General features: G+C 40.8%; 61 protein-coding genes, 1 tRNA gene and 5 pseudogenes (1 of these 67 only partly in view). 34 read left to right on the top strand and 33 right to left on the bottom strand.

Going from position 1 to position 85,688, the window contains the following annotated elements:
* Nucleotides 1-144 (top strand): annotated as a pseudogene (locus V7K35_RS09865) (photosystem II q(b) protein); the annotation flags it as partial.
* Between the two features lie 94 nt (nt 145-238).
* Here V7K35_RS09865 and V7K35_RS09860 read toward each other — a convergent pair.
* Nucleotides 239-919: a RibD family protein gene (locus tag V7K35_RS09860; RefSeq protein ID WP_335078444.1), complete on the bottom strand. Its 681-nt coding sequence runs from the start codon at nt 917-919 to the stop codon at nt 239-241.
* Between the two features lie 9 nt (nt 920-928).
* Between V7K35_RS09860 and V7K35_RS09855 the strand changes: the two genes are divergently transcribed.
* Nucleotides 929-1,180, top strand: a complete 252-nt coding sequence (locus V7K35_RS09855) for a hypothetical protein (RefSeq protein ID WP_335078442.1) — start codon at nt 929-931, stop codon at nt 1,178-1,180.
* Nucleotides 1,181-1,218: 38 nt separating this feature from the next.
* On the opposite strand, the gene V7K35_RS09850 is transcribed toward V7K35_RS09855, so the two are convergent.
* The 3 genes from V7K35_RS09850 to V7K35_RS09840 all read right to left on the bottom strand — a co-directional run bounded on the left by V7K35_RS09850 (nt 1,219) and on the right by V7K35_RS09840 (nt 4,217).
* Nucleotides 1,219-2,100, bottom strand: coding sequence for a succinate--CoA ligase subunit alpha (locus V7K35_RS09850; RefSeq protein WP_334793749.1), 882 nt, complete (start codon nt 2,098-2,100; stop codon nt 1,219-1,221).
* A gap of 297 nt (nt 2,101-2,397) precedes the next feature.
* Complete coding sequence (locus V7K35_RS09845; RefSeq protein WP_334793748.1) at nt 2,398-3,624, bottom strand: succinate--CoA ligase subunit beta; 1,227 nt, start codon at nt 3,622-3,624, stop codon at nt 2,398-2,400.
* A gap of 428 nt (nt 3,625-4,052) precedes the next feature.
* Entirely contained in the window at nt 4,053-4,217 is a 165-nt protein-coding gene (locus V7K35_RS09840) for a hypothetical protein (protein WP_334793747.1), read from the bottom strand.
* Between the two features lie 53 nt (nt 4,218-4,270).
* Between V7K35_RS09840 and V7K35_RS09835 the strand changes: the two genes are divergently transcribed.
* The gene (locus V7K35_RS09835) at nt 4,271-6,019 is read left to right on the top strand and encodes a hypothetical protein (protein ID WP_335078440.1); all 1,749 of its coding nucleotides are present in this window, start codon (nt 4,271-4,273) and stop codon (nt 6,017-6,019) included.
* Nucleotides 6,020-6,572: 553 nt separating this feature from the next.
* On the opposite strand, the gene V7K35_RS09830 is transcribed toward V7K35_RS09835, so the two are convergent.
* Nucleotides 6,573-7,349, bottom strand: coding sequence for an ABC transporter permease (locus tag V7K35_RS09830; RefSeq protein WP_335078438.1), 777 nt, complete (start codon nt 7,347-7,349; stop codon nt 6,573-6,575).
* 327 nt (nt 7,350-7,676) lie between these two features.
* Here V7K35_RS09830 and V7K35_RS09825 point away from each other — a divergent pair, with 327 nt between their 5' ends.
* Nucleotides 7,677-8,825: a DegT/DnrJ/EryC1/StrS family aminotransferase gene (locus V7K35_RS09825; protein WP_335078435.1), complete on the top strand. Its 1,149-nt coding sequence runs from the start codon at nt 7,677-7,679 to the stop codon at nt 8,823-8,825.
* Nucleotides 8,826-8,927: 102 nt separating this feature from the next.
* Here the strand turns inward: V7K35_RS09825 and V7K35_RS09820 are convergent, their stop codons facing one another.
* Nucleotides 8,928-9,671, bottom strand: a complete 744-nt coding sequence (locus tag V7K35_RS09820; protein ID WP_335078432.1) for a DUF561 domain-containing protein — start codon at nt 9,669-9,671, stop codon at nt 8,928-8,930.
* 69 nt (nt 9,672-9,740) lie between these two features.
* Nucleotides 9,741-11,663 carry a serine/threonine-protein kinase gene (locus V7K35_RS09815; protein ID WP_335078430.1) on the bottom strand — a complete coding sequence of 641 codons (1,923 nt, stop codon included), beginning with the start codon at nt 11,661-11,663 and terminating at the stop codon, nt 9,741-9,743.
* A 419-nt stretch (nt 11,664-12,082) separates the two neighbouring features.
* Between V7K35_RS09815 and V7K35_RS09810 the strand changes: the two genes are divergently transcribed.
* Entirely contained in the window at nt 12,083-12,421 is a 339-nt protein-coding gene (locus V7K35_RS09810) for a hypothetical protein (protein ID WP_335078428.1), read from the top strand.
* Between the two features lie 52 nt (nt 12,422-12,473).
* Here V7K35_RS09810 and V7K35_RS09805 read toward each other — a convergent pair whose 3' ends face one another.
* Together V7K35_RS09805 and V7K35_RS09800 are read right to left on the bottom strand one after the other, a co-directional pair.
* Nucleotides 12,474-13,016, bottom strand: coding sequence for a Uma2 family endonuclease (locus tag V7K35_RS09805; protein ID WP_335078426.1), 543 nt, complete (start codon nt 13,014-13,016; stop codon nt 12,474-12,476).
* 155 nt (nt 13,017-13,171) lie between these two features.
* Complete coding sequence (locus V7K35_RS09800) at nt 13,172-15,547, bottom strand: AAA family ATPase (RefSeq protein ID WP_335078424.1); 2,376 nt, start codon at nt 15,545-15,547, stop codon at nt 13,172-13,174.
* A gap of 372 nt (nt 15,548-15,919) precedes the next feature.
* Between V7K35_RS09800 and V7K35_RS09795 the strand changes: the two genes are divergently transcribed.
* On the top strand, nt 15,920-16,189 hold the full coding sequence (locus tag V7K35_RS09795; protein ID WP_335078422.1) for a hypothetical protein: 270 nt from the start codon (nt 15,920-15,922) through the stop codon (nt 16,187-16,189).
* Between the two features lie 209 nt (nt 16,190-16,398).
* Nucleotides 16,399-16,626: a hypothetical protein gene (locus V7K35_RS09790; protein ID WP_334793596.1), complete on the top strand. Its 228-nt coding sequence runs from the start codon at nt 16,399-16,401 to the stop codon at nt 16,624-16,626.
* Between the two features lie 27 nt (nt 16,627-16,653).
* Here the strand turns inward: V7K35_RS09790 and V7K35_RS09785 are convergent, their stop codons facing one another.
* Nucleotides 16,654-17,517 (bottom strand): hypothetical protein, encoded by an 864-nt coding sequence (locus V7K35_RS09785; RefSeq protein WP_335078420.1) that lies wholly within the window; start codon nt 17,515-17,517, stop codon nt 16,654-16,656.
* 242 nt (nt 17,518-17,759) lie between these two features.
* Here V7K35_RS09785 and mnmA point away from each other — a divergent pair, with 242 nt between their 5' ends.
* The 3 genes from mnmA (at nt 17,760) to V7K35_RS09770 (ending at nt 19,765) form a co-directional block, all read left to right on the top strand.
* Nucleotides 17,760-18,815 carry a tRNA 2-thiouridine(34) synthase MnmA gene (mnmA, locus tag V7K35_RS09780; RefSeq protein WP_335078418.1) on the top strand — a complete coding sequence of 352 codons (1,056 nt, stop codon included), beginning with the start codon at nt 17,760-17,762 and terminating at the stop codon, nt 18,813-18,815.
* 223 nt (nt 18,816-19,038) lie between these two features.
* Nucleotides 19,039-19,383, top strand: a complete 345-nt coding sequence (locus tag V7K35_RS09775; RefSeq protein WP_335078416.1) for a hypothetical protein — start codon at nt 19,039-19,041, stop codon at nt 19,381-19,383.
* Complete coding sequence (locus V7K35_RS09770; protein WP_335078414.1) at nt 19,373-19,765, top strand: hypothetical protein; 393 nt, start codon at nt 19,373-19,375, stop codon at nt 19,763-19,765. Before V7K35_RS09775 ends, V7K35_RS09770 begins: the two co-directional genes overlap by 11 nt.
* Nucleotides 19,766-19,786: 21 nt before the next feature.
* On the opposite strand, the gene V7K35_RS09765 is transcribed toward V7K35_RS09770, so the two are convergent.
* The 5 genes from V7K35_RS09765 to V7K35_RS09745 all read right to left on the bottom strand — a co-directional run bounded on the left by V7K35_RS09765 (nt 19,787) and on the right by V7K35_RS09745 (nt 22,597).
* Nucleotides 19,787-20,056, bottom strand: a complete 270-nt coding sequence (locus tag V7K35_RS09765; protein WP_190896190.1) for a type II toxin-antitoxin system ParD family antitoxin — start codon at nt 20,054-20,056, stop codon at nt 19,787-19,789.
* Between the two features lie 5 nt (nt 20,057-20,061).
* Entirely contained in the window at nt 20,062-21,006 is a 945-nt protein-coding gene (locus V7K35_RS09760) for a hypothetical protein (RefSeq protein WP_335078412.1), read from the bottom strand.
* A 78-nt stretch (nt 21,007-21,084) separates the two neighbouring features.
* The gene (locus V7K35_RS09755; protein ID WP_335078410.1) at nt 21,085-21,510 is read right to left on the bottom strand and encodes an SMI1/KNR4 family protein; all 426 of its coding nucleotides are present in this window, start codon (nt 21,508-21,510) and stop codon (nt 21,085-21,087) included.
* Nucleotides 21,511-21,549: 39 nt separating this feature from the next.
* On the bottom strand, nt 21,550-21,819 hold the full coding sequence (locus V7K35_RS09750; protein ID WP_335078407.1) for a type II toxin-antitoxin system ParD family antitoxin: 270 nt from the start codon (nt 21,817-21,819) through the stop codon (nt 21,550-21,552).
* Nucleotides 21,820-21,943: 124 nt separating this feature from the next.
* Nucleotides 21,944-22,597 carry a Uma2 family endonuclease gene (locus V7K35_RS09745; RefSeq protein WP_335078405.1) on the bottom strand — a complete coding sequence of 218 codons (654 nt, stop codon included), beginning with the start codon at nt 22,595-22,597 and terminating at the stop codon, nt 21,944-21,946.
* A gap of 193 nt (nt 22,598-22,790) precedes the next feature.
* Between V7K35_RS09745 and sat the strand changes: the two genes are divergently transcribed.
* From sat to V7K35_RS09720, 5 genes are all read left to right on the top strand, one after another.
* Nucleotides 22,791-23,969 (top strand): sulfate adenylyltransferase, encoded by a 1,179-nt coding sequence (gene sat, locus V7K35_RS09740; RefSeq protein WP_335078404.1) that lies wholly within the window; start codon nt 22,791-22,793, stop codon nt 23,967-23,969.
* Nucleotides 23,970-24,148: 179 nt separating this feature from the next.
* Nucleotides 24,149-26,248 carry a caspase family protein gene (locus tag V7K35_RS09735; RefSeq protein WP_335078402.1) on the top strand — a complete coding sequence of 700 codons (2,100 nt, stop codon included), beginning with the start codon at nt 24,149-24,151 and terminating at the stop codon, nt 26,246-26,248.
* 611 nt (nt 26,249-26,859) lie between these two features.
* Nucleotides 26,860-27,780: a DUF2382 domain-containing protein gene (locus V7K35_RS09730; RefSeq protein ID WP_335078399.1), complete on the top strand. Its 921-nt coding sequence runs from the start codon at nt 26,860-26,862 to the stop codon at nt 27,778-27,780.
* A 170-nt stretch (nt 27,781-27,950) separates the two neighbouring features.
* On the top strand, nt 27,951-28,832 hold the full coding sequence (locus tag V7K35_RS09725; protein ID WP_335078397.1) for a DUF2382 domain-containing protein: 882 nt from the start codon (nt 27,951-27,953) through the stop codon (nt 28,830-28,832).
* A gap of 255 nt (nt 28,833-29,087) precedes the next feature.
* The gene (locus tag V7K35_RS09720; protein ID WP_335078395.1) at nt 29,088-30,002 is read left to right on the top strand and encodes an ion channel; all 915 of its coding nucleotides are present in this window, start codon (nt 29,088-29,090) and stop codon (nt 30,000-30,002) included.
* A 20-nt stretch (nt 30,003-30,022) separates the two neighbouring features.
* On the opposite strand, the gene V7K35_RS09715 is transcribed toward V7K35_RS09720, so the two are convergent.
* Entirely contained in the window at nt 30,023-30,217 is a 195-nt protein-coding gene (locus tag V7K35_RS09715; protein WP_335078393.1) for a hypothetical protein, read from the bottom strand.
* Between the two features lie 311 nt (nt 30,218-30,528).
* On the opposite strand from V7K35_RS09715, the gene V7K35_RS09710 reads away from it, so the two are divergent.
* From V7K35_RS09710 to V7K35_RS09690, 5 genes and pseudogenes are all read left to right on the top strand, one after another.
* The gene (locus V7K35_RS09710; protein ID WP_335078391.1) at nt 30,529-32,220 is read left to right on the top strand and encodes an alpha/beta hydrolase; all 1,692 of its coding nucleotides are present in this window, start codon (nt 30,529-30,531) and stop codon (nt 32,218-32,220) included.
* A 1,091-nt stretch (nt 32,221-33,311) separates the two neighbouring features.
* On the top strand, nt 33,312-33,599 hold the full coding sequence (locus V7K35_RS09705; RefSeq protein WP_335078389.1) for a hypothetical protein: 288 nt from the start codon (nt 33,312-33,314) through the stop codon (nt 33,597-33,599).
* Between the two features lie 2,204 nt (nt 33,600-35,803).
* A complete protein-coding gene (locus V7K35_RS09700) occupies nt 35,804-36,106 on the top strand; it encodes a hypothetical protein (RefSeq protein ID WP_335078386.1) in 303 nt (100 codons plus the stop codon).
* 1,172 nt (nt 36,107-37,278) lie between these two features.
* Nucleotides 37,279-37,404 (top strand): annotated as a pseudogene (locus tag V7K35_RS09695) (cysteine peptidase family C39 domain-containing protein); the annotation flags it as partial.
* 1,426 nt (nt 37,405-38,830) lie between these two features.
* Nucleotides 38,831-39,706, top strand: coding sequence for an SDR family NAD(P)-dependent oxidoreductase (locus V7K35_RS09690; RefSeq protein WP_335078384.1), 876 nt, complete (start codon nt 38,831-38,833; stop codon nt 39,704-39,706).
* 36 nt (nt 39,707-39,742) lie between these two features.
* On the opposite strand, the gene V7K35_RS09685 is transcribed toward V7K35_RS09690, so the two are convergent.
* Both V7K35_RS09685 and V7K35_RS09680 read right to left on the bottom strand, forming a co-directional pair.
* A complete protein-coding gene (locus tag V7K35_RS09685) occupies nt 39,743-39,916 on the bottom strand; it encodes a hypothetical protein (RefSeq protein WP_335078382.1) in 174 nt (57 codons plus the stop codon).
* A 140-nt stretch (nt 39,917-40,056) separates the two neighbouring features.
* A complete protein-coding gene (locus V7K35_RS09680; RefSeq protein WP_335078380.1) occupies nt 40,057-41,298 on the bottom strand; it encodes a ScyD/ScyE family protein in 1,242 nt (413 codons plus the stop codon).
* 726 nt (nt 41,299-42,024) lie between these two features.
* On the opposite strand from V7K35_RS09680, the pseudogene V7K35_RS09675 reads away from it, so the two are divergent.
* The 3 genes and pseudogenes from V7K35_RS09675 to V7K35_RS09665 form a co-directional block, all read left to right on the top strand.
* Nucleotides 42,025-42,333 (top strand): annotated as a pseudogene (locus V7K35_RS09675) (SDR family NAD(P)-dependent oxidoreductase); the annotation flags it as partial.
* A gap of 260 nt (nt 42,334-42,593) precedes the next feature.
* Nucleotides 42,594-43,451 (top strand): glycosyltransferase family 2 protein, encoded by an 858-nt coding sequence (locus V7K35_RS09670; RefSeq protein ID WP_335078378.1) that lies wholly within the window; start codon nt 42,594-42,596, stop codon nt 43,449-43,451.
* 572 nt (nt 43,452-44,023) lie between these two features.
* Nucleotides 44,024-45,520 (top strand): glycosyl hydrolase family 57, encoded by a 1,497-nt coding sequence (locus V7K35_RS09665; RefSeq protein WP_335078376.1) that lies wholly within the window; start codon nt 44,024-44,026, stop codon nt 45,518-45,520.
* 183 nt (nt 45,521-45,703) lie between these two features.
* Here the strand turns inward: V7K35_RS09665 and V7K35_RS09660 are convergent, their stop codons facing one another.
* On the bottom strand, nt 45,704-47,062 hold the full coding sequence (locus tag V7K35_RS09660) for a sensor histidine kinase (RefSeq protein WP_335078374.1): 1,359 nt from the start codon (nt 47,060-47,062) through the stop codon (nt 45,704-45,706).
* Between the two features lie 431 nt (nt 47,063-47,493).
* Between V7K35_RS09660 and V7K35_RS09655 the strand changes: the two genes are divergently transcribed.
* Nucleotides 47,494-48,675: an S-layer homology domain-containing protein gene (locus V7K35_RS09655; protein ID WP_335078372.1), complete on the top strand. Its 1,182-nt coding sequence runs from the start codon at nt 47,494-47,496 to the stop codon at nt 48,673-48,675.
* A gap of 233 nt (nt 48,676-48,908) precedes the next feature.
* On the opposite strand, the gene V7K35_RS09650 is transcribed toward V7K35_RS09655, so the two are convergent.
* The gene (locus tag V7K35_RS09650) at nt 48,909-49,346 is read right to left on the bottom strand and encodes a CAAD domain-containing protein (protein WP_334793574.1); all 438 of its coding nucleotides are present in this window, start codon (nt 49,344-49,346) and stop codon (nt 48,909-48,911) included.
* Between the two features lie 1,121 nt (nt 49,347-50,467).
* On the opposite strand from V7K35_RS09650, the gene V7K35_RS09645 reads away from it, so the two are divergent.
* Nucleotides 50,468-52,141 carry a sensor histidine kinase gene (locus V7K35_RS09645; protein WP_335078369.1) on the top strand — a complete coding sequence of 558 codons (1,674 nt, stop codon included), beginning with the start codon at nt 50,468-50,470 and terminating at the stop codon, nt 52,139-52,141.
* Between the two features lie 136 nt (nt 52,142-52,277).
* On the opposite strand, the gene V7K35_RS09640 is transcribed toward V7K35_RS09645, so the two are convergent.
* The 4 genes from V7K35_RS09640 to V7K35_RS09625 all read right to left on the bottom strand — a co-directional run bounded on the left by V7K35_RS09640 (nt 52,278) and on the right by V7K35_RS09625 (nt 54,925).
* Nucleotides 52,278-52,979 carry a carbonic anhydrase gene (locus tag V7K35_RS09640; RefSeq protein WP_335078458.1) on the bottom strand — a complete coding sequence of 234 codons (702 nt, stop codon included), beginning with the start codon at nt 52,977-52,979 and terminating at the stop codon, nt 52,278-52,280.
* 28 nt (nt 52,980-53,007) lie between these two features.
* On the bottom strand, nt 53,008-53,319 hold the full coding sequence (locus tag V7K35_RS09635; RefSeq protein WP_334793572.1) for a P-II family nitrogen regulator: 312 nt from the start codon (nt 53,317-53,319) through the stop codon (nt 53,008-53,010).
* Nucleotides 53,320-53,323: 4 nt separating this feature from the next.
* A complete protein-coding gene (locus tag V7K35_RS09630) occupies nt 53,324-54,292 on the bottom strand; it encodes a sodium-dependent bicarbonate transport family permease (RefSeq protein WP_335078367.1) in 969 nt (322 codons plus the stop codon).
* Between the two features lie 447 nt (nt 54,293-54,739).
* Nucleotides 54,740-54,925 (bottom strand): hypothetical protein, encoded by a 186-nt coding sequence (locus V7K35_RS09625; protein ID WP_335078364.1) that lies wholly within the window; start codon nt 54,923-54,925, stop codon nt 54,740-54,742.
* A gap of 653 nt (nt 54,926-55,578) precedes the next feature.
* Between V7K35_RS09625 and V7K35_RS09620 the strand changes: the two genes are divergently transcribed.
* Complete coding sequence (locus V7K35_RS09620) at nt 55,579-61,032, top strand: trifunctional serine/threonine-protein kinase/ATP-binding protein/sensor histidine kinase (protein WP_335078362.1); 5,454 nt, start codon at nt 55,579-55,581, stop codon at nt 61,030-61,032.
* A gap of 471 nt (nt 61,033-61,503) precedes the next feature.
* On the top strand, nt 61,504-63,828 hold the full coding sequence (pcrA, locus tag V7K35_RS09615; protein ID WP_335078360.1) for a DNA helicase PcrA: 2,325 nt from the start codon (nt 61,504-61,506) through the stop codon (nt 63,826-63,828).
* A 48-nt stretch (nt 63,829-63,876) separates the two neighbouring features.
* Here pcrA and V7K35_RS09610 read toward each other — a convergent pair whose 3' ends face one another.
* The 4 genes from V7K35_RS09610 to V7K35_RS09595 all read right to left on the bottom strand — a co-directional run bounded on the left by V7K35_RS09610 (nt 63,877) and on the right by V7K35_RS09595 (nt 67,114).
* Nucleotides 63,877-64,170: an antibiotic biosynthesis monooxygenase family protein gene (locus V7K35_RS09610; RefSeq protein WP_335078357.1), complete on the bottom strand. Its 294-nt coding sequence runs from the start codon at nt 64,168-64,170 to the stop codon at nt 63,877-63,879.
* 74 nt (nt 64,171-64,244) lie between these two features.
* Nucleotides 64,245-64,880 carry a retron system putative HNH endonuclease gene (locus tag V7K35_RS09605; RefSeq protein ID WP_335078356.1) on the bottom strand — a complete coding sequence of 212 codons (636 nt, stop codon included), beginning with the start codon at nt 64,878-64,880 and terminating at the stop codon, nt 64,245-64,247.
* On the bottom strand, nt 64,877-66,136 hold the full coding sequence (locus V7K35_RS09600; protein ID WP_335078354.1) for an AAA family ATPase: 1,260 nt from the start codon (nt 66,134-66,136) through the stop codon (nt 64,877-64,879). The genes V7K35_RS09605 and V7K35_RS09600 overlap by 4 nt, the downstream gene beginning before the upstream one ends.
* Nucleotides 66,137-66,196: 60 nt before the next feature.
* Nucleotides 66,197-67,114: a metallophosphoesterase family protein gene (locus tag V7K35_RS09595; RefSeq protein WP_335078352.1), complete on the bottom strand. Its 918-nt coding sequence runs from the start codon at nt 67,112-67,114 to the stop codon at nt 66,197-66,199.
* 135 nt (nt 67,115-67,249) lie between these two features.
* On the opposite strand from V7K35_RS09595, the gene V7K35_RS09590 reads away from it, so the two are divergent.
* Both V7K35_RS09590 and V7K35_RS09585 read left to right on the top strand, forming a co-directional pair.
* Nucleotides 67,250-68,131: a hypothetical protein gene (locus V7K35_RS09590; RefSeq protein WP_335078350.1), complete on the top strand. Its 882-nt coding sequence runs from the start codon at nt 67,250-67,252 to the stop codon at nt 68,129-68,131.
* Nucleotides 68,132-68,181: 50 nt separating this feature from the next.
* Complete coding sequence (locus V7K35_RS09585) at nt 68,182-69,015, top strand: ATP-grasp domain-containing protein (protein WP_335078348.1); 834 nt, start codon at nt 68,182-68,184, stop codon at nt 69,013-69,015.
* A 213-nt stretch (nt 69,016-69,228) separates the two neighbouring features.
* Here V7K35_RS09585 and V7K35_RS29655 read toward each other — a convergent pair.
* Nucleotides 69,229-69,462, bottom strand: a pseudogene (locus V7K35_RS29655) (hypothetical protein); the annotation flags it as partial.
* Nucleotides 69,463-69,632: 170 nt separating this feature from the next.
* Between V7K35_RS29655 and cobN the strand changes: the two are divergent.
* Together cobN and V7K35_RS09570 are read left to right on the top strand one after the other, a co-directional pair.
* Nucleotides 69,633-73,763, top strand: a complete 4,131-nt coding sequence (cobN, locus tag V7K35_RS09575) for a cobaltochelatase subunit CobN (protein WP_335078344.1) — start codon at nt 69,633-69,635, stop codon at nt 73,761-73,763.
* A 9-nt stretch (nt 73,764-73,772) separates the two neighbouring features.
* On the top strand, nt 73,773-74,873 hold the full coding sequence (locus V7K35_RS09570) for a peptidoglycan-binding domain-containing protein (protein WP_335078342.1): 1,101 nt from the start codon (nt 73,773-73,775) through the stop codon (nt 74,871-74,873).
* Nucleotides 74,874-75,005: 132 nt separating this feature from the next.
* Here the strand turns inward: V7K35_RS09570 and V7K35_RS09565 are convergent, their stop codons facing one another.
* From V7K35_RS09565 to lipA, 4 genes are all read right to left on the bottom strand, one after another.
* Nucleotides 75,006-75,461, bottom strand: coding sequence for a Fur family transcriptional regulator (locus V7K35_RS09565; RefSeq protein ID WP_104906331.1), 456 nt, complete (start codon nt 75,459-75,461; stop codon nt 75,006-75,008).
* 582 nt (nt 75,462-76,043) lie between these two features.
* The gene (gene sigC, locus V7K35_RS09560; protein WP_298907564.1) at nt 76,044-77,294 is read right to left on the bottom strand and encodes an RNA polymerase sigma factor SigC; all 1,251 of its coding nucleotides are present in this window, start codon (nt 77,292-77,294) and stop codon (nt 76,044-76,046) included.
* Between the two features lie 690 nt (nt 77,295-77,984).
* Nucleotides 77,985-78,911 carry an NAD(P)H-dependent glycerol-3-phosphate dehydrogenase gene (locus V7K35_RS09555; protein ID WP_335078340.1) on the bottom strand — a complete coding sequence of 309 codons (927 nt, stop codon included), beginning with the start codon at nt 78,909-78,911 and terminating at the stop codon, nt 77,985-77,987.
* A gap of 58 nt (nt 78,912-78,969) precedes the next feature.
* Entirely contained in the window at nt 78,970-79,848 is an 879-nt protein-coding gene (gene lipA / locus V7K35_RS09550) for a lipoyl synthase (RefSeq protein ID WP_335078338.1), read from the bottom strand.
* A gap of 136 nt (nt 79,849-79,984) precedes the next feature.
* Here lipA and V7K35_RS09545 point away from each other — a divergent pair.
* From V7K35_RS09545 to drmA, 3 genes and pseudogenes are all read left to right on the top strand, one after another.
* Nucleotides 79,985-80,058: transfer RNA gene (locus V7K35_RS09545), tRNA-Pro, on the top strand.
* An 867-nt stretch (nt 80,059-80,925) separates the two neighbouring features.
* Nucleotides 80,926-82,425: a type IIL restriction-modification enzyme MmeI gene (locus V7K35_RS09535; protein WP_442939710.1), complete on the top strand. Its 1,500-nt coding sequence runs from the start codon at nt 80,926-80,928 to the stop codon at nt 82,423-82,425.
* A 395-nt stretch (nt 82,426-82,820) separates the two neighbouring features.
* Nucleotides 82,821-85,688 (top strand): annotated as a pseudogene (gene drmA / locus V7K35_RS29650) (DISARM system helicase DrmA) (it continues 669 nt past the right edge of the window).

Raw genomic sequence — 85,688 nt, 5'->3', positions numbered from 1 at the left:
ATTGCAACTTGGGCAGATGTAATCAACCGGGCTAACCTGGGTATGGAAGTAATGCACGAGCGCAACGCTCACAATTTCCCCTTAGATTTGGCAGCAGGTGACTTTGCTCCTGTAGCTCTTACCGCTCCTGCTATCAACGGTTAAATAGTAAAGTTTAGCTAAATTAAAAAGCGCTCTCCCGAAAAGGGGGGCGCTTTTTAGTATCAACGATAATAGTGCTTAATCTGGCAGCGCATTCTTAGTTGAGTGTGCGGTAGTGCAAAAACAACTCACTTCCAACCTGACGAGTTTCGATGAGTTGGAGATGAGGAGCAGCATTGGGAACAAAACCCTCTCCCTCCACTGGGCTAGGGGCGTGCTTTCCTCCATAAATGACAGGCCAAATTGTCAACCACCAATCGTCAATTCGCCCTGCCTTTACTAGAGCAGCTGTTAAAGAGCCGCCTCCCAAAGCCACGACCTTGTGAATACCCCGCTCTGCCATCAAGCTGTAGGCTCGATCCCAGTCCAGGTCTGTATCTCCTAAATCAATTAATTCAGCCAGTTTTAGCAAGGTTGTTGCATCAGAATTGCGCTCCAAACCAGTCCGTGTCGTAAATATCCATCGCTCAATGTCCTGGCTTAAAAAAGGCAAGTCCAGCGATAAGTCAAGGGAACCTGAGACAACGCAGGTAATAGGCTGGGGAGACTGACCTCGAACTTTACGTGCTGCCAACAGTTCGGGATTGCGAATTGTATAGCTGACTCCTTCAGCCCGAATTGTCCCTGCTCCTACCAGGATTAAATCAACAAGTGAGACTTGATACTCCAAGTGTGCTTGATCAGCTGCATCTGAATTACGGGGTGCTTGAGGATCTACGGCACTAATCTTTCCATCGGCCGTCATTGCAAGAACTACAGTTGTTTCGATAGCTGACATGATTACGTTATGACGGTTTTTTGTAATTTTACCTTTTTGAATCCTTTGATTCATCCAATCAATTCACCTACCGCACATCCGCCAATTGATGAGGTGACATTAACGAACGATTCTAGAAGCGTGGCGAGAACCTACTACATGGCAACACCCACTTCTAAAAAAGATATTTTCCAGAACTATAGCCCTTCAGGTGATGGACTTGTGGAGCGATGCGCTTTAGGCGAACTTTTAACGAGGAGAAAACTGAATGACAAATTGTGAGTCCCCAGCACAACTTTACAAGTACGCTAGGAAGCAGATCAATTAATCTCCTTTCTTAATAATTCTGGAATCTGAGAAGGACGTTCAGCTACTGGAACTTGTGCTTCTTTTAAAGCAGCTAATTTACTTTGGGCTGTGCCAAAATTAGGATCGCGTCCGATAACCGTTGCTAAAGTCCCAGTTTGACGCCAACTCTTTCCTGGTGGCGCTTGTCTACCTGCAATGTATGCAATTACTGGTTTATCAATTGCCTCAGCAATGTACCGGGCTGCTGCTTCTTCACTACCACCACCAGGTTGACCGACTAAAACGATCGCCTGTGTAGTTTCATCCTCATCGAGAATTTGTAGCCATTGGAGAAAGGAAGAACCGACGATCGCATCACTACCAATACTGACACTAATCGACTGCCCCAAACCGGCTTTTGTTAATTCATAAGCAACTTCGTAGGTGAGGGTGCTGCTACGACTAACGATCCCCACTGTTCCAGGAGTATAAAACTCGCTAGGTTGAGTACCCAAAAGAATTTTTCCCGGCACAATGATCCCAGGACTGTTGGGCCCGATTACCAAAGTTTCACATGCCTCGGCTTTGCGGAGTAATTGCACCATATCCAAAGGCGGCACGCCAGCGGTAATAATAATGATCTGGCCAATATGAGATGCGATCGCCTCTAATGCCGCATCTAGCACGTCGTAAGGATCTACACAGATAATTGTCGTGTCAATTGCCCCAAATTGTTCTATTACCTCCTCTACTAAATCAAATACTGGCAATCCATGCAGTTCCTGTCCGCCACATCCAGGATTGACACCGGCTACTAAATTCGTGCCATAAGCTTGCATTTGAGCAACATGAGTGCCTGATATAAATTCACAAAAGCCTTGAATTAACACTTTGCTGTCTGGCGTTAGGTTCATAAAAAATTACTGTAAGTTTGGCAACCCAGTCCCTTGAATTACTGGGCATAAAAACGACATATTTTCAGTGTCGTATTGATTCTATTTTTACTGAAATTACAAAAACTAGTCTTGAGACTGAGTGTTCCAAAAATCGGAAAACCTGCCTCTAGCTAAGAATATTCAGTTTGAATGCACTATATAATTTAGTCCCAGGAAGCAAAGCTGTACTTATTTTCAGCATCAAATTCAAAAATTTATACCCTGCGGTAAAAATTAATAATTTATGATTTTTGAATTGTCACAAAATGACACTCACTATTTCTTATGAGCCGTTGGTTTAGCAAGACGAATTGCTGCCGCTACTGCCTCATCTAAATTTTCTACCACAACAAGCGCGTCGTTGTGGGTTTTTAGTGTTGCTAAATATTGTCTAGCAGCATTGAATTCAGAACCAGCAAGACGAACAACTAAGGGTGAAAAATTCCGCTCTCGCCGACTTTTACTACCATTAGAGTGTACAACCTGTGATTGAAGTTCGCTGTTGTCTTGCCGCACAACTCTGGCTATAACTTCAGCCACTTCCTCAGTTAGAGGAATGCTACCCAGAAAGTTAATTAGTATTACTTGAATGCTTTTGTCAGCCTCCAGGATTTTCAGACCTATCTCTAGGCGATCGCAGAAGGTAGTTGGTGTCGTATCTGTCAGGAAAGCATGACGTAGATTTAAACAAACACCTGGATTACCACCAGCATTAGCGACTAAATCCAAAGTTGCCATCACTGAACCAGTACCATTACCTAAAATACCAATTTTTCCATGCATTTTCACACCATCCCAGTCACCCAAGATACCATTTATTTCAGTACTGGTATGACGGCTGATAATTTTTGCCGCCATCTCGGCAAGATCGGGATGACGTTTGATCGCCCGTTCGTTGACCCTGACTTTACCATTAAGAGCCATAACTTGACTAGTAGCACTGACTGCCAAGGGATTAATTTCGACTAAATCCAGGTCTTTTTGCACAAATAACTGGTACATTTTCTCTACAACGCTGCTTACTGACTGCATCAGCGTTCCCTGCAAACCCATTTTCAAAGCCAATCGTCGGGCATAAAATGGCGAGAATTCTTGTTCTACAACAACATAGTGCATTTTTTCCCCAGCGGATTCCCAATCTATGTTTGCTTCTTTGCAACCTAAAAGTACCGGTCGGCAAACAGCAGTATCTAAAACCACCGCTAGATAAAATTCCTGGTTAGCGTCGTATTGGGATTCTGCCAGCACAACTTCTGGCAATTCGCCCCATATTGGTAAACTAAAGATATTTTGAGCAGCTGCTATCGCATCGATAGTCGTTTCGGCAAACCTGACTCCACCTGCTTTTGCCCGTTCTGCTCCATGTACTTGAGATTTCAGTACAATTGGAAAGCGAATTTTTAAACGTTTCAAATCTGTAGGATGGTCAATTCGTTGCGAAGGCAATACAGGAATGCCTATTTTTCCAAACCATTCTTTAACTTGATACTCTAATAAATCCATTGATACACCTTGTATTGACACTTTTCCAGTCTTTAGTTAGTGCTGTCTTAATATTTTGCAGCATCTTTATTGCAGAATTAAGCTTTTGGCAGCTATAAAAATTTATTTTTCACGGATCAATTTTATCGAATTCAGCAAATGAGGCACATTAATTTTGATAGCCAACCTGTTTGTGCCAGAGCCACAACATGAAATTAATCTCCTCAGTAAGTTTCCCAGCATAGAAGATAACTACCATTTCTGTCAAAACCCTCTGATATCACATCGTTTCCTTGACCTTTGGATAAATTTGTCACAACTGTGCAACTAGAATTTTGCACAGCAGTAGCTCCGGTGAATTTAATTGTCACGAAATAATGCGGTGGAAATACTCAAAAAATCTATTATTCCCATTTTTTATTTGTAATTTATATCTGAAGAGAGATTATTTAATTTTGCATCAAGTGCTGTGAAAATGTAGTGATGCGAACAATTGCTCCTCTTTGAATTTTTGGTGAAAAGTTAAAATTTGTGTTAGAAAGTTGGTCGTTCAGATTTTCAGGCTGTGGTTGGTTAAACTGTGCATTTGCATTCAACAAATCTAAAAAGTTCATTTCATCTTCTTAAAGATAATCAAAACAATATAGAAGTTCAGCGGGAAAGCTCTATGAAAGTAGCAGTCCAGCAGGAAGATTTACAGCTTTTAGCCAAAACTTTGCAGGAACAATTACTTGTAGAAGTCTCAACGGCTGATGTCTTCGAGGTTAAGTGTGCCGTCAATAAAGACGGATTAATGATTTTAACGCAACATGAATCAGATGTAATAGTTGACGCTCAGATAATCTTTGCAGTCCTTGAGAAAGTACTTCAGTCTATAGCACCTAACAGTGAGCAGCGAGTGCAATGTTTCCTCAGAGTTTTTGGTGAACCACTTCCTTATGCCAAATCTTTTCTACCCCTGAAGCAGAGGGGAGGATGGGAAGATGAGAGAGATGGCGAAGCCGGGGGGCAATACTTTTCTGCCATTTCTTCATCATCTTTGACCCATTCTTCATCACTCGATGAGATTGAGGAAGAGAAACCGTTTGACCCGTTTGCAGATGCGCCGAATTTGCCGGTTTCAAAGCCAGCATCTCAAATCAAACTTATCTTACTGGGTGCAGCTTTGGTAGGAATTGTAGTCTTAGGCGGTGGTACTTACTTTTTGACTCGCCCTTGTGTAATGTCTGAGTGTAAAGAAATACAAAACGCCGAGCAATTAAAAACAAAATCTCCGCAACTGATGCGCCGCGCTAAGTCTGAAAAAGAATTAGTAGCTGTACAACAGCAGCTTACAACAGCCAGTGCAGCCCTGAATGCAATTCCTAGTTGGTCGCCCCGTTTCCAGATGTCAGAAGAACTAAAAGCAAGTTTGTCTGGACAGTCAAAAAAAATCAACCAGGTGATCAAGGCTTTGCAGACTGCATCTTTGGCGACACAAAAAGTTCAAACTCCTGCAAGTAGCTTAAAGGAATTACAAAGTAGGCAACATTTATGGCAACAGGCTATAGCACCACTAGAAGCTATAAGTTCCGATAATGAACTCTATGGGCTAGCGCAAGGGAAATTATTTGATTATCGTCTCCGTTTGCAGGCTGTAAATCAGCAGATATTTACTGAGGAAAAATGGCTGAAAAAAATAACAGCAGCAAAAGCTGTAGCTAATGCAGCCAAGAATCGGGAAGCTACTGCTAAATCTTTGAATGACTGGCAAAAGGTTCAGTCTACTTGGCTGGTAGCCATTAATGCCTTAAATAGCATTCCCATAACTAGCCCTGGATACCAAGAAGCCGAAAAGCTGTTGGTAGATTATAAACCTAAACTAGTAGCGGCACGCGATCGCGCTACTAAAGAACAATTAGCTGCTAGAACCTACCAACAAGCCGTTAGCACCGCCAAGCAAGGCAAAGTTTATGAACAACAAAACCAATGGCAAGCAGCAGCGACATACTGGGATCAGGCTTTGCAAACTGCTAAAAAAGTTTCCCAAGATAGCTTGTACTACACTCAGGCTCAGTCTCTCATCGAACCCTATTCAATAGCCCTCAAACAAGCACAAGAAAAACTACAAGTTGTTAGTAGTTTGCAACAAACCCGCACTGATTTGGATAAAACCTGTATTAATGGAATTCGGATTTGCACATTTAGCATAGACAATACAAGAATTATTGTCCGGTTAACCCCTGAGTATGACCAAATAAGGCAAAATAATTTGGCTAATCCTTATTCTGAAAATTCTAATACTGCTGTTAATGTTACCAATCACTTGCAAATCTTACGGGAAGCTTTAGCTATAATTAGTGACAATGCAAACTTGTCCCTTTTCCTCTACGATTCTCAAGGTCAGGTAATTTATACGCGGACTTTGGGCGGGTAAGTATAAAAGTTAGGAGTTAGGAGTTAGGAGTGAGGAGTTAAGAATATATGCGGTAATTCGTGATAAACAATATCCCTGACTTCGTAAAAGTTGTCGGGGATCTGTTGCTATACCCCAGTGGCTGCTGCGTAGGCGTTGGCGTAGCCTTAATTTTATCAGGATAATACATGATGTTATTGTTTTTGTATTTTTAACTCACATTCTTGAAAAATATAATTCACCGCAGCAAATAATTTGTCTAAATCTTGAATTACATATAAATTTTTATTCCGAGTAAATACATTAACAATCAACTTTCCAAATTGCCATATTTTGCCGTTAGAAACAATATTAAACTATGATAATTATTTAAAGACTATCAATTGCGATCGCCCTTGGCGAATGATTTTATCGCAATCACAGATCAGATTCGGGTACTCTCAAAATTGCGCTGATTGCGTTTGTGGGGAAGGCTTTCTGAAGAAGCGATCGCTCAACTGAACCGAGCGCTATTGATTGCTCTTGATCTGCCAGGGCAAGATAATAAAATACTCTTGGATGTAGATTAATCGCTTCACCTTATTAACTGCGCGGCGGAATTAAAAAATTGACGAGACAACCCTCTAGTAAGTAAAACTGTTGTCAACAAGTTAGCGAAAGCAACCATAAATATAATTAAAATTTCGTAAGATACAGCATCCAGAGGTTTGACACCAGCTAATAACTGTCCGGTGGTAATTCCTGGTATTGCCACCATACCTATGAGGATCATTTGATTGAGAGTGGGAATCAATCCGGCTCTGATGGCGTCTTTGCGGTACTGGCTAACTGCTTGCTCTGGAGTTGCGCCTAAGCTCAAATGGGTTTCTATTTCGAGATGGCTGGAATTAATGGTGCTGACAAGACGATCGCCTGCTAACGCAGCTGCATTGGTAGCATTACCTAAGACTATCCCTGCTAGGGGAATTATATACTGTGGTTCATACCATCTTTCTGGTTGAATGATCAAGAAGTTGGTGTAAAGCACTGTCAGGGCGGTACTAATTAAAATTGCACCCCACACCAAAGGTAACACATAAGGAATTTTTTGGCTGATGCGATTTCGTGCGACAATCGCCGTAATTGTCAGCATTATTGCTAATAGCGCTAAAACTGCCCAAGCATTGTCTAAAGCCAAGATGAAATCTAAAATGTATCCCAATACAAGTAGTTGTAAGATGGTTCTCCCAGTCGCAAGGGCTAAGTTAAACTCTAATCCTAATTTTTCCCACGCAGATAAACCAATGGCGATCGCCATCAATCCCACAGCAATAGCTAAATCCACGAAATCCAGCTTGATCAGATCCTGCATGGGTTTTCTATCTCCTGGTATTTTGTTATCAAAGCAGCCCACACGCCTGGAACTTTGATCCGATGTGTTGGATCTTGGTTGATATATATCACTTTCATCAATTCAAAATTCAAAATGGTACGACCAAAACATGGCAAACACCTAGTATATCTACTATCTGTAAATTAAATGTGCGGTAGTTTACCGACCCACAATTTAAGTAAAAACCCTAATAGATGCGTATCTTGGACGATAGTCTTTTAGTAGCTCCTCTTTGATTAATAATTCAATCAGCAAAAATTGACTCTCGAAGTGCATCCTTTGTATCTCCCGATAAAATGAGAACTCATGATCCAAAGTGTAAATCCCATCCCTGCCTTTGATATTAAGCAGCAATACACCACCATCGAAGCAGAAGTAAGTGCAGCTGTATTAGAGGTTCTGGCTTCTGGCCGCTATATTGGCGGCCCCTTAGTCGAAGGCTTTGAGCAACAGTTTGCTGTTTATAATACTGTTACTGAATGTGTGGCTTGTAATTCTGGTACTGATGCGCTCTACTTAGCATTACGAGTCTTAGAAATTGGTGCAGGCGATGAAGTGATTACAACGCCTTTTACCTTTATTGCGACATCTGAAGTGATTAGCGCCGTGGGTGCAAAGCCTGTTTTCGTTGATATTGACGCTACTACGTTTAATTTGGATGTGGAGCAAGTCGCGGCGGCGATTACACCCAAAACTAAAGCGATTATCCCAGTTCACCTATTTGGACAACCTGTGGATATGACATCATTGATGGCGATCGCTCAGTCTCACAATTTGTCAATAATTGAAGATTGCGCTCAGTCTACAGGGGCGATTTGGGCTGATCAAAAAGTAGGAAGCATTGGACATATTGGTTGCTTTAGTTTCTACCCTACCAAAAATCTTGGTGGTTGCGGCGATGGCGGGGCAATAACGACTAATGACCCAGCGATCGCTACTAAACTGCGAATATTACGGGATCATGGTAGTAAAGTTCGATATTTACACGAGAAAATCGGTGTAAATAGTCGCTTGGATGCTCTCCAAGCCGCTATATTGCAGATTAAGCTGCGTTATTTAGATATTTGGAATGATCGGCGGCGAGATATTGCCAATTATTACTATCACTTCCTTAGTCAAGTTCCGGGGATCGTCCCGCCCCAAGAATTACCTGGGGGTATTGGGGTATGGAATCAATACACTGTTCGCATATCAGGCGAAGGGCGAAATGGTTCTAGCGCCAAATATCGAGATTGGGTGCGTAGTCAATTGCAAGAGCAGGGTGTGAGTTCAATGATTTACTACCCCCACCCTTTACATTTGCAGCCAGTTTATCAAAGTCTGGGTTATCAAATTGGGGACTTAGCAATAGCAGAGCAAGCTTGCCATGAAGTCATATCCTTACCTATGTTCCCAGAACTGACAGAACAGCAGCAAGACCAGGTGATTTATGCGTTGAAAGAAGTTATGAGTTAGGATTAGAGACGCGATTAATCGCGTCTCTACAGGAGTTTGGAATTAAAAGTTTGAAGTTTGGAGTTTTGAATGAATAAGTTTCTTCAACTCATAACTCCTAACTCATTTCATTACTACATTTGCAGTCGCTAAGGCTTCCACTAAGCCACGCACAGCGGCAATCATGGCTACTTCGCTATTGAGTTGGTTGATGGCGGAACCAACACCAACACCAGCAGCACCAGCAGCGATCGCTAATGGTGCGGTAACGTTAGAAATGCCTGAAGCACACAATACTGGCACTGACACCACACGGGAAATCTCAAAAGCTGCTGCCAAAGTGGGAGCAGCTTTTTCAATTAATCCTAAAGTTCCAGGGTGAACTGGGTTACTGCTAGTACCGCCTTCGGTTTGGATAATGTCCGCTCCAGCTTTCACCAGTTCTTCTGCTAACTGTACCTGTTGATCTAGTTCCAAAATGTGGGGAACGGTGACAGATAGGGTGATTTCTGGGAAGAGAGCGCGGGTTTGCTTAGTCAGCGCTAGCACTTCTGGAGCCTCAAAGCGGCGTCCTTGGGCATAGAAGGAATCGAAATTCCCGATTTCAATTAAATCAGCACCAGCTGCCACAGCTTGCACAAATTTTTCTGGTTCTACTGCTGATACACAAATTGGTAATTTTGTCAAACTTTTAGCTAGCTGTACCAAGGCTGGATCAGCGGCAATATCGACAAAAGTAGCACCGCCAAATTCAGCAGCTTTGACAGTCGCAGCGACGCTAGCGGCGTCGAAGTTATTTAAGCCGCTGATCACTTTCAGAACGCGGCGGTTAGTAAATGCACGTTGGAGTGGAAAATGCATCGTCATAATTGGGCTTTTGAAGCTATGAAAATTAGGTATATTCTACCGTCCCTCAGTTGATGAGGGACTAAATTACTATGGCAGTTGCCAAATCTTGATAGTTTTATCCTTACCGCCACTAATCAAAGTTTTGCCATCCGCACTGAAAGCGATCGCATAAACTTCGGCTGAATGTCCATTAAAGGTGTATATTGCCTCTCCCGTGTTCAGTTGCCAGACTTTTACAGTCTTGTCATCACTAGCACTAGCAATGTATTCCCCATTTGGGCTGAAGGCGATCGCATTTACATCAGCTAAATGCCCTATAATAGTGCGTATTTCCGTGCCCGTGTCCATTTTCCACACTTTGATGGTTTTGTCATCGCTAGCACTAGCTAACATCTGACCATCTTGGCTAATTACAACGTCATTCACATCGCCTAAATGCCCTGTAAGAGTACGTATTTCCTTACCAGTATTCAAATTCCAGACTTTAATAGTTTTATCCTTACTGCCACTGACAATAGTTTTACCATCCGGGCTGATAGCAACGGATAAAACTTCCCCGGAATGCCCTGTAAGAGTACGTATTTCCTTACCAGTATTCAAATTCCAGACTTTGATGGTTTTGTCATAACTACCACTGACAATAGTCTCACCATCCGGGCTGATAGCAACAGAATTAACAAAGCCTTTATGACCATTTAAAGTGCGGCTTTCCTTACCAGTATTTAAATTCCAGACTTTGATAGTTTTATCCTTGCTGCCACTGACAACAGTCTTTCCATCTGAACTGATGGCAACAGCATAAACCAAGTCGGAATGCCCGGTAAGAGTACGAATTTCATCACCACTTTCGATGTTCCAAATTTTGACAGTTTTGTCATCGCTGCCACTGGCAAAGTTATGACTTAAAGAGTTAGAGTTCACAGCCAGGGAATTAACTTCGCCTAAATACCCAGTTAGAGTTCGGATAGACGCCAAGCTTCGTAAATACATATATCCCCCTAACCCCAGTAGCACAACAGCACCCCCCACTAGCAGTTTACTTTTCCACTGGATTTTTGGCGGTGCAACAGTGGCGAGTAAAGTAGATGGGGGTCTATAGTAGTCCATTGATAGTGGCTGTAACCTTGAATCCAAATCTAGGAGGACTTCATCGGCTGACTGGTAACGCTCCTCGATATTTTTTTGTAACAGCTTATCTAGTACATTTTTTAAGGATGCAGATATTGGCAACCTCACGTGTTGCTGCCAGTGTGTTACCCAGCCGTAGCCCTCTTCAGCCCAGAGTTCAGAGGGGTTAATTCTTGTTAACAGATGAAAGCAAGTCACACCCAAACTGAATAAATCGCTAGCCGCATAAGCGCGACGCAGTTTCATTTGTTCAATTGGCGCATAGCCATAGGAACCAATACTCGTGCCTGTATTATCCAAAGAATTTGTAGTTAACTGCTTGGCAACGCCAAAATCAATCAGCACTAACTTGCAATCGCTTTGGCGACGGATAATATTTTCTGGCTTAATGTCACGGTGAATTACCTGATGTTCGTGGACAAACTTCAAAACAGGTAATAATTCACTCAAAACTTGCCAAATCTTGTCTTCACTGAAAATTCCTTGTTGTCGTAACTCCTGCCCTAAAGTTTGCCCTTTAATTAACTGCTGCACCAAATATAAATAGTTATCCTGCTCAAAATAAGCATACAAAGTGGGAATTTGAGGATGTTCTCCTAGCTGTTGGAGACGCCGTGCTTCTTCTTGAAATAATTCCGTAGCCTTACGCAAAGCAGTACTTCCTTGGACTTGGGGTGCTAGCTGCTTAACTACACAATGCTCTTTGAGCTTGTCTTCATCCTCTGCCAAAAAAGTTCTGCCAAATCCGCCGCCTCCCAGTGGTTGAATAATGTGGTAGCGATTTCGTAGCCGTGGTAGTAATCTTGTCCCGCAACTTTGACAAAAATTTATGCCATTAGGGTTGAGGGGCTTCATGCAACTGAGATTGAGGCAGTAGCTCATAGTTAGGCATCTATCACCCGTTGTAATCTATGATAAATACTTCCTGTGCATCCCAAAGTATTTCTGATCGCTATGTTGTAAAATTTTGCTTTTGGAGCTTATTGTGCTAATTCAGCTAAGTATTAAGTAAATAGGCACAATTAAACCAAACTACGTAAACTTATGTAAAGCACAAGAAACGCATTGAATATAAGCTTTTAAGCAATTTATATTTCTTAATGTAGTTATATTTTTTAACGCCTACCTACTTAAATGCAGCATAGCGCCACTATACGTCATAAAATTCAGTAAATGCCTATGCGAAAATAATTAAGTTATACCTTTCAGGAGGAACACATGACTGAAGAAATAGTGGCAAAGTTTGAGGAGAAACAAATACTTGAATTCTGGGATAATAGCCTAGTGGTATTGCAATCCTTGTGTTTTCACATCCTTGCTTTCCCCAAGGCAACTCGACGACTGTAAATGAGGATGGGACAGTTTGTTATGGTTGGGCTTCTTCTTACTTTGAAATAACACAATGCAACGACGAACCTTGGAACCATTTTACAACACCATTTATCTGGTTTCACCGTCCTCTTTCCGACTACTGGAAAGTTTTCAAGGCAGCAGGTTTTTCTGTGAACGAATTTGAAGAACCAAGAATTACCCCAGAGCGATATTATCTTGCAGAAAACGATCGCAAGCTTTTAAATTCTAAAACACGTCCCTATTCGGTAGTTTTTAAACTCCTGAAGGTTAAAAGATTATATAGCTAACCCGATATTCTAGTTCCATCCATCTACGTCTGTAGGGTCTTTTACCACTATCCTAGTCAAACTCTGGAGGCCACAAATCTGCAATTGGTACTTCCCATCCTGGAAGCAGTTCGGGAACTGTTAAAATATCGCCATCACGAAGTATTATTGCCTCTTGTCCAAAGTTGTAAACTTCAACAATCCGCTCATCTGGATTGAGCAAAATTCCTACCTTAGTTCCCAAACTCAGAAATTCTTGAATTTTGGCTCTGAGATCCTGTAAATTATCGCTAGGGGACTTCACTTCTACAGTCAAATCGGGAGCCAATTGAGCAAAAGACTTGGGACTGCGACGCAAGCGTTCGGCTAAGACAAATGAGGCATCCGGTGCGCGTAAATCTGAATTTGGCAATCTGAAACCAGCGCTAGAAGCTGCTGTTCGTCCCAGTTGGCGCGGTCTAACCCAGTTACGTAACTGGGCTATCATTTCGGCTGCGACTTCATCTGATTCGTATCCTGATGGACTCGAAACAATAATATTACCCTTAACTAGTTCCATGCGATAGTCAGGATGCTGTTGCTGCATTTTTTCTAAGTCTTCAAGCGTTAGGGACATAAAACCTCTAATTATCACACGCCCTGTATTTATATTATGGAGACAATAGACCCCTCCAGGAGCGATCGCCCCATAAATTCTCTAGCCATCGCCAAACCAGTCACTCCAAAGACTTCCTATATTCTGCTGTATTAAGCAGTATCGAATATTATTGCCTATTTTTCAAAACACTCCATTGCTGTTTGAACTTTCTCAACTTGCCTAGGTGCTTGCATTTCATCAAAAAGTGCGTAGGCGTAGCCCGTCGCAGACATCGCTTGCACAAAACTTTCCCTACTCTGCTCAACTTCACCTATTTTTTTATGAGTCAATGCCAACTGATAATAAGCTTCAGCTAAGTCTGATTTAGCACCTATTTTATCAAGAATTTCTATTGCTTCTGAATGATGAAAAATTGCTCTAGGAAATTCTCCTTCTTCTCGAAAAAGTTCAGCCATACAACTAATAGCTTTAGCTTTAATCTGGGTAAAATTGTTTTGTTCAGAATTGAATATAGCTCGTTGGCACAACTCAAAGGATTTTCTTAAATTACCTAAATTTTTATAAGTTAAGCAAAGAGTTACTAAACTATGCCCTATTCCCCATAAAGTCACTCTAGTTGATGATGACATGGCACAAAAGGCATTTTCAGCAAGATTCAAGGCATCTTCTCTGCTACCAGAGTGTGATTTTATCAAAGCAAGACAGCATTGAGCATATGCCATGTAATCATCAAGATTGCTATTTTTCTCAGCAAGGCTACAAACAGAATTAAAACAATCTTCGGCTGCTTCTATTTCCCATAATTCAAGTTTGCAAAGCCCTGTATTGAACAAAATAGATATTTTTGTTTTAACATCTAATTCACCCAATACTTTTCCTGATTTCTCATAGCATTCTATCGCTTCTCTAATACACCCAATAATTCGATATGTATACCCAAGTATATTGTAAAGTTTAATTAGTCTTTCTGGCGATCTTATATCATCTATTATCCGTTTAATGACAGAGAAATTTTTCTGGAGCAGTCCCAGTTGGTAAAACGAGCAACCCAAAGGCAACCCTATACTCCACTGTTCACCTCTTCCTTGTAAAATTACATCACCAGCTTGTTCAAAATCACTAATTTCTACATAGTGATAATAAGCCTCTAAAGCGGTTAAAGCATCTGTAATATTTTTTACGGCTGCAACTCGTTGCGTCCAGAATTCTGCGGCTTTTCGGTTTACTAATTCCCATTCTTCACTGATTAACCTTAACCTACTAATCGCTTCATCACGAATTACAGGATGCAGCCAGTATTGTCCTTTTTTAGCTTCTATTAAAGACAAATCTTGCAGAGCTTTAATTACACCTCTACGTTTTTGTTCTGGTACATCCCAAAGCAAACATAAAACTCCCTCAATAGGTAATGAAGTAATATCTTGATAACGATAACATCCTAAACGACACAGGAGACGATAAGCTTCTAAGTCATTTTCTTGGAGACGGGTAAATTGACTGGCGACTAAATCTTTTAACTCTCTTTCTATTAATAAATTTGTACAGTTTTCCTGCCAATATGCATGTATGTCACCAGAAAAATCTGTCAATATTGCTCCTCGGAGAATTTGCATTGCTTTGGCGTTACCTCCACAAGCTTTGCACATTTCACTGAGAATAGTAGAATCACAATTGATGTGGCGACGGCTGAAAAACTGTCGCCACGCTTGATCATCTAAACCTTCCAGTGGGTAGAGATGAACCTCTACACTTGACTCCCGCAAACGCTCACGACTCGTTACTAAAGTAACTGAATGCACATCTTGATCTGCTAATAGTCTCAATAGCTCAACATAAGGGCGACGAGATTCGAGAATCTTGCCATTTTTATCGAGAGCAGTTTCTAGATTATCGATAAATACCCCAATTTTAGAAGTTTGTTCTCGGAGTTTGCGCCGTAGTCGTTCTAAGCTGATACCAAAGTCACATCCCGGTTCTTCCTTAAAGTATCGCCGCAGCCATTCCTCAACCACACTCTCTACAGGAGTGAGGTTTTGGATTTCTGTCGCCATCCATAGTTCCAGTACAAAATTAAACTTTTGAGTTTTAAAATACTTACGTGCTAAGGTGGTTTTACCAACGCCGCCTTCACCCTGGATGAGAATAACTTTTGCTCCCCGATTCACAAGGGCATGGAGATCGGCTATTTGGCGATCGCGCCCTACAAAGTTAGAATCTAAATCTTGGGGTTTAGCGTCATAGCCTGCTAAATTGGGAATCTGGGAGATTTGTTGCGACTGTTGGGTTGTTTTAAACCCCTGAACCACGCCTTGGAAGGTAGATTTTGAGACTTTCTCTCCTATAACTTTTGACAGTAAATGCCAAAGTTCTGCGCCAACTGCTTTTAAATGCGCTTCAGTGTAACCACGGCTATTGGCAATATCCTGATAAGTCCGCTTTTCATCCTCCCACAAATGACGAAAGATAATCCTTTGAGTTTTATCTAAGTGTTCTCCCGTCTTGAGAAAAACCAAGTTATCTACAAACTCTAAGGCTTCTTCTGCACCCATTTGCTAGCTTGATGTATCATTTGTAATTTATTATAACCATATTTTTACTACTTCTTCCTACCCTTCATACTACAAAATACTTTTTCCTACTCGGTAGGGAACTCACTTTGTCCGACTGCAAAGCATTCTGGGCTGTATTACTATTGTAATTAATACAGGCGAAGTTAAGTTAAGCGCCAAGAAAAGGTGGTTGAGGAGAGATTTAGAGAGCGCTACTACTGCAAACTTAGTAAATCACAGATATTATTTGTTCCTCTCTCATATTAATGATTCATGTGGTGTCTACTAAATAGGCAGTAGCTATTAACTAATTAGATTCTGTAGAGCGTATTTACAAGTAAATATGTAAGTCTTTACCCTACAGGAGGTTCAATGATGTTAGACAAAGATTGTTATCATGATTGCAATCAAAATCACTGCCCCTTTGCTCAAGATACAGGTAATCCCAATAGATATGTTTGCCTCAAATGCGGTGTTGAGCGAGAAATAAATAAGTATCCCTCTGGTTTAGGCTCATTTTTGCTGCTGTTGTTGAGCTTGTTTATTTTTTTCCAACTATTAGCTAACTATGAAAAGCAAAACGAGCCGCAAAGGCAACAACAGTCTTTTAATAATTTACCCAATCAGGCAATTATTCACTAGTATAGCAAGGGACTGGGGACTGGGTGAAAAGACTTTTTGTGTCTAAGTTTTATCATCTGTTAATGTTCTAACCACCTTGGCTGTTGCTATAAAATTAATTTTCATACTAGGTATGATTTCCCATTACTTCCTTTTTGAAATAGAAAGAAAATGGGAAATTAAAAAGAATATTCACTGCTAAAAATCCAGCTACTTTCGTAACTAAAATTATGGACACAAATCAGGATACGCTTCTATTTCGCTTTGCTTCTAAATCTTTGAAATATTTCTTGTTGGTGCTATTTGGGATTGCGATCGCCTACGTTTTATCCAGTGGTTTAGGTATCTTACAAATCATCCCCATACTGCTGTACCTTTTACAACAGTTTTTGCTTCCACTAGGAATTATCCTGTTGTGTTTAATTACAACAGCAATAATTCTTGAATCCCTGCGTTAAGAATCGAGGGAATCACTACTAACTTATTTATTTTCCGTAGTAAACCCTGGCATTACCATATCCTATATTTCGCAGGTATTTATTCCATTCCTGAGCTTGGAATCGCTCAGGGAAAGGCCCTATTGCTACGTGTGGCCCTCGTGGTTGCGTCCTTTCGAGGACTGCGCCAGATCGTCCTAAATCTTGACTATATGGGCCTAGATTCTGCCTAATTTTTGCTGCGATCGCAGGTAATTCTTGTTGAGTGGTGGGAATGACGACATAATATCTAGAGGCTTGTCTGGAAGCATTTATATTACTGCGATCGCCTCTATTGCCTCCATATATTTCCTGTCCGTTAGCGGAGCTGATCCGTACATTAGAAATGCCTCGTGACTGTAGCTCATTGACGCGTTGTTGGGCGTTAGATACTTTGTTAAAAACTCCTGACTGAATTACATTCCGTCCTTGATAGTAACGAATGTAAGCACTGGGTTCAATCCGACGGATTGCTTGTAGCGTCTGGAAATCACTACTATCAACGTAAACTGAGTAGCGCTCAAAGTTCTGGTTATATTGACTAAACTGTGCAGGTTGAGAGGGCTGAAAATTCTGTTCAAATTGATTGTTCTGTAATGGTTGAGAGGGCTGAAAATCCTGCTCAAATTGATTGTCTTGTACTAATTGTAACTGCGGTGATGGCTGTTGACCAAAGGGAATTGGTGGTGGTGGTAAAGTTTCACCTGCTTCTTGAGCCAGTACCATCTTGTTGTGGATTTGTGCTTGTGCTGGGGTAGAGTTGGGAATCAGCACTAACCATCCTCCCACTAACAACCAGAGAAGTCTAATAGTGGGTTTCCAACCCTCAGAATTTCGGTGCAGCATCTGAAATGGGATAAATTGACTTGGCATTCCTCTCGACATAAGTAGTTAGAAAGTAGTCAAAATATTTCTAGGCAATTTCCATCAGGAACTAATTAGTTCACGTTGTAGCAACTATAGCGCTTCTCTTTTCTATACAATACACTCTGACCTCACTTCCATTTCTTTATTCTAAAAAGAGAAAGGCTTTGAAAAACTGAAGTGCTTTGGTAGCAAGGCTTTGAAGAGTGTGTGCTACAATGGTATAACCACGCATATCGTGTCGTGTTTGTATGAAAAAAGTCGTCGTTGGTCTTTCTGGTGGCGTTGACAGTTCCACCGCCGCAGCTATCCTGCACCATCAGGGCTATGAAGTGATTGGTTTGACTCTTTGGCTAATGAAAGGCAAAGGTCAATGTTGCTCTGAAGGTATGATAGACGCGGCTGATATCTGTGAACAGTTGGGCGTTCCCCATCAGATTGTGGATATTCGGGATCTCTTTCAGACGCATATTGTCGATTACCTGGTGACTGGTTACAGTGCCGGGATCACACCTTTACCTTGTTCTCAGTGCAATAAAACGGTGAAGTTTGGGCCAATGGTGCAGTATGCCCATGAACAACTGGGATGCGATCGCATTGCCACTGGTCATTATGCCCGAATTAGCTATGACGAAGCAACTGGACGTTACCAATTATTAAGGGCTGTTGACCGTAACAAAGACCAGTCATACTTTCTCTATGATTTGTCTCAAGATTTGCTTGCTGCAACTATATTCCCTCTGGGTGAATTAGAAAAAACTGACACCCGCCGGATTGCGACTGAATACGGACTGAAAACTGCTGACAAACCAGAAAGTCAAGACTTATGCTTAGTGGAAAGTAACGGTTCCATGCGGGCATTTTTGGATAAATATTTAGCTCCCAAAACAGGCGATATTGTTGATGTCACAGGCAAAGTTTTGGGACAGCATGATGGTGTCCATCATTACACCATTGGCCAGCGCAAAGGCTTGGGAATTGCTGCTGCCGAACCGCTATATGTGATTGAATTAGATGCGGAAAATAATAAAGTAGTAGTAGGCGATCGCACAAAAGTAACTCAGCCAGAATGCACTGTAAATAGAGTAAATTGGGTTTCTATTGCCGAACCATCCACCCCAATTCATGCCGAAGTGCAAATTCGCTATCGTTCAACGGCTACACCAGTGACAGTGATTCCGTTGGAAAACTCCCGTGTGCGTTTGGTGTTTGATGAACCCCAAATCAGCATCACCCCCGGACAAGCGGCGGTGTGGTACGACGGAGAAAAAGTGTTAGGTGGCGGAATTATTGAACAATTTAGTTAATAGACCTCTTGCAAAAATCCTTGAATCACCCCTCCCCAACCCTCCCCTTCATAAGGGGAGGGGGCAAGATTTAAAGTTTCCCCCTCTTTATAAGGGGGGATTAAGGGGGGTCTATTCGACTTATGCAAGAGGTCTAATAATAACTCTTACCCTGTTTTTGCATAAAGCAGAACCACCCTTCCTAACTTGTAAGGAGGGGTATTTTTATTTTAAAATTGGATATATGTCGGAAGAACCTATCTCTGACCAGTTTTTGATACAGTTATTAGAAAGCTATACCTCAGCAGAGGTGGCAGAGATTCAAAACTATATAAGTGAGTGGGATGCTGCCACCTACACGAGTGTTGCCCAGAGTATCTTAGACCATGCTAATAGAAAAGGAATTGACCCATTAAAGTATCTACGCAAGGCTCATAACTTTAATAAAAAAGGAGCGATTAGAGTTCCGAAAACTGGATATCGTGGAGATAGTTCAGCTGTATATCGTAAAAGCAATGAATATCTGATTGTCAGACCCGATCAATATGGTACTGAAAAGATAGTTACTTATGGAGTCAATGATGACTAAAGCAATTTTAAATCAGCAAGAATTAATTAAGAAAAATATTAGTCAATTATTAGTACAGTTGACTAATACTTATCAAAATGCACGTGGCGAACGACAAGAAATTTCTATTCAGTTTCCACCAGAAGATGAAGATTTTTCACTTTTAGAAGAACTTGAACTTTTAACAGTAAATCTCAGAGGTTATGCAAGTCAAATTCAATCCACAGGTCAAATTGTCAATCCAGCCCAGGCAATTGAGCAATTACAAGTTATGCAAGTTTTAAATGTACCTCAGATTGCGAGTTGTTATTTTGGCAGCAATGGCAATTATGAACAGATAAAGAGTTATATTAGAACGTTGGATTACTTGCGGTTACTACTGTTGGAATATTTGCAGTTTTAGAGTGATTAAAATTATTACTTATTAACCTTGGTTTGACCCTTTATGCTTGGCAATTCTTTCCCGCACAGCTTGGCGTATATCTTCCCAATCGTCAGGAGTCATCTCAGTTGCATTCCCAGAATTTAGACCTTCTAAAAGCATCGTTTCCAAACGTTCAGCCGCTTGACGCTTTTGGTCTTGGCGCACTAACTCACGAAAATATTCACTGACACTGCTGTAGCCACCAGTCGCCACTTTCTCTTCTATATAAGTCCGCATCGCGTCAGGGAGAGATATATTTATACTTTTCATACTTTCTAAATGCTATAACCATCTGGGAAAGTGATATCAGGTTGTTGTATGATATTCGGTAAAAAGTTTTCTCGCCATGTTATTTGAGGCTTTTCACAAACTATAATAGTTTTATCAAAAGGAATAATACACCATATTTCTCGACAGTATGAAACAAACAAATTTAACTTTTGTTCGTCAAAGTTCACTCCCAAAATATGAGCAAATTCAAATAGTGCTGCTGAACTAATAAAGTCTTCATTACCCAAAATATACTTATACCTAAGATGATCTCCAATAAAATTATCTCCTAAAGCATCTTTTAAGTCATACTTAATTCCAGAATATAATAATTTAATTAGTTTTTGAAAAATAGGAATTACTTCATATTGAAAAAAATTTGTTAGCTCAAGTCTCAAATCATCTTCTATCAAATTGTTTAAAGAATCAAACAATTCAGATATTAAAGAAGTTAAAACAGAAGTAATTACAGGTTGTGCCAAAAGACAATCAAAAGGAATTAGTAACAAATCCCAATATAAAGATTTTAGCTTTTCAGCAAGATAAGTGTTTTGATTGTGTTCTAAAAAATCAGATTTTTTTAGTATTCCTAGATGTGCAGTGTAAAAACTAGGTACAAAAACTACATCTGGTATCTCTTCTCCTGCATACGTATATAATTCTCGAATAATTTTAGCGGCTTTTTGATGGTTTAAAGGGGTATTGATTACATCTAGCCAACTTTGCTTTTTTTCAGAAAGTTGTCCTTCTTGTTCTAACGTTAAACAGTATATATTTTTTTTTGCGGCTCTATGTCTGTAATGAATCAAATTACACTTTTCTTTATTTAGATAAACAGAAATAGAACCATATTCATTTATTTCTAACCTATTAAATCCTTGTTCACAACAATCTGCTATTTCTGCAATAAAATTTCTCAGATTTTTGTAATATTTTCGGATTTTAAACAAATCATCTTTTAAAATGAATTCTGCTGAAGAGTTTACGCTTTCAATTAAATTGCTCTTTAACTTGGGTACAAATTCTTTCTAATAATCAACAGATTCAAGAAAGTCATCATCATCATACAAAATAATAACAAAAGATATCTCTCGACCAATAGGAACACTAAAAAAATCTCCTCCGTTTTCATGCGCCAAGGAGAAAATTATTATAAAATAAATAGGCTGACCAGCTATAATTATTTTTTTAAGATGTTGGATTGTAGCTTGTAAAGAATTAAAATCAATAAATGATTCCCTAGATTTCCAACCATACAGATCAACTCCTTTTAACAAACCATTTCGCCATTGATAAATTTCATAAACTTCTTCTGGTAATTTAAAAGGTAAATCTTTTGTTATCTCATCAATTTCTTCAGGCTTTAATCCTGGTTGAAGTAATGAGGTAATTTCAGGTGCTTTTATTACCAAGCAATCCCAAATTCGCTTTAAATTTTCTTTAATTCCTGTCATAAACATTATTGACTTGCGGTCGTTTGCTTACGTCGCTCATTAAGCTTGGTTTGACCCTTTATGCTTGGCAATTCTTTCCCGCACAGCTTGGCGTATATCTTCCCAATCGTCAGGAGTCATCTCAGTTGCATTCCCAGAATTTAGACCTTGTAAAAGCATCGTTTCCAAACGTTCAGCTGCTTGACGCTTTTGGTCTTGGCGCACTAACTCACGGAAATATTCACTGACACTGCTGTAGCCACCAGTCGCCACTTTCTCTTCTATATAAGTCCGCATCGCATCAGGAAGAGATATATTTATACTTTTCACTGGTACTACTTCCCTAATTTTTCCTTCATAATATTATTTTATGGCAATTTATGCCATTTATTGCCATACCAGACTCAATGAGTAAAAGCGATACCTGCGGCGAACTAAATCTACATACTCTCTATCAAAAACTACTTCTATCTAATGCTCCTTCAAACTCTTTCAAAGCTTGTACGGTTCCTACTTGCCAAGCTCTTTCAACTGTAGCGGCAATAATTTGAGTTAAAGGGATATTTGGAAAGTTAGGACTGTGATCAGATTCGATGTAATGTCCATCTCTGAGTAAATAAATTCTCAGCTTTTTACTATCGTAAATCCATAATTCTGGAACAGCGATCGCAACGTATGCATCAAGAGTTGTTTTTGATGTCACATCTGTTTCAATTGCCAAATCAGGAGGCGGATCGTTTGGTTCTAGTTTGCGACGACCAATCATTCTTTGGTAATTCTGGATGTAGAAGCAAGCATCTGGTTCTACCCCTGCTATATTTTCCCGCTTAAAGGTGGTTGAACCGAAGGGTTCATAACTTTTCCCTGCAATCTTCAGCAAGATTTTTACAATATCCGAAATTAAGTCCTTTGATTTTTCGTGTTCGGGTAGAGGAACCATAATTTCTAACGTAGACTTGCTGTAAGCAACTCGTAGCGATCGCTTTTCCCCCAGTTCTTGCAAAATAGATTCAAATTCCTCCCAACTTATATCCTGGACATTCACTGTACTACCAGGCGCTAGCCGCATTTTGCTAACAGGTTTAACAACGGGGGATACAGCAGTCATAAGCATTTTCCTTATACAGGAACTATTCTGAAACTTGAGGCTGGATTAGCTTTAGCGTAACCTAATCAAATCGCTTACAGGCCAGTTGCAAAATTTTCTTCCATTCCCCAAACTATTTATATCTCAGTACCAGCATTTGATAAGTTAGTACATAATCTGAAACAATAACAGTTAATACAAAGAGGGGATTACGTTGAGTCACAATCCAGATGCCATAGCCCCCCACGGTGGACAGTTGGTTAACCGCATCGCCACACCAGAACAAAGAGCAGAGTTTCTCTCAAAAGCTGACTTTTTGCCGCGAGTGCAACTTGACGATCGCGCCGTTTCTGATCTAGAAATGATTGCGATCGGTGCTTTTAGTCCACTGACGGGTTTTATGAACCAGGAAGACTACGATCGCACTGTTACAGAAATGCGACTAGCTAACGGTCTTGTGTGGTCAATCCCGATTACACTATCAGTAAGCGAAGAAGTCGCTTCTCGCCTGAAAGAAGGCGACTTGCTCCGTCTGGATAATCCCGCCGGTCGGTTTATCGGGGTTTTGGAACTCACGCAAAAATACCACTACGACAAAACCCGCGAAGCAATAAAGGTCTACCGCACTGATGATGCCAATCATCCAGGTGTACAGGTACTCTATAACCAAGGTTTAATACATCTTGCTGGCGATATTTGGCTACTGCAACGCGAACCTCATCCCCAGTTTCCCACCTATCAAATTGATCCGCCTGCCTCGCGGCAAATGTTTCGAGAAAATGGCTGGAAAACCATTGTTGGTTTCCAAACTCGCAACCCCATTCATCGCGCTCATGAATATATTCAAAAGTGCGCGTTGGAAACAGTAGATGCGCTCTTTTTGCACCCATTGGTAGGGGCTACAAAAGATGATGACATTGCCGCCGACGTGCGAATGCGCTGCTATGAAATTTTGCTAGAACACTACTACCCTGATGACCGGGTGGTTTTGGCAATTAATCCAGCCGCAATGCGCTATGCTGGGCCTCGTGAAGCAATATTCCATGCTTTAGTCCGCAAAAACTACGGCTGTACTCACTTTATTGTCGGACGGGATCATGCTGGCGTCGGTGACTATTACGGCACTTACGATGCTCAATACATTTTTGACGAGTTTGAGCCAACTGAATTGGGCATTGTGCCGATGAAATTTGAACACGCTTTCTACTGCCTGCGTACTAAGCAGATGGCAACATCTAAAACCAGTCCCAGCAAGCCAGAGGAACGCATTCATTTATCGGGGACAAAAGTCCGGGAAATGCTGCGGCGCGGTGAGTTACCTCCACCAGAGTTTTCCCGTCCAGAGGTGGCGGCAGAGTTGGCACGGGCAATGCAGATAGAAGTACCTGTCTAGGGCATTGGGCATTGGGGCATTAGTCATTGGTTATTAATTTTTTTCCCTTACTCCTCTTGTCCCCTTATCCCCACTTCCCACACTTTTATCAACAAGCAAACAGCATAAACTGTAACTTTACAATACAGAGTTTAGCCCTGTAAGCTGCTAACTGATGGGCTGAGAGCTGATAGCTAATTATGAAACGGCGCACGTTTTTACACAGAATTGGCTCAATACTCGCGGTATTGGGGCTGACTGAAGCTGAGTGGTTGTCTTTGGGAAATCGCTATTATCAGGCTTTGGCAGAACCCAGCCCGCGCAAGTTGGCTTTGTTAATAGGTATTAACCAATACCCAAAAGTTGCAAACCTCAGTGGTTCTTTGACGGATGTAGAACTGCAAAAAGAACTTTTGATTCACCGCTTTGGTTTCCAAGGGTCAGATATTTTAACCTTAACTGAGGAAGAAGCTAGCAGGGAATTTATTGAGGCAGCTTTTTGGGATCACTTGGGCAAGCAAGCTAAACCTGGTGATGTGGTCGTATTTCACTTTAGCGGCTATGGCAGCCGTGTAAAATTGGAAACATCGCCAGATACAATACAAAATGCTTTGGTGGCAGCTAATGTAAGTAAAAACTCACAAGATGAGAAAATAGTCAACTATATATTAGAAGAAACTCTACTGCTATTATTGCGATCGCTCCCCACAGACCGAGTAACAGCAGTATTAGATACTAGCTTTTATGCTCCTAGCACAGTATTAGGATTAAAAATTCGCACCCTTGAGGAGTCAGTAGCACAGTTAGCAGCAGAGGAACTCGACTTTTTCAAAAAACTTAAAACTCAAAACTTACCCAGCACTCCGATTGTTCTAGCAGCTACCTCAAATCCAAAGCAGTCAGCGAGAGAAGGACTTTTTTCTGGTTTTAGTGCCGGGTTATTTACCTACGCCTTGACGCAGTATTTGTGGGAATTCACCCCAGCCACCACAATTCAAGTCGCCCTCTCCCATGTAGAAAATTCTCTATCCAAATTGGGTAGCAAACAGCAACCAGCGTTATTAAGTAATCAGAAAAATCAATATATAACGTCTCTATTGCCAGACAGTATCATTGGTGCCCAAGGCGTAGTGAGTGCCATTGAAGAAGACGGCAAAACCGTGCATCTGTGGTTAGCAGGATTACCGCCACAAGTGCTGCTATACTACGGAGTGAATTCTCGATTCACCCTGGAAACAACAGAGCAATTAGTATTGCGATCGCGGACTGGGTTAACTGCAAAAGCCCAAATTTATAAAATTGAAGGTGCAAATTCCCTCCAAGTCGGGCAACTCGTCCAAGAAGCAGTCCGGGTTTTACCCCGAAATATTAATTTAACAATAGCTTTGGATACTGGATTGGAAAGAATTGAGCGGGTAGACGCTACAAGTGCCTTTGCTGGATTTTCCCATGTATCCACCGTAGTAGCAGGAGAAAAACCCGCTGATTATCTATTTGCCAAGCAACAGGAAATTCCCAGTCATTATGGTCTATTTTCTCTTGGTGGCGAGCTAATTCCCAATACCACTGGGGAAGTAGGAGAAGCAGTAAAGTTAACAGTACAAAAGTTAGCGCCAAAATTATCAACTTTGCTTGCAGCCAAGTTATGGCGACTTACAGAAAATCAAGGTTCTTCCCGCTTGGCTGTGAAGGCAACCTTAGAAATAATTAGTGAGATATCGCCTCGCGTTGTCATGCAGCGCCGAACAGCACGAACTTTAAAAACTGATTCGATTAAAAAATCACTCCTCACTCCCGTCGTGCCTATCGGTAGTCAAATGCAATATCGAGTGGAAAACCAGAGCGATCGCTCAGTATATTTAATCTTGCTGGGATTAAACAATAATCATACAGCAATTACCTTCTACTCTTGGGACTCCCAAGAACCAAACACAGCAGATACCAAACCCCTCCTCAAACAAGTCGTCATCGCCCCAGGTGAAACCATTACCCTACCCCAAACTAATGCTGCTTCCGAATGGGTGATTTCAGGGCTAGCTTCTGAGTGCGAACAACAATTGATTTTTAGTACTGCCCCCTTTAGTGCAACTCTCGCCGCCTTGAACACTACTAAATATTCCACAGCCGAAGAACAACCGATTGGCTCATTGTTGAATCCATTAGACGTTGCACAAGCCTTGCTACAAGACTTACATAATGCCAGCGCCCTCAAAACGGAGATGAATGGCACAGCAGCCGACTCATATATTTTGGATGTAAATAATTGGGCAAGTTTTAGCTTTAGTTTTCAGGTTGTGTAAACATAAAATTCATTAACTTAGTTGTGTATATAACAATTCACTTAGAAAATTGCGACGATATGATCAGGCGATCGCTTCTGAATGATAGAGTCCAACCTTACATAGAATTGATATAAGTAATAAATTAGACTTTTCAAACAATCTCTAAGAAGCTGGGTATCTTAGTACTTTGAAAAATTTACATTTTGATCAACCATGTACAGATCAATACGCTTGAATTAGAGCCACATAAAATATATTGCGTAGGTTAGGGAGCTACTGCGCCCTTCTCCCAAGGGGAGACGCCAAGGGCGATGCAGTTTTCCAACAAGCCTTGCAAGTGGCGTTTGAGGAACAAAATCCAACCTAAACGGGCATTTGTTAGGTTTCACTTCGTTCAATCCGACTTACAATTATTCTTAACTAAACTGTATTGATGTAGAGATGCGAAATTGCACTTCATACCGCTATGTTTTTGTATATTTACATGGTTTATCTGCCATGATCAAATATCTATAACTTTTGATTATTAAATTTTTTAAATAATTCATTCGCTAGAGGGAGGTAAATAAGTAGTCAAATGTCTACTTTATTTATTAGAAGATGGCAAAAAATTTTTGAGGTAAAATATAGTGGTTCTTTACAAATTAGCAGATTTTGAGCCTAACTATCGGGATAGCTTTGAAGGTCAGGATATTAATGGGCTTGGGGTTTATACACAAGGAAGTGATGAAAAAATTGGTAGTGTTACCGATGTTTTAGTGGATGAGGAAGGTCATTTCCGCTATCTAGTGGTTGACTTAGGCTTCTGGATTTTTGGTAAGAAAGTGTTACTACCAATTGGTCGTGCCCGTATCGATTATAACGTTGATCGCGTCTACACAATTGGCTTGAATAGACAGCAAGCAGAAAGTTTACCTGAGTTCAATGAACGCCAAACCCTTGATTATGACTATGAAGAACGGGTGCGTGGGGTATATCGCCAACCCACAGACTACACCCTTCCTCTAGAGGCTTCAACATCTGTAGATGCTTTAGCACCATTGGATACACTGACACCGACACCGACACCGACACCGACACCGACACCGACGCCTACGCCCACTTACACCCGTGATGACTATACTTACGAACGTGAGCCTTCTTTGTTTGGGTTAAATGAGCAAGAGAATCAAACTCTGAAATTGTATGAAGAACGGCTGATTGCCAGTAAGCGACGCCAAAAAACTGGAGAAGTATCGATTGGTAAGCATGTTGAAACTGATACTGCACGGATTGCAATCCCGATAGAAAGAGAGCGAGTTGTGATTGAGCGTGTAACTCCAGCAGATGCAGGTACTGCCGTTTCTGGGCGCGAAGCAGATTTCCGTGAAGGCGAAGTTGCTCGGATTGAAATCCACGAAGAAACTCCTGATGTTCGCAAAGAAGCATTTTTGCGTGAAGAAGTCAGAGTTAGAAAAGTGGTAGATCAAGAGACAGTTGAAACTCAAGAAACCGTGCGTCGTGAAGAGTTAGATGTGAATTCTGGTAATCTTCCGATTGAAGAACGTTAACTAGATATAGTCATTAGTTACTAGCTAATGACTAATAATTAATTCGCCACAGTGCAGGTGGGGCTGTAAAATTAGCTTTACCTGTGCTTATAATATTTCAGAATCAGCACTACATTTAATTTAGCTAAGTAAAAAGTAGTTCATAAACTTTGCATATGAATAGCCAACCGATGACCAAAAACATTGGACAGGCAATCTCTAACTCTCGCACTAGCAGCTCACTAGCAGATTTGAAGAATAAGGTAAATAATTTTACTGTCATCGATAAGCAAGGTCAGCTAGTAGGAGTAGTTCGTGATTTAATTGTGGATGCTAATCGTCGGCTAAATTTAGTTATATCTAACCAGGTTAATCAACAAACTGGAGAATATAATCAGCAATTAGCCGATAAACGCCCTTCTTTATTTCGATTGCAGAGCCAGAGAATCAAAAAAATCGACAAGCCAACTAAATCTGTTTTCATAGACTTAAACAAATCAGAAATCGAGTATATGCCTGAATATTTAGAAACAGAAACACCAGGCGATAGCAACTCAACTGAGCAACTAGCCAATAATCGAATTACAAATAGCCCAGTTGAGGCAACAAATTCAGAAGAGGCTAGCGAAGAACAGATTATTCGTTTATTAGAAGAACGACTAGTTGTTGAAAGCAGCAAGCGAAAAATTGGTGAGGTAATTGTTCGCAAAATAATCGAAACCCGGATGGTGCAAGTTCCTGTGCGGCGTGAAAAGCTGATTGTGGAACAAATTAGCCCAGAACACAAACAACTCGCAGAAATTGATTTAGGACAACAGGAAATTGATGGTATTGACTTGACCCAAGTAGAAAGACTTGAAGTTACACATTTTGACGGCGCTTTAACGGTAAGCGGCGAGTTTACTTCGCCTAAAACTGCTAGTTTATTATTGAATGCGATCGCACTAGAGCGAAATCATGGATGCAAGCTGGTGCGAGTGACCATTGCTGTTGAAGATGAGTCACAGCAGAAAAAATACCAGGAGTGGTTTGACCGCTGTTCTAAAGATCAATCAATAAAGCCAGAAAAATAAGTTTCTAGAAGATCAATTAGTAGGGTGGGTATTGCTCACCCTATTTTTTTGCTAATTTACAGCAGAATTCAAGTATTTGAACCACATCTGTTGTAGGGGTGCAAGGCCTTGCGCCCCTACCGCGTGGTCTATTTACCTGAAAATAGCTGTAAGAAAAGAATGTTGAAATTTCCGTTCCCTTGCAGGTAAGTAGACTGTCTCCAAAGCAACTTAATTTACAATACTAAGCAGTTGCCGTTCTTTTGACCACTTGCAATGAAATTTCGACTGAAGAGACTTTCACGGAAGAAACGAGAGCGTCTGATTCCACTTATTCAGATTCAAGTTCAAGATGGCAAATTTGAGATTATGGGTATGAATGTATGGCATTCATACTGGCGCGACCCCTACCATCTGCTGCTAACGATTCCCTGGACTGGCTTTCTGCTACTGATTTGTACTTTTTATGTAACTATTAATGCTCTATTTGCCCTAGCTTACTTGATAGGAGGAGATTGTATTGCCAACGCCCGACCTGGCTCTTTTTTAGATGTGTTTTTCTTTAGTGTGCAAACTCTAGCATCCATCGGCTATGGGGCAATGTATCCTAAAACAACTTACGCCAACATTATTGTCACTATTGAAGCAATGATCGGTTTGGTGGGAATTGCTGTGATGACAGGACTAGCGTTTGCTCGGTTCTCTCGACCCACAGCCCGTGTGCTTTTTAGCCGTGTTGCTGTAATCACACCTCATGATGCCATGCCAACTCTGATATTTCGCACCGCTAATAAGCGTCGCAATACAATTTTGGAGGCGCAGATGCGAGTTTACTTAATGCGCGACGAAGTAACCCAAGAAGGGCAGTTCATGCGTCGATTCTACGATCTCAAACTGCTGAGAAACCAAACACCTAGCTTCACGTTAAGCTGGTCAGTAATGCATGTCATTGATGAGTTTAGTCCTCTATATGGGATGACATCAGAATCGTTAACCCAGACAAATACTACGCTGATCATTTCTTTGAGTGGCATTGATGAAACCGTTGCACAAGTGGTTAATGCCCGTCATAGCTATGGTGCTAATGAGATTTTGTGGAACAATCAATTTGTCGATATCTTCTACCACACACCCGATGGACATCGCTACATTGATTACAACCGCTTCCACGATGTTTTACCTTTAGAGTGAAGGAATTAAATTGATGAAAGTTACTCAGAAGTCTGATTGAGTGGTGGTTGTAAGGGTTTAACGACAACCCGACCATTTTCAATTACAGTGCAATTTTTAACCACGCTCTTGCTGTGGTTAACTGGTACATCCTGGCACTGGCTTTGGTGGGAGATATTTTGCTTCTGTTGTTGATTGAGGACGACAACACAACAAGCGCAGGAGGAGAAGGACATATAAAATATTTTGATCTCTATATCTATTATCGCCCTACTGGTGCTGTTTAGCTGAAAAATTTACTAACGATGTGTTTTGAATAACTCAGGATAATAAACAAACTAGCTGTGCGCCTCTAACAGCCCAAAATTTAATTCAGTGCCGGTTTAAAGCGTATGTGTGAAACTATAGTTAGTAAGTACTTGCTTTCTTGTGCTTGTAGCCTGTTTGATATATCTAAACTAAGTAAACAGGAAAGCGGTTATAGCTCCCGCCCCGCTTTCCTCCCTGGCCAAACAAGTTTGGCAGAGTTAGACAATGGGTTTTTCTAATGAAAAAATTTTTCAGATACCTGGGTTTCGGTTTGCTATCTACGTTTTTGACTGCTACTCCCGGATTGGGAGCTGAACGCATTAGCTTTTATTACCCTCCCTTCGGTGAATTCTACTTATCCGTGGACTCGCTGGAAACTTTTGCGAAAGTTGGCAAAATCGATCAAGATTTTTCATTTTATGCTAACCGTGCTACTCCCCAACAACTCGCTCAACTGCGGGATTTACTTCAGCAAAGGTTCAATGTCACTCCTACACTAGTATCTCAAGTTACTTACTCACCGATAGGCGAGGAGCTAGTTCAACAACTGGGAAAATTACTCCTCACTGAGTCTCGACAGAACGGCTTTTATGCCATCCGTGCCTCTTTGATTTTGTCTGCTGCCGATAAAGAGGGCTTAACAGTTGTGAATTTGCTGCGGAAATTTCCTAGCAATACTATCCGGGTGAATTTTTCAGAGGGGTTAAGGACAGTCGATGACTTGTCGCAATTGATCAAAAAAAAGGATGAAGTTTTTGCCTCTCTTCAAAAAGAAGCGATCGCCGAAGCAGCCAATTCAACAATTGACTTCTCAAAACAGCCAGATTTGCGATCGCCTGGAAAATACAGTTGGCAGAAAAAAAGCCTAGAGCTAAATGACATTTCTCGCAATCGCCGTCTACCGGTGGATATCTATCTGCCAAAAGCAGGTTCACCAAGCACTAAAGAAGTGCCCTCGCCTCCCTTTCCCCTGATTGTAATTTCTCATGGCCTGGCCTCAGACCGCTCTACTTTTGTTTATCTGGCTGAACATCTAGCATCCTATGGTTTTGCTGTTGCTGTACTGGAACACCCTGGTAGTAATGCCAAACGCTTTCAGCTATACTTCGCGGGTTTGGCAGGGCCGCCAGACGCAGCAGAATTTATCAACCGACCTTTAGATATCAAATATCTACTCAATGAACTCCAGCGTCTAGACAAATCTGATCCTACTCTCCAGGGAAAACTCAATTTTCAGCAAATTGGGGCGATCGGTCAGTCCTTTGGTGGTTATACTGTTTTGACTTTAGCAGGAGCAAATATTAACTTTGAGCAACTAAAGCTAGACTGTAATCCCAATAATTCATCCTTTAATTTGTCGCTCTTTTTGCAGTGTCAAGCAACTAAGTTACCACCAATAAATTACGAACTCAAAGACGATCGCATCAAGGTTGTCATGGCGATTAATCCCTTTGACAGTTCAATTTTGGGTGAGGGTGGAGTCAGTCAAATTAAAATTCCGGTAATGCTGGTGGCGGGTAGTCAAGATATTTTCGCCCCACCCGTATTTGAGCAAATTCGCCCCTTCACCTGGCTTTCTGACTCCAATAAGTATCTAGCTTTGATTGAAAACGCCACCCACTTTTCGGCGATCGGAGCTTCTAAAGATGATGTGTTACCTGTACCGTCTACCTTACTGGGTCCTGATCGCGTTGCCGTTTATTCCTATCTCGATGCCCTGAGTGTAGCTTTTATGGAAACCCATCTCCTCAATCGCCCTGAATACCGATCCTATTTACAGCCATCCTACGCCACATTTATCAGTAAAGAGCCTTTGAATCTCAGTATTTTACAGTCGTTGTCGGCAGATCAGTTAAATCAAATTTGGAATGGGCCAACTGCCCAGTCAGCCAAACCATCAAATCTTCAACCTACCCCTACCCGCCCTTAGTTAAGTAGTCGGACAGAATTAATTACACAATGTCCGAAGCGAATGTAGACAATCAAAATGAAGCAATTCGCTTGCGGATGCGATCGCCTGTCGCATTGCATTGGACTCAGCAGTGACTTGAGTTTATAGGGCTTTTAGTTGTGCATTGAGATGCGATCGTTGTAACTAATTCTGCCCGATATTGCGGTCTTCTCTTTAAATGAGCTTTTTTGCCAAAGTCCCATAATTTGGTGTTTTCGCCCTGGAGGGCGAAAGCGATGGCTTTTGCTTTTATTACGCCTATAGGAATCCAAGTTGAATTTTGAAAAAATCTAAGTATTTGTAGGGTGGTTAGACGGAACGTCGTAACGCACCCTACGTGTATTTCAAAAATAAAATATGAGTCCTCTAATATATATCTTGAATATGTAAATATCAAGGTTATATACAGCTAGGTCTAATCTAGCAACTATCACATTTTAGACAAAAGCAAATACAGCATTTTGGATCTAAATGAAGTACATCCTTACCCCCTTTACAAGGGGGGAAATTCCCAATCTAGTTCCCTCCCCAATCTATCGGGGAGGGTTAGGGAGGGGTATTTTTGTACTTCATTAACTTGCAATCTGCTGTATTTATAATTTTCGGAAACAACAACTTGCTTGATTCTTGTTAGCAAAAACCATAGTAATACTTTCATAGTCCTATAATATATGTCTTGAATATGTAAATACCAGGGTTATATACAGCTAATTTTTATATAGTAGTTATCCCATTTTAGACAAAAGCAAATATTTATAATTTTCAGAACAACAACTTGCTTGATTCTTGTTAGCAAGAACCATAGTAATACTTTCATAGTTCTATAATATATGTCTTAAATATGTAAGTATCAAGGTTATACACAGCTAAATTTAATATAATAATTATTCGATTTGAGACAAGAGCAAATATTTATAATTTTCTAAAACAACAACTTGCTTGATTTTTTTTACAAGAAGCCTAATAATACTTTCATTGATACAAAACAAGTAACAAATAGACAAAAAGTCTATTTGTTACTTTAAATTTGACGTGACTTTAATCCCAACAATCAAGCGAGAACTAAAATTATGCAAAGCACATTATTTACTGCATTAAGCACCAACGAAGAAGCTAATTTGTCTGGTGGCAAGCGCGGCAACATCAATGGTGGCAAGGGCGGCAACGGCAGAGGCGGCAACGGCAGGGGCGGCAACGGCGGCAATTCTTTTGCTTTAGACGTTGTTATCGTAGTCGCCGGCGGCAATATTAATAATAGCTCTATTAATGGAGGAACTACAACTAGTACTGGTGGAGGTGGTGGAAATGGTACAGGTGGAAATGGTACAGGTGGAAATGGTGGAGGTGCTAACAGATAGAAAATTCATCGCCATAGGTAAACCGATGAAGTTTAGTAGAAGGGAAATAATAAACGTCAAGAGACGATTAACTGCACCTTTAAAGAAATAAAGTTTTTCCTCATTCCCATGAAGAGCATGGGAATGCATTCATTGAGTTTGTGACTCAATTATGACTCAACATTTAAATGGAGGCAGAGCTTCTAATCAGCCATTACTATGTTCTTCATGGGAACGAAATAACAATGGAAAATCGAGCTTTTTTTGAATTGTGTGTACACCGTAGCTTTGAATTGGAGAGGGACGGTTTTGTGTAGTAAAATCTCTAAGAAGTTTCAATATTTACGCTAATTAGATGGTTATTACATGAGTCGTCGAACTCAGGTTAAACAAGCGTAGGCAAAGTTTTACCGCAGGTTATTCCGCGTGCGCGGCCTAGAGAAAAATTCTTGGGCAATGCGTTCTTGGACGATCGCCATATTAGCATCGCTAAGATTCAGCCCCGCTTTAGCCCGTTCTAGTCTAGCAACAGCAGCTTGAAAGCTTGTTCTTTATCCTTAATTTGGAGAATAGCGATCGCCTCCGTATTTCCTAGCTGCTGATATCAGTTCATTTCCTTCTTAGCTAATTCAGCAGCGGCTTCTGCTTCTTGCACTTCTATCTAAGTTGTAATTCTCCTGTCTCGCTAGTCTCTTTGGTTGCGACTTAAGTCTGCTTTTGCGGATGCGATCGCCTGTCGTATTGCATTGGACTCAGCAGTGACTTGAATTTCTAGGGCTTTTAGTTGTGCATCGATTTGCGCTCGTTGTAACTGATTCTACCGATATTTCCGAGTATTTAGCTTTTTTACTTTGCAGTTGGGAGTTGTCGATCAGTGCGATCGCATCTCCCTTTTTCACAACCTGATTTTCTTTCACCTTAATACTTATGACTGTTTCCTCTGCTGCTGCTTGCACTAATGGGACTTAGACAAAAAACACCCAAAAAAGAGCATCAAATCTATATACAGAACGATTTTGACATCGTTTTACTTAGTTTATTGATATATCTAGGTTTGGGCTATTTTTGAGCATTTAGTGTATTTCCCTTACCCTGTAAGGGTTTTAGGCTTGTTTTTCCCTCAAAAATGTTTAAGTCCCGCTAGGCAAAGAAAGTCTGGTTAGGGGTCAATGACCATGAGCGCTAAAAAACATTTTGGTTGTGCAAATAATCTCGCCAAAAAAATCTACCTAGCCTTAGCGTGACGACCAAGATTTAGGGATATCCAAAAAACAAAAGTTCTCTTCTGTTTCAATGATATTTTTGGCAAAACTCCCATAACTTTGGCGCTTTCGCTTTTATAACTGATAAGTGCCTTGCCTGTAAGTAGGTGGGTGGGGAAATTTATAAGTATGTCATTGCGAGTGAAACAGAATGCAACAAAGCAATCACAAGGACTTTAATAGGTTTACATTCTGTTATATAGTTAGGTTAATTCGTGCCTACCTATTTAAGTGTTTACTATGTAAATATCAAGGTTATATACAGCTAAGTCTAAATAACAATTAGCGCATTTTAGAACCAACACAAAATATTTATAATTTTTATCTAAAGTTTTATTCTTTCTTTATTTATTTATTTACAAAAAATTTATGTATTCAATAAAGCTTTTTTCCAATTTATCAATAATTCAGCAAAATTAAACGTTTTAATATTAAAAGAAATTATATATACTACAATCATGTATGTATGCAATAATACAACTAACTTATTTTGCGTAAAAATACTTATTCAAAAATGCCAAATCTCAGTTTTGAGTTTTATAAATTTTCTTTAAGTAAAGTTGGTATAAAAACGTTATTTGATTGCTTGATTATATCTTTAAATTCTGGGAATGTTTAGTGATTTTATCAGTACTAATACGTACTTAGCTTAAACTATACATTTTTCGAGAACATTAAGCTTTTAAATCGCTATCTTTATATGAATATACATTTACGTCTGCGATTTTTTGATAAATAAAAACTTCTTTTTAATCAGATTTGTATAAATAGTAACTATGTAATATTTGTCTTAACCAATGTAATACACATTTCTTAAATATTTAACTGCTTGACCTATTTCGTAAGAGGGGTAATAATACTTCTAACGGCGCGAAAAAGTTACTAAATATACACTTTACGTTTATATCTATTACTTTTGAGTGACGTGACTTTAATCCCAACTATCAAGCGAGAACTAAAATCATGGAAAGCACATTATTTACTGCATTAACCTCGAACGAAGAAGCCAATCTGTCTGGTGGTGTTGCTAACGCCAATGGCGGCAATAGTGGTGCTGCCACTGGCGGTAACGCCACTGGTGGCGCTGGCGGCGCCTCTACTGCTAATGGTGGTGTTGTTCTTGGAAATTCTAATGTTCTAGCTGCTAGCCCTATTAGTGGAGGAACTACAACTAGTACTGGTGGACGTGGTGGAGATGCACGTGGTGGAAATGCACGTAGTGGACGTGCTGGAAATGGTGGAGTAGCTGCCAGCGTCGGAGCATAGAAAATTCGTCGCCATAGGCAAACCTATGAGGTTTAGTAGAAGGGTAACAATAAACGTCAAAACATGATTAACCGTACCTTTAGAAGCAGCGTCGCCTTTTAAATAATTTACTCTGTTACCGCAGGTTAAGTTACTTTTGCACGCGCCTCTAATTGCTAATAGACATACCAGCTATTGGCTATTTCTTTATCGGACTAGTTTTACATATTTTTTTGTTACCCATCTACTTTTCTTAAATAAACTTAACATTGAGGTTGCCCACTAGTAACTGTCAATAAGCTTCAGCAGCGCTTTTCCCAAAACATACTGTTCATCTTTGAGTAGTCAAGTAGGAAAATAAGCGCTGCTACTTCAGTAAGAGACCATATTTATGATAATCTAATAACTTGTGGATAACGAAACTATTTTTATATAACTTACTCCAAATGAATAAATGAGCTTGTCTATTAGTTTGGAGTAAGTTAGGTAAACATACCAAAATTCCCGATATTTTCTCTGTTGAGCTATAGAATATAACTATTTTGGTATGCCCTTGCTCTCGTTATCTTAAGTGAAAACAGCTTTGTCAAAAGTTCAAAACTGATAACTAGCAACTTAAGTTAACTATGGAAAGCACTCAAACATCCTTAATGTTTATCTCATTAACTGAAACCGAAGAAGCAAACTTGTCTGGTGGTCAGAGTACGGTTACAACGAACGGAGCACCTGGACAAAGCGTAGTCGGACAAAGTGTAGTCGGAAAAAACGGAGTATCTGTACAAAACGGAGCAGCACTAAACGGAGTATCTGGACGAAACGCAGTATATAGAGGAAATGTACAGAGGCCCGAACGAATTACAACTATAAAAGCACGTTTAGAAAGGCTATTGTCCCGACTAGAAAGTATACGGGAACGATAGTACAACTAAACTGTTGGTTAAAATTTTAACCATGCAGGGATAAGAGGTTGTTTGAAAAGTGGTTAACTGTGATTTTAATTGCGTTGTTACCCCCCTTAGTCCCCCCTTATAAAGGGGGGAAACAAGAAAAATCCGGTTCCCTCCCCTTTATAAGGGGAGGGTTAGGGAGGGGTAAAAAGTATTTTATACATCATTATGGACTTTTCAAACATCCTCTAAGACCCTGCTATTTTTTTGGGTTTTGTCACATCTTTTTAGATACTGGAGTGTGAAATGAAATACCAAGTTGTTATACAACATAGTGAAGAAGATTGTGGAGGTGCTTGTCTTGCTTCCATTCCCAAACATTATCGGCGTAACTTTACACTAAATCATATCCAGGAAGCGGTAGGCACTGGCCCAATACAGTTCAGTTAAGACTAAAAACTAAAGCTGGCGTAGGTTGGGTTGAGGAACGAAACCTAACATTATCAAAATTTTGTTGGGTTTCGCTGTTGCTCAACCCAACCTATTATTCTCTTAACCCAAGCTATTGGACACTAAGCAGCTAGGAACAACATTGTTAGGACTGAGACAGGGAGCCGAAGCACTTGGTTTTAATGCAGGCTCTTTGATAGCATTTAATGAAATATTAGACCGGATAAACTAAGCGCCATTACCAGCAATCTTATTTGATTTGTGAAAATTGAAAGCTTTAGATCACTGACTTCTTAGATAAGTCGGGGATCTTGTTTTCCATAAATAGACCTCCTGCAAAAGTCTCTAATACCCCACCCCCAACCCCTCCCCTTGCTAAGGGGAGGGGAGACAAAGCGTAGCTTTGGCGGGGTGGGGTTCTTATTTTTGATTTATGCAAGAGGTCTAATGATTTAAGTTTGCTATACATCAATACGCTTGGGTTAAGGCTAAAATTAAATATTTACGTAGGTTCGGTTGAAGAAGGAAATCCAGCATTTCTGAGGCTTTGTTGGGTTGCGCTTCCCTACGGGACGCTACGCGAACGCTTAACCCAACCTAGAATTTTCTTAACTTGTTGTTCATGAATGATTTAAGTTTGCTATATACCAAGCAAGTCTCAAGCATTTCTTTGATAAACTCAAAGCTAAAGCTATACAAATCACTATTTGTCCTAAAGTTTTGGCAGATAAATATGCCGTTGTAATTTGCATTAAAGACAATAATTTAACTCTCTTCTATTCTTTTAAAAAATAATAATCAGGAACCTTGATTTTACATAAGCCAGTAAATATACTGATATAAATCTCCAAACTAGCCCAAAAACATAAGTGTTGCAACCAGAAACAAAAAGGCTATATGTCTTTTTTGCTTCTAAATTATGAGTTAGGTATAACAATTTCACCAAATCGGAGCTAATTGTCAGGAAATTGAGATATTTGTACTGAGGTATTTATAAAAACTTATTTAATAAAATCTTTTGCATATATATACTTGTCGTTAAGAAGTATTAAGAAATTCTGATTAAAGAATATTGCAATACCTTGATTTAATTGCTAACGTGTGTATGACAACAATGCTGATGAGCGCTCGGATCTAGGAGAAGTAAAATCTATGAGCTACATGCATTCAGCCAAGTATGTTAGGCTTTGACGGGTTAAAAACGAGAAATTTCTGCCTCGTATAGACAATTATGAGGGATTGCAGATTAACCAAGAAATATATCGTTGCTAAAGGCTTCGTTTGAATTTGATTTCAATTGCGATTGATTATTTGTCTTACTTTGTGCCGACAAGCGAGTAGCTGTTGATTGTGTGTATCGGCAATAACGAAGAGTTTGGTAAGACTTAAATTTTGGAGGATAAAACCAATGGATATTCAAGGTAAGGTAGCTCTAATTACAGGGGCTTCGCGTGGTATTGGACGAGCGATCGCTCTGGAACTAGCGCAACAAGGCATTAAGCGGCTGATATTGGTAGCACGCGATCGCCAAAAGTTAGTTGAGATAGCCAACGAAATTGAGGCGATGGGCACAGAAACTGCGATCGTGGCATTAGATTTGACGCAGACAATTGAAGTGAATATCGCTGTTGCCCAACTGTGGCGCAATTACGGACAGATTCACCTGCTGGTTAATTGTGCAGGAGTCGCATACCAAAGCTCGTTTTTGCAATCTAAAATGCCCCAAGTTCAAGAAGAAATTTCTGTGAACTTGTTAGGAATGTACAACCTCACTAGTCTGATTGCTCGACGCATGGCCAGCCAAAGGCAAGGAACAATCGTCAATGTATCGAGTCTGATGGGGAAAGTAGCAGCACCAACTATGGCGACTTACTCAGCTACCAAGTTTGCAATCTTGGGATTTACCCAAGCTTTGCGCCAGGAATTAGCTGAACACAATATCCGAGTGATTGCATTACTGCCTTCCCTGACAGACACAGACATGGTGCGCGACTTAAAATTATTTCGCTGGGTGATCCCCATGACTACCCAGCAAGTGGCTAAAGCACTGATCACCGGAATGCAAAGGGATGCACCAGAAATTTTAGTCGGATGGCAAAGTCATTTAGCTGTATTGTGTCAACGCCTTACTCCTTGGTTACTAGAGCTAATTTTACGAATAGCAACTCCGCCAGCCCCAAGCAGACAACAGCCTTATGAAAAACTGAGTTTTTTGGTTAAGATCCAGCGTTTTGGCGATTTGTTATTGTCCAGAAAAACTCAATGTCAGGTCAAGTCGCTATAACTAATTATCCCAGCGTTAACACCTTGGATGGTATATCTACCACCAACCGCTGATTTTTGAGCGACTGACGATTAAGTAACACTTTTGATATTCCTGTCCATGTGGGACAGGAATATCAAAATCTTCTCCACCAACTCGTATTTTTCCTAAATAAACCGCGTCCACCTTGAAAACTGTAGTTCTTTCCGTATGAAAAGAAAAAACCCTCATCCCCCAGCCCCTTCTCCCAATATTGGGAGAAGGGGAGCCGGAAAAAAGTCCCTCTCCCTACTGGGAGAGAGATTTAGGATGAGGGCAAAAATTACGGTTTTCAACATAGATGAGGTTTAGACATCAAATTCAGATCATTTCTATTTAGAGAATAATTTATTTTCTGGAAGTCCCTCAAGTCGTTTGGTCTTACCCTTGTGCAACAAAGTAATACTCACAGTGCCAAGAAACGCTAATAAGCTAAAAGTAGAACTAGATTCAGGAACAGACTTAGGATTCTGAATTTTGAGAACTTGTCCAAGTCCAGGGCTATCGCCTCGGTTTGTCACGTAAATATCACCATCAGCACCAATAGTCAAACCAGTAGGAGACTCTAATCCATTGCCACTAAGAATAGTTGTGCGAGTTCCATCGGTCGCTATTTTAATCACAGAACCATCTACATTACCTTTCCAGAGTGACTGATTAGCGTACTGCAAAGCATACAAATTACCCTCAGGATCAAAAGTTAAGTCAGTAAGTTGGGTAAAGCCATCGCTATAAACTGTTGGTTGACCATCAGAACCAACTCGGTAGATTTTTGCTTTACCTTCGGGAAAAGGAAAACCAGTTAATTGGCTAATATAATAAGCGCCATCTGGGCCTTTGGCGATATTTGTCGGTACTGCTTGGATTTCAAATGGTGATGACGATGCACCAGAGGGAAAAATTGGATTAGTTAATGTCTGCCGAGGAATTGTGGCGATCGCCTTTAAATTACTCCCATCAGTCCCTACACTGAGTAACTCATTAGCACCAGTATCAACTGTAATAATATTATTTCCATCCAAAAGAAGAGAGAAGGGATTGCTAATTAGATCACCTTTGTCAGGATTATTTGCAAGTTCATAATTAGCTAAATCAGCAACACTAGTCCAGGAATTTGTATTGAAATTAGCAGTGATGATTTTTCCTAAGTCAGTGTTACCTAATGTGGCGCGAAATGTGGGATTAGAAGCATACCCAATTGCAATATAAGGCTTGCCACTGGCATCAAATTTTATATCATGAGGCCCAGCAGTATCAGTACCATCTGGTAATGCTAAAGAAGGAAGTCCTGTAAGTACACGTTCTTGCGTACCATTTCCAATTTTTGTCACTGCACCAGTTGTGCCATAACATAAAGATTGGCCTTGGGCACTCGGTGAAGGAACACAAGCTCCACTTCCGCCCGTTCCTGCCTCTGTGACGTAAAGACTCCCGTCAGGGCCAAAAGTTAGACCCCGTGGACTATTAAGACCATCGGCAATTACCGAAAACGATGCCGCCTCTGCTGCTTTGATTCCCGAAAAAGCAGCAATACAAACACTCAAAAATGTAATCCCAAATTGCTTTAATTTCATTAGACCTGTCCTAAAATTAAATTTGCGTAAAGATAGAATATAAAATTTTATCTTTATAAATACTAATATTTACCCTATATAGTTTTTGCGGATTATACAGCATAATAAATCATGTTGCCGCTCAAAATTTAAAAATCCTATTTTTTCTCTCTAAACTATCATCAACTATGGCAAACCCTTATTGCTACGTTCAATTAAGACATATAGTCAACCTTTAAAACCCTTGTATAGACTGAGTTATAAAATTATTGACAAGTCTATTTGTTGTACAATTGGCTAATTAGAGAAGTTTGATAATTTTTTAATTGGTTAAAACTTATACCAATTCTCTAAAAGAGGGCAACAGATTCAAACCCAGAAACCCAGATTAAATCTGAATTTCTTAATTTTGAGTTGTATCATACCATTTACAAAAATCTTTGCAACACATGAATCGGTTGTAGGGAGGTACAGATAATTATCTACTTAATCAACTCCAGCGTCTGGAAAAATCTGATCCCACTCTCCAGGGAAAACTCAATTTCAGCAAGTTGAGGCGATTGACTTACTCAGCTACCAAGTTTGCCATCTTAGGATTTACTCAAGCTTTGCGCCAAGAGCTATAGCAGTCCTATCTGATTTCGTTCAAATTCGCGGTGTCCAGATCCCCGACTTTGTAAAAGTTGTCGGGGATCTAACTTTTCACGAATGATTTAGGATTGCTATAGCTGAACGCAATATCTGAGGATTGCATTACTGTTTTCCCTGACAGACACAGACATGGTGCGCGACTTAAAATTATTTCGCTGGGTGATCCCCATGACTCCCCAGCAAGTGGCTAAAGTACTCATCACTGCAATACAAAATAGATTCAGTAGAAATTTTAGTCGGATGGCATCATTTAGCCGGATAGTGTCAATGCCTTGCTCCTTGGTTGCTAGAGCTAATTTTACGAATAGCAACTCCGCCAACACCAAGAAAACAACAGCCGAGTCAAAAACTAGTTTTTTGACAAGAATCCATCGTTTCGGTGATTTGTTCTTGTCAAGAACATGATTTTTTGCGTGTCTGCGCGTAATTTATAAATTTTTTGAGGCTTCTGCGGTCAATTGCCTTTATCTTAATGCACTTTGAATCGTTGGTGCGTTACACTGCGCGACAACGCATCAAGGATTTAAATTTCTTAATATTAGCACTGACTTACTTACACTGAACGGTATTGTGTTAGAAACTTGTGCCAATGGGGAACTCTATTATTAGAGATCAATTGTTTGATTTATTTTTTTGTTTGTAATACTCACAAGAGGTAGTTGTTAATGATTAGTATAATTACACCAGTTTATAATGGGGAGAGATTTATAGAATCTTGTCTTCAAGTTGTTATTGACCAAAACTGTTTAGAAGTGGAGCATATCATTGTAGATGGAGGTTCAAGTGACAAAACAGTAGACATTATTAAGGATAAAGCCAATCAATATCCCCACATTCGCTGGATTAGTGAAAAGGATCAAGGACAATCTGATGCTATGAATAAAGGAATTGCTATGGCACAAGGACAGATTATTGGTGTTTTAAATGTTGATGATTTTTATGAAACAAATATTCTTAATCGCATCTGTGAAATTTTCAAAACTTTACCTGAACCTAGCTTTATTGTTGGCAACTGTAATATTTTAAATCAGAAAGGTAAATTAATTTCTATTAATAAACCTAACCGATTACGGACAATTGATTTACTGTTAGAAAGGCGAATTAATGATGATGGAATTATCGATGCTTCTTTTCCAGTAAATCCCTCTGCTTACTTCTATCATAAATCATTGCATCAGCAAATCGGACTCTATAAATTAGAAGAGCATTATGCAATGGATGTAGATTTCCTCTTGAAAGCGGTTTGTTCATCTCATGTTAAGTATTTCAATGAGATTTGGGGTAACTATAGATATTATCCAGGAACCAAAACATTTGATGATTCTACAAAAGGAACCAGCACAGCGCGAATTCAACACTTATTTAATGATTATATTAAAAGACTATCTTTGATGGAGCAATGGCAAATTTGGTTAGCTCGGAAAATGAATTTTATTTTATTAAAAATATTTTATTTTTATAAATATCCAGAACGATTACCTGAATCGATTAGGCAGAGATTAACTAAATATAGTCGAACCTGATAAAAAGGATTGCAATAAAATTCAAGACTAGAATTTGTGACTACTTTGGCTAACAAGAGATCGGGAGCATCCCACTTTTTTGGCTGTCATTGTGTAGGCGGAGCCTTCCCGTAGGGTACGTAACGAAGTGGAGCGTGGCAATCCCATCAACTGGTGCTTAGTGAGAGATTGTGGGATTGCTTGTCTGCGACATGCTGCGCGAACGTCGTCCGTCCTCTCTACGAGACGCTCTTGCATTCGCAATGACAAGTTGTATATTTTGCCAAAAGGGCCGAATCATGCTGTCAAGAAATTTCTGACTAAAATTTGACATATCAGCAGATGGTAAACAAACTTCATCAATCAGTAGAACATAAAGATGCGAATATCTGGGTAGACTGCACCGATAATTACTATAGCAATCCGATTTGAGCAAATAGGATTGCTATAGACTTGCCTGAGTTCGCAGTTACTGAAAATCACCAAATTAAAAATGTTATGGCTCAAGGTATTTATTGTATCTATACTGAGTCAGGTGCTATTAGATACTCATGCAAGTTTTATATATATAACTTATTTCGGAGCAATCAGAAATGCTTTCCTTCCCCACGACTCTTACTCCTTTGCCCGAAATCATTGATGGCTTACCGAATATTTCTGGTTGGGAAACAGAGGTTATCTCTGTAGTTAACCACAATAAACCAGTATTTTTGCCAACAACAAATATCCGCTTAGAGGATGTGAATGCTGTGTTTGCGATCGCCTTGCACATGCATCAGCCAACTATACCCGCAGGAAATGATGGTACACTCATCAGCAATCTGCAATATATGTTTGAACATCCTGATGAGGGGGATAACCACAATGCAGATCCTTTTGCCCATTGTTACAGCCGCATGGGAGACTTGATCCCCGAACTTGTAAATCAAGGTTGCAATCCGCGTGTGATGTTGGATTACTCAGGTAATCTTTTGTGGGGACTGGGGCAAATGGGACGCGGTGATGTTCTTGATAATCTCAAACGGATCACTTGCGATCGCACCTATCAACCTTATGTAGAGTGGCTGGGTACAATGTGGAGCCATGCAGTTATTCCTTCCACACCAATAGCAGATATTAAATTGCATATCATTGCATGGCAACATCACTTTGCGGCAATTTTTGGCTGGGAAGCATTAGCGCGAGTCAAAGGATTTTCGCCCCCAGAAATGCACCTACCAAATCACCCTGATGCTCTGTTTGAATTTGTGAAAGCGCTGAAAGAATGTGGATATCGCTGGCTACTTGTTCAAGAACATTCTGTAGAAACAATTAGTGGTCAATCTCTTACCCACAAACATTTACCACATCGTCTGATTGCCCGCAATTCCCAAGGCGAAACAATTACTATCACAGCCTTAATTAAAACCCAAGGTTCGGATACTAAATTAGTCGCACAAATGCAGCCTTATTATGAAGCCAAAACCTTATCCAAACAACAAATTGGCAGTGTATTTGTGCCACCAATAGTTAGCCAAATTGGAGATGGTGAAAATGGTGGTGTGATGATGAATGAATTTCCTAGCGCCTTTAAACAAGCTTGGTGGGATATGGTCAGTAACGGTGGAGGAAAATCAGGTGTTGTTGGGATGTGTGGTACAGAATATTTAGAATTAATAGAAGCTGCTGGATGCAAACCTGAAGACTATCCAACTTGTCAGCCGGTGGGACAACATCAGATTTGGGAGCGAGTTTCACCAGACAATTGCCAACCGGAAGCCGTAGAGAATGTGATTCAAGAATTAAAGCAAATAAACTCTAGTTTTCATTTGGATGGAGCCTCCTGGACAAATCATATCAGTTGGGTGAAAGGATATGAAAATGTGTTGTCTCCCATGTATCAACTAAGCAGTTTATTCCATCAAAAATTTGATCCATTACAGCAAATTGATTCAGCAGAACCTGTTAGCAGACAATTTAACTACCGTAACGTTCTCCTACATAACCTTTTGCTGCAAACCAGTTGTTTTCGTTATTGGGGACAAGGTGCTTGGACTGACTATGCACGGGAAATTTATCAACGGGGTGAAAATTTATTGCAGATGAATTGAACTGGGGACTGGAACGGATATAGATGGGTATTCAAATTCCAATACGCTTTGGTTAAGAGGATGTTTGAAAAGTCATGAATGATGTATCAAATATTTTTCACCCCACCCTAACCCTCCCCTTTATAAGGGGAGCCACTGCGTTGGGCGGGTTAATGTGTAGAACAATCTTCTAAATATATGTTGCTACACCAAAGGTAACAATATTTCAAATTTTGTACCAATACCAATCTGTGAATGGAAATTTAATTTTCCACCATGTCTCACAGTGATAATTCGATAACTTATTGCTAAACTAGTATTCTTACTATTCTTTGCTTCAAAAGAAAAAGACTCCATAATTTGCTGTTGCAATTCTTGAGATATTCCAGAACTATTGTCAGCAATACGAATTAAGATCCAGCGAGAATCTACTGCATCTGGGTTGCTTGCTTCCTGGGAAATCACTTCTGTGGTAATCTCAATTCGGGGTTTTTGAACAGTCTTTGTATCATCTAGATGCAACTGCTGTCGCACTGCTTCATTGAGTAAAGTATCTACAACCTCGCTGAAAATATTCATTAAAACCTGATTCAATTGCCCTATAAAGCAATATACTGGAGGTAATTGACCATAGTATTTGACGATTTCAATTTCTCCTTGAAGACGGCTATTAATTAATAAAATAATACTATCTATACAGGCATGTAAATCTGCTGGTTTTGGATAAAGTTCATCGATATGACAGAAGTTTTGTAAGCTGGTGACGAGTTTTTTTAATCTTTCTGCTCCGGTGCGGATACTAGCAAGCGATCGCGACAAATCTTGTTCTAAAAAATCAAATTCAATCTCTTCTTTAAAAAGATTAATTGCATGAGATGCTGATGGCAATTCTTTTTCATAAGCTGCTATCAGCTTGAGTAAATCTTGGCTGTAGTTTGAAACGTAAGTTATATTACCCCAAATAAAACCTACTGGGTCTAAAATTTCGTGCGCTATGCCGTCTACCAATCGTCCCAGATTTGCCATTTTATCATTTTGAATCATTTGGGCTTGACTGCGTTCATACCGCACCAGATTGTCGATTCCCCGAATTTGCCAAGAAATAATATTCAATTCTTGTACATCTAGCAATCTATAAGCACCAGATTCTGTGTGTACTACAATTGGTTCTGCTAATAATTCTGGCGATCGCTTTAAGCTAAGTTGCATCGCAGTTAAAATCGATGTTGTATCAGCAAGAAGCAACATTGGTATCCGCGCATAGCTGTAGAGAACGGCTAATGGTTGTTGAACAAATAACTCTTGTCCAAAGGGACGAATCAAAAATTCCAGCAGTCGTCGCCGCGAAATCATTCCAATAAAGTTTCCCTGTTCTACCAAAATTACTCCTGGTAACAGGGGATATTTTTCCAAAAAATTAGCCACTTCCATACCAGTGCAGTTGATTTCCACTGAGAAGTTGTACATTGGTAGTTCTTGGAGGGTTGACTCTAAATCGAGATCGCGATCGCTACCAACAGACAAAAATGGCGGTAAGATTGGGCAACTGAATTCTTCTGGCACTAGACACCCTGATTTTTACGAAGACAGGTAAACAATAAGTTAATATTTTACATTCTGCCACCTTTAAATCCGGTTTTGGTTTAGGTATCTAATCGAACTAGAGCAGAACAGGAACGCCAAACAGCCGATCGCTTAACTGCCCAATTGCGTAGACGCAAAGCAGCTTGTCATTAGACATCGCTCGGCATTGAACCAGAAGCCTAATATTTTGCTACAAATCAGGAATTACGTTAGCAAGTCTTCTCCCTACAGCCCTTTGGGCATCCTATGGCAGGCGTTAACCCCAAGTAGAGCTGGCGTGAGACGCTTTGCAACGAGCGTGATTACGAATTACTAATTAGGAATTATGAATTAAAAAGGGCTGGTGTAAAAGAGTCATCTGTGGCTTAATTTGTTTAGACACAAATTTTACTGCTACCAGGGTAATCACGATGACAAATAGACCTCCTTCCGAACCGGAGTCATCCCAAAGAACTGCCCTTGGCTTTGATGAATTTATAGCCATTCTGGTTGCCTTCACCACTATCGGAGCGATTCTTTTTTGGTCATTGTCTGGCAGGAATTCTAACTGGAACTTAAACGGGCTGCTGTTGCCTTCTTCCACTCCATCTCCTAGCGTTCAACCAAATCAATTATTGCCCTCCCCTACTCCCAAGGTAGAACCAAATGCAGTCCCTAAATTCAACGTTTTGCCATCATCTCCACCTGAAGCTGTTATTGAACCCAAGATACCTTCATTTGCGACTAACAGCGCAACTCCTTCCCGTGCAGTGTTACCATCTGCTGAGGTAATCCCAACTCAATCCCCACAACCACAGACGCCTGTATCCTCTTCAACAGGACTTGAGTCATCAATTACATCATTAGCATTGCCTTTAGTAACTCCGGCAAAACAAAAATCCATTATTCCGCCGCCAATTGCATTTAACGATGTGCCTAATAACTTCTGGGGTCGGCGTTTTATAGATGTTCTTTCTTCCCGTGGTATTCTCAAGGGGTTTTCTGATTATTCTTTTAGACCAAATCAGCCTGTAAATCGCGCCGAATTTGCTGCTATACTCCAAAAAGCCTTTGACCAAGAACCGTCTAAGACCGCGATCGCATTTCAAGATGTACCAGCAAAATTCTGGGCAACTCCAGCAATTGACCAAGCCATCAGTGCCGGATTTCTCACAGGTTACCCTAAAAAAACTTTCAAACCACAACAAAATATTTCGCGAGTGCAAGTTTTAGTTGCCCTTGTCAGTGGGTTGAATTTAAAAGCACCCACTTCCCCAAATCAGATTTTAAGTGTCTATAAAGATGCTAAAGATATTCCAACCTATGCTATCAACAAAATAGCCGCTGCTACAACTAATGGTTTGGTAATTAACTATCCAAATCAACAGATTATCGCTCCTAACAAAGTAGCTACTCGGACTGAAGTGGCAGCGATGATTCATCAAGCTTTAGTAAAACGTGGTAAGTTGGAGGCAATTCCATCTCAAAACATTGTGTATAGGCATAGCCGGCCGCAGGCATGGCGCAGCGTGTCTCCAGGACTTTCGCGCACACCAAAGCACAACCTAAAAGGTAACTTGTCCGCAGGAGGCTCGTCTCATTCAGCTAGGTAGTGAAAGTGTTCAAGAAACAAGAGGAACTGAAGAGAAAGATTCTTTATTGATCCCCTGCTCCCTTGCTTGTTGGCCAACCCATTGCAGAAAATTCAAAATTCAAAATTAGAAATTCAAAAAAATTCTTAATTTTGAGAAAAGTCTGATCTAAGGCTTCCTCAGATCAGAACAGATCGTGATTTTGAATTAAAGCATTAACGTAGCGTCTTCGCAGAAGAAGCCATAGTTAGATATTAAGCTTCTGAAATTTCTTTACCAACTACTTGTGATTTCAGAGTAGTGATTTCACTAGTTAACTCTTTCCTAGTTGAGGCTTTGAGTAAATAGCGGTAAACAAACCAGGCAGAATAACCAATACCGATCAACTCAAAAGTAGGTGCTACCAAGGGGATATCATTCAAAGCATCTAATATTGCCAAGAGTACTTTAACCCCAACAATGGATCCCACAATTAAACCAACAGTCACCAGGGGTTGCTTATATTGATTAAAAAAGCTTCCCAGATATTCTGGTAATGTTGCTAAAAAGCTAGAAATTTGCTCCCCGTATTTTAGCCATTCGTCTTGAGATTGTGCGGGGGGCTGGAGTTTGGTGATGGTTCCCGTTTGGCTGTTGATATCTGTCACTGTACCCTCTTTGGATGTGCTTTCTGTGAATTCTTGTTCTGGCATTTTCGCTCCTATAAATTTGACAGTTGAGTTTTTCTGATCTGGATAATTACAACCAAAAGGCTGTTGATTAGGTAATGCACAAGTGCATCAATAGAATTAGGTCAAGGGCAGAAAAGGGTTTTAGTATCCTATAACCATAATTGCCCCGTAATATCTACTGCATCAACTACAAGGTAGAAAGTCAGTAGGAGGATAGAACTCAGAAGGATGTTGTATTATAATCAGCTTTCTGAGTTCTTTTTTTTGAATCAACTGGAATCCTCCGGTTGTAATTATCCCATTCCGTGTCATTTGCTCATAATCGTACTAAATCTAAGTACAAATTATGCAAAAATCAGTCTACCTCTCATTTATATAAGCCTAAAAGCCGATTTTATCTGATATTAAAGCTATCTTAAGCCGCCTTCGTCAATTAACGCATTCGTATTGATATTAATACGTAATAACAGTTTTTGTGTGTTCATATAGACTAGATTTTAGAACTATTTTATGATATGCGTGCCTGGGGACTGGGGAACTCGGGGCGCTCTTTGGGGATAAGGGGCAATGGGGACTAGCAAGACAAGGAGGAAGAGTCTCTAACTTGTCTCCTCCCAATGCCCAATACAACTCTTGGAGAGGCTGCGCCCTAAACGTAGCTAGCTATGCCGCAGGCTTTACGGCAACTCTTAGAGACGCTCTTGCGTTCGCTCAGTTCAAGTGCTCAACGAATGTCATAGCTTTTGTTTTTTTCCTGATTGTATTAATTTTCTAAAGAAGCAGTAAGGTAGAGTAGTGGCGTACCTGATGCCAAGAACTCATTGCTATAGCAATCAAAATTTAAATGTGAGAAAATATGGAGATTAAAAGTACGTATTTATAGGCATTTCAGCAATTTTATCTCTCATGAATGATTTAAAATTGCTATATCAAAACCACTTATACTATATAAGGTTATGCTAATTATCTAATAAGCAATGATTTGCTATTGCTATAAAAGAGATAATCTAGATATTAATCATCAATGAAAGTGTTTGCACAAGCTAGACTGATTTAGTGATTTTTGCGGGAAGGCAAGAAGATTTGAGAAATACTTTCCTCAAAAGCCAACCCCTATCGACAGCAGTTCAGAAAGCAAAAAAGTGTTAGCCGAAGAGCCATCGACAGACGAACTCCCGACTATAGAATTTCCCTCACGAGGGAAACTCAAAGCCAGTTCTTGGCGCATCCATCAAAAAATTGGCTATGGGTACTTTGTAGCTATCGGAATTGGCTTTTTTGGCTCATTGACTGGGTTAGTGATTGCCAACTACTACCGAGGAAGAGAAGTCAGGCAATTCAATCAAGCCTATGAACAAGGACAACTACTGAGTAATTATAAAGATGCAGTAGTTGGGGCGCAATTGCATAGTTCTAACCTAGTTGCTGTATTGGAAAATTCACAACAGCTACAAAGCAAAAAAGCCGATTTTCTGAAAAATGTTGAAAAAGCCAAGCAACTAGAGTCAAAAATTGGCGGATTCATCGATAGTAAACCTAAAAGACTAGCGGCAACAAGTTCGACTTTACAGACCTTATTGCTGGATTATAAAACTAATTTAAAAACCTACGTTGACCAAATAGAAATTGTATTACAGAAAATTGACTCCAAAAAAGTGCAGCCTCAGCAGATTTCTTCTGCCCGATCGCAGTTATTGACAATTATGCGTGGTGAAACAGCCATCCGGCTAGACCAGCTTTCTGAGAGCTTGACTAACATCCTGCAAACTGCTGAAATTCAAGAGCAAGAAAGGCAAAAAGCTGTTGAAGAGGCAAAAGTAGTTGAGCGGTTCATCGTGATCGTGAGTATGCTGGTTTCGGTGGCGATCGCAGCCATTGTAGCATGGCGTACCAGTCGGGCGATCGCTGAACCAGTTATCACTGTCACCCAAGTAGCGGAGCAAGTTGCAAGAAAATCTAATTTCGATTTGCGAGCGCCCGTCACCACTGAAGATGAAATTGGCCTACTCGCCAAATCTCTAAATCGTCTGATTGAGCGAGTATCTGAGCGCACAAAAGAACTACAACAAGCTAAAGAATTAGCCGAAGCTGCTAGCAAAGCAAAAAGCGTATTTTTGGCCAATGTCAGCCACGAATTACGCACGCCATTAAATGCTGTCATTGGCTTAAGCCAACTTCTAGAAGACGACGCCACCGATCTTGGATTATCTGGAGACTTTATCACAGACTTAGAAACAATTAACTCTGCTGGTAAGCATCTACTCCACTTAATTAACGAAATCCTCGACTTGTCAAAAATTGAAGCGGGGAAAATGACCCTCTATCCAGAGACATTCGAGATTGCGATGCTGATTCATAACGTCGTCCTCACAGTCAAACCGATTATAGAAAAAAATGCCAATGTCTTAGAAGTATATATTGATCAGCAACTTGGCATCATGTACGCCGATCAGACCAGGATGCGGCAGGTCTTGTTAAACTTACTAAGTAACGCTGGCAAGTTTACTACAAACGGTAAGGTGATGCTGACAGTCAACAGAGAAAAGGAGGAATTCCGACTGGAGGCTCCTTTGGGCATGATTACTTTCACCGTTACCGACACAGGCATAGGTATGTCTCACGGTCAACAGCAGCAGTTATTTCAACCTTTTACACAAGGAGATACCTCGACTACGAAAAAGTATGGAGGTACGGGACTGGGGTTGGCAATTAGCCGCCACTTTTGCCAGATGATGGGTGGTGAGATTATTGTCAAAAGTGAACCGGGAGTTGGCTCTACTTTCACTGTTCGTCTACCAATGACTGTGCAGGATTGAAGGAGTTACTGAAAACCTGAAACCTAAATCCCCCTTTTTAAGCAGGAACCTTAAACAGCCAACTTTTATAAGAGGGTTAGGGGATCTCTTGTGCGTAAGTTCTAAATTGTTTAATTGTTGGCAATCCTTTACTAACTTAAGCAATAATACTTACCTTGCCTGTATCCAAATCGTAACGACCTCCAACGATTTTCAATTTGCCCGATCGCACCTGCTCAGTTAAAAGTGGCGATCGCTTCAACCGTTCAAGTTGATATTGTACATTTGCAACCACAGCATTCTCAACCGCGTCACCCGACTGATCCTTGACCTTTTCCACTGCTGGCTTAATTGCCTTCACAAAAGTACCAATATCACCCAGTAACGATTGGTTTTGTACAGCGGCCGTTACTGCCCCACAACGCTCATGACCCATTACCATCAGCAGTGGAGAACCTAACAGAACAACCGCATATTCAATACTGCCGATCGCTTCAGAGGTGGCAATATTTCCGGCAATCCGAACATCAAAGATATCCCCAATGCCCTGATCGAAAACAATTTCTGCGGGGACTCGTGAATCCGCACAACTGAGAATAGTTGCAAATGGATGTTGAGCTTGAGCAACTTCCTGCAACCGTAGCGCAGATTGATCGGGGTATTGGGGTTGATGCTGAACAAACCGCTGATTTCCCTCCATCAGCTTTTGCAATGCTGCATCGGGATTGAGGGATTCAGGGGAAGTTGAGGGCATTTCGGCAGCTTTAGCCTGTTCCACCCGCCAGAGTAAATCGGTGGCAGATAACATCATCCCAAACGCCCCAGTCATTCCCAATTTCAAAAAGTCACGCCGTTCCATGAAATGCTTCATTGAATTTATAACTCTCCTAAATCGACGCAACACATCTGACAGAGCGAATTTCCATCACATCGGAAACGTAGCAAGTACCACCGAATTTATTAAGGAGTGGTTTGATATTTTCGACAACCGGCTTGAGTTGTTCTGGCATACAAAAGGCGAGGATGTAAACATTATCCAGCATGGTCATGTCTAAATCTTCTGTGGTTCCTTGTAATCCTTTACCAGCAACATTTCGGATTACGGCATGGTTATGTACACCCGACTTGTCTAATTTATCTAAAATTTTGGCAAGTTCAAAGGAATTGGCGATAATTTCTATCTTTTTAACTACGTGCATATTCTTACCTCCAAAATAGGTTAATTCCGTAGAGATATAACGGAATTCCCACAATAATATTGAACGGAAATGTGACAGCTAGGGCAGTAGAAACATACAGGCTGGGATTTGCTTCGGGAACAGTCATCCGCATAGCCGCCGGGACAGCGATATAAGAAGCACTGGCACACAATACAGCAAATAACAGCGAATCTCCGCGAGGCATACCGATCAATTTGGCGATCGCTAATCCAATGCCTGCATTGAGTATTGGAATTAGTATGGCAAATAAAATCAGGAAAACTCCGGTTTTTTGCAAGTCTTTAATTCTTCTAGCAGCGACTAGTCCCATGTCCAGTAAGAAGAAGGTGAGAACGCCATAAAACAACCCTTGAGTAAAGGGTTCTAATACGTGCCAACCGCGTTCTCCTGTCAAGACACCTATTAATAGACTACCGACTAATAGAAAAACTGAACTATTAAGAAATGCTTCTTGTAAAACTTCTGCCCATGAAAACTCTCGCTTGCCATCGTTAGTGAATATATTCACCAAAATTAGACCAACTATAATCGCTGGAGATTCCATCAGAGCAAGGGCTGCCACCATGTAACCATCAAAAGCAATACCAAGCTCAGTCAAAAAAGCGCTAGCTGTAATGAAGGTGACGGCACTGATAGAACCGTAGGTGGCTGCGATCGCAGCCGCATCGTAGGTATCCAACTTCCACTTCAGGATAAAAAAGGTGTAAATTGGAACAACGCAAGCCATCATCATTGCTGCCGCGAGTGTTAGAATTACTTCCTGAGTGACACCGCTTTTGATTAGTTCTACCCCTCCTTTAAAACCAATCGCAAACAGCAGATACAACGAAAAGAGTTTGGGCGCTGGTGCGGGAATTTCTAAATCAGACTTGACAAAAACAGCAGTCATGCCCAAAAAGAAAAATAGGATTGGCGGATTCAAAAAGTTGGATACAATTAAGCTAAAATCCATATCCACCCCTGTTTATACTGGTAAAACCTGCAATTAAAGAAATTTTTCATCTTTAAAGATTTAACGGTTCAATCATGATGTATCGTGTATCGCTACCCAATGTCAATTGGATACTCAAGGAGTGAATAGTCCTATTGGTGACAATACTCTGGTTAGGTATTACAACGTTTTTCATTTCAATAAACCACGGGCTAGGGAACATTGCCGTATCCCTACGAAAATCTGTAGTTCAATTAACTGAAAATAGCTGTAAGCTCTGTTGACAACAGAACAAGTGCGAGCTTGCCCACCATGTTTTGAGGTTTGATTCCCCGTCGCTGATTTTACGACAGAACGCGCAAGAATAATTCGTCGCTAACTTATCTATGTAAAAAAGTTAACGTATTGTCGGGGCAATTTATGAATTGCTCCTACACAAACCTTGCTAAATCCCAGTATTATTTTGATTTACAACAGTTTGGTAAATCCCGCTTGCTTAAAATAACGGTCAGATATAAAGGCTTGAGTAATCCCTTCCTGTGTCATCACTGCAAAGCTAATCCAGTCAGTTAGCCCCCAATCTTTAGCAGAACGCTGGCTGTATAACATCCAACCTTCATCCAGCAATTTTTGGTCGAAAGGGATGATTTGCACACTTTCAGGACTTACGCATCGGACATAAGTACTACACGCCATTTGGGTATAAAGCCATATTTAGTAGCCAGCGATCGCTTTCTATCTATGCCAATAAATTAAGTTATGCGAAGCGCCTGAAACTATCAAATATCATCATGCACGTTATGGTTAATTTGTACAGTGCGTAAGTCCTATGATTGACAAAAGGCACTTTATCTTAACCTCTCACCGATGGATTTTTTCGTGCCAAATTTTGATTGCCTCAACATTATTTATGGATAAGTTGGTAAATCAATAAAACACGCTCTGCAATATTTCTTTACAACGTGTCCTGTTTTGCGCGTATCCCGGCTGAACCCCTTTAAGAGGATGTTTGAAAAGTACTCTTGTCGATATCAAAAGTTCTAATTATCTCTAAATCCCCCTTAAAAAGTGCCTAAAGTTATAGCAAAACACTTTTCAAACAACCTCTAAATACTCTACTGAGAGAAATAAATCAGTAGAGTATTTTTATAGGAACCTGATGTCTGCTCTCTAATTTTCACGCAACAATTTTGGAAGCCGCTGATCTGGGCTTAACTAGGATTTGAAGAGTTAACTTGACTTGAATTTTGGGAATTATTATAGGAACCGCCAAAATCCATTGTAAAACAACATTCAGGCAAGTAATAGTGTCTAAATTAATTGTTCGTATCCCAGAGTACAGTATTAGCAGTTTAATTTATGAAGCTACTGCCACAGTAGTTTATCGAGCATACTGCAAAGTTAACGGAGACTCAGTTGTGATCAAACTGCTCAAAGCAGAGTATCCTACTGTCAAAGAGATTGCTCAGATCAAGCACGAATACGAAATTATCCAAAACCTGAATATTGTAGGTGTAATCAAAACCCATAAATTAATCAATTATGACAATGGGTATAGTAATGGTCTAGCAATGGTTTTAGAAGATTTTGGCGGAGAATCCTTAAAAGATCAGATATCTACTACAGGGTTTGAACTAAGAAAATTTCTTAACATCGCCGTTCAAATTACTGAAACATTAGGAGAGTTACATAGTCACCACATTATCCATAAGGATATTAAACCTGAAAATATTCTTTACAACCCCAATAGCGAAAAAATCAAACTGATTGACTTCAGCATTGCTTCGCTGCTATCAAAAGAAAGCCCAGAAATCAGTAGCCTCAACCTGTTAGAAGGAACGTTGGCTTATATGTCGCCAGAGCAAACTGGACGTATCAATCGAACCTTAGATTATCGTACAGATTTTTATTCATTAGGCGTGAGTTTTTACGAAATGCTGACGGGTCGGCTTCCCTTCGAGAATATTCAAGACCCAATGGAGTTGGTGCATTGTCACATTGCGAAAATTCCAATAGCTCCTGACGAGATTAATCCTAATGTACCACTGGGAATCTGTGCGATCGCCATGAAACTCCTGAGCAAAAATGCTGAAGATCGCTACCAAAGTGCTTACGGGTTAAAGGCTGACTTAGAGAAAGCAATGCTTCAACTGGAAACAAAAGGAAGGATTGACCTTTTTAGCTTAGGTGAGCAGGATTTTTCGCATCAATTTCAAATAGCTCAAAAACTTTATGGTCGGGAAGTAGAAGTGGCAGCTCTTATGGCTGCCTTCGAGAAAGTTAGTCTTGGTTCGAGTGAAGTTGTGTTAGTAGGAGGATACTCAGGTATCGGCAAATCCTCACTGGTTAACGAAGTTCATAAACCGATTGTGCGGCAACGAGGTTACTTCATCGGTGGCAAATTTGACCAACTCAAGCGAGATATTCCTTATGCTTCTTTGATTGAGGCATTTCGAGAATTGATGCGACAACTGTTAACTGAAAGCCAAGTCAGAGTTGAGGTTTGGAAAAATAAATTGCTACAAGCATTGGGAGTTAACGGTCAGGTCATTATTGATGTTATCCCAGAAGTAGAACTGATTATCGGGCAGCAAGCGCCTGTACCGCAGTTGGGTGTTACTGAGTCTCAAAACCGTTTTAATCGGGTATTTAAGCAATTTATCCATGCCTTTACTGCTGCGGATCATCCGTTAGTACTGTTTTTAGATGACCTGCAATGGGCAGATGCTGCCTCTTTGATGCTGGTCGAGAATTTGATGACTGACCTAGAAAGCCAGTATTTATTGATGATTGGAGCTTACCGAGATAACGAAGTTAGTCCCACCCATCCGCTGATACTAATGCTAGAGGTAATTCGAGTATCTGGGGCAACCGTTGAAGAACTGCTCTTAAAGCCATTAGCAGCACCTCATATTACTCAACTGCTGATTGACACATTCAATTGCGAATCATCTCAGGCAGAACCTTTAGCTGATTTGCTACTTCAAAAAAGCCAAGGTAATCCCTTTTTCTTGACTCAGTTATTAAAAGTATTGCATCAAGATAATCTCTTGATATTTGATTACCGTTCGGGTTTCTGGCAGTGGGATCTTAACAAAATTCAGTCACAAGCCATTACCGATAATGTGGTCGATTTAATGGTGAAGAAAATTCAGAGACTGTCAGAGCCAACCCAGCAAGTTTTACAATTAGCTGCTTGTGTTGGTAATCGTTTTAATTTAGAAACTCTAGCAGTAGTCAACGAAAAATCGGCATCAGCAACAGCAGTTGATTTATGGTCAGCTTTACAGGAGGGATTAATTCTTCCCTTAAGCGATACTTATAAAATTCCTCAGTTGTTGAATCAATCGGAATTGGCAATATATTGTGATAATGCAGTACATGTTGACTATAAGTTCTTGCATGATCGCGTTCAGCAAGCTGCCTATTCTTTAATTCCAATCGGTCAGCAACAACAAGTACACCTGAAGGTGGGAAAATTACTATTACATAATACTGAAAAAACTCAATTAGAAGAGCATCTTTTCGAGATTGTCAACCACCTAAATGCTGGAGAATCATTGATTGTTGATCCAGCAGAAAGATACGAGATGGCGGAATTAAATCTGAAAGCAGGTCAGCGAGCAAAATCATCTTCGGCGTTTGTAACTGCACTCAAATTGCTGAAAACAGGAATGAGTTATCTACCTGAAAATAGCTGGCAAGATAATTATTTACTCACCTTAACATTATATTTACAAGTTGGAGAAGCCAAATTTTTAAATGGTAAATATGAGAAAGCTTTGCTGATTTTTGAGCAGACTTTCAATCAGGTTCAAACTACTCTTGATATGTGTCGGGTGAATGAATATCGAATTATGTGTTATCGGATGGAGAATGATTTAAACTCTGCATATAAAATTGGGTTAAACACCTTGGAACTTTTAGGCTTGGAGTTTACAGCTTATCCCGATGATGCATATTTGTTAGAAAAACTTAATCATACCAAGGAAGTTATTGGCGATCGCTCAACTTTTAGTCTGGCAGAACTACCACAAATGCAAGACGAAGAGAAGTTAATAGCTCAACGTATCTTAAAAGAAGTTTGGCCTATTGCTTACTTTTTAGGATCTAAAGCGTTGCACGTTACATCTATGAATCTGACTCAACTTTCGATTCAGTATGGCAACTCATCGATTTCGGTATTTGGCTATATGCTGTATTCCTTCAACTTAGTATTTCAATATGGTGAAGTAGATTCAGGTTATGAGTTTGGGCAGCTTTCTCTTCAACTCCATGAAATTATGAGAACGAAGGAATTAGAAGCAAACATTTTGAATATGTGGGGAGGTTTAATCTGTCATTATAAAGACCATATTAGTCAGACAAAACCTTATTTATTAAAGGGATTTAATAGCGGGTTAGAAACAGGTTCTTATCAATGGTCTGGTTATTGTTCAGTTAATTTTTTATGGCAATCTTTGTTTGGGAATGAATCTTTAGAAAAAACCGCAGAAGTAGCGGAAGATTTTATTCCTACCCTCCGCAAGATTGATAAAAATATGTTGAACTACCATCTGCTGGCTATGGAAGCGATCGCTAACCTAACTAAGCCAGCAGGCAAGATTGACGAGCTTGTTGGAACTTGGGCAGATGAACAGCAAGTGCTAGAGTTTGCGTTGGCATCTTCGGATATGTTGAGTGCATTTGTAGTTTATATCTATAAACTTGCACTCTGTAATTGGTATGGAGAGTATACCAAAGCTGTTGAGTATGCAGAAAATGCAGAAAAATTTGTTGGAGGAGCGCGGGGAATTTTTATTAATCCTGTTTTCTACTTTCACCAAAGTATTGCTTTGGCAAGAGCTTATGCTGAGGTAGATACAACAACTCAAGTCATTTATCTACATAAACTAAATGTTAACCTGGAAAAATTCCAGCAATGGGCAATGCACTGCCCAACCAATTATCAACACAAGTTTCTGCTGATTCAAGCTGAAATTGCTCAGATTTATCAACAAGATTATCAGGCAATGGAGTTGTATGACAAGGCAATCGCTTCTGCTGCCGAAAACGGTTATTTACAAAATGAAGCCTTAGCAAACGAACTCGCATTTCGATTTTACTTGGCCAAGGACAGAAAAAACCTTGCCAAAGTTTATCTTACAGAAGCCCGCTATGGTTATCTGAAGTGGGAAGCGATGGGTAAAGTCCAACAACTAGACGAACAATATTCTCAATTTTTTACAGATACAGCAGCAGAAGCAACTCTTCGGGGCACTGCTACAAACTCAACCAGAGATACTTCTGAAGCTAAAACCCAAATTCTAGATTTAAGCACAGCAATTAAAGCATCACAAGCACTGTCGAGTGAGATGGAGCTAAATCGGCTACTGGAGAAGATGATGACGATTGCGATCGAGAATGCTGGTGCCCAAATGGGTTATCTACTTGTTAAACGGGAGAACCAATGGCTAATTGAAGCTGAGGGAAGCGTTGATCGAGACCAAGTGAGAGTGCAATCATCTAGCCTGGTTCAAGTAAAGCATAAACTACCAGTTTTGCTAATTAATTATGTTGAAAGAACAAAAGAAAATTTGGTTTTAGACGATGCTAGCCACACAGAGCTTTTTGCCAGTGACAACTATATTGTTGTCAATCAACCCAAATCAGTTTTGTGTTCGCCTTTCGCTCATCAGGGGAAGCTAACCGGAGTTCTTTACTTGGAAAATAACCTTACCACCGGAGCCTTTACCGCAGAGCGACTAGAGGTACTCAACTTATTGACTTCGCAAGTTTCTATCTCAATAGAAAATGCTCGGCTCTACACAAATTTGCACATATACTCCCAGGAGTTAGAGATTTCGGAAACACAAGCGCGTGAGAAAGCAAAGGAGCTAGAGCAGACGCTCGATGAATTGAAGCTCACCCAGTCCCAGATGGTGCAAAGCGAAAAAATGTCTAGCCTGGGGCAGTTGGTAGCAGGCGTTGCTCACGAAATCAATAACCCAGTCAGCTTTATCTACGGCAACCTTACTTACGTCAATAATTATATCAAAGACTTGATGAGTGTAGTACAACTTTATCAACAGCAAAACCAGAATTTACCACTTAAAGTTCAGAATGAAATAGACGCGGTTGACTTAGATTTTTTGATGGAAGACTTACCTAAGCTGTTGGCTTCGATGAAAGTGGGAACTGATCGCATTCGCCAAATTGTATTATCTTTACGAAACTTTTCCCGCCTAGACGAATCTGAAGTCAAAGCCGTTGATATCCATGAGGGCATTGATAGCACCCTAATGATTTTGCAAAGTCGGCTTAAGCCCCAACCAGACTCTCCGGGAATTCAGGTAATACAGGAGTACGGCAACCTGCCACTTGTAGAGTGCTACCCTGGGCAACTGAATCAGGTATTTATGAACCTGATCGCTAATTCAATTGACTCTTTGGAAGAATTTAACAAACATCGGACTGATGCAGAGAGAATACGTCGCCCAGGTATTATTACAATTCGTACTACTGTTGAAGGTGATCTTGCTGTCATTGGTATTGCTGACAATGGTTCTGGGATCTCTGAAAATATCCGGCAGCAACTCTTCACCCCCTTTTTTACTACAAAACCTGTCGGTAAAGGAACTGGTTTAGGGCTATCTATTAGTTACCAGATTGTAACTAATAGGCATCAAGGACAGTTAGAATGTGTATCGGTTTTAGGACAAGGGGCTGAATTTATTATCTCTATCCCCCTTCAGGCAAGACTAAAAGCAAGAAGTATCTAATCTTTACCGCCACTGATTGCAATTACAAATTACGAATTAGTAATTAGGGGTTCAGCCGGGATACGCGCAAAACAAGACACGTTGTAAAGAAATATTGCAGAGTTAGGACTTACGCACTGTACAAATTAACCATAATATGCATGATGATATTTGCTAGTTTCAGGCACTTCGCATAACTTTAATTTATTGGCAGAGAAAGCGATCGCTGGCTACTAAACATGGCTTTATACCCAAATTGCGTGTAGTACTTATGTACGATGCGTAAGTCCTGACTTTTTAAAAGTCGCAAATAGCTTTTTCTTGCTTCTACATAAATCATGATAGAGTACCATTCGGGTTAAGAATATTGCCACACAATCTTTATTGACCAAGTTTCGTTAGGATATTGTAACCTGGGCAATAGCAACTCTCTGTTGATGTGACGCCAGGCGACGCCGAATAGCCCGTCGGAGACATCGCTTTTTCACATCCATGACAACAACCATCGACTTTCTCAGTCACCTTAACCCCAGCCAACGTCAAGCTGTCGAACACTACTGTGGCCCGTTGCTAGTTGTTGCTGGCGCAGGTTCCGGTAAAACACGAGCGCTGACTTATCGCATTGCGAATCTGATTCTGAAACACCGCGTTGATCCAGAAAATATCCTGGCGGTTACTTTTACCAATAAAGCCGCACGGGAAATGAAAGAGCGGATTCAACGGCTGTTTGCGGAACAACTGGCAATGAAACAACACGGTAAGCGTTTTGATTTATTGACGGAATATCAACAAACACAATTGCGATCGCAAGTTTATAAAAATACGATAAAAGACTTATGGTGTGGCACTTTCCACAGTCTATTTTCTCGCATTCTCCGCTTTGATATCGAAAAATATGTAGACGAAAAAGGACGCCGTTGGAATCGTAATTTCTCTATCTTTGATGAATCAGATGTGATGACTCTGATCAAAGAAATCGTCAACAAACAGTTAAATTTAGACGATAAGAAGTTTGACGCCCGTTCTGTCCGCTACGCTATTAGTAATGCTAAAAATCAAGGTTTATCGCCCCAAGAATTTGAGCAAGATCAACCCAATTATCGCGGACGCGTGATTGCCCAAGTTTATAATTTATATCAAGATAAGTTAGCAGAAAATAACGCTCTCGACTTTGACGATCTAATTCTTGTACCTACTAGATTATTTCAACAAAATGAGCAAGTATTGGGTTACTGGCATCGGAAGTTTCGCCATATCCTCGTAGATGAATATCAAGATACCAACCGCACTCAGTATCAACTCATCCACTTATTGGTTACTAATGGCGAAACTAGAAAGAGCGAATGGGAATGGCAAAATCGCTCAGTTTTCGTTGTCGGCGATGCAGATCAATCAATTTACAGCTTTCGGATGGCAGATTTCACTATCTTGCTGGGATTTCAGGAAGACTTTGGCGATGGTTTGGTAGATGATGATACCCGAACGATGGTTAAGCTGGAAGAAAACTATCGTTCTTGTGAGAACATTCTGCAAGCGGCTAATGAACTGATTGAAAATAACACCCAACGGATTGATAAAGTCCTCAAACCGACACGGGGGCCGGGTGAGCAGATTACTTGTCACAAAGCCGATGAAGAACTCGCAGAAGCCGCATTTGTAATCAATCAAATTCGGACTTTACAACAGCAAAATCCAGAGTTGAACTGGGGTAATTTTGCCATACTTTATCGGACAAACGCCCAATCTCGCCCCTTTGAAGAATTGTTGGTGAAATATCAGATTCCTTATACAGTTGTAGGGGGAATGAGGTTTTACGATCGCAAAGAAATTAAAGATGTCGTCGCTTATCTAAGAGCCATCGCTAACCCATCTGATACAGTCAGTTTATTGCGAGTCATCAATACTCCCCGGCGAGGAGTTGGCAAAACCACTATTGACGCTTTGGTGAACGCCTCCCAACAATTAGGGACAACCCTGTGGGAAATACTCAGCGATGAAACATCAGTTAATACATTAGCTGGACGAGCGACAAAAGCTGTAAATAACTTTGCCGCAATGATTAGCCGTTGGCAAGGACAAATCGGCACGCTTCCTGTGACTGAGGTTTTGCAAGGAATACTAGAAGACTCTGGTTATGTCCAAGACTTGATGAGTCAAGGCACAGATGAAGCCACAGATCGGGTACAAAACGTTCAAGAACTTTATAACGCTGCACTGCAATTTCAAGAAGAAAACGAAGAGGTTTCCCTGCAAGATTTTCTGAGTAGCGCTGCCCTCAGTTCCGATTTGGATAACTTAAAAGAAGGGCAAACAGCCGTTTCTTTAATGACTTTGCACGCTTCCAAAGGTTTGGAATTTTCCGTAGTATTTTTGGTGGGATTAGAACAAGGGCTATTTCCCGGCTACCGATCGCTGGGCGATCCCGCATCTTTGGAAGAGGAACGCCGCTTGTGTTATGTAGGGATTACTCGCGCCCAAGAGCGGTTATTTTTATCACACGCGCGTGAACGTCGTTTATATGGTTCTCGTGAACCCGCCATGCGATCGCAATTTCTCGACGAATTACCAGAAGAATTATTATCTACTCAACGCCTGAGTCGTCAAACTTATACCAAAAGTGCTTCTACTCCTAGTGTGAAACAAGACGCAACCCAGAATTGGCAAGTAGGCGATAGAGTATTACATAAAACCTTTGGTGTCGGTGAAATAACTCATGTTTTCGGAACAGGTAATAAGATGTCTGTGGCAATTAAATTTTCTAGCTTGGGACAAAAAATTGTTGATCCAAGAGTAGCGCAGTTACAACGAGTAGAGTGATATGGTCGGAGATCCCCGACTTCTTAAAGAAGTCGGGGATCTTGTTTTTCATATTTCAATTTTTTCAAAGTGTTCAACGATGGGAGATGGATCATAAAAATGATGTAGAAGTTTTTTCCACTCTTGAAACTCGGCAGAACTTTTAAATCCGACAGTATGAGATTCTAAAGTTTCCCATCTGACAAGTAATAAATATTTACCTTGAACTTCTATACATTTATGCAATTCATGAGATAAATATCCGTCGATTGAGGAAATAATTTTAGAAGCTTTTTTGAAAGTAGCTTCAAAATCGGGTTCTAAATCGGGTTTAAGATGAAGAATAACTGCCTCAAGAATCATATAGTTTTACAGTGAGTATTAAGCTAATGTTATTTAGTATAATGTGATGTCTACAACGGTCTACACCATTAAGACTAATTCTTTAGTAAATAGATAATCGCAGCACAAAACTCTTCGTAATATCCTTTAGAATCAGTTTCACTGAAGCCTAGAATTAAGTCTTCTCTCTCTTCCTCTGTAATCGTATTAATAATTTCCAATATTGGTTCAATAGATTTTGCACGTAAATTTTTCAGCTTATCAATATTGAGTGCAAGTTTATCAATTGTTGTTTCAGCAGCTAATTGCTTTTCTGAATTATTTGTCGCCAAAATCTGGCCATCATCAGTGTACCTAAAGAACTCAGCACAGTTGACATCTAAAGGTGAAATCATCAGATTGTCATCGTACCATTTATCTTTTATTTTCCCACAATGGAGAGGTTCTTTACGTACTGTATCTTTTTGGCATGACGCCAGTATATTTGTGTATTCTAGCGCTAATTGAGGATAAGTTGTTCTTGGCTTTAAATGTTCCAAATGGCTATCATCAGTATTAATCCGTCTTCCACAGTAACAGCAAATAAAACCTTGCTCTTGCAACAAGGAATTATGTACATCGGTTTTTTGTGGTTTGCTGAAGTTCTTCCAACTTGGTTGCCAATCCTCATTTGCTAAATTTTTCAAAACGGTAAAACTTTCTGGCTCCTCACTTTTTTTGATATATTTCACCGCTTCAAAATCTCTTTGCGTCGAATAGATACACTTGCTTTTACTAATTCTGGTTCATCTTGTCCAATAATATCAGTAATTTCCTGAGATAATTGCCTAGCACCATCAAGATTGCCTTCATCAATTAGTCTAAATAACTCATGTAAACGATCTTTAATTTCTTGTGGACGTGCTGGAACACCCATGAGGTCTTCTAATATCCGATTGCTATCTCTCCCAAAGGAACTTTCTGGTCTTTTAGCAACAACACCTTCGTCTGTTTTTTCTAGAATATAAATTCCTTCCGGCTTGACTTGGCTAATTACTTGAGGCGAATGTGTGGTGACGATAAATTGGCAATTGGGGAATGTTCTTGTCAACGCCGGAATAATTTCTCGTTGCCATTTGGGGTGTAGGTGGAGTTCGATTTCATCAATTAAAACAACACCACTACCTTGGAGTGGATCTGGTAAACTAGGATTAGCGATCGCTAATCGTCTTGCTAAATCTCCAACCATTGCCAGCAAGCATTTCTCTCCATCAGATAGCTGATTAACTATGAGTTCTTTACCTTGTTTTTGCACAGTCATTCTCATTAATGGGGAACGACGCACGCGTAAATTAGAAAAACTTGGTATTAATGAAGATATGGCTTGCCTGACTGATTCTAATTGCCTATCTCGATAATTAGGATTACCTTCCAGGCGTAACTCATTCTCTAAATCTTCTTGCTTTTTAAACCATTCAAAAAAGATTCTAAACTCACTTCCTACTCCTGTAAGTGCGTTTTCATATACATATATTTGGACAAATGAATGCTTTGTGCGAATCTTCAAAGGAATATCCAATACTGCACGATTGGTGGAATAATAAACTAAAACAGGAATATTTAGTTTATTAGATATAGATAAATCTTTTTTGATATTTTCAGCAACCTTTGTTATGGCTGACAGGTTAGTGTTAGTATCTTTGCTTAATCCTTTATGTACCTTGGTTAGAGACCATATTGCTTCTTCAGAATTCAATGAAACAGTGATTTCGTTATGTGTTTCCTTTTGCCCATTAGTGATGTCTTCCTCCCTAAAGACTCTTCCCGAAGATGTTGAGTGTTGAATCGAGCTAGTAAAACGCGATAAAAGAATAGCAAGGCAATCAATAATACTCGATTTACCTACACCGTTGATACCAATAAATACCGTTGGCTCTGTTTCATCGAACTCAAGCGTCAAATCGCCGATTCCACGGAAAGATTGCATTTTCAGGCGCTTGACTTTCATAGTTTTGAGGATTCTATAATATTAGCAATTGCATAAGGAAGTTCTTGCTGAGTCATATAACTAAGCTGATTTTAATTGAATAATGCCTTTATCAAAAACGCGATTATCAGTAGCGATCGCACTTATTTCTATTCTATCTTTATACACCTCATAAGAGGCAAAACTTAAATCGCTGGTGGAATACTCTGTCCACTCAGAACGCCCTACAGGACGATTACCAGCACCCGCGCCACAAATTAAATAAGTTGTACCATCAATCGCACGAGTCCGTTCATAACTATGTTCGTGACCATTGATGTAAAGTTGAACGCCGTATTTTTGAAAGAGAGGAGTAAAAGTTTTAATAAAATCTGGATTACTCCCATACTGACCCGATGAATAAATCGGATGATGGCCAAATACAACTTTCCAAGGAGCATTACTAATACTTAATTCTTTTTCTAACCAAGTTAGCTGGTTTTTCCAATCAGCATTACCGTTAGTATCTAAAGCGAAAAATTGTACTTGATTACGTTTAAATGTATAGTAACGTCCTTTCATATTAAAGCCAGCATACTTGACTTGTGGATCTCCATTAGCAGTACGAATATCGTGATTACCTAAACAAGCCTGAAATTTCACATCTTGCTTGAGCAAAACTTTGTAGGGACGCTCAAAAACTTCGCCTATTTTTTCAATTTCGCCGTTATTGTAAATGTTGTCTCCAGCTAAAACTACTAAATCATAAGGATTTTGTTTGTGATAAATATTCATCGCTCCAGCCACAGCATACTGTCCTTTAGCCCCAGTCCCCGTATCTGCTACAGACACAAAACGTAATAACAAGTCTTTTTTGGCTGGGTTGGCGGCTATAGCTGTTGTTGAATCGGTAATATCAGCACTTTGATGATTTTGATGAGCTAACATCCAGCTTAAAAATCCTGTACTAATGGCGCTGAAGCTACTTAAAAATAAAAATTGACGGCGTTTCAGGTTCATAATTCACCAAATTTAGTAAATAGTCAGTTAAGCAGAAACAATGAGCAATGAAGTGATACATTAAGGCAAAAGAAGGCAGCATCAGTAATAATGTACGTTGTTTGTCTTTGATTCGCTGCTTTTGGTGAAAGTTCCATGTCACAAGACAATCAGTCAAAATCGACGAATGAGCAGGTAACTCAACCTCCCCAAAAACCTTATCAGAGAGTTCAGCCATTTTGGAAGGCTAAAATTATCCAACTTCTCCAAGGGACGATTGGGGTTTTAGAAGTAACGGTTGAGAAACTGGAGACTACACTCCCACCTGGTACTGAAGAAAAACCCAGTTTTTTCCAGCAGCTTCAGTTGCGATGGGGTGGACTGTTAAGGACAATCCGCTTGTTTTTACCATCAAATTTGTCAACTAAGTTATCAGATACAGCTTTGACGGGAATTGTTACTGCAATTGCTGTAATTATCGTTTGGACAACTGCGACTGTCTTTACTGGTAAACCTACTGAAATAGCGACAGTTCCACCAATTAAGGAAGTTCCTGTACCCACACCAATAATAACTACTCCACCGGAGTCAGTCGCACCAGAACCACAGCCGCCACACCCACCAGAGGAAATTACGCCACCGCCAGAAGTACAAACTCCGCCACCACCAACGCCGGAACCGGAACCGGAACCCGAACCAATTCCTACGCCAACACCAATTATAGAGTTGACACCTGAACAAGCTTTGATTGCGGCTATTGAAAATCAGGTAGCTGAAATTAGCGATCGCATTGCCTCTGGTCTGATAAAGTCAATTCAAGCTAACTTCCGCACCAGCAATCTGACTGTCAAAATTAGCAACGATTGGTATACTCTCAAAGAATCTCAGCAGGACAAACTAGCTGCAAAGATATTACAACGCTCTCAAGAACTTGATTTTACCCATTTAGAAATTATTGACTCCCAAAATAGGCTAATAGCGCGTAACCCAGTTGTTGGTACTGAAATCGTGATTTTTAAACGGCAGACTACAAGTTAAAATAATTCGTAATCTAAACACTTTATTAGGATGTTTAACTTCAAGTATTTATGTTAGACAATATTTCGCTATTGCTCCAAGCTTGTAAAAACTTAAACATCAGCTATGAAATTATTCATCCTGCTCAAAACTTAATCAAAATAAAACTGAATAATAAATCGCATTATTTTTGTAACTATAACACTCCGTTAATTAATCAAGCAGTAGCACACCTTATAAAAGACAAAGAATACACTTACCATATTTTAAATAAAAAAGTCAAACTTCCTCGGACAGTAGGTTTTCTTTCTCCTTTTTGTGACATCAAGTATAAAATTTACTTAAAATTCTCAACTATTCAAGATATTGTATTAGAAATAAAGGAAAATTTTGAAACACCTGTAATTGTTAAAAGGAATTCTGGTGCGGGCGGACATAACGTTTTTTTATGTCAGAATACAAACGAAATTGAAACTGCTTTAAAAGATATTTTTAATATCAATTCTAAAATGTATGATTACGTCGCTCTTGCTCAAGAATTCATTCATATCAAATCTGAATATAGAGCGATTTTCTTAAATAAAGAGTTAGTTTTACTCTATGAAAAAGATATAACTGATGCAAAATTTATAGGTAATCTCAGTCCTCTCCACTGGGATGGTGCAAAAGCTAAGTATATCAATGAGCCACAAATATTGTCAGAGATTGCTAATTTCGCCAGACCAGTTTTTGAAGAATTAGACCTTGATTATGCTGGTTTAGATATCGTCTTAGATCGAGATAACCAATATTGGTTGATTGAAATCAATTCTCACCCAAATTATAGTATTTTCACTAGAGACAATGGCGAGGAGCCTGTATTGAAAATTTTTGAAAAAATGCTAATTAGCCTAGCGTCAAAATAAAAAAATCGCTACTTCGGTTATCTAATACAATACCAATTTGAAAAAAGAATGCGACACATAGACAAAACCCTCCGCTTATCCAGGTATCACCCCCCTTATTAAGGGGGGTGATCAGAAATCTGGTTCCCTCCCCTTTCTAAGGGGAGGGTTAGGGTGGGGTAATCTATCGCAAACATTTTTTGAATCGTTAGAATTCATGACTCTGCATAAATTAGTTGCATCTATGACAATAATATTTGCTCCTGCTTTTGCGATCGCACCAGCATGGTTAAACTGTGGTGTAATGTACACATCGTATCCAGCTATTAATTGCTTCTATAGCCCACTAATTGGTACTTGCAGCCTTTCTTGCACGGTGCTGATGTGATTTGGCAGATCAATACGCACACCAACAGCACCATTATTTACAGCAGCTTGTGTTAGCGGCTGCGGCGGCGAGGAGAGCATCGCGCAGTCCTATTGTGCCCCTACACTTCGCAATATAATGTTTGACCTCATCTGAATGGGAACCGCTATAAGCATTTTCAATCATTAATGGTAAGAGGGGGCTGAATGGAGAAGAAAAAGTTTGTTTTGATTGTGTAGTAACCAACAGTTTAAAACGGTAATACAGCATTATGCATCGGATAAGTAGCACATCGGGTGGATGGAATCAGTCAGAGGGTTTAATTTTTCTAGAACAAACTCCAGCGCCTTTGGTGTTGATTACGGCCGCTGATACCGACATTCAAACTTTGGCAGCTGCGGTGACAAAATTACCTGCAAGCTTTCCGGCATTAAGAGTAGCCAACCTGTTACAGTTGCAGCAACAATTAAGTGTAGATACTTATGGAGAACAAGTTTTAGAACTTGCCCAAGTAATTATTTTGCGCCTCTTAGGAGGACGTTCCTACTGGGGTTATGGCTTAGAAGTAGTGCAGGAAATTGTACAACGTAATGGTAGAACCCTGATTGTAATGCCAGGGGATGACGCTTTTGATCCCGATTTAATCTCCCTGTCTACCGTGCCTTTGGGTGTTGTTAACCAGGTATGGCAGTATTTTAGCGAAGGCGGCGTAGAAAATTTCGTTAATGCTCTCCAATTTATCTCTGACACTTGCCTGTTAACTGCATACAATCCCCCGCTACCCCGGCCAATTCCGCGTGTGGGATTGTATGAATGGGGAGTGGGTAATGGGGAGTGGGGAGCAGGGAGCAGGGAGCAGGGGAGCAGGGGAGCAGGGGAGCATGAGAGCAGGGGAGTGTTAGAACTTGATTCATCCACCTCAGAACTGGATGAATCCACCTTTGATACTCGTTCATCCACCTCGGAACTGGATGAATCCACCTCAGAACCTCAAAGCTTCCAATGCCCTATCCCCAAAGTCGGCATTCTTTTCTACCGTGCCCATTATTTAGCGGGAAATACTAAGGTAATCGATGCTTTATGCGAAGCCTTGGTACAGAAAAATTTACAACCAGTGCCAGTGTTTGTTTCCTCGTTGCGTGAACTAGATGTTCAGGCTGAGTTGAGTGAATTTTTCCAACCCAAAGAAGCCGAATCAATAGCTGTACTGCTAAATACCACCAGTTTTTCTCTAGCACGCCTGGAAACCGAAACACCCCAAATCGACCTGTGGCAAAAATTAGATGTGCCTGTGTTGCAGGTAATCCTTAGTGGCGGGTCAATTGAGCAGTGGGAGTCACAGTTTCAAGGGCTTTCTCCCCGCGATATTGGGATGAATGTAGCACTACCAGAAGTAGATGGGCGGATTATTACTCGTGCTGTGTCTTTTAAAGAAGTGCAAACTCGTAATCCCCATCTAGAGACAGATGTGGTAATTTATGAACCAGTGAGCGATCGCATCGAGTTCGTTGCCAAACTAGCAGCAAATTGGGCGCGTCTACGTTCTAAACCCCCCCAAGAACGGCGAATTGCGCTAATTCTGGCAAACTACCCTAACCGGAATGGACGCCTCGCTAATGGTGTGGGACTGGACACGCCAGCTAGTTGTGTAGAAATTCTGCAAGCTTTACATCTAGCTGGGTATGAAGTAGAAAATCCACCTGCTCAAGGAGATGAGTTGATTCAACGGTTGACAGATGGTGTAACAAATGATCCGGAAGGTCGAGAATGGCTTCCGGTACACCAAAGTGTCTCTTGGGAAGAGTATCAAGAATATTTCGCTTCTTTACCGCCAGCAGTGCAGCAAGGTATTAGTGAAAGGTGGGGAATAGGGACTGGGGACTGGGGACTGGGGACTGGGGAAAAAGAAAATAGGGGAGACGAAAGGAATACCAAATACCAAATACCAAACTCAATACCTAATCCCCAATCCCCAATCCCCAATCCCCAGTCCCCAATTCCCGTTCCCGGAATTCAACTCGGCAACGTTTTCGTGGGAATTCAGCCAGCAAGGGGTTATGATAATGACCCCAGTTTGAATTATCATGCACCGGATTTAGAACCAACCCATGCTTATTTAGCTTTCTACTATTGGGTAAGAGAATGTTTTGGTGCTGATGCTGTGGTTCATGTGGGAAAACACGGAAATCTAGAATGGCTACCCGGTAAAAGTGTGGCTTTGTCAAGTAATTGTTATCCAGAAGTAGCTTTCGGCGCACTTCCCCACCTGTACCCGTTTATTGTGAATGACCCTGGTGAAGGTTCCCAAGCCAAACGTCGCGCTCAAGCGGTGATTATAGATCATCTAACGCCGCCGATGACTCGTGCGGAACTCTACGGTTCTTTGCAACAGTTGGAAAATTTAATTGATGAATATTATGAAGCGGAAAGTTTAGATCCTTCGCGTTTGCCAGTGATTTGCGATCGCATCCGCGAACTGGTGATCAAAGAAAATCTCCATCTAGATTTAGGAATCCAAAATGAAACAGAAATTTTTAATTCTGTTAGCGCAGCGTATACCCTTCGGGATGCTTCGCTTAGAACGAGTCCGCGAGCGTCATCCTTAATTTTGAATTCTATCGGTGGCTATCTTTGTGAATTGAAGGAAGCCCAAATCCGCGATGGCTTGCACATTTTTGGGCAATGTCCCCAAGGACGCCAGCTACGAGATTTAATAGTAGCGATCGCTCGCATACCCAATCGCTATTCTTCAGGTATTACCCGTGCCATAGCCCAAGATTGGGGTTTAGACTTCGATCCCCTCACAGCAGATTTGTCAATGACTAGTGGTGAATACTCAATAGTCAATGGCACAGAATGCCGTACCCTTGGTGATATCGTCGAAGTCTTAGAAGAACACGCCGCCCTTCTAGTAGAAAAACTAATAAATCAGGACTCTTGTACAGACGCGATTGATCGCGTCTCTCCCCCCAACACAGACGCGATGAATCGTGTCTCTACCTGGATACGCGATCGCCTACTTCCAGCTTTACAAAGAACCCCCGAAGAAATCAGCCATTTATTGCACGGACTCGATGGCGGTTATATTCCCAGCGCCCCAGCCGGCGCACCCACCCGCGGCCGCCCGGAAGTTCTACCAACAGGGAGAAACTTTTATTCTGTCGATATTCGCGCCATTCCCACAGAGACAGCTTGGGATATCGGTAGAAAAGCCGCCGAAACCCTGGTTGAATATTACACTCAAGAGCATGGTGAGTATCCCAAAACACTAGGTTTATCAATGTGGGGAACTGCCACCATGAGGACTGGGGGTGATGATATCGCCGAAGCCTTGGCTTTACTTGGAGTCCAACCTGTATGGGATGGTGCAGCGCGGCGAGTAGTGGATTTTGAAATTTTGCCCCTGGCAATTTTGGGGCGTCCCCGGGTAGATGTCACCTTGCGAATTTCCGGATTCTTTCGAGATGCTTTTCCCAACTTAATTGACTTATTTGATCAAGCAGTGTCAGCAGTTGCAGACTTAGATGAACCGCCAGAACAAAATCCCCTAGCGGATGCAGTTCGTCAAGAAACTGATTTGTGGACAAGCCAAGGTTTAACTTTAGAAGCAGCAGTGGTGCGATCGCGCTATCGCATCTTTGGTTCTCGTCCAGGTGCTTACGGCGCCGGACTTCAAGGTTTAATCGAATCGCAAAACTGGACAGATGACCAAGATTTAGCTCGCGCCTACATCAACTGGAGTTCTTACGCCTACTCCTCAGGAAGCGGAGCAGAGGAGCAGGGGAGCAGGGGAGCAGGGGGAGCAGGAGAGGATAAAATCTCTAATCCCGAAGCATTCAAGCAACGCTTGGCGCAAATGCAAGTTGTGCTGCACAATCAAGACAACCGTGAACACGACCTACTCGATTCTGATGATTATTACCAATTTCAGGGTGGCTTAACAGCGGCGGTGCGTTCTCTACAGGGAAAAAATCCTCAAACCTATTTTGGTGATAATTCCATACCTGCCCAACCACGAGTCCGCCAACTGAAAGAAGAAATCGCACGGGTGTATCGTTCTCGCGTAGTTAATCCTAAGTGGATTGCGGGAGTCATGCGCCACGGTTACAAAGGTGCTTTTGAAATGGCAGCGACGGTGGATTATCTGTTTGCCTACGATGCCACAGCTAAATGTGTTGAAAATTATATGTATCAAGGCATAGTAGAAGCTTACTTGATCGATCCAGTTGTCTCAGAATTTATTCAGCAAAAGAACCCTTATGCACTACGTGATATTGCTGAAAGATTATTAGAAGCACACAAGCGCAATTTGTGGGAAAATGTAAATATAGGAACATTAGAAGCTTTGAGGAACCTAGTACATCAAGCTGAAGCAGTTATCGAAGAAAAATCAATGGTGTAGGAAATAAATATGGAGAATCTTGCGTATTTGCACTTAGCTTTTGCCTACGAAGACAGCACACCCAGTGAATTGGTCTTCCTCAGCTCTTTGTTTAACAAAGCAGCTGCACCAGATTGGAAACGGCTTTCTGGTAAGGCTTGGAAGTATATGTTGCCCCTTGCTCTGTCTCTGTCCATTCTTGGCGCTCTCAGTAGCGTCATGGCACTGGAGAAAGGCGATCAAGGTCCTTCTGTCAGAAATGTGCAACAACATTTGAAACGAGCAGGCTTTTATCAAGCTCCAGTTACTAAAGTATATGACGTATCCACACAAGAAGCTGTGCGGCGCTTCCAAAAGGCCGCTGGTTTACCAGTGGACGGCATTGTTGGAGGAAGTACCCTGCAAAAATTGGAAAACTGGCAAGCCCAAAAATCCAGTTCTACAACTATACTAGCCAAAAAGCCCAGCACTACTAGTTCAGCAACTAGCCAGCGTCGTAATCCCAACTACCTTGCCAAGGGCGATGAAGGTGAAGATGTCAGGGTTTTGCAAGAACGCTTAAGAATCGCAGGCTTTTATTACGGAAACGCCACAGGGATATTTGGTCCAATTACCGAAGAAGCTGTCCAGCGCTTCCAAGATTCTTACAAATTAAGCGTTGATGGGATTGTTGGCCCAGCAACATTACGTAAATTGCCGGGAATTGGCATTGGTGATGGAGAAGAGGCTCCCAAAAAGGTAGTCAATCGAGATAAACTCCGTGTAGGCGATCGCGGTGAGCCAGTTAGAATTGTTCAAGAACAATTGATTCAGGCAGGATATTTAGAGGGAGAGCCAAATGGCTACTATGGCCCCTACACTGCAAATGCTGTAAAGAGATTTCAGACAACTAATCACTTGGCAGCAAGTGGCGTTGCTGGGCCAACTACCCGAGCTAAATTATATAGCTCAGTTAATACTGCTAGCAAAAGCGAGTTTAATACCCTGGAAATCCAAACGCGACTACGGGAGCGGGGTTTTTATAAAGGCAAGCTGAACGGTGTGATGGCAGATGACACCAAAAAAGCAATTAAACAAGCCCAAGAGTTCTATGGCATTAGTCTCAAGGATGTTAAGAGCGGACGCTTTTAGCATCCGCTTTGGCGTTGTTAGTATCAGTCCTCAACTGGTTGCTTGCCTCCAGTAATAGCAAATTACAAACTGCTCAAAATTCCACTTATTTGGTTAATTTGAGTAGTTTCGTCTTGTTATCCACCCAAGTAGCTAAAGCGGCATTAGTGCCCGTTGGCACTTAGGACACACTGCATGGATGGTCATTTGACAGTCAAGCAGGTGAAAACCTTCTTTTTGAGCGGTTTTCGCCCCAATTTTTAAAATTGAGTCGTTTTTAAACTCAATAGTTGAGTTGCACCGGACGCAAATTAGGTGATGGTGGTGATGGGGATAAGGCTGGTTGATCTCATAATGCTTATGTCCCTCGCCCAGTTCTAGTTCCCGTAAAATTCCCATCCTTGCCATCAACTTCAAAGTCCGATAAATAGTTGACAGACTGATCCCTTCACCATCAGTTTCTAGCCGATGATAAAGATCCTCCGCACTCAGATGTTCACCTTGCGGAAGTTCTTGAAAAATGTGTAAAATTGTTTCGCGCTGGGGAGTTAAACGCCAACCTCGGTCGTTCAATTCTGCCTTGAGTGAAGTAGTCGTGTAGACAGTCATACTAATATTTCTCAACAAAGCCTGTTAGTTGAGAATATAACAAATATTTGGAGTGATTTGCAACAATCATTCTCTATTGATAATTATTACTAAATATTTAAGAAATATTCATTAAATATTGATCAAAATTCAAGTAATAAACTGTAGTGCATTTAATTTGCATACAGTTAATAGTTAGGATACTTGTAACGATTGCATCCCTTGACTTTGAATTTTGAATGAGTGAGTTTTGAATTGCTTACTTGATCCCCACCTTCAAAATATCTGAGTAAAGGACTGGGGAAACTCTTGTACAATTAAATGCAAATTATTTGCTACAAGTCTCTAAGCTCGACTTTATCCATTTTTTGACAACGCTTAAGCTGAGGCTGAAACCTTTGTGGAACGCTAGTTTTACTTTTTCGATTTCACTGATTATCAGTGACATGGAAAAAGTTTTTGCCGGATAAAGAGAACCAAGTTCTTAATTTTGGATAAAGTCGAGCTTAGAGGATGTTTGATAAGGTAGGTAAACTGACGCCATAGTGTACTAGTCATTTGTCAAGTGCAGTTTTTTAATGACAAATGACTAATCACAAATGACTAAGTTAGAGACTCCAAATAGTCGCGGATGAGGTTGCGTCGCTTGGGTTGACGTAGCTTTTGCAAAGCCTTGGATTCTATTTGTCGGACTCGTTCCCGCGATAAGTCAAGAGCGCGGCCAATTTCTGCTAAAGAATAAGGATGACCATCTGCTAAACCAAACCGCATCAAAATTACATCGCGCTCCCGGCTAGTCAAATCTGACAGAAGATGATGCAAGTCTCTTTGTAAAGATTCTCGCATTAACATCTCTTCTGGGGTTACACTGTCAGTTTCGAGTAATTCGCCTAACTCAGTGTCTTTATCCTTGCCTACTTTGGTTTCTAAAGAAACGGAGCGAGGCACCCGCAACAAAACTTCTCGGACTTGGGTCGGTGTCATCTCTAACTCAGTAGCTAAATCTTCTAGAGTTGGGGTGCGACCTTTTTCTTGAGCAATTTTGCGTTGGGCCTTTTTGATTTTGTTTAACTTTTCGGTAATATGGACAGGGAGGCGGATGGTGCGACTAGAAGTTGCGATCGCCCGGGTAATTCCCTGACGAATCCACCAGTAGGCATAGGTACTGAAGCGGTAACCCTTAGTTGGGTCAAATTTTTCTACAGCCCGTTCCAAGCCCAGTGTGCCTTCTTGGACTAAATCTAACAATTCCAAACCGCGATTTTGATACTTCTTAGCAACAGACACAACAAGGCGAAGATTAGCCTTAATCATGTGTTCTTTTGCTTGGAGTCCTTGGGACTGAATTTGCTCCAATTCTTCTACTGTCAACTTGGCGATTTCAGCCCAGCGACGTTTGCCATCTGCCAAAGTCGGTCTGAGATCCGATAGAATTATGCCAGCAGTGGCAGCCCACCTTTCTAAAGACGGACGATGTCCTAGTTCCGAGGTCAGACGCTCCTGAACTTCAACTAACTTCTGATAGGGCGTAATAACTTCATCCCCTTGCTTGGCGGCGTTAGCAAGCACTATCCGCATCCGCAAGTAGCGCTGGACTTTTTGAGCTTCTGAAACCTCTTCATCGCGCCCTAACAAGCGAACCCGACCAATTTCCTGAAGATATAGACGTACTAGGTCTGTACTCCGACGGTTAGTGTTAGCAGCAAAGTTAGCATGGTCAACAGAAGCTATCTCCAGTTCCTGTAAATCATCTACCGATAACTCACTCTCATCAACTGTGAGATCCGAGTCCAAAGCCTGGGGGGACTTTTTGGTATTGTAGGGGGCATCTGCATAAAAAGATGTTGCTGGCATAAAGATTGTCTCAATGGCTCCAGGTAACAATAGAGTACGGTCAGCTTAGATTACGGTCAGCTATTCAACTGTTGCTATTGTTCCCGTGATTTACGATGAACTAACACGGTTGAAGGTTCCATTACAATTTTTTTAGAAATTAACTGTAATGGTTTTATTGGATACAGTATTACTGAACTCAATCGGCTGCTAAACTTTTGATTGAACCAATAGCTATTCAAATCCGCAGCTAGGTTTTCAATATTTCAACTACTTAGTTAACATTTCAACCTTGAAGGTTACTGATAGTAATTTTTATAATAAGGTATAAAATACTTCAGTAAATATTATGTTTATAATTGGCATAGTCACATTTACATGGCTATAAAAGTAATATCCTGACGATTTACCAATTTTTTCTCAGGATAATTCAGGTATAAGTATAATTAATAGATATCGGCAAAGTGATTAGTATTAACGGCAAAAATTATATTGATACAGAGAGAGTGAGACACAAAGAAAACTCCGGCGCTCGAAACTTTGAAAGACGCGGAGAATGAAAATTTCACCGTGTCAGTTTTAACCCATCAATTTCAACTTGATAGACTGACTAGTACAACGGGCGCATAAATTTAGCTACCATCTCAATTAACTAGACAACAAGAGGCAAAATCGCTTGTTAAAGGTAGATAAACTTCTGCACCCGGTGTACTAGTAGTTGTACTCTGGCTTTATATCTCGCAGCATCAGTTCATCAAGCGCTTGTCTGGGTGTGACTTCACCCTGAAGTAACCGATAAACTTGCTCGGTAATCGGGACAGGAATGTTTTGTTGCTTGGCTCGTTGCATTAAAACCCGACAAGTGTTTACTCCTTCAGCAGTTCCTTGTAAATTTGCCAGAGTTTCTTCAAGTGACTTACCACCAGCTAGCTGATAGCCAACTTGGTAATTACGACTTAAGGGACTATTGCAGGTTGCTAACAAATCTCCTAGACCCGATAAACCATAAAATGTTTCCGTCTTTGCACCCCAGTCGTTACCGATGCGAACCATTTCTGTAAGTCCACGGGTGACTAAAGCAGCTTTGGCATTGGTTCCTAGTTGTAAACCATCGCACACACCAGCTGCGATCGCAATCACATTTTTCAGTGTTCCCCCCAATTCCACGCCTAAGGGGTCGGGATTGGTATATACCCGAAAACGATGAGAAGAAAATACTAACTGCACTAATTCCGCAGCCGTGGGAATATTACTGGCTACCACCGTTGCTGCTGGTAATTGTAGTTGAATTTCTTTAGATAAATTAGGTCCAGACAAAACAACTACTGCATGGTTAGGGAATATTGTTTGCCAAATTTGCGACGGCGTACAGGTGGTTTGAGGGTCTAAGCCTTTCGTTGCTGTGACAAAAATTGTCTCTGGAGAAAGGGGGAAAGACTGGACTTGGGAAGCAACATCCCTCACACCAATCATTGAGATAGCGGACAGGACTATTTGGACATCTTTTAAAACTGATTGGATTTGGGAACCTTGACGGGACCACACGCGTACCCTATGACCATTTGCAACGGCGAGATTTGCTAGAGATGCACCCCAAGCACCCGCACCAAGAATTGCTACAGATTTTGGATTAGTCATTAATCAAGAGTCTCCCTATCACCGCATCCTCTTAGCTCACCAATCTAAAATCTAAAATCTAAAATTGGTTGCGGGGATAATGTTCCATTAATTCCCTGACTTGTTCCGCATGATATGAGCTTCTTGTCAATGGTGAAGAAACAACTTGTAAAAATCCTATTTCTTCGCCGAATGCCTTCCAAGCAGCAAATTGTTCTGGGTGGATAAATTCATTTACCTGCAAGTGTTTTTGACTGGGTTGAAGATATTGCCCAATTGTCAAAATGTCGCAATCTACATTTCGCAAGTCTTGCATGACTTGGCGGATTTCGGCATCAGTTTCACCGAGTCCAACCATGATGCCGGATTTAGTGTATGTGCTAGAAGAAAGTTTGCGAGTGCGCTGCAATAATTCTAATGTGCGATCGTAGTTTCCTTGGGGACGCACCCGGCGATACAGGCGTGGAACAGTTTCCGTATTGTGGTTTAATACCTCTGGCGCAGCTTCTAGAATCGACTTTAGAGCATTCCAATTACCGCATAAGTCAGGAATTAGCACTTCAATTGTGGTGTTGGGTGAAACAGAGCGAACCGCATTAATACAATCTACAAACTGAGATGCACCACCATCAAGCAAGTCGTCTCGGTTTACAGAAGTGATTACCACATGATTAAGTTTCATGCGGTGAACAGCTGACGCTAGTCGTGCAGGTTCCGTGGGGTCTAGTGGTTTGGGTTTTTTCTCAAAATCAATATCGCAGTAGGGACAAGCGCGTGTACAAGCCGGACCCATAATCAAAAACGTGGCAGTCCCGGCGTTGAAGCATTCACCAATATTCGGACAGGACGCTTCCTCACAAACTGTATTGAGGGCTAAATCCCGCAAAATGTCTTTAACGTTACCGATGCGCTCACGCCCAGGTGCTTTCACCCGCAACCAGTCTGGTTTTACAGTCACAATCCGCTTTTACCACTAAAGTTATACAAATTTAATCGTAGCAAGCAAAGCCTTAGATAAAGTGATCATATATAGATGTAATTCTGTCATTTGGCACGGGTTGTGATATTCTTAATTGATAATGCCATTTTTATGGCGGGATGTGGCGCAGCTTGGTAGCGCACTTCGTTCGGGACGAAGGGGCCGCTGGTTCGAATCCAGTCATCCCGATTGTAGAGCGACAAATTATTTGACCGTGGCGACACATTATTTGTCAGAAACCCTAAAACGACAAATAATGTGTCATACTCATTTTAGAGATGATTTTCTTATTTAAAGTCGTATTCATCTCACTATAGTGGTTTTCATGTGGATGCAATACACCACTCTAGCCTAAGCCTTCCTATTCCTTAGTATCTTTTTCTTGCCAGGGTGTATTCCACCCAAGCGAGAAGTGCTATATACACAGTGTCGGAATTCTCCCGAACGAAGTGCGCCTTTCAACCCTCTCAAAAAAATTTTAATGCTTCAAATATTCTTCTTAATCCACTTTTAGCCAGAATAGTTGTTGAAACTTGACTTGCAAAGATTTGGGTCGTCGAAGTTAGTTTCAACCCACCCCTAGCCGGAATGGTTGTTGAAACTTAAAGGAGATAATTGCTTGGATATGTCATTGGTATCTTCTTTCAACCCACCCCTAGCCGGAATGGTTGTTGAAACCCCGCCGCCTAGACCCCTTGCAAATAAAGCTTTCCAGATACAAATTTGGCATGTCTCCTAAAAAGCTTCCTTTGTCTGACATCAAAAAACTAAATCAACTGACATAGTAGTTTCTGAAGTTAAGACATTACAAGGGTTTTAAGATTTTGGCAGGACTCTAGGGATTTTGCCCCCGCTTCGACATGCCAAAAAAATATTTGAGAGGGTTCCCCCGACGAAGGGGGTGATTCAGTAGCCACCACAGTGGTAATCCACACCGTTATAAATAACGGTTACAGCTAAAAGCCTTACTTCTTATTGCTGGGAGCGCACCTATTCCATCTATAGAATTCTACAGATAGCAGCGTTGGAAATCCACCCTTTTTAGGCGGTAAACGTATCAGTACAGTATTAGGAGATGGTTATAGAGATTGGTTGCCTGTTGTTAATCTAGAATCACATGGTAATTCTGATTTAGTCGCTCACTTTTACCGTAGGGCGTTTACGCTTTTAAGGAAATCGGGGAGTTTTGGTTTGATTGCTACAAATACCATTTACCAGGGAGACACCCGCAGCACAGGGTTAAGATTTATCTGTGAAAATGGCGGGAATATTTACAATGCTCAAAAGCGGTTAAAGTGGCCTGGTTTAGCCGCAGTTGTTGTAAGTGTGGTTAATATTATTAAGGGCGATTATCGAGGTATAAAGTTATTAGATGGACACGAAGTTGATTTAATTTCTGCATTTTTATTCAAGTCAGGTGGAAACCGCAACCCTGCTGTTTTGTTAGCAAATGCTGATAAAAGTTTTCAAGGTAGCATTGTCTTGGGTATGGGTTTTACTTTTGATGATTCAAATCCAGATGCAACCTCCATTGCAGAAATGCACCGTTTGATTGAAAAAAATCCGAAGAACGCAGAGTTAATATTTCCTTACATTGGTGGAGAAGAAGTAAATACTAGCCCAGCTCATGCACATCATCGGTATGTAAATAATTTTGGAGAAATGACCGAAAATGAAGCAAAGCAATACTCTGATTTGTATGCAATAGTAAAAGAAAAAGTTTTCCCAGAACGAAAGAATAAACCAGGAAGCTATAGCCGTCAATGGTGGCTTTTTGGAAGAAGAAACCAAGAAGGAAATAAAGCGATCGCGCCTCTCGAACGTGTGTTAGTTACCAATGCTCAAGCATCAACTCACTTATCCTTTATTTTCTACTCACCTAATGTTGTATTCGCCAACAGTCTAAACATCTTCCCTTTTCAAACTTATTCTAGTTTTACGGTTCTTCAATCTCGCATTCATGAGGTTTTTGCACGTTTTTTGAGTTCATCAATTAAAGATGACTTACGTTACAATCCCTCCGACTGCTTTGAAACCTTCCCCTTTCCCGAAAACTGGGAAACCGACCCCACCCTAGAAGCCATAGGCAAGGAATACTACGAATACCGCGCCGCCTTAATGGTTCGCAACAACCAAGGACTTACCGACACCTACAACCGCTTCCACGACCCCGACGAATACGACCCCGAAATCCTTAAATTGCGCGAACTCCACACCACAATGGATAAAGCAGTCCTTGACGCTTACGGCTGGTCAGATATCCCCACCGACTGCGATTTTATTCTCGACTACGAAGAGGAAGAAGACACAGAAAACAGCAATGGACGACAAAAGAAAAAACCCTGGCGTTATCGTTGGTGCGAAGAAATCCACGATGAAGTTTTAGCACGCTTGCTTGATTTAAACCAAAAACGCGCCGAAGCAGAAATCTTAGGTGGTAAAGGTGCAGATAAATCCAAAACAAAAGGAAATACTAAAAAGACTCGTAAAACCGGAAAACCCACAACTAATAACACTGCTACTATTCCGGGTTTAACAGAATCACAAACAAATTAATTTCAACAAATCAAACAAAAAGTTTTAAAAAATATTCAAAGGCAAAAAGTCAGAAGTGCTGGGAGATTAGACCAAAAAGTAACTCATATAATCAGACAATCTCGAAAACATCAGCGAAATAAGGAAACAGATATTGAAGAATTAGCAAATTTAGTAGCAAGTCAAGAACAAAGATTAATTAAAAATCGGTATCTCCAATATATTGACCCCCAAAGCCTAATAGAATGCTTGGATAAACTGCAAGAATTTGAAAGTAAAAATAGCTATTCTCAGCCAGAAATATTGGTAGAAATTAAAAATAAAATTACATATATAGTTGCTCAGGAAGTAACGTTAAAATCTGATACAATCCCCGAATGCACTGATTTAAATTCTGTATATTTTTAATAATTGATATGAATAATACAAAATCTGCCGAAGTGCGATCGCACCTCATCGAAGCCTTACAACTCGATCTCATAGGCCCCACCCCTGATGATATCGACCACATAGAAGAAATTCTCGACCAAGCACCATCAAAATGGTATCTTACAGGCTTTCTTGTCCCACATGGTGCGCCCATCGAACAGCGTGGAGATGATACGGTTGATGATGATTTAGATCAATTACAGAAGGGTAGCGCAGGTGAAGATGAAAATGTCCCAGACAAACCATTCGCCAAGAAAGCTTTTTTCCCTTCGTCGATGGGTTTAAGCTTCCTGATTACTGAAAATGCCAGTCAACTTAATCTCACAGTGCAATGGGGTGATTATTTCCCAATCAAAGATAATTCTGTAGCAGAATCTCAGAATGATTCTGGCGAGGAGAAAATTCTTTTACCCCTAGAAATAGAAACGACAATCTCTCAAGAAGAATCAAATAACAGTTTATTGGGATGCTGGAAGCGGATTCCACGCCAAGCCCAAATCACTGTTCCTCTAATGGGCGATCGCAATCCTGAACAATTAGAATTGGGTTTAGGTTTAAGTAGTCCTAAACAATTAAAATTACCGCTTCATCAAAGCCAATCGACAAAAACTATTCCCATAGCTGATAGCAACGGTTTACAACTCGTCGTTTCTATCCGTCCTGTAACTTCCAAAGAACTTGTACCTGCGGGGACTCGTTCCGTTTCTGTATTTCTAGTCAATAATCGCCTCTCCACCTCAGATAAACAGCGCGATATTAGCTATATTTTTCAAGCCAGTTTAATCATCCATACCCCAGAAGCATTAGTACCCCGTCCCAACTTACGCGGACGAGATAATCATGATTGGGATGAAAACGTCGCTGATTTACAATACCGCGATGATTATGAATATGCGGTAGGTCATAACGTTTCTGCGATCGCACTAACCAATCCCGATGGTAGTTGTCAGGAAGTGCGTACCGCTTGGATACCAACTGCTGATGTGGAAAAGGTGATAGCCACCCAAGTAAAAAACGTTGAATTGGGAATGGAAGCCTTAGCCGATGCACCCACACCAGAAGCATTGCAAAATATGCTGAGTCCAATGGTGGATGCTTACGCTGATTGGATTAAGGAACAACGCACGAAATGTCCCAGCGAACTCAAGCGGTTAAATATGGCCATAAGTTTGCTAAACAATGCAGAAATTGCCAACAAGCGCATCGATGCAGGTATTAAAGCCTTAAGCGATCCACAAATATTTGAAGCATTTCAAATAGGAAATCGGGCTATTGCTACGTATGTGCGTCAGCGTGCTACTCACGGAAAAAATATCACTCCTGAAAGCCTTGCACCACCGGAATGGCGACCCTTCCAGCTAGCATTTATACTGATGAACTTGGCAGGAATAGCTTACCCCGAAAATAGCGATCATGAATTAGTCGATTTGCTATTCTTCCCCACAGGTGGCGGTAAAACCGAAGCTTACTTAGGACTCGCAGCCTTTACCCTCGTCCTACGACGACTGCGTTATCCCGGTATCAAATCGGCTGGTTTAAGCGTCCTCATGCGCTACACCCTGCGTCTTTTGACTCTCGACCAACTCGGACGGGCGGCGACGATGATTTGCGCCTTAGAATTGGAACGTTAGAAAAACCCACAGAAACTGGGAACTTGGCCGTTTGAAATTGGACTATGGGTAGGACAAACAGCAACACCCAACCGCATGGGTAAAAAAGGAGATAACGACGATAACAGTGCTAGAAAGCGGACTCTCGACTTCCAAAACAATAACCGCAGCAACCCATCACCCATCCCGTTAGAAAAGTGTCCTTGGTGCGATGCAGAATTTCAACGCAACTCATTCCAATTACTACCAAATACCGATCAACCAACAAACTTACGCGTATTTTGTGCCAATCGTCACTGTCATTTTCGCGGTGATAATCCTTTACCAATAGTCGCCGTAGACGAGCCAATATACCGCCGCCTACCTTGTTTTATTATCTCTACAGTAGATAAATTCGCCAGCCTGCCTTGGGTGGGAGAAACTGGCGCATTATTTGGACGAGTAGACCGCTACGACAACGATGGTTTTTACGGGCCTACTCAACCAAATCGAGGTAAACCCCTTGGCGGTTATTTACCACCACCAGACTTGATTATTCAAGACGAATTACATTTAATTTCCGGCCCCTTGGGAACAATGGTAGGACTATACGAAACAGCCATTGATGCCTTGTGCAGCCAAGAGATAAACGGTAAAAAAATTCGTCCGAAAATAGTTGCTTCAACTGCAACAGTCCGCCGCGCCAGCAAGCAAATTCAAGCTTTATTCGGTCGCAGCGAAGTTGATATATTTCCGCCACCAGGGCCAGACCGACGCGATTCATTCTTTGCCAAAACCGTCCCTGCTACAGTAAAAAATGCCCGCACTTATGTAGGAATTGCTGCTCAAGGACGCAGTTTAAAAGTAGTGTTATTGCGTAACTATTTGGCATTACTAGGCGCAGCCCAGAAGTATTGGCTAGAACAAGGAGGGAAGAAAAATTCTAATAACCCAGCCGACCCCTACATGACGCTGTTAGGTTATTTTAATTCCCTACGTGAGCTAGGTGGTAGTCGGCGTATTGTGGAAGATGAAGTAAATTCTGGCCTTGTGCGCTACAGCCAGCGTAAGCGAGTAGGTGAAATATCAGGATTATTTGTTGGTCGTAAAATTGATGACGAACCAGAAGAATTAACCTCCCGTGTCAGCACTAGCGACGTTGCAGAGACTAAGCGGCGAATGGAATCAACTTTTGATAAAGATGAAAAGGTTGATGTTGTTTTGGCAACAAACATGATTTCCGTAGGTTTGGATATTACTCGCTTG

This window comes from Nostoc sp. (assembly GCF_036917275.1).
Taxonomy (GTDB): Bacteria; Cyanobacteriota; Cyanobacteriia; order Cyanobacteriales; family Nostocaceae; genus Nostoc.
This window is presented reverse-complemented; position numbering and strand designations above follow the sequence as displayed.

Coding starts and splice junctions, on each gene's coding strand:
- V7K35_RS09860 (WP_335078444.1), bottom strand. CDS start 919: ATGTCAGCTATCGAAACAACTGTAGTTCTTGCAATGACGGCCGATGGA.
- V7K35_RS09855 (WP_335078442.1), top strand. CDS start 929: ATGACGGTTTTTTGTAATTTTACCTTTTTGAATCCTTTGATTCATCCA.
- V7K35_RS09850 (WP_334793749.1), bottom strand. CDS start 2,100: ATGAACCTAACGCCAGACAGCAAAGTGTTAATTCAAGGCTTTTGTGAA.
- V7K35_RS09845 (WP_334793748.1), bottom strand. CDS start 3,624: ATGGATTTATTAGAGTATCAAGTTAAAGAATGGTTTGGAAAAATAGGC.
- V7K35_RS09840 (WP_334793747.1), bottom strand. CDS start 4,217: ATGAACTTTTTAGATTTGTTGAATGCAAATGCACAGTTTAACCAACCA.
- V7K35_RS09835 (WP_335078440.1), top strand. CDS start 4,271: ATGAAAGTAGCAGTCCAGCAGGAAGATTTACAGCTTTTAGCCAAAACT.
- V7K35_RS09830 (WP_335078438.1), bottom strand. CDS start 7,349: ATGCAGGATCTGATCAAGCTGGATTTCGTGGATTTAGCTATTGCTGTG.
- V7K35_RS09825 (WP_335078435.1), top strand. CDS start 7,677: ATGATCCAAAGTGTAAATCCCATCCCTGCCTTTGATATTAAGCAGCAA.
- V7K35_RS09820 (WP_335078432.1), bottom strand. CDS start 9,671: ATGACGATGCATTTTCCACTCCAACGTGCATTTACTAACCGCCGCGTT.
- V7K35_RS09815 (WP_335078430.1), bottom strand. CDS start 11,663: ATGAGCTACTGCCTCAATCTCAGTTGCATGAAGCCCCTCAACCCTAAT.
- V7K35_RS09805 (WP_335078426.1), bottom strand. CDS start 13,016: ATGTCCCTAACGCTTGAAGACTTAGAAAAAATGCAGCAACAGCATCCT.
- V7K35_RS09800 (WP_335078424.1), bottom strand. CDS start 15,547: ATGGGTGCAGAAGAAGCCTTAGAGTTTGTAGATAACTTGGTTTTTCTC.
- V7K35_RS09795 (WP_335078422.1), top strand. CDS start 15,920: ATGATGTTAGACAAAGATTGTTATCATGATTGCAATCAAAATCACTGC.
- V7K35_RS09790 (WP_334793596.1), top strand. CDS start 16,399: ATGGACACAAATCAGGATACGCTTCTATTTCGCTTTGCTTCTAAATCT.
- V7K35_RS09785 (WP_335078420.1), bottom strand. CDS start 17,517: ATGCCAAGTCAATTTATCCCATTTCAGATGCTGCACCGAAATTCTGAG.
- mnmA (WP_335078418.1), top strand. CDS start 17,760: ATGAAAAAAGTCGTCGTTGGTCTTTCTGGTGGCGTTGACAGTTCCACC.
- V7K35_RS09775 (WP_335078416.1), top strand. CDS start 19,039: ATGTCGGAAGAACCTATCTCTGACCAGTTTTTGATACAGTTATTAGAA.
- V7K35_RS09770 (WP_335078414.1), top strand. CDS start 19,373: ATGATGACTAAAGCAATTTTAAATCAGCAAGAATTAATTAAGAAAAAT.
- V7K35_RS09765 (WP_190896190.1), bottom strand. CDS start 20,056: ATGAAAAGTATAAATATATCTCTCCCTGACGCGATGCGGACTTATATA.
- V7K35_RS09755 (WP_335078410.1), bottom strand. CDS start 21,510: ATGACAGGAATTAAAGAAAATTTAAAGCGAATTTGGGATTGCTTGGTA.
- V7K35_RS09745 (WP_335078405.1), bottom strand. CDS start 22,597: ATGACTGCTGTATCCCCCGTTGTTAAACCTGTTAGCAAAATGCGGCTA.
- V7K35_RS09735 (WP_335078402.1), top strand. CDS start 24,149: ATGAAACGGCGCACGTTTTTACACAGAATTGGCTCAATACTCGCGGTA.
- V7K35_RS09725 (WP_335078397.1), top strand. CDS start 27,951: ATGACCAAAAACATTGGACAGGCAATCTCTAACTCTCGCACTAGCAGC.
- V7K35_RS09720 (WP_335078395.1), top strand. CDS start 29,088: ATGAAATTTCGACTGAAGAGACTTTCACGGAAGAAACGAGAGCGTCTG.
- V7K35_RS09715 (WP_335078393.1), bottom strand. CDS start 30,217: ATGTCCTTCTCCTCCTGCGCTTGTTGTGTTGTCGTCCTCAATCAACAA.
- V7K35_RS09710 (WP_335078391.1), top strand. CDS start 30,529: ATGAAAAAATTTTTCAGATACCTGGGTTTCGGTTTGCTATCTACGTTT.
- V7K35_RS09705 (WP_335078389.1), top strand. CDS start 33,312: ATGCAAAGCACATTATTTACTGCATTAAGCACCAACGAAGAAGCTAAT.
- V7K35_RS09700 (WP_335078386.1), top strand. CDS start 35,804: ATGGAAAGCACATTATTTACTGCATTAACCTCGAACGAAGAAGCCAAT.
- V7K35_RS09690 (WP_335078384.1), top strand. CDS start 38,831: ATGGATATTCAAGGTAAGGTAGCTCTAATTACAGGGGCTTCGCGTGGT.
- V7K35_RS09685 (WP_335078382.1), bottom strand. CDS start 39,916: ATGAGGGTTTTTTCTTTTCATACGGAAAGAACTACAGTTTTCAAGGTG.
- V7K35_RS09680 (WP_335078380.1), bottom strand. CDS start 41,298: ATGAAATTAAAGCAATTTGGGATTACATTTTTGAGTGTTTGTATTGCT.
- V7K35_RS09670 (WP_335078378.1), top strand. CDS start 42,594: ATGATTAGTATAATTACACCAGTTTATAATGGGGAGAGATTTATAGAA.
- V7K35_RS09665 (WP_335078376.1), top strand. CDS start 44,024: ATGCTTTCCTTCCCCACGACTCTTACTCCTTTGCCCGAAATCATTGAT.
- V7K35_RS09655 (WP_335078372.1), top strand. CDS start 47,494: ATGACAAATAGACCTCCTTCCGAACCGGAGTCATCCCAAAGAACTGCC.
- V7K35_RS09650 (WP_334793574.1), bottom strand. CDS start 49,346: ATGCCAGAACAAGAATTCACAGAAAGCACATCCAAAGAGGGTACAGTG.
- V7K35_RS09640 (WP_335078458.1), bottom strand. CDS start 52,979: ATGGAACGGCGTGACTTTTTGAAATTGGGAATGACTGGGGCGTTTGGG.
- V7K35_RS09635 (WP_334793572.1), bottom strand. CDS start 53,319: ATGCACGTAGTTAAAAAGATAGAAATTATCGCCAATTCCTTTGAACTT.
- V7K35_RS09630 (WP_335078367.1), bottom strand. CDS start 54,292: ATGGATTTTAGCTTAATTGTATCCAACTTTTTGAATCCGCCAATCCTA.
- pcrA (WP_335078360.1), top strand. CDS start 61,504: ATGACAACAACCATCGACTTTCTCAGTCACCTTAACCCCAGCCAACGT.
- V7K35_RS09610 (WP_335078357.1), bottom strand. CDS start 64,170: ATGATTCTTGAGGCAGTTATTCTTCATCTTAAACCCGATTTAGAACCC.
- V7K35_RS09600 (WP_335078354.1), bottom strand. CDS start 66,136: ATGAAAGTCAAGCGCCTGAAAATGCAATCTTTCCGTGGAATCGGCGAT.
- V7K35_RS09595 (WP_335078352.1), bottom strand. CDS start 67,114: ATGAACCTGAAACGCCGTCAATTTTTATTTTTAAGTAGCTTCAGCGCC.
- V7K35_RS09590 (WP_335078350.1), top strand. CDS start 67,250: ATGTCACAAGACAATCAGTCAAAATCGACGAATGAGCAGGTAACTCAA.
- V7K35_RS09585 (WP_335078348.1), top strand. CDS start 68,182: ATGTTAGACAATATTTCGCTATTGCTCCAAGCTTGTAAAAACTTAAAC.
- cobN (WP_335078344.1), top strand. CDS start 69,633: ATGCATCGGATAAGTAGCACATCGGGTGGATGGAATCAGTCAGAGGGT.
- V7K35_RS09570 (WP_335078342.1), top strand. CDS start 73,773: ATGGAGAATCTTGCGTATTTGCACTTAGCTTTTGCCTACGAAGACAGC.
- V7K35_RS09565 (WP_104906331.1), bottom strand. CDS start 75,461: ATGACTGTCTACACGACTACTTCACTCAAGGCAGAATTGAACGACCGA.
- sigC (WP_298907564.1), bottom strand. CDS start 77,294: ATGCCAGCAACATCTTTTTATGCAGATGCCCCCTACAATACCAAAAAG.
- V7K35_RS09555 (WP_335078340.1), bottom strand. CDS start 78,911: ATGACTAATCCAAAATCTGTAGCAATTCTTGGTGCGGGTGCTTGGGGT.